Here is a 109,236-nt window from a genome sequence, read left to right on the forward strand (position 1 = left end):
AGCGATCCGGGACGACGACGGGATATCCGACAGGTACTGGTGGATCGCAGTCTGCGGCGTGTAGGCGCCGGTATCGACCAGGATCACCTTGATCGTGTCGGTCATCCAGTTGAACTGGCCCTCCAGGAAGCGCTGGCGGGCATAGTCATAGAGGGTATTTGCCATCAGGGGTGTGCTCCAGGTCTTGGAGCGCACTCCTGCGCGCTGCTGCGGGGTTTTGAATAACGGTGCCTTCGTCGGCCGAAATCTGCAGGCGCGCCACCTGCCCGGACTTCTTTTCCAGGCGGATGGCAGTACCATCGATCAGCAGTACCTCTCCGACCTTCAGGTCCACGCTCATCTTCTTGCTCATGGCCAGAATGCCTCTACATGGTGAGAAACATCCTCACGGGTGATGCGCCGCAGGTCGGAGTCGGGGCGCTCGCCGAAGTAGGCCGTGAAAGCGGCTTCGGCCAGCGCGGCGCGGTTCGGATCGAACGACTCCATGTCGGGGATGCTGAAGCCGCGATGCAGCGCCCACTGGACCAGATGCCGGTGGTGCTCGGCGTGAATCTCCGGCTGCGCGGTGTCCTTGTCGGCCAGCGCCATGTCAGCCAGGGGCGTGCGGTAGCCCTCCACGCGCAGAATGCCAGCCCGGTCGGGGGTTGGCACCAGACGCAGCGAAGTGTCGCCCTGGATGGCGTACAGCGGCTTGCCGGTGCATGCGCGCCATTCCGGCAGCTCCACGTCCAGCACCTCGGCCGACTTCAGCACCGGCATGGTCGGGCGCGACATATCGGCCGGGTAGAAGCCCAGGTGCGACAGTTCGTATAGCGACGCATGCAACTGGTAGACGGCAGTTCCGGCGACCACCTCGGTGCGGCACACGGCGTCGGCCTGGCTCTCGTGGATCAGCCTGCCGCGCACGGCGGCTTCGCGCACTGCGTCGTTGAGCCAGTCGGCCACGTCCTGGTCCGACCAGAAATACGGCTCCACCATGTCGTTCGCGTCCGTGCGAACTCGGCGGATCAGGTCGGCCAGCGTCATACCGCGCCACCGAACTGGTCGATGCGCGCGTGGACGGCATCACGGGAACGCGCCAAGCCGTGCTGCTTGACCAGGTTCAGGCCGTAGCGGTCCTTGGCGAATGCCGCCAGGCTGGTGAAGTCGGCGAAGTTGTCCACCTCCCGGTGCAGGGCCGATAGGTCTTCCTCCTTGCGAGCGCGCTCCTGCTGGGCCTGCTGAGCCTGCGCGATCACCTGCTTGGTGTCGTCGCCGGCCGGCGCGGGGCCGGTGGAGCGCTCGAACAGGTCGCGATGGTTGAGGAATCGACGCGCCAGATCGCCGGGCACGCTACGCACCTGCCCTTGGGTGAACATCAGCCCGGAGCCATACAGGCGGTCGGTGAAGCTTTCCCGCGGTCCGATGTACTTGATGGGCACGCCGTTATCCAGCATGGGCACGCCGTCGCTCGCCATCTGCGCCACCAGGGCCGCATTCTTGCCCAGCACCTCGTTGAGTTGGTCTTGCAACTCAGCCACGCGCGCGTCGGCGTCCTGGCTCCCGGCGTCCGGGATGTCCTTGAGTGCATGAACCACGGCGCGGAACAGATAGTCCTTGACCTTCTGCGACTCGGGCAACTCGGCGTAGGGAACGCAGCACGGGTGCGTCTTCGCCTCGAAGTCCTTGACCTCGCCATGGACCCAGCCGTTGGCCAGCTTGTCCGCCAGCCAGGACTCATGGGACTGCTCGGGGGTGGTGTCTGGGTTGTCCAGGTGGAGTTGCACGCCGGCCAGGATGCCGCGCTGCATGTCTTCCGGGCACTCGGCGAACGGTGGTGCCACCTTGTCGCCGATGGCGAGGCAGTAGGCGGAATTGATCGCGTGGGCGATGGTGGCGATGAGGATGGGTTTCATGAATGTCCTACTCCTGCGTGACAGAAGGGCCAGCACGGGCCGGCCCTTCGGGGGGCGGCGGCGCTTAGACTGCGCCGAGGCGCTCGCCGTGGACGATCACCTGGAGCTTGCCCGCCTCCGCGACGGCAGCGCCTTTGATGGTGATAACCAGGTTGGCGTCCTTGGGCAGCGCGAACAGCGCCTTGCTGGAACTGGTGCGCAGGCGCGCAGCGGCCGACAGCAGCAGGCCAGCGCCGAAATACGCGGCGTCCTGCGGATAGGTCGCGTCGTCCACGCCGTCGGCGTAGGCAAAGCCCACGTCAGCGGTCACGCCGGCACCGAAGTGGTCGGAAATCACCAGTTGCAGGTCTTCGGCGACGAAGCCGGCGGGCAACGGGAACTCGAACGCCACGACATCTCCAACCGCCAGCGCGGCGGCGGCATTGCTGTTGAGCAGAACGCCGGCCGCGTTGGTCGCGAGCTGGTAACGCAGGGTGGTCAGGTTGCCATACGGCGTGACACCGCCGAACTGGCCGCCGAGCGGGATGGTCTTGTACTGGGCCATAACGGGCCTCCTTTCAATCTGGACGAAGGAAAGGGCCGGGATCACCGACCCTTGTCGCTTACTTGCGGGGGCCGATGATCTTGACCGCGGTGTCGATCGCCATCACGCCGTGGTCGGTGTACTCCAAGCCGTTGGTCGCCTCGACGGCGAAACGAATCTTGGAGCAGCCGAGGATCGCGCCGATCAGCAGTTCCAGCTTGTCGCCGTGGTCCATGTCCTTCTCGGACCAGAAGAACGGCATGCCGGAGTGCTCGGAAGCCGCCCAGGCTTGCGCCAGAGCCTGGCCGCCCAGCAGCAGGGCGCGGTCCACCGCGTACTGATTGCCGAAGCTATCCGGCACCACGGCGCTCGACTCAGCTTCCGAGTTGTATGCGGCGCAATACTTGATGGTGTCGCCCGCGTAGAAGCGGATCGGCTTCGGCATCTTGATGATGAGGGTGTTGGACCACAGGCCCGCATCGACGCGGAAGATCGGGTGCTGCTTGGCGTTCGACGCGCGCGCCAGTGCAGCAGCCTGCCAACTACGGAACTTCTCCTGCTTGGCGAAGCTGTTGTACTGGGCTGGCGAGCACAACAGGACGCGGATCGGCGAATCCTCGGCGGCCTCGTCGCCCTCGAACTTCACGGGCGGCGGCGGCAGCTCGATCTGGTCCATGTAGGTGGCGATGGAGTCGACCACATCCACGTCCAGCACGTCGGCGGTGGTGATGTTGTACTCCCCCGCATTCGGCGCAACGCCAGTGATGGCATCGGCGCTGGCCACGAAGTGACGGTTCTTGGTCGGCGCCTTGACGCGGTTGACCAGCATGTCAGCCAGCTTCGGATGCGTCTCCAGTGGGAGGCACCACTCCTTGTTGTAGTGGTTACCACGGGCGCCGGCCAGGTGAACCAGCATGGACTGGTCCAGGTAGGCGTCCATGAACCACTTCGCCTTCGGACGGCCGAGGCGGCGCAGGTCGTAGGGGTTGCGAATCTGCGACATCACATCGCCCAGGTCCACCGGGAAGCGGGCTTGGTTGACGCGCAGTTGGTCGCTGCCGATCTTCAGGCCAGTGCCCTTGCCCTCGGCGTACTCGCTACCCATGATCGGGAAGGCGTTCGCCGGCTGCACGAAGTGGAAACGCACCTCGTCGCCCTTGTTGCGGCCCAGGTCCTGGGCCTGGACGATGGGAAGCTCCAGGCTCGACTGGCCCTTGGTCTTCTTCTCGGCGTCGCTGGTGCCGCTCGGCATCTTGCCGGTCAGACGGTTCAGGGTCGAGTTGCGGCCCTGGCAGAGCGCGAACAAGCCGGCGGCCTGTTGGATCATCGCGTTCGGATCACCGTAACGCATGGTGGTTTTGCTTGCGGTCATGGGGTAGCTCCCTTACATGTTCCGGTTCAGGAATGCCTCGACCTGATCGGGGCTCATGCCGCGCAGGGCGTCCGACATGGATGCCGGATCCATTGCGGCGATGGCCTCGAATCGGTTGCCAGCCGGAGGCTTGCCGCCCGGGATATCCGAGAGACTGGCCGGCGGTTCGGTCTTGGCTTTGTTGATGGCAGCCTGGGCCGCAGCCTTCGCGTCTTGCGCGTTCGGCTGCTGCTGCGACTGCTGAGCGTTTCCGGTGGCGGACTTGAACGAACCGAACAGTTCGATGACATCGGCCGCGGTGCCGGCTTCCAGCACCTTGGCGATGCTCGCGCGCTCATAGGACGGACGGGACGCCACCCAGTCCCCGAACTCCTTGCTCTCCGCAATGGAGTCGGCGTCCGGGTGGGCCTCGTAGATCGCATTCAGGTGGGCGCTCGCGGCGCTCTCGGCTTCCTTCTTCTGGATCGGTGCCAGCTTCTGGTCCACGAGTGCGCTCACGCGCGCTTCCACTTTCGCGTCGATCAGCTTCTGGATGCCTGCGGCCAGCGCTTCCTCGCTGAAGTCTCCGAAGATCGCCGGGTCAACCCCCTGATCCATGGCAGCCTGAGCCGCCGCCAGTTGGTTGTCCTGCGACGTCGGGGCCTCGCCTGCCGTGGCACGCGCTGCTGCCTCATCCCGCAGGCGTTGTAGCTCTGCCTGCGCGGCCTGGGCCTGGGCTTTCCAGTGCTGTTCTCCCTGTCTCGCTTCCACCAGCTTCTCGTAGCCGATGGTGTGCTTGCCGTCCTTGGCCAGGATCACGGCGTTCTCGGCGTTTAGCTCTTTGGCGTCGGGCGTCTTGCCCTGTTGGTCGCCACCAGCCGAAGCGCCGGCGTCACCCGCGCCCTGCTGCGCGTCGGTGTTCTGTTCGGTGTTGTCTGCCTGATCGGCGGCATCGGCGCTGGCCTCGCCAGCATCGCCGGCACCCGCGTCGGCTGCGACGTTGGGCTCGTCGCTGTCCAGCATGAAATTGCTGGTATCGCCCATTGCCAGTTCAATCATCCTGGCAGCCTGTTCGGGTGTCGGCCGTCCACCGTCTATCTCTTGGAAAAGCTCGTCTTTTTTCATGCCTATCCCGCCACATATCGCCGTGGCCGCAAGGGTCATCAGCAATGCGGATTACTCCGCGTCTCGCCGGCGTTCGGAGACGCCTTGGCTTGGGCGGCAGTGTCGGAGACAGGTGCAGGAAGAACGAAACCCTACAGGGGGTGGCCCGGTAGGGTTTCAGGTTGGCGAGTTGTAGCGGAGGTGTGTCAGGGCTGCGGCAGGTTGTCAGCCGTACTCGGCGTCTCTATTCCGCGCTGGCCGGTCGGGGCTTCGGCCGGCACCGGCGGATATGTCGGGCTGGTGTTCCTGCGTACCGGAGCCTCCTCGGCCTCAGCTTCTGCTGCTGCCGGCCCCTGCCCTTGGATGTAGGGCGACTTGATGTTCATTGCCGCCGTCTGGTCGGCTACGGGGTAATTCGGGTCGTCACCAGCAGGGTTCGGGCGCTGGTATCCAGCGCTCTGCATCACGGCGTCGGCGATCGGCGCGATCATCGGCATCTGCGCAATCTGGGCGCCGGCCTGCATGGCACTGAATGCGGCCTGCACCCCGATCTGCACTGCCTTGGCGTTCAGCCCACTGATTTCGCTATCCGCCTTGCGCTCCTTGATCTCCAGTTCGCGCAGCTTGATGTCGTTTCCGGCCTTGGCCAGGGCGTCCTGCACGGCCTGGTCGATCTGCTGCTGGATCTGCTCCGGGGTCTGCTGTTGATCAACGGCTCGGATGGCCTCCACCACGTCGCGCTTGAACGGCACGTCCATGAGGCTGACCAGGAACGGCAGGACAGCGGCCTGGTACTGCGGCGGCATGCTCTTGACGGCCTCGGACATCGCGTTGAGCTGCTGGCCGCGGTAGCTGTTGGTGCTGGGAACGTCCTCGAGGGCGACCTTGATCCGAGTGCGCAGCAGATCATTGGACAGGTAGGCGGCGCCGGTCTGCGGATCGCGCTGCGGCTCGTTGAGCACCACGACACGATCGGCGGTCACGGCATCGCCTTCGATAACAACCTCAGTGCGCTCCTGGCCGATGTCCTCGACGATCATTGCCAGCAGCAGTTCGCCCACCAGGGTCCGGCCGGCGCGGAAGTTGTCCATGATCCGGCCAATTGACTGGTTGCTCTGCTCGATCTGCTGCTGTTCCTGGATGCCGCTAGTGGCCGTGCCTTTGCGCCCTTGGAAACCGGCCGTGATGTTGCTTACGCGCTCGATGGTGGCGCGGTTGTCCTGGAGCATCTGGAAATGCTGGTCGGTCAGGGTGTAGTCGCGCTTTACCTCGAAGCGAGCGCCCCTGTTGCTTGCGAAGTGCTCAGCGTTCAGCACGATGTCGGCATCCGGACGTGCGATCTGCCGGCGTAGTTGGGCGTCGGTCATGTCCACCGCGCCCTTGGTACGCTCCACTCGAGTGACGCTCATGCCCCAGCGGAGCTTGGACATACCGCTATTCAGGCTGTCCTGGGCGTACTTCATGCCGCGCACGTACCCGTATGGAATTCCGGTGGCATCCTCGCGGAAACCGAAGAACGGGACGTAGGGGAAGTGGCGATGTGTGTATGGGCTTGGCCCATCGTGCAGGCAGTGCGGCCCGAGCCAGTAGGAGCGGCGCACGCGGGATACCGTCACCTTCTTCGGTGAAATGCGGCCGGACGCCAGCGCGATGTTGTGCGCCAGGTTGTTCGGGTCGTACTCGACGACTCGGCCATCGGGCGATTTCAGGACGTGGACCTGCACCCAGCGGCGATACCAGAGTTCCACCAGGCAGATTTCCTTGCTGCTTGGGTTGTACCAGCGGTCCTCCTGCACGGTCCAGGCCCGCGCCTCGTTCCATGCGTTGTGTAGACCGGTGGATGTGCCGCCTTCCATCATTCCGAGATCGGGCTGGCCCCACCAGGTGCTGCCGTACTTACCTACCATGCGGATCAGCTCGGCATGCTCCGGGAACACCAGGGCAATGCGATCAGGTGACAGCCAGCGCTGCCGGCGCAGGAAGCGGCAGGCCTCCCAGTCGTCGCCGCACTTCATGTCCCAGTGAATTTCGTCGCGGCGGATAGGCCGGCAGCGGTACGGGAACTTGAACGGGTCCGACTCGCGGCTGACCTCTACCCAGCCGATACCGCACGCGATCTGCGGCCGGAACGCTTCGGAGCATGCGCGGTCGGCACCAGACTGGCGCTCTGCCGTGTTCAGCCGGTAGTTCAGGGCGTCGGCCACGTCCTGGCCACCCACGTCACCGTTCGGCGTCACGCGCCAGTCGGTGCGAGTGACGGCCTCGTAGCCTTGCAGGGACAGCAGGGCCGGGCCAATCAGGTCTTCTACCGCGGGCGGGATGCCCAGTGCCTGCTGGCGACGCAGCAGGTCGGTGTCGAGCTGGTTCCCGTCCGCGTAATCCATTTCCTTGTCGGCGACGGCGCGCCACGCGGGCTGGTCCTCGATTTCGTAGTTGATGTCGGCGTACTCGTCCACGGTCAGCGGCGTGTCGCCGGCCGGTGGCAGGCCATTCATGTACTGGCGGTCATTCTCAGTGATCTGCATGTCGTGTCCTCACAGTCGCCAGTCAGGCGCTTCCGCTTCCTCGTAGGCGCGTTCCATTTCGTTGGGCATGATTTCCACGGCCTGGCCGACGTAGCGGAACATGTCGGAGCCGTGGCTGTATTCGTCGTGCAGGGGCGCCATGGCCTCTCCGGTCTGCTGGTGTAGGGCGCGGCGGTAGCGCTTCAGGCACTCCACCAGGCGCCCGGTCTTGTCCTTGTCGAAGTAGCATCGCGGGAACAGCATGCGGACGGCCTTGATGCCTTCCTCTACGCTGGTGGCGGCCAGGACGTGGACCTTGCGGCCCATCGCCTGTAGCTGTTCCTCGGTGCTCTTGCCGGTCTGGTAGTTGCGGGTACGACCGTCGTGCGGCAGGTAGTCGATGCCCCAGCGATACGGGCGTTTCTCGATCTGAGCCACGTACCAATCCAGCGTGCGATGGCTGTCCTCGATGTAGTCGATGATTCGCACGTCCATCGGCCCGCGCTGGACAAAGCCGATGGTCATGGCGTCGTTCCAGCCCAAGTCCCATACCGTGTGGACGGGTAGCAGAGGGTCGTATGGCACCGGGCGAACGCGCCCGCTTTCCATCAGGTCCAGGATTTCATGGCGGTAGATGGCACCCTCGGCCACGGTGCGCGGCTTGCCTTCCCAGATGTGCTCGTAGTCCTCCTGCGACATGGAGCGCTTGGCGCGCAGGCGCTCCTGGTTGAGGACATCAGGGAACCACGGGTTGTCGCGCCAGTTGATTTCGCAGAGCCACACGTCGTCATCCGGCGCGGCGCAGAACCGCACGTAGGTGTCGTCGGTGTCCATCGCCGGGTTGAGCGTCAGCCATATCTCCGATCCATCCTTGCGGATGGTCGGGATCAGCACGTCCCAGGACTTCTTGCACACGCCCTGGGCTTCTTCCACCCATACGATGTCTACGCCCTCAAAGGACTTGATGGAATCGACGGTGTGCCCTTGCAGGCCGGAGAACAGGAACAGCGTGCCATTGCGGCCACGAATCTCGGTGTCCAGCACCTCGTAGAACTCGGTCAGGCCGAGCTTGACGATGTAGTCGCGCAGCAGCCGGTGAACCGAGTCGCGCATAGACTTCTGGATTTCCCGCGCGCAGAGGATGCGCAGGGGGTTGCGCGCGCCCATGTCGAGCAGCACCTGGGCTACGCCATGGGACTTACCGCCGCCGCGCCCACCACGCATCACCTTGTACCGGCGCGCCTCGTACAGTGGCGCCAGTTTGAAGGGGAGCGTGATGTTCAGGTTGAGGGGCGCGGCGACGAAGGTGGTCACTCGTCGTCACCTCGTGGTTTTGGCTGCACGAAAGTGACTGTGCTCTTGACCTCTATGGCGCCACCATTTGCGCCAGTGTGTTCGTTGGTGATGCGGTCGCCATACTTCTTGGGCGCCATCTTCGATGCCAGCCACTTCCGAGCATCTACGCGCAGCTTCGACCTGGAGATATGGTCGTAGTCGACATGCGTGCGACCTTCATCGTCCGTGTATGTGTCGTTCGAGCCGTCGTCGGCGATCTGCAGGATCTCCTCAGCGAGTGTGTCGGCCTGTGCCTCGCGCGCACGCGCGTACTGCTCTCGCAAATCTGCATGCTGCTCGTCGGCCAGCCACCGGAGGAACGTGGACATCGCCGGCATGCCCGGCAACTGGCATACCTTCCGCAGGCTCATGCCCTCCGCAAGCGCGGTACAGACAGCTAGGCCGACAGTGGGCGTATACCTGCTCGGGCGACCCGGGGGCCGTTTCGCTGCGGTCTTGACTGGGGGACGTGCGGAAGCCCCAGTAGCGCGCTTCTTCGCTACCGGGGCCTTCTTCGGTTCGGTGTTGGGCTTCTGGGTCATGACCCGGAATTGTCCGGGCCAGAGGGGAAGGGTCGAACCTTACAGGGGGATCATGCAGGTTGGCGAAAACCCTAATCGTTCTGATAATTGTGACAAGCATCTCGTTTTTGCTACGGTCCCCAACTGCTTATGCGAAGTAGATGGACGTTGGAATGGATGAGATGCTGAGGCGTCGATTGCGGGCAGAACTGCTAGAGGTAGGCTTCCTCAATCAGTGCTGCCTGGACTTAATGGAAGCCATGGAGTCGGAGTTTCACCTCACTCAGGATCAGCACGAGTGCATCGAGCAACTGAGCCGATTCCTGCAGGAAGGAATCGGCAGGCTGACGGCTCTATCTGAGCGAGTAGCCGCTGGTGATATCGTCGCCCTATGCTGAGCCTATTGCACAGCCGGAGCATCATTCATAGCTAAGGTGAGTTGCCCGCCATCGGCCCTGTCTGCGCGTAATGCTGCCACTTCCCTTTCCAGCTTCCGTATCTTGATCGCCAGTTCCGCGGCCAGTATCTGGTTCGAATGCCCGATATCGATCGCTGCGAACTGCTGAGCCGCACCCGCCAGCAATTCGCCGAGCATCCGTTTCTCCGCTGGGGTAAGCGTGATTACGTGATCATCGCTGATCTCGACCTTCGCCCAGCCACCTGGTATCTGCGTGATAGTGATCGGCCTGGGCGGATCGAACTGCGGAGCCGGTACGAACACACCACGCTCGACGCGCAGCACCAGCAGGTCGTCCACCAGGACGGAAAGGCGATCATCGACAACGCCGGGCTTCAACCCCGTCAGTTCGACCAGGGTCTGGCGAGTGACGATCTGCTGCTGGCTGTGCAGTTCCCGAACTGCGTCGAGTACAACCTGGGTCGATGACTTCTTCATCTGCTCTCCCCTTCAGCGATGAGCCCGTGTTGACGCAGAATGCGCCACTGCTCCTGCAGCCACTCCTTGAACTGAGGGTCAGCCATGCCCTACTCCCCTCCCCATCTTGCGCTTCAATTCCCGAGACAGCGCTCGATACTTGGCCTTGATCTCCTTCAGTTCGTCGATAGGAAACCGCCGCGGCTCGTGCGGCCCCTCCAGCCATTCGACTTTCTCGGCGCCGATGCGCTGGACCAAGCGTATGCGGTACTCCACCGCGTTGCCGGACATGTCCCTGTTGCAGCGCACGCACTGCCGATGCACGTTCAGCGGCTCGAAGCGCAGAGCCTGACAAGCACCGACGGAGCGGTAATGCCCTGCATCCCAGCGACTGCCGGTGATCAGCCCTGTGTCACAGGCCGTGGAATCACAACTGATACATGGCTTGTCGGCGTCGCGCAGGCGAATCCACTCGTTGAAAGCGGCCTGCGCCTCACGCATATGGTCCGAACGGGTCTTGAAGCGTTCCTTGGCCGCACGGATCTCGCGGCGCTCTATCTTCGCCAGAGACTTCCGCTCTCTCTCGCGCTTGGCAGCCGCCAACGCCAATCCGCACTTCGGACTGCACACTGACTGTAGCGAACGCTCTGGAGTGAATACCTCCCGGCACGCCTTGCACGTCTTCTTGCGAGGCTTCTTCGCGGCGACCAGCATCACACCACCTCCGCAGCAGGGTCGACGAATCCCCAGTAGTCGTCGCGGCTCCGGGTCATACCACCTCCTCGGGCATCATGTTGATCATGTCGCCGATCTGCTCTTCGCTCATGCCTGTCCAGTAGTGCTCGATCAGGTGCTGGCAGATGCCCCTCCAGAACTCCAGGAACCTCTCCTCGGGCATTTCGTCGAACGCCAACGACTCCGGCACGAGGCGCGACACGCGCCCCAGCCCGCCCAGGTCGAAATACTCCGAGCTACAGCAAACCCCTGCGTCTCCCTGTAGCTTCTTGATCACCGAGTGCGCATCCATCCCCTGGAACCCATCCACATTGCGCGCGACTAACTGGCCCATGCGGTGGACCAGGCGGTGCTTGCGAACGTCCCGCGGCTGCTTCAGCTCCGCGCGCACTTTTGCGCCAGCCTTATACCCGCGCTCCTTCAGCAGGAACTTGTCGATGCCGCTGTCGGCGACCAGGGCCAGGCGAACCTCGCCGGTGTCCGGGTCGACCATGCGCTTGAACTCCAGGTAGATCGGCCGCCCGGCGCGCTTCCTCTTCGCCGCCGCGCTCTTGGCCGGCGCCTGGGTTGATAGTGCTTCAGCCATGTTGAACCTCCTGGCTCTGTAGCTGATCGATGGTTTGAAGAACCGCGGCGCGCCGACGGTCCATGTCTTCGCGCTCGTGGCGCAGGTGGCGATCACGCAGTCGGACCTTCGCCTTTTCCCTGCGGACCAAGCGCTTCTTGATGTCTTCAAGCCGCCGGCGAAAGTCGTCTGGCACATCCCCCCCACCAGCAGCCTCCCTCGCAAGGGCTTCGCGGGTCAGTGGGTCATTCGTCAGTGCCAGCAGCCGGTCGGAGGGTCCAGTCAGCAGCCCGGCGATTGCGCTGCCGGCCGGCGAAACCGGCTCGAGTACGTGCTGTTCGAGCAGCAACTGCGCTGCCGGCGCCGGCAGACGCCCCAGGCGTTCCGCTTCCTCGATCGCAGCAGCTCGGCGGCCCGCATCGCTGCCCAACGACAGCGACCACCTGACGGGCAGCGCCTGCTGCCTGGCACGAGTGAGCAGGCGCTCGTAGGCGGCAATGAACGCCATGCGCGCGCCCACCCGGTCACCACGCCCCTTCATGAGCGGTGCGGCTACCACAGCCGCCTGCTGGATTTCCGGCGTCATAAGCACCGTTTCAGCCTCGTCGAAGCTCTGTAGGGCGATCGCCCAGGCCTCGTTCGGCTCGGGCCGACCGTCGGCGGACTCGACATGCCGGAGTACAGCGGCAACCGTGAATCGTCCGCCCTCCCGGCGAACGGCCTGCAATGCGGCGGTCAGCACTGGCTCTTCGTAGGCAGCCAGGTCTTGAACCATGAGTTGGGCAGCGGCCGGCGTGAGTTGCTGACCCATTGCCTCGGCGGTGCCGAAAAGGGAAAGCAGCAGTTCGTCTTGTTGCTCAGGCGTCAGCATGGGCAGCCCTCCTCGCTCTCTGCTCAGCCAGGGCCTGCTCAGCGGCGGACAAGTTCGATGCGGTGTTCTCCTGCTGGCGTGCCTGCGTTCCGGTGGTCGGGCGGTTGGTCAACCACATCGTGTGGTAGCCCTCAGCGTTCGCCAGCAACAGGCCGAGGGGATGGTGCTGAGCAATCAGTCGAGCATCGTGGATGCACTTGACGTAGAACGCGGCCACCTTTGGCGCGTCGGCCTGGCCCACACGATCGATCAGCTTCGAAAGCTTGCCGGCAACCGATGCGTTCCAAACCGGCCAAGCGGTGTATCGAGTGCGATAGGCCATGGCGTAGTTGGCCCATGTGCGGTACGCCTTGCAGTTCGGGTCTTTCGGGCCTGGCATGTCGGCCGGTATCTGGCAGCGCGGCCCGGGCTCTTGCTCGGCGCCGACGAATTCCCCGCCCGGGGCCGGCGCAGCCTCCCCGGCAATATCCTGATTGGTACCCTGATTACTGGTTACCTGATTACTGGTTACCTGATTTGTCGGAGATTTTTCCGACCCTGAACGGATTTTTTTCCGACCTACCCCGGATTTTTTTCCGATCTTGGTCGGAGATTTTTCCGACCTGCCTGCATCGGATTTTTCTCCGACCTCGGAAGAATTTCCGACCTCGGATTTTTCTCCGACCTGGGTCGGATATTTTTCCGACCCGTCCAGTTTCCGATTCCACTCCTGCCCCTTCGCAGTGAGCCGCACGAGTGTGATGGTTGCTGTGCTCGACAGATCGATCACACCGGCCGCAGCGATCTGCTTCAGCAAGCGGTACGCCGTGTCCGGCTTGTCCGTCAGCAGCGGCAACTCCTCGAGGATCTTCGCTTTGCTCAGGGCGTAGAAATCACCTGCGGGCGTCTGAACCAGGCGCGCCCAACTCGGGCACTCGTAGACGAAGGCGAACAGCAGCGCCTGCTGCGAGTTCAGCCCCCACTCGAGCGCTTTCGCTTGATTGATCGTCACGGTGAACTGCATGTCAGCCCTGTTCTCGGTTCCCATAGGCCCTGGTTCTCCTGCGCCAAGCGCTGGCTGACGCATCTACTTGCAGCAGTCACTCCTGCTACGAACCAGTCCATGTCAAGAAACGAAGCGCACCTTCTGGGCCGGAAAGGTGCGCACCTCCTCGGCAGTGAAAGTCCCATCAGCATGCGCGGTGACGTAGATGTCACGACCAACACGCAAAGCCTTGCTGAGTGCCCCTTGAGTGATGCCGAGTAGCGCCGCAGCCCTGGACTGCCCGTGCTCGGAGGCAAATGTCTTGATGTGTACTCGGTTCATGACCGCTCTCCAAAGTGTTCCTCACACCAGAATATTACCTGTGGCATTTAAACATTTCAATGCTATAGGCATTTGCTGAAATATTACCTGTGGGAATACGATTCGAAGATGAGCAAAAAACCTCTTCCACCAGACAGAAAAGACGAGTGCCTTCAACTGAAGGCCATCTTCAACAGCAGAAAGCGTGACCTCGGTCTAACGCAGGAGAAGCTCGCCCACCTCCTTGGGATCAACCAAAGCTCCGTTAGCCACTACCTGAATGGCGTGAACCCTTTGAACGCCCAGGCAGCGGCGGCATTCGCAGAAATTCTCCAGGTTCATGTTCGGGAGTTCAGTCCGCGCCTAGCGGACGAAATAACGGATATGGCGAAGACTCTCCGGCCGGCGCCTAAAGCGGAGACAGAGGGCGAACTTACGCCCATGTCCAGTTTCGAGGTGGGGGACCCGCTCGACCCGGATGAGGTTGAAATACCGTACTTCGACGAGATCCAAATCGCCGCGGGGGACGGTCGCTATCCCGACCGTGAGCAGGCCAAGCAAAAAATCAGGTTCGCGAAGGCTGGTCTGCGCGAGTCGGGGGTGGATCCAAAACATTCGGTCTGCGTGAATGTCAGTGGCAACAGCATGGAGCCTCTGATTGCCGATGGCGCCATCATCGGGGTTGACCTATCCGCCCATACGATAATCGATGGCGAGATTTATGCGTTGAAACACGATGACATGCTACGGGTGAAGTTCGTCTACCGATTGCCTGGTGGTGGCATCCGCCTACGCAGCTTTAACCGTGACGAATACCCAGACGAGGAGTACACCAAGGACCAGATGCGCGAGAACAACCTCAGCATCATGGGCTGGGTATTCTGGTGGTCGGTACTCAGGCGTAGGAAGCACTGATACGCGCCTTGCTTAACAAGCCCCGCCCCACGCGGGGCTTTTCGTATCCAGCCTACCAGGCCTCCTCCTCCCTCTCCTGCTTCTCCCACTTAAGAGTGACGGTACCGTCATCGTTAAAGATCAGCTCAAGACCGTCCGTCTCGGCAAGTACTCCCATCACTCCCTCCCATGCTTCATCGGAATCCGTGTCCAGCCGGTGAATTGTCACCATCCTCAGATCCTGAGCCTTCGGTGAATTGATCATCTCTGAAACGCGCAGGCCCAGCCGTTCGGCTGCCGTCAGCGGTTTCACCACCTGCTGCTTCTTCTGTTGCTTAGCCATAAGCACCTCCCGTTAGCTGTATATAAATACAGTATACCCGCCACCTCACCCATTCAACCTGTGCCTGATGAGCGTTGGAAAATTTTATTACCATCAGCATTGACATTACTTAAATGCCACTGGTAATTTTTATCTCATCGACACAGAACATCGTGACGACAACAAGCCGGAGACTCGCCGGATAGCCAGGTAGGTGGCGAAAAACCTCCCCCAGCCCCGTGGAGTAGGCCTTTGAAACTGCCTACCAACAGACAGGGACCGACTGGAGCCAAGCAGAAATGCGCCCATCCGCAGGTGGCGCGATCAGTAACAGCGGACCGCAACATCGATTTCCTAGATGCCCCTCGCCAGTACGGGAGGGGCATACGGGAAACCACAACGAGAGGAAACACCGATGTTCAAGAAAGGCCAGTCCGTGATCCTGACCAACCCGCGTGGCGTCGCGAAGGAAGGCAAGTTCCTGCGCACCATCAACAAGGGCACCGGCCGCGGTGGCGGTGAGTACCTGGTCGTCGAAGTGAACGGCAAAGAACTGCAGGCCCGCGCCTGCAAGGTGAAAGCCGCATAAGGAGCATGCCCCGGTTCGCCGGGGCTTTACCGCCCTGGAGGGCAAGACGATGGCAACTGAACAGATTCTGGACATTGACCGCAACCCGCTGGAAGTCGGCGCCATGTACTGCTGCGTCAACCTGATGCTGGCCGCTGACGGCCGGGAAATCTGCCGCGACTACGGCGCGCTTGTTCGCTACGTCGGCGTCACTTCTGGCGAGTACAAGCGCCACGTCTTCGCCGATGCGGACACCTGGGAAGAAACCCGCGTGTACGCCGACCAACTGCTAAAGCAGCAGGCGCCGGCAATCGATCCAGCAACCCAAGGCTGGGCCGACCTATAACCCGCCGCCCTGCCGGTAGCAGGGCATCACCAGCCCCACCGAACTCTATCCGGAGACACCCGATGAAGCGAAACGCCAACCCGGCGGCGACCGTTGCTGCCTGGAATTCCGCATACCCCGCCGGAACCGAGGTCGACTACCGATTCCATCGCGGCGCGGCGCCGAAGCGCACCCGGACGACAACCGAAGCCCAGGTGCTCGGCGGACACACTGCTGTCGTCTGGCTCGCCGGAGTGTCCGGTTGCGTTGCCCTTTCCCACTGCGAGCCGGCCTGAGCCCGCACGTCCAGCATCCTGAACGGAGGCACATATGCTGATCCTCACCCGCCGAGTCGGCGAAACCCTGCACATTGGCGACGACATCACCGTGACCGTCGTCGAGAACAGAGGCGGCCAGATCCGCCTCGGAATCGTTGCTCCGGAAGCGATGGCCATTCATCGCGCCGAGATCTACGCCCGGGTTGGCGCAGTCCGGCCCGCCTCACCCAAAGACCTGGTTGAAGAGTGGAATCGCATGCATCCGAATCCGGTGGTCGTTGAGTACCGTCCGCTCCGCGACGGCATCCCCATCCGCACCAGAACGCTCACTCAAGCCAAAGTTTCCGCCTCCGGCATGGCGGTGATCTGGCTAGAAGGCCAGGCCACGCCGGTGCTGGTGCGCAACTGCACTGCTGTTTCCTGAGCCCGTTTCATCCCCCCCTTGCCCGGCTCCGGCCGGGCTTCTTTCGCCGCCCGCATTCGCATGAGCGCTCCCCGCCTCCCCACCGGGCAATCCCGGCGGCGTGAGCGTTCAGCCGAATGCAGGTGAAACACGGAGAGCATCCCGATGTGGACATACCGCGACCGCCGCAACCGCGCGGCATTCAGCAACGCGCAACTCGCTTACGACCGTGCCGTCGACCCGCTCTGGGACCAGCCGTACCCGGAGCCTGACGACGAAGAGCAGGAGGACAACGATGGCCTTCAGCGATGAACGCGCGGTGCTGATGATCGAGGAAGGCATTACGGCGATGCGCCGATCACCGTTCCCACGCCCGGACCAGAAGTTCGTCCATGGCCAAATTGAACTGGCCTATGCGGTCGGCTTCATCGACACCCGTATTTACGACGACATGCGCCACCGGCTCGACGCCGCGTCGGACGCCCGCTGGGCAGAACTCAGGAGTACTCGGGTATGAATCCAATCACCCGCTTTCAAGTCCGGGCCGGCCGAGACGCAGCTAGCCGCTGTGAGTTCGTTCGGGAAACGAAGGCGTACTACGTTCGAGCCGACGGCACGCGCATCGCGAAGCGCGCTGACTGGTACAGGTTCTACGCCACCGAACAGGAAGCGCAGTCTGCAATCGAGCGCGACAACCGCAAGCGGGCGGAACGCGCAGCACAGCGGCGCGTTGAAAGTTACGGCCCCGAATTACTCATCGCACTGGAGCAAGCGTACTGCGCGCTGGTCGGCTATCTGCCGCAGCATCGCAACGCGATCACAACTGCGGCGATCGAGGCGGCCCGAAGCGCAATCGACAAAGCCAAGGGAGGGGCCTCCGCATGAAGCCAAATGCAACTGGAGCCCGCCGGGCGCTCATCGAAATTGCGTCGGCCATCGGCGTGCTGGCCCTGGTGGCTCCGTTCTACGGCTGGCTGATCTACAGGATGCTCCCGACATGAACGCGAAGCGCAAAGCCATCTGGGTGGGCGGCCTGATCGGCGGCCTCCTCTTCCTGCTCATTCTCGCCCTGGGCCCGATCTGGGGCGGACTGATTACCGCGGAACAACCAGCCACGGCGCCGACAGTCGTGAAGCGAGAAGCACAATGACCAAACCGAACCACAATATGGCGCTCTGGGACCAGGTGAAGAACACCCCGCTCAGCGCCACCAAAACCCAGCACTTTGACGGTCGTGACGTCACCACGATCAACGCGCAATACGTATACCAGCGCGCCACCGAGTTGTTCGGGCCGATCGGCAAGGGCTGGGGCTTTGACATTATCACCGACCGCTTCGACCAGGGGGCTCCCATCCTGGGCAAGGATGGCGGGGTCATCTGCCACGAACTGATGCACACCGTGCTCCTCAAGCTCTGGTACGTACATGACGGGGAGCGCTGCTACTCCCAGCAATTCGGGCACACCCCCTTCGTGCGCCGGACCACCTACGGAGTCTCCACCGACTTCGACGCGCCGAAGAAGAGCGTCACCGACGCGATCAAGAAGTGCCTGAGCCTCGCCGGCTTCTGCGCCGATGTGCACCTCGGCATGTTCGACGATGCCACGTACCTCGAAGGCCAGAAGCTCAGGGAACGCCTGGAGGGCGCTGGCGAAACAGGCGCCGAGGCCGTGCTGGACGAGGCCAAGGGGGAGTTCGCCAGTTGGCTGCACAGCCAAATCAGCGCCCTGGAAGTCTGCCCCAACGAGCGCGCTCTGGAAATGATGCGCAAGCAGATCGCGCAAACAGCTCGTGCCAAAGCCGAGGTCGTGAAGATCAAGCCGGCGGCCATTGAGGCTCGCATCAACGAAGCCGCCGACGCCCGCCTGGCCGTCCTGAAACCCATCAACACCCCAGCCACTGAGGTATAGCGCCATGACCATCTTGAAAAACGTCGATCTGGACAACGGCACCGTCGAGGTCACCGAGTACAGCGCCACCAATGCCGCTCTGGCGCAACTTCGTGTGAAATACGCCGAAGTGCCGGACGCAAATACCGAAGAGGGCTATGCGTTCATCAAGGACGGTATCAAAGAGCTGACCTCCCTGCGCACCAGCCTAGAGGCCGCGCGCAAGCGCGAGAAGGCACCGTACCTGCAGGCCGGACAGATCATCGACACAGAAGCGAAGCGCATCACTGCTGAACTGGCGGCCCTGGAAGACCCGATGAAGGCTGCCAAGAAAGTGGTGGATGATCGCGTTGAGCGTGAGCGCCGGGAGCGTATTGCGCGATTGCAGCAGAAGGTCGATGCGATCAAGGCCATGCCCGCGCAGGTTCGTGGCCGGTCCAGCGACGACATCAGTGCGATGCTGGATCGCGTCGGCGAAATCGACGCAACCCACGACTTCTACGACCTGACGAAAGAAGCCGTAGAGGCCCGCCAGGCTGCTCTGGACGAGCTAACTCAAATGCTGACCGATCGCCTGGCCTTCGAGCAGGCGGAGCGTCAGCGGCAGGAGTTGGAAGCCCAGCAAGCCGAAATGCGCCGCCGCATGGAGGAGCAACAGGCGGAAATGCGCCGGCAGCAAGAGAAAATGCAACGCCAACGCGAAGAACTGGCGCGCCAGCAGCAGGAGCTTGCTGCCGCGCGCCAGCAGCTCGCCGAGCAGGGCACGCCCGTCGCTGTCGAGCCGGAGGCGCCGAAGGCCGAGGTTGCACCAGCGCCCGCCCAGATCAAGCCCGCCGGCAAGGCAGCAGAGCCCGGCGCTATCCAGTGGCGCGCCCGCGTCGTCGATAAAAGCGCGTTCATCGCCGCCATCGCCGAAGGCCTGGCTACCGAGGACTTGCTCGTTGTCGACCAGCCGGCCCTGGACAGCCTGGCCAACAGCAAGGGCCAAACGCTGAATCTGCCGGGCGTGATCGTCGAAAAGGCCCCCGCGAAAGCGGCCTGACCATCCACCTCGCGCCGGCCACGCCGGCACAGTTCTAGGGAACGAGAATGACCAGTATCGACTGGAGCATCGCGCCTCATTGGGCGCAGGCAGTGGTCACTACCGAGCACGGCAACGATATGTACTGGGTTGAGGGATGGGGCTGCCGGATCAGCAAACGCCAGCGTGTGGGCAACCTGCGGCCAGACTTCCACACCTGCGATATGACCAAACTGGGCCACGTATGGCTACTGGTGGAACGTCGTCCTGTGGCTGATGAGGCAAAGGAGCCTGTCATGCAGTGGAACGGCCAAGACGGCCTGCCGCCGGTCGGCGTGGAATGCGAATACAGGCACATGATCTGGCCGGAGTATCGGCGCTGTGAAATTCGGTACATCAGCGACGAGTCGTTAGTTGCGTACGACAACGGCCAAGAACAGTACTACCGCACGCACGACATGCTGTTCCGCCCGCTCCTCACCCCCGAGCAGATCGCCGCCCAGGCTGTCGATGCCATGCTCAGCGACTACCAGTACAAGGTTGGTTCCTGTACGCACATGCTCACGCGCGAACAGGCTGAACGGTTGTACGCCATCGGCTACCGCAAGCTCCCCTCCTCCTAATCCACTCCCCCAGCCCCTCCGAACCGCCAGCGCCGGCGCCCACCGCCGGTGCGGCATCCGGGTGCGCGTTCGTTGAGCGCGCAGCCTGATGCCCAACCACCGAGGACAGACCATGCTCACCAACATTTTCGACTTCGAAACGACGGGGATTCCCGAGTGGAAGTTGCCCAGTGAAGACCCGTGCCAGCCCCACATCGTAGAAGTTGCCGCTCTGCTCTGCGATGCCGCCGGCAACACCATCGATCGCTTCGAGGCGATCGTGCGACCCAACGGCTGGGAAATCACCCCCGAAATGACAGCGATCCACGGCATCAGCCACGAACAGGCGATGGATGTTGGCATCAGCGAGGCCGAGGCTCTGGAGGGCTTTCTTGCGATCAACGGCCGCGCTGCCCGCCGCGCGGCGCACAACATCAGCTTCGACGACCGTATCACTCGCATCGCGCTGATGCGCTACCAGGACGATGAAGCGGCCAACGCATTCAAGGAATCGGGTGAGAAGTTCTGCACCTGCTATCGCTCCCGCGCACAGGTCGCGCTTCCCCGCAACAAGTTGCCGACCTTGGCCGAGGCATACAAGCACTTCACCGGGGAGGACCTGGTAGAGGCTCACCGCGCGATGCCGGACGCCGAGGCCTGCGCCCGCATTTACTTCGCTTTGCAGGGAGTCGATGTAGCGCCGCCCAGCTCGGTGCCGCCGGCTGAGACGGAGGCCTGAGTCATGGCACGCGGAGTGAACAAGGTCATCCTGGTCGGCCATCTGGGCCAGGATCCAGACGCAAGATCCACCCCCAGCGGGAAAGCAGTCACGTCCCTCAGCCTGGCCACCAGCGAAAGCTGGAAGGACAAGCAGACCGGCCAGCAGCAGGAGCGCACCGAGTGGCACCGGGTGGTGCTATTTGGCCGACTGGCCGAAATCGCAGCGCAATACCTGCGAAAGGGCTCCCAGGTCTACATCGAAGGCAGCCTACGCACCCGCAAGTGGCAGGGCCAGGACGGCCAGGACCACTACAGCACCGAGGTAGTGGTGGACATCAACGGCAACATGCAACTGCTCGGCGGCAAGCCTGAGCAGGCAGGCCAGGCGCGTGGCCCTGGCCCTGGCCCTGGCCGCGAGCCGCCACCGCGGCCGACCACTCACCACCAGCCGCAACCGGCGACCGACTACGACAGCTACGACGACGACATCCCCTTCGACAACCCCTACCGCAGGCTCTGGCGCATCGTCTGAGCGCCGGGCCGCCCGGAGACAGCACCATGTGGTTCCGCAACCTACTGATCTACCGCCTCACCCAACCCATCGACACAACGGCCAGCGCTCTGGAAAGTGCCCTGGCGAGCAAACCAGCGCGCCCCTGCGCCTCCCAGGAGTTGACCACCTACGGCTTCGCGCCGCCGGTCGGCAAGGGTGACGCACCGCTGGTACGCGAGGCGAACGGATTCTGGCTGATCTGCTGCCGCAAGGAGGAGAAGATCCTGCCTGGCAGCGTGGTCAACGAAGCACTGAAGGAGAAGGTCGAAGAGGTCGAGGAAACCCAGCAGCGCAAGGTCTACAAGAAAGAGCGCGACCAGTTGAAGGACGAGATCGTCCAGACCCTCCTACCGCGCGCGTTCACCCGCCGCAAGCGCACCTTCGCCGCAATCATGCCGGCGCAAGGCCTGGTGATCGTGGACACCGCCACGGCGAAGGCCGCCGAGGATCTGCTGTCGACCTTGCGCGAAGCCCTGGGCTCTCTCCCCGTCCGACCGATCGCAACCAAGGTTTCGCCGACGGCAACCATGACCGAGTGGCTGCGAAGCCAAGAAACTAATGCGGGTGGCGACTTCTGGCTGTGCGACGGCGCCCTGCTCCGCGACACCGACGAGCAAGGCAGCATCACCGCCAAACACCAGGACCTGACCAGCGACGTGATCCGCCAGCACCTCGACTCAGGTAAGAGCGTCACCAAGCTCGCTCTCGCCTGGAAGAAAGACCTCTACTTCGTACTCGACGAGGGTCTGGTGATCCGCAGCCTCCGCTTCGACGACCTGCTGCAGGAGCGGGCACTGGACGACGCTGGTAAGGATTCCGACGAGTTCGCACAGGCCGACGCCAGCTTCGTCCTGATGATGCTCACCTTCCAGCAATTCATCCCCGAGCTGCTGGTAGCACTGGGCGGCGAAGAAGTTCCCGTAGGCGTCTGACCACCTCACCAACATAGGAGGCAGCCATGCCTATCCGCCATTCCATCATCCACCTGATCGACAAGAAGCCCGACGGCACCCCGACCGTGCTCCATGCGCGCGACGCTGAGCTGGGTAACTCCCAGGTCATCGAGAACCTGCTGGCCGACCTCAACGAAAGCTACAACGCCAAGAACAAGGCCTGGGGCTTCTTCCAGGGCGAGTCCGGGGCCTACCCGTTCAGCGGCTGGCTCGGCGAGTACCTGGAAGGCGACCGCGACTTCGTGGGGTTCAGCCGCGAGGCGGTGGAACACCTGCAGAAGCTGATGGAAGAGTCCAACCTCTCCACCGGCGGCTACGTACTGTTCGCCCACTACCAGCAGGGCATGACCGACTACCTGGCGATCGCCCTGCTGCACCACAGCGAAGGGGCGGCGGTGAACGAGTCACTGGACGTCACCCCGTCGAGCCACCTCGACCTCGGCCAGTTACACCTGGCGGCGCGAATCAACCTCTCCGAGTGGCGCAACAACAAGCAGTCGAAGCAGTACATCTCGTTCATCAAGGGCAAGGGCGGGAGAAAGCTCTCCGACTACTTCCGCGACTTCATCGGCTGCCAGGAAGGGGTCGATTCGCCGGGCGAGACGCGCACCCTGCTGAAAGCCTTCAGCGACTTCGTGGAAAGCGAGGGCATGGCCGAGGAACAGGCCCGCGAAAAAACCGTGTCGCTGGTCGACTACGCCACCGCGCAGGCACGCCTCGGTGAGCCGATGACCCTCGACGCCCTTTCCGAACTGATCGACGAACAGCAGCCACGGGCGTTCTACGACTTCATCCAGCACAAGGACTACGGCCTGTCGCCGGAGATCCCGGCGGACAAGCGCACCTTCAACCAGTTCCGCCGCTTCACCGGCCGCGCCGAAGGCCTGTCGATCAGCTTCGAGGCACACCTCCTCGGCACCAAGGTGGAGTTCGACTCAGGCTCCGACACCCTGCTAATCCACGGTCTGCCGGCACATCTCGCCAGCCAACTGAAGAAGGTTGCAGCGCAGAAGCAAGACGGGGCGATGAACGCGCACGGATCTCGCGAGGCTCAGCCGTGAAGCAGGCCCCGTCGACGATGCAGAACGAAACGCTCGGGCACATCCGAGCGTTCTGGGCGGAGAAAGGCTACGCACCCACCGTCGCAGAACTGGCAGCCAAGGCCGGCGTCCGCCAGTTCGCCATCCAGCAGCGCCTGACCGCCCTCGAGAACAAGGGCTACATCCAGCGTGACCCGAAAGTGGCGCGCAGTATCCGCCCGCTCTAACGCCACCCGCCGAGCGCCCCACCCGGGGCGCTTTCTCTTCCAGCAAGCACGCACCGGACGCCGCCCTGTGGGCGATTCAACCATGCCTCGTGGGCCGCCCTGTCAGGCAGGGCGGCGTCCAGTGCCTGTTCACGGAGTACTGACGTACTTCTAGCGGGTCGCGTACAGCCTAACGACTCTGGGTGTTGAGAACCTCATAGTTACGATCTGCATGCGCCTTGGTTACCCAAGTGTTCTTTGTCGACCTGGCTTGAGCCTTGGATCCGCTCAAAGTTTGGACCACTCGTCCCACGGCCTTCGATGCAACAAGTGCAGCGCTTTCAACCTTTGTCGGAGAACCCCGATAGCCTGCGGCAGACCGAAAATGATTGAGGATGATGTCTTGCTGATAAGCAGGTGTTTGCTCTCCACCGATTGTTGATGCACCCACCGTCTCATACCGGTAATAGACCTTGGTGTCATCGAACACGATCTCGACGATTCTGAAGTCAGGCATCTCTCCTCCCTGATCCGGCCCCATGCCGGGCCTTCCAAATCTAACTCCAACGACATCACTGCGCCATCACGCATAGCGCAGTGCGTCCTCACGTTCGCGAAAAGGAACCCGCCGCATGATCAAGCGCACTCTCTACCACTTCCACTTCTGCTGCGGCCTGGGCGGCGGTGCCGCCGGTTTCAACCGGGCGCGCCCGCGGGTCGGCAACGTCGAGGCCGAATGGGTCTGCCTCGGCGGGATCGACGTGGACCCGGCCGGATTGCGCGACTTCGAGCGCCTGGCCGGTGTCCCGGGCACCCTGCTGGACCTCTTCACCCGCGACCAGTACGTGCGGTTCCACGGCAAGGAGCCGCCGACAGGCTGGCGGGAGGCCACCCCCGAGGATGTGCGCCGCGCCGCCCAGGGCAAGCGCCCGGACGCGGTGTTCATCTCCAGCCCCTGCAAGGGGGCCTCCGGCCTGCTGTCCGAGAAGTTGAGCCTCACCCCAAAATACCAGGCACTCAACGAATTGACTCTGCGCTGCATCTGGCTCATGGGCGAAGCCTGGGCCGATGACCCGGTGCCCCTGATCGTCTTCGAGAACGTCCCGCGCCTGGCCAGCCGCGGTCGGCACCTGCTGGACCAGATCAACAGCCTGCTCGGTGGCTTCGGCTACGCCGTGGCGGAAACCACTCACGACTGCGGCGAACTCGGCGGCCTGGCCCAATCGCGCAAGCGCTTCCTGCTTGTCGCGCGGCACGTCGAGAAAGTGCCGCCCTTCCTATACGAGCCAGAGAAGAAGTCGCTCCGCGCCGTCGGCGACATCCTCGGCCGCATGCCGCTTCCCGGCGACATTGAGGCCGCAGGCCCGATGCACCGCGTGCCGTCCCTGCAGTGGAAGACCTGGGTGCGCCTCGCCCTGGTGCGAGCCGGCAGCGACTGGCGCAGTTTGAACGACCTGGCCGTTGAGGACGGCTACCTGCGCGATCTGATCATCGTCCCGAAATATCAGGCAGGCTACATGGGCGTTCACGGTTGGAACGACAGCATGGGCACCATCGCCGGCCGCAGCGGCCCCACGAACGGGGCGTTCTCGGTAGCGGACCCGCGCGCACCGGCAAACGCTATGCAATACCAGCAGTACGGCGTCCGCCGCTGGACCGACACCTCCGGCGCCATCATCGGCGTCAAGTCGCCCGGCCAGGGCACGTACTCCGTCGCCGATCCGCGCGGGCAGAGCTTCGGCAAGTACCCGGTCACTGACTGGGACGGTCCGTCCGGCACCGTGATCGCCGCCAGCACCACCGGCCAGGGCGCTTTCGCCGTGGCTGATCCGCGCCACAGCGGCCCTGCCAAACACTCGAACGAGTTCCGCATCGTGCCTTGGAGCCGCCATGCACAAGCGGTTACCAGTGCCCACGGCACAGGGCAATGCGTCGAAGACCCGCGGGTGCTCAACCGGACGAAGGGAGACTCCTACCTCACCGGCGGCCACTACGGAGTGGTGGGCTTCAACCAGTCCGCCGGCGCAGTGTCGGCCAGCGCCAGGCACGACAATGGCCGGTGGAGCGTCGCCGACCCGCGCATGCCGGCGGCGAACGACCGGCTGACCTGCATCATCCAGTCGCTGGACGGCACCTGGCACAGGCCGTTTACCACCCTGGAACTCGCCGCGCTGCAGAGCTTGGTCGACCCCGAAGAGCAGTTGGTCCTCGACGGCCTGAGCGACAGCGACTGGCGCGAGCGCATCGGCAACGCCGTACCACCGGCCGCGGCCGAGGCCATCGCCGGCGTGATGGGCACCACCCTGCTGCTGGCCGAGCAGGGCGAGACGTTCATGCTCAGCAATACGCCCATCTGGGTGCGGCAGGTAGCGGTGGGGTTGAGTGTGGATCAGAAAGAAGAGCGGCCCTGAAAAGGGCCGCCGCAATAAACAGTTGCACTACAAAATCACTGGTGGATCCCGTTAGATTGGGGATTCCTCATCAGAGGCCAGGCGCTTCACGTCGTCCCGGGGGACAACGGCAAGAACCGACTTGAAAGGGCCGTAAACCACGTACTTGTCCCCTTCGACCTCGACCTTCACGGCCGTATCGTAGATCTGGGTGTGGCCATCGTTATCTTCAATTGCTACTGCCATTTGCATCTCCTTGCTCCGGCCCCATGCCGGGCTCCCGAACCTACCCCACTCCATGCCATTGCGCCAGCAGGCGAGAGGTACTCCTATGTCCGCAGAAAACAACAACTCCGCCATGACGACGAACCAGAACCACCCCGACGATCACCTCCTGATGTTCCAGGACGAGGCCTACGCGCTTGGCCGCGCCCAGGGGCGCCTGGACGTGTTCCGTTTCGACCTGCACCTGGAGCGCCAGCGCCGGTTCAGCGAACGCACGTTCGGGCCAGGGTCGCGCGCCGCCGGCGTCATCGACCACATCCGCAAGGAGCTGCGCGAGATCGATGAAGCCCCTGGCGACCTGGCCGAGTGGATCGACGTTGTGATTCTCGCTCTGGACGGGGCTTGGCGTACCGGCGCCACTCCGGCGCAGATAATCGACGCCCTGGTCGCCAAGCAGACGAAGAACGAGGCGCGCACCTGGCCGGACTGGCGCACGGCGCCGGCCGACAGGGCAATCGAGCATGACCGAGCGGACGAGCCGGTCGACGACAACACCTACTTCGTCATGCGCAACGCCGGCGGCGCCGTGTTCGTGAAGCACGGCCCGTTCTTCGTGAGCCAGGGCGGCCTGACGGAGGACTGGGGGAAGAACTGGAAGCGCATCAGGGCCGGCAGCCTCAAGCATGCCCGCCAGGTCGGGGAGGAGTTGCTGCCGTGACCCAGCGCATCTACCTCGCAGGCCCCATGACTGGCCTGCCCGAACACAACTTCCCCGCGTTCCACGCCGAAGCCGCGCGCCTGCGAGGCCTCGGGTACCAGGTCGAGAACCCCGCCGAGCACGGCGAGATTCCGGGCTTCGAGTGGGCCGACTACCTGCGGCTCGACCTGCAGAAGCTGCTCACCTGCCAGGCAATCGCTCTGCTGCCCGGCTGGATGGACTCGAAGGGCGCCAGGCTGGAGTTCACCGTAGCCACCAATCTGGGAATGCGCGCTCTGCACGCGGAGCACATCACCGGTCCTGCGGAGGATGCGCCATGACCGACCTCTTCTACCTGCAAGACAGCCGCAGCAACGTCGGGAGCCGAGCAACGTTCTGGCGCGCCGGCGGCGGCTACACCACCAACCTCGACGAAGCCGAGACGTTCACCAGCGCCCATGCCGTTCGGCAGTACAAGTGCCGGGAAACCGATCTGCCCTGGCCGGTCGACTACGTGCGCGCCCGGGCCGAGTACGGCGTCGATCACCAGGACCTGGACCTGTCCCGGACGCAGGCACTCGCCGGCGCGCCGGCGGACGACCGCATCTACGTCGCCTACGACAGGGACTGGGACGGCAACTGCCTGGTCTGGGTACCCGAGGCCGCCGGCCGGACATCCAACCTGGCCGCCGCACGGACCTGGCCGCTCGACCACGCCGGCATACTCACCGCGCGCGGGCGCGCGCCCTGGCCGAAGTCCTACATCGACCAGCATGCCAGGCCTGTTGCTGTGGCGGCCTCCCTCAACCACAAGCAGGCCCTCCGGCTGTGCGGCCTGAAGTTGCCCAAGCAGGCGCTGGACAAGAGCGCCCAGCCCACCCTCTTCACCTGAGTACCGCAATGAACCGCCCCACCATCTGCCGCACCACAGGCCAACGGATAGGCCTGTGCAAATGCTTCCGCTGCCGGCCGCCGGCGCCGGAGCAACCGGAGACACCGCAATGTCCTCTACCCAACACCAACTGATCGAGCAGTGCGCCACCCGCCTGCGCGGCATCGTCGAAGCCCTGGACAACATCCACGACAACACCCCGCGCCGCTGGTCGACGGAACTCGACGACGTTCACTCCTCAGCCGAGAGCCTGCTGGCCCTGATCAAGGACCAGGCGCCGGCTCGATCGGAAGCCAGCTTCGAAGAGTGGCTGGCCAACGAACTCGAGGGCGAGGACGGCCAGCCTGTTCCAGCTGCGGTATGCGACATTGCCCTCGCCCGTCGAGCATTCAACCATTGGCCCAAGCTGGAACAGCCAGCCAAGGTCGGTGGCGTCCGCTTCAGCGCTGGCGTGTCGTCGCGGCTGGTAGTCGAAGCCGCCCAGCGGCTGTACGAGTTCGAGTCCACTCCGGAGCAAGAGGCGGAGCGCATCGAGCGGCTCCAGGCGTTTCGCGAGCAACTCGACCCGCTCAACCTCGCCCCGCATGCGAAAGCGTTCAACGAAGCGCCTGCCGAAGCACTCAAGTCCGAGCAGGCAGAGGCGGAGCTGGAGAAGCAAGAACCTGTGGGCGAAGTGCGTGAAAGCGGCGGCACCCTGACAGCAGTGATCGTTCGCCACAGCTATGCGACGAAACTCCCTGTCGGCACGAAGCTCTACGCCGCCCCTGTAGCCCAGGCTCAGCAACTCCACGACCTGGACAAGCAGTGTCGCGATGACGTAGCGCGTGCGCTCGGCTTGCGCCCGTCCCAGGAGCGCGGTTTCGCATGGTCCTACCTGCTGGCCTCGATCAAGTCATGCGTGAAGGCGTCCGAGGATGCCGCCCAGGCTCAGCACAGCGTGCCGGAGGGGTGGAAGCTCGTACCGATGGACCCGACGTCGCAGATGACCTTTGTCGGCCAGTCCCTGCGTTATGACGCGGTAAACAGCATCGGCGAGATTTACCGGCAGATGCTCGCCGCCGCGCCCGGCAAGGAAGTGCCGCAGGCATGGCTCGACATTCAAGCCGAACGACGCCGGCAGGTCGAGGCCGAGGGCTGGACGCCGGAGCACGACGACCTCTATTGCGCCGCCGAACTTCCGCGCGCCGCAGCGGCATACATCCTCAACGGAGCCAATGACGAAGCGCCCGCTATCTGGCCGTTCGTGGCGAAGTGGTGGAAGCCGAGAGACGCGCGTTCCAACTACGTGCGTGCCGGCGCCTTGATCCTGGCCGAGATAGAGCGCCTGGACCGCGCCGAGCCCGGCAAGGAGGGGATGTGATGATTCTGGACATTCTCAACGAGTTCACGAAGGACGAGATTCTCGCGTGGATCCGCGAGAAAAACCCTCTGCTCCTTAGGCCCAGAAGGAGCGATCTTCTTTTCATCCGCTGGCAGCAGCAGAGCGAAAAGCTGAGCGATGCCTACCAGGCAGAACTGGATCGTTGGGAACGCGAAAAGCCTGACTTCAAGAGGCGTGACGAACTGGCCCGGCAGTTCAACAGCGAAACGCGCGCCGCCGAAAAACTACGGCTTCTCGAAGAAATCAAGCCGTTCGACATCGCCCTACAAGACCACATTGCACGCTGCAGAAAGCTGGACCGGCGCCAGGAGCAAGTTGATCGGCTGTACCAGGAACAGGAATCCCAGCGCCGCAAGGAGGTAGGTCATGAGTGAGGTGAAGCGGTACTACTCGTTCTTCACAAGCCATCCGGGAGATTGGCGCCCCTGCTCCAAGGAGCACCACGACATGGTCAGAGCAAACCCTCAGGACTGGCCAGGCTATGAAGTGCTGGACCTGGCAGTTATTCCAGCGGGCCATGTGGTGGTCAGCGAGGGGCTGTTGCGGCGGATCGTAACTCCGGCACTTACCAGTTCGGATGCGCAGGACCGCATTGGCGCACTTGAAGAGTTGCGCGCCCTGCTGAGCGAGCAGGATGGAGGGAAGCCATGAGCATGGAGTTCATTCGCAGGGCCTACAACGTTCCCTGCAAGCGAGGCGGAAAGGTCATCTACCGAGGTCGCGGCACCGAGGAGCACGGGACGATAACAAGCGCAAAGGGCGCCCACCTCATGATCAAGCTAGACGGCGAAAGCAGGCCAAGGAGGTTCCACCCGACCTGGGCGCTTCAGTACCTTCCGGAGCAGCCATAGCCACCCATCGCCAACCACTGTACGCATATACAGCAATTCGGATAATGGTCTACCCACTACCCGGATTGAATATGCGCACGAAAACCTTCCGCCCGCCGCGCCGGCATGAGATCGCCGGCCTCCGCTACTACCGCACCGCGTCGGCTTACAACTGGCTCGGCGTAGCGATGGCACATCCGACTCGCGCAATCCAGTTGCTGCTCGAACAGTGTGAGCCAGACGTGCTCTCTCCAATGTTCGAGATTGAGATCGACGCGATCCTGCGTCAGGCCGATGAGTACGCAAAGACCGGCCAGGTGCTCGAGCGCGAGCAACTGCGCGAAATGCTCATGCACCTGATCTCGAAGGCCGCGGGCGACTGATCCGGAGCCACCATGAAGAAAGCTCTCTCCCGCATGGCGGCAGTAGCCGTCATTGGCGCCAGCCTGATCGCGCTACACGCAGTGATCGAGCTAGCGCCAGCATTCGCAGCCCTGCAATGGGGCTGCTCGTTCTAACCGCACGGTAGCCGATAGGCTGCCATTCCCCGAAAACCATTTTCCCGACCAGCGCCAGCAGGACGGGGAGGTATTGCCAATGGAAACCGCCAAGAAGATCGAGCACCCGGTCGACCGCGTAATGGAGCCCGTCATGGCTAGCCTGATCGGCTGCTCCCCGAAGTCTCTGGAACACCAGCGCTACCAGGGCCTGATCCCGCGTTGGGTCTGGGCCAAAGAGAACGGCCGAATCTACTACTACATTTCGAGGTACAACGAATGGGCAGAAAGCCGCGCACCCTGCCGACCGGTATTGAAGTCGTCCAAGGGAAGTACGTCCGCATCCGGTTCACCTGGGACACCCGACGCTGCGAGACGCTTGCATATCCCCCGACAGCGAAAGGGATCGCCGAGGCCGATCGTCTCAGAACTCAGGTAGTCCAACTGATCAGGCTGGGAGTGATGACCGAAGAGAAGTACGCGGAGCTCTTCCCGGACTCTTCTTACGTCAAAAGTGCGTCGATTCCTACCTTCGGCGAGTACGCCCAAATCTGGCTCGACAGCAGGGAAATCGTCGAGACAACACGCAGCAACTACAAGGGCACGCTCAACCGCTACTGGATGCCACATCTCGCCGAGGCGAGGATTGATCTTGTGTCGGCCGCCGATGTTCGCCGCATTGTCGCCAATACCGAATGGAGTTCCGCTGGTGTGCGCCGTAACGCTGTCGACAAGCTGTCAAGCATCTTCAAATCGGCGCTGGCGGACGGCTTGATCAATCGAAATCCGTGCGCATCGATTGCTCGCCCGCGTCTCGCGAAAAAGCAGGTAGATCCATACGAGCGCGACGACGCCGAACGGATCATCGGGTACCTATACGAAACCTGTCGTGGGCTGACCGAAATCTACGCTGCATGGTTCGAGTTTGCTTTCTTCACGGGGATGCGGCCGGCAGAACAGGCGGCGCTGAGATGGGTAGATATTGATATGGGCAAGCAAACTGCCCATGTGTGGCGGGGTCGCGTGAAGGGCAAGGTCTTTGAGCGCGTGAAGACCAAGGAGGAGCGGACGGTGCTGTTGAACAGCAGGGCAATGCATGCGCTCAGGGTTGCCGAGCGACTGACGAAGCTGCGTAGCGAGTATGTGTTTGCGCCAGCAGACGGAGATTCCTACATCAAGTCCGACAGCACAACGAGAGACTATCTGCTCAAGGCCCTGGTGAAGCTCAAGATCAGGCGCCGCCGGCAGTACGACACTCGGCACACCTACGCGACCATGTGCCTAATGGCGGGGATGAATCCGGCGTTCATTGCGAATCAGCTCGGCCATAGCGTACAAATGCTACTGTCCACCTATGCGAAGTGGATGAACTCTGATGCCGACAGGGCCGAACTCGACAAGCTTGATCGGCTCGCGATTGGTACAAAAGTGGTACACAAGGCATAGGCAAAACCCCGTAACCCGCGCCTTCCAAGCCCCTCCTTGTGTTTCCGCGACATTTCCTTATAAGATCGCGCCTTCCCCTATTTTCCCGCACGTTGCGGTCCCGCCGCAGGTCCAGTCCCGTTTTCTCTCGCGAAAGCCGGCCAGTGCCTCGGCCAGCAGTAAAAATAAAAGGTAGTCAGCGATGAGCGTACGGCACTTTCTCTCGTTTATGGATTACAGCCCCGAAGAGCTGATCGGTCTGATCCGCCGCGGCAGCGAGCTGAAGGACCTGCGCAACCGAGGCGTGCTCTACGAGCCGCTGAAGAGCCGGGTCCTGGGCATGGTCTTCGAGAAGGCTTCGACCCGTACCCGCCTGTCCTTCGAAGCCGGGATGATCCAGCTCGGCGGCCAGGCGATCTTCCTCTCCCCGCGCGACACCCAGCTCGGCCGCGGCGAGCCGATCGGCGACAGCGCCCGGGTCATGTCGCGGATGCTCGACGGCGTGATGATCCGCACCTTCGCCCACGCCACCCTGACGGAATTCGCCGCGCACTCGAAGGTGCCGGTGATCAACGGCCTGTCCGACGACCTGCACCCCTGCCAGTTGCTCGCCGACATGCAGACCTTCCACGAGCACCGCGGCAGCATCCAGGGCAAGACCGTGGCCTGGATCGGCGACGGCAACAACATGTGCAACAGCTATATAGAAGCGGCGCTGAAGTTCGACTTCCAGCTGCGCGTGGCCTGCCCCGAGGGCTACGAGCCGAAGGCCGAGTTCGTCGCCCTTGCCGGCGACCGCCTGCGCGTCGTCCGCGACCCGCGCGAGGCGGTGGCCGGCGCGCACCTGGTGAGCACCGACGTGTGGGCCTCGATGGGCCAGGAAGACGAAGCCGCCGCGCGCATCGCCCTGTTCCGTCCCTACCAGGTGAACGCCGCGTTGCTCGATGGGGCCGCCGACGATGTACTATTCATGCACTGCCTGCCGGCCCACCGCGGCGAGGAAATCAGCGAAGAGTTGCTGGACGACCCGCGCTCGGTAGCCTGGGACCAGGCAGAGAACCGTCTGCACGCGCAGAAGGCCCTCCTCGAATTGCTGATCGAACACGCCCATTACGCCTGAGCCCATGAGCCACGACCTGCTGCTGAACCTGAAAGATCTCGCCTGCGGCTACGCCTCGCAGAAAGTGGTGCAGGACCTCGACCTGCACCTCAATGCCGGAGACATCGGCTGCCTGCTGGGTCCTTCGGGATGCGGCAAGACCACCACCCTGCGCGCCATCGCCGGCTTCGAACCGGTGCTGGCCGGGCAGATCGAGCTGGGCGGCGAAGTCATCTCGCGTCCCGGCTTCACCCTGGCGCCGGAGAAACGCCGGATCGGCATGGTGTTCCAGGACTACGCGCTGTTCCCCCATCTCAGCGTGGCCGACAATGTCGGCTTCGGCATCCGCAAGCATCCACAACGCGAACGCCTGGTGCGCGAGCTTCTGGAGCTGGTCAAGCTCGACCACCTCGCCGCGCGCCACCCCCACGAACTCTCCGGCGGCCAGCAACAACGGGTGGCCCTGGCCCGCGCGCTGGCGCCCGAACCGCTGTTGCTGCTGCTCGACGAACCCTTCTCCAACCTCGACGTGGAACTGCGCCGCAGCCTCAGCCAGGAGGTTCGCGAGATCCTCAAGGCACGCGGCACCAGCGCGATCCTGGTGACCCACGACCAGGAAGAAGCATTCGCCGTCTGCGACCACATCGGCGTGTTCAAGGAAGGTCACCTGGAACAGTGGGACACCCCCTACAACCTCTACCACGAGCCGCTGACGCCCTTCGTCGCCAGCTTCGTCGGCCAGGGCTACTTCATTCGCGGCCAGTTGCTCAGCCCCGATACGGTGCAGACCGAACTCGGCGTGATCCGCGGCAATCGCGCCTACAGCCTGCCTTCCGGCAGCGCGGTAGACGTCCTGCTGCGCCCGGACGACCTGGTGCACGCGCCGCAGGGCGAGCTGAAGGCGCGGATCGTCGGCAAGACCTTCCTCGGCGCCGCCACCCTGTACCGCCTGCAATTGCCCACCGGTACCCAGCTGGAATCGATCTTCCCCAGCCATGCCGACCACCAGCCGGGCGATGACGTCGGTATCCGCGTCGCCGCCGACCACCTGGTGGTGTTCGCCGCCCGGGGCAGCGTCGCCGCGCACCTCGCTCCCGTCCAGGCCTGATACCTCGGCGCCGTTCGGTCGGCGGCGCCTTTCCCTATCGACCGCATAGGTGGAGCCGGACGTCTCCAGCCCCTACAATCGCCCGACGATTCGAGGAGCCTGAACGATGCTGATGGTGATTTCCCCCGCCAAGACCCTGGACTACGAGACCCCGCCGGTCACCCACCGCTTCACCCAGCCGCAATACCTGGACCACGCCCAGGAACTGATCCAGCAACTGCGCCAGCTCACGCCACTGCAGATCAGCGAACTGATGAAGCTTTCCGACAAGCTCGCCGGCCTGAATGCCGCTCGCTACGCCAGCTGGCATCCGGAGTTCACCCCGGAGAACGCCAAGCAGGCGTTGCTCGCCTTCAAGGGCGATGTCTACACCGGCCTCAACGCGGAAGACTTCGGCGAGGACGATTTCGCCTTCGCCCAGGATCACCTGCGCATGCTCTCCGGTCTCTACGGCGTGCTGCGCCCGCTCGACCTCATGCAGCCCTATCGACTGGAAATGGGCACCCGCCTGGCCAACGCCCGTGGCAAGGATCTCTACGCCTTCTGGGGCGAGCGTATCAGCCAGTGGCTGAACGAAGCGCTGGCCGCCCAGGGCGACGACGTGCTGCTCAACCTGGCCTCCAACGAGTACTTCGGCGCGGTGAAGCGCAAGGCGCTGCAAGCGCGGGTCATCGACACCGAGTTCAAGGACCTGAAGAACGGCCAGTACAAGATCATCAGCTTCTACGCCAAGAAGGCTCGCGGCATGATGGCTCGCTACGTGATCCGCGAGCGCCTGCGCGACCCGGCCGGGCTGAAGGACTTCAATGCCCACGGCTATTACTTCAGCGCCGAGCAATCCGGCCCGGATCAGCTGGTATTCCTCAGGGACGCCCCGCAAGACTGATCTCCCCGGCCCGCCGTCCTGGCGGGCCGCTCCTCTTTCGGCACGCCGACGCCTCCTGGCGCTACCGTTCGTCCCTCCGACACCCCTGCTGCGTCGCCTTTCTCCCCGGAAAAGCCCTTGTGGCGAATAGGCCTACTCAACCGTTCGTCTGCAAGTCATGCGGAACTGCATCACATTTTTTCACGCCCAGCCCACAGACTTTTCCCCAATTCAAGGCGGAAATGCCATCTCCGGCGTAATCCATTGGCCATTACCAGCCTCCCGCCATTACATGCAAATTACGATTGCAAAGTGCATGGGTCGAAGATTAAGGAATCCTTAAGGTTTGCTTAAGGCGGTAAAAGCGGCTTCTGTTTCATTCCGGTGACGCGGAACTTTCAGCCGCCATGCATTCTGCAACTAGTGGCCATTGGCAGGCATTTAACGGAAAGGCCATCAAGTTGGTATCAAGTGATATCAAACGGATATTTCCAAATATTTCGCGAGCGGGACAAACGGCCGGAACTTCCCTCGCAGAGAAAACATCCTATCACCGCGATGCCTATCGATAGTTATGGGCAGAGCAACTTGAAACCGTCTCGAATAATCGGACTCCGCTCCGAGGGACAAACTCAACCTGTTGAAATTAAAGGCCTTTAGAAACTTGAATTCTATGGACCGAACTAAAACGAAGCATCCAAGGTCGGGTTATGCACCGTTATTGAAACCCACCTGAAACATTAAAGGGCATGAACTTATAACTTGCCCTATTAGAGTGCCGAACAACTAAGCACTCTATTCGAAACTGCCTGAAGGCGGATCAAGGGCTCTGGATCGGGGCTCGTAGTAACGGCTCGCCAGATAGGGAAGTGGCCATACGGCCACCTCATTAACGGCGCGACAAACAATCGAGGTGAATGCGATGCGAATCAGCATCTTTGGTTTGGGCTATGTCGGTGCAGTATGTGCTGGCTGCCTGTCGGCACGCGGTCATGAAGTCATTGGTGTGGATGTCTCCAGCACCAAGATCGACCTGATCAACCAGGGCAAGTCGCCCATCGTCGAACCGGGCCTGGAAGCGTTGTTGCAGCAAGGCCGGCAGACCGGACGGCTGTCGGGCACCACCGACTTCAAGAAGGCCGTGCTGGACTCCGACGTATCGTTCATCTGCGTCGGCACGCCGAGCAAGAAGAACGGCGACCTGGACCTGGGCTACATCGAGACCGTCTGCCGCGAGATCGGCTTCGCCATCCGCGAGAAGTCCGAACGCCACACCGTGGTGGTGCGCAGCACCGTACTGCCGGGCACCGTCAACAACGTGGTGATCCCGCTGATCGAGGACTGCTCGGGCAAGAAGGCCGGGGTCGACTTCGGCGTCGGCACCAACCCCGAATTCCTCCGCGAGAGCACCGCGATCAAGGACTACGACTTCCCGCCGATGACCGTGATCGGCGAACTGGACAAGCAGACCGGCGACCTTCTCGAGGAAATCTACCGCGAGCTGGACGCGCCGATCATCCGCAAGACCGTCGAGGTCGCCGAGATGATCAAGTACACCTGCAACGTCTGGCACGCCGCCAAGGTCACCTTCGCCAACGAGATCGGCAACATCGCCAAGGCGGTCGGCGTCGACGGCCGCGAGGTGATGGACGTGATCTGCCAGGACCACAAGCTCAACCTGTCGCGCTACTACATGCGTCCCGGCTTCGCCTTCGGCGGCTCCTGCCTGCCCAAGGATGTACGCGCCCTCACCTATCGCGCCAGCCAGCTGGACGTCGAGCACCCGATGCTCGGTTCGTTGATGCGCAGCAACTCCAACCAGGTGCAGAAGGCCTTCGATCTCATCACCAGCCACGACACCCGCAAGGTCGGCCTGCTCGGCCTGTCGTTCAAGGCCGGCACCGACGATTTGCGCGAAAGCCCGCTGGTGGAGCTGGCCGAGATGCTCATCGGCAAGGGCTACGAGTTGCGCATCTTCGACCGCAACGTCGAATACGCGCGTGTCCACGGGGCCAACAAGGAATACATCGAGTCGAAGATCCCGCACGTCTCCTCACTGCTGGTCTCCGACCTCGACGAAGTGGTGGCGAGTTCCGATGTGCTGGTGCTGGGCAATGGCGACGAGCTGTTCGTCGACCTGGTGAACAAGACCCCGAGCGGCAAGAAGCTGGTCGACCTGGTGGGCTTCATGCCGCACACCACCACTGCCCAGGCCGAGGGCATCTGCTGGTAGCGGGCCGCCCCCCTGGCCCCGTGAGCCGGTAAAGAACCTCTTTATCGCCCTCGGACCGAAGGCCGTCTCCGCGGCGTGCGCCATAACAACAACAAGCGCACGCCGGCGTCGAGGCCAAGGTCCCCAGCCCGATGGAACTGATGATGGAAACTTACAAACGTGGCCTCGCCGAAGCCACCGGCTGGCTGGTGTTCCTCAGCCTGCTGATGGTGCTCGCGCTGGCAGTGCCGAAGACCGTGTTCGACGCCGACTCCAAGGATTTCATCCTGCTTATCGGCGCCGTCGGCATCTGGCGCTACTCCATGGGCGGCGTGCACTTCCTGCGCGGCATGCTGTTCCTCCACGTGGTCTACCCGTACTACCGCCGGCGCGTGCGCCAGTTGGGCAGCGCGGCCGACCCGTCGCACGTGTTCCTGATGGTCACCAGTTTCCGCATCGACGCCCTGACCACTGCCATGGTCTATCGCTCGGTGATCCGCGAAGCCATCGACAGCGGCTACCCGACCACCGTGGTCTGCTCCATCGTCGAGATGTCCGACGAGGTCCTGGTCCGTTCTCTGTGGGAGAAGATGAACCCGCCGGACCGGGTCAGCCTCGACTTCGTGCGGATTCCCGGCACCGGCAAGCGCGACGGCCTGGCCTATGGCTTCCGCGCGATTTCCCGGCACCTGCCGGACGACGACGCGGTGGTCGCGGTGATCGACGGCGACACCGTGCTCGACCACGGCGTGGTGAAGAAGACCGTGCCCTGGTTCAAGCTCTTCCCCAACGTCGGCGGCCTCACCACCAATGAATTCTGCGAAGTGCAGGGCGGCTACGTGATGAGCGAGTGGCACAAGCTGCGCTTCGCCCAGCGCCACATCAACATGTGCTCGATGGCCCTGTCCAAGCGCGTGCTGACCATGACCGGACGGATGTCGGTGTTCCGCGCCCGGGTGGTGACCAACCCCGAGTTCATCACCGACGTCGAGAACGACCACCTGGAGCACTGGCGCCTGGGTCGCTTCAAGTTCCTCACCGGCGACGACAAGTCCAGCTGGTTCAGCCTGATGCGCCTGGGCTACGACACCTTCTACGTGCCCGACGCGGCGATCAACACGGTCGAGCACCCGCCGGAGAAGAGCTTCATCAAGGCCAGTCGCAAGCTGATGTACCGCTGGTACGGCAACAACCTGCGGCAGAACTCGCGCGCGCTCAAGCTCGGCGCGCGGCGCCTGGGCTGGTTCACCATGCTGGTGCTGTTCGACCAGCGCGTCTCGATGTGGACCAGCCTGCTCGGCCTGGTGGTGGCGATCCTCGCCAGCCTCAAGTACAGCATCGCCTTCCTGCTGGTGTACCTGCTCTGGATCGGCCTCACCCGCCTGGTGCTGACCCTGCTCCTCTCGCTCTCCGGGCACCGCATCGGCCCGGCCTATCCGCTGATCCTCTATTACAACCAGATCGTCGGCGCGCTGGTGAAGATCTACGTGTTCTTCCGCCTCGACCGGCAGTCCTGGACCCGCCAGCCGACCAAGCTGGAGCGCGGCCTGGCCAGCTTCCAGCGCTGGTTCAACGCCTGGTCGTCGCGGGCCATGACCTTCTCTGCCGCCAGCATCTTCGTCGCCGTGCTGCTGACCATCGTATGACCACCGAATCGACTACGGACAACGCCAGGGCCGCGGCCCGCGCGCAAATCGACCCAGATTGGACCGAACAGGACCCGACACCATGAATACAGCCGTCAACGTCAACGTCGTGCACGAATCCGAAGCCCAGCGCCAGTTCGCCCGGGTCAAGCTGCCGGCGCGCATCCGCTACATCGGCGCCAACCGCGAAGGCGTCGACGCACGCCTGCTGGATCTCTCCGCCGGCGGCTTCGCCTTCACCGCGAGCGGCGCGCCGATCCAGCCCGGCGACCTGTACAAGGGCAAGCTGCTGTTCCAGGTCGACAGCATCAGCTTTTCCCTCGAAGTGGAGTTCCAGGTGCGCTCGGTGGACCCCGCCAGCCGCCGCGTCGGCTGCGAGTTCCAGAACCTCAAGCCGCGCGAGGTGGCGGCCCTGCGCTACCTGATCACCTCCTACCTGGCCGGCGAGGTGATCGGCGTCGGCGACATGCTCAATACCCTCCAGCGCGAGAACTTCACCAAGGCCCGCAAGCAGGGCGGCGGCAACGGCGGGATGGGCTTCTTCGGCCGGGTCCGGGCGGTGACCCTGAGCACCGCGATCTTCGTCGTCGGGGTCGGCGCCTTCGCCTTCATCCTCAACCAGATGTACAACCTGTACTTCGTCACCCATGCCGATTCCGGCGTGGTCAGCGTCCCCAACCAGCAGATCACCATGCCCCGCGAGGGCACCGTGCAGAGCCTTCTCGGGCCCAACGCGGAAGTCGCCAAAGGCGCGCCGATCGCTACCTTCTCGGCCAACCTGCTGGACATGCTCAAGGGCAACCTGACCGAGGAGCAGCTCAACCCGGGCAACATCGAGAAGCTCTTCGGCCACCAGATGAAAGGGACCCTGACCAGCCCCTGCGACTGCCGCGTGGTCCAGCAACTGGTAGCCGACGGGCAATACGCCAACAAGGGCCAGGTGATCTTCACCCTCGCGCCGCGCGACAGCGTGGCCAGCATCGAGGCGCGCTTCCCCTACCGCAACGCCGCCGAGCTGGCGCCGGGCACCCGGGTGAACTTCCAGGTCGCCGGCGACGGCGTCAACCGCAGCGGCCGCATCGTCAACACCGCGCCGGTGGACGGCGACCTGTCCTCGGAAATCCGCGTGCAGATCCAGCCCGACCAGCCGCTCGACGCCCAGTACGCCGGCCGCCCGGCCGAGGTCAGCATCGGCGGCCTGCCCGGCCGCACCCTGCTGAACAAGGCCGTGACCCTGGCCACCGCTCGCTGACCGGTACCCGACCATGAAGATGCCCATCCTCCCTCCCCTGCCCCTGGCGTCCCGGCACCTGCTGCTGGCCTCGGCCATCGCCCTGGCCGCCGGCTGCGCCGGACTGCCCGACCAGCGCCTGGCCCAGGAGGCCCTGGAGCGCGGCGACCTCGCCACCGCCCAGAGCAACTACCAGGCCCTGGCCGCGATGGGTTACGCCGACGCCCAGGTCGGCCTCGCCGACATGCAGGTCGCCAGCGGCGACAGCGCCCAGCAGGCCAAGGCCGAAAAGCTCTACCGCGAGGCCGCGCAGACCTCGCCGCGGGCCCGCGCGCGCCTTGGCAAGTGGCTGGCGGCCAAGCCCGGCGCCAGCGACGCCGAGCACCGCGAGGCCGAGCGCCTGCTCAGCCAGGCCTTCGAACAGGGCGAGGACAGTGCCCTGGTGCCGCTCATCGTGCTCTACCTGCAGTACCCGCAGTCCTGGCCGGAAATCGACCCGCAGCAGCGCATCGACCAGTGGCGCGCGCGCGGACTGCCGCAGGCCGACCTGGCGCAGATCATCCTCTACCGCACCCAGGGCACCTACGCCCAGCACCTGGGCGAGATCGAGCAGGTCTGCCAGCGCTGGCTGCGGCGCATGGATGTGTGCTGGTACGAACTGGCCACGGTCTACCAGATGCAGGGCAACGCGGAAAAGCAGAAGGTCCTGCTCGAACAGCTGCGCGCCGCCTACAAGGCCGGCCGGGTGCCCGGCGAGCGGGTCGACTCGGTGGCCGGGGTGCTCGCCGACGGCGAACTCGGCCAGCCCGACCCGCAGACCGCCCAGGCGCTGCTGGAAGAGATCGCGCCGAGCTACCCCGCGGCCTGGGTCAGCCTGGCCAAGCTGCTCTACGACTATCCCGACCAGGGCGACCTGGAAAAGATGCTCGGCTACCTGAAGAACGCCCAGGACGCCGCCCAGCCACGCGCCGAACTGCTCCTCGGGCGCCTCTACTACGACGGCAAGTGGGCGCCGCAGGACCCGCGCAAGGCCGAGCGGCACCTGCTCAAGGCCGCCGCCAGCGAACCCCAGGCCAACTACTACCTGGGGCAGATCTACCGCCGCGGCTTCCTCGGCAAGGTCTATCCGCAGAAGGCCGTCGACCACCTGATCCTCGCCGCCCGCGCCGGCCAGGCCAGCGCCGACATGGCCCTGGCCCAGCTCTGGTCGCAGGGCCGCGGCATCCAGCCGAACCGGGTCAACGCCTACGTCTTCGGCCAGCTCGCCGTGCAGCAGCAGGTACCGCAGGCCAGCGACCTGCTCGGGCAGATCGAAGCGCAACTGCCGCCGGCCGAACGCAGCCAGGCGCAGCAATTGCTCAAGCGCGAACAACAGAGCCGCGGCAACAACTGGCAGGCCACCGTCAGCCTGCTGCAGAGCCAGGACTCGCCGATCAACGAAGAAGAGCCAGAAAGCCTATGAACAGCTCCCGTTCCGTCAACCCGCGGCCGTCCTTCGCGCCGCGCGCCCTGTCCCTGGCCATCGCCCTGCTGCTCGGCGCGCCGGCGTTCGCCGCCGGCAGCGGCGAGGCACCGAAGAACTTCGGCCTGGACGTGAAGATCACCGGCGAATCGGAAAACGATCGCGACCTCGGCACCGCTCCCGGCGGCACCCTCAACGACATCGGTATCGACCTGCGGCCCTGGGCCTTCGGCCAGTGGGGCGACTGGAGCGCCTACTTCATGGGCCAGGCGGTGGCCGCCACCGACACCATCGAGACCGACACCCTGCAATCGGACACCGACGACGGCAACAACAGCCGCAACGACGGTCGCGAGCCGGACAAGAGCTACCTCGCCGCACGCGAATTCTGGGTCGACTACGCCGGCCTCACCGCCTACCCCGGCGAGCACCTGCGCTTCGGCCGCCAGCGCCTGCGGGAAGACAGCGGCCAGTGGCAGGACACCAACATCGAGGCGCTGAACTGGAGCTTCGAGACCACCCTGCTCAACGCCCATGCCGGGGTCGCCCAGCGTTTCAGCGAATACCGCACCGACCTCGACGAACTGGCCCCGGAGGACAAGGACCGCACCCATGTGTTCGGCGACATCTCCACCCAGTGGGCGCCGCACCACCGCATCGGCGTGCGCATCCACCACGCCGACGACAGCGGCCACCTGCGCCGCCCCGGCGAGGAAGTCGACAACCTCGACAAGACCTATACCGGCCAGCTCACCTGGCTCGGCATCGAGGCTACCGGCGATGCCTACAACTATCGTTCGAGCATGCCGCTGAACTACTGGGCCAGCGCCACCTGGCTGACCGGCGACCGCGACAACCTGACCACCACCACGGTCGACGACCGGCGCATCGCCACCGGCAAGCAGAGCGGCGACGTCAATGCCTTCGGCGTCGACCTCGGCCTGCGCTGGAACATCGACGAGCAATGGAAGGCCGGCGTCGGCTACGCCCGCGGCAGCGGCGGTGGCAAGGACGGCGAGGAGCAGTTCCAGCAGACCGGGCTGGAGAGCAATCGCTCCAACTTCACCGGCACCCGCTCGCGCGTGCACCGCTTCGGCGAAGCCTTCCGCGGCGAACTGAGCAACCTCCAGGCAGCCACCCTGTTCGGCTCCTGGCAACTGCGCGAGGACTACGACGCGAGCCTGGTCTACCACAAGTTCTGGCGCGTCGACGACGACTCCGACATCGGCACCAGCGGCATCAACGCCGCCCTGCAACCGGGCGAGAAGGACATCGGCCAGGAACTCGACCTGGTGGTGACCAAGTACTTCAAGCAAGGCCTGCTGCCGGCCTCGATGAGCCAGTACGTCGACGAGCCCTCGGCGCTGATCCGCTTCCGCGGCGGCCTGTTCAAGCCGGGCGACGCCTACGGGCCGGGCACCGACTCGACCATGCACCGCGCCTTCGTCGACTTCATCTGGCGCTTCTGAGCCCCGCGAGGAAACCGGACATGCCCGACATTTCCCTTTCGATCCCCCGCCGCCGGCTCCCGCGCCTGCGCCCGCTGGCCGCGGCAGTGCTCGGCGCGGTGCTGCTGCACGGCCAGGCGTGGGCGGCGCAGCCGGTGGAGAAACCGCAGCCGGTCCCGGCGCAGGCCGGCAACGAGCCGGGCCTGACCCAGGGCCTGAAGGAAACCGGCAACTACACGGTGACCACCGCGCCGGCCGAACCGTTGCACCTGGACCCGCCGAAACTGCCCGACCTCTCCGGCTACACCGCCGCCGCGGTGGAAGCCAAGATCGTGCGCAAGCCGGGTGGCCGCGCCAGCGTGCAGCGGATGGTCCAGCAGCAGCCGCTGAAGGAGTTCACCGGTGGCAGCAACCGCCTCGCCGAATGGGTCAAGCGCCAGCGCCAGATGCCCCAGGCGATCTTCATCGAAGGCGGCTACGTGAACCTCGCCCAGCTCGCCGGCAAGCTTCCCGCCAGCGCGCTGGAACAGGTCGAGCCGGGGGTGTTCGTCGCCCGCCTGCCGATCGTGGTCAGCCAGGGCGCGACCCTCGACATCGACAAGCAGGTCAAGGAACTGCGCCTGTCCCAGGAGCGCGGCGCGTTCCTGGTCAACGACGGCATGCTGTTCGTCCGCGACAGCAAGGTCACCGGCTGGAGCGAATCGAAGAAGGAGCCGGCCTGGTTCAAGACGCCCAACGAGTTCCGTCCGTTCCTGATCTCCTGGGGCGGCGCCGAGGTGTACCTGAGCAACAGCACCTTCACCAGCTTCGGCTATAACGCCTCCAAGGCCTACGGCATCTCCATCTCGCAGTACAGCCCGGGCATGGACAAGCAGATGAAGCGCCCGCGCCCCAAGGGCTGGGTGATCGACTCGACCATCGTCGACAGCTGGTACGGCTTCTATTGCTACGAGGCCGACGACCTGGTGGTGAAGGGCAACACCTACCGCGACAACATCGTCTACGGCATCGACCCGCACGACCGTTCGCACCGCCTGATCATCGCCGACAACACCGTCCACGGGACCAGGAAGAAGCACGGCATCATCGTCTCGCGGGAAGTCAACGACAGCTTCATCTTCAACAACCGCAGCTACGAGAACAAGCTTTCCGGGATCGTCCTCGACCGTAACAGCGAGGGCAACCTGGTGGCCTACAACGAGGTCTACCGCAACCATTCCGACGGCATCACCCTCTACGAGAGCGGCGACAACCTGCTCTGGGGCAACCAGGTCCTGGCCAACCGCCGCCACGGCATCCGCGTGCGCAACAGCGTGAACATCCGCCTCTACGAGAACCTCGCGGCGGGCAACCAGTTGATCGGCGTGTACGGCCACATCAAGGACCTCACCAACACCGACCGCAACATCGCCCTCGACCCGTTCGACACCAAGGTCTCGCTGATCGTGGTCGGCGGCAAGCTCGCCGGCAACGGCTCCGGCCCGCTCTCGGTGGATTCGCCGCTGAGCCTCGAACTGTACCGGGTGGCGATGCTCGCCCCGACCAAATCCTCCGGCATCAGCCTGCCCGGCGTTCTCGGCGAGAAGCAGGACCAGATCCTCGACCTGCTGGTGCGCCAGGACAAGGCGGTGCTGATCGACCCCGTGGAAAGCCAGGCCGAACTCCAGGACTGAGGACCCAGACGCATGAAAACCCGCACTTCCCGACTGTTTCGCCTGAGCGCCCTGGCCGCCGGCCTCTGCCTGGCCCAGGCAGCCCTCGCCGCCGACCCCGGCGCGGCGCCGAGCTACCAGGCGCTGCCGGCCGGCAACCTGTGCCCGGCCGCCGCCGACGACTCGCGCTACAACACCAAGTACCTGGGCTTCTTCACCCACCTGGTGCAGGCCCAGGACGACTGGCTGTTCCGCACCACCTACGACCTGCGTACCGACTTCGGCACCAGCGCCGAAGGCTGGCGCGAACTCCGCGCACTGCGCGACGAACTCAAGCGCAAGGGCATCGAGCTGGTGGTGGTCTACCAGCCGACCCGCGGCCTGGTGAACCGCGAGAAGCTCAGCCCGGCGGAAAAGGCCGGCTTCGACTACGAGCTGGCGAAGAAGAACTACCTGGCGACCATCGCCCGCTTCCGCCAGGCCGGCATCTGGACCCCGGACTTCTCGCCGCTGTTCGACGAGAAGGAGGAGCATGCCTACTACTTCAAGGGCGACCACCACTGGACTCCCCATGGCGCCCGGCGCAGCGCGAAGATCGTGGCCGAGACGCTGAAACAGGTGCCCGGCTTCGAGGATATCCCGAAGAAGCAGTTCGAAAGCAAGCGCGTCGGCCTGCTGTCCAAGCTCGGCACCTTCCACAAGGCCGCCGCGCAACTCTGCGGCAACAGCTACGCCACCCAGTACGTCGACCGCTTCGAGACCGAGCCGGTGGGCGCCAGCGACAGCGGCGACCTGTTCGGCGACGGCGGCAACCCGCAGATCGCCCTGGTCGGCACCTCCAACAGCGGCCCGGCCTACAACTTCGCCGGCTTCCTGGAGGAGTTCAGCGGCGCCGACATCCTCAACAACGCGGTGTCCGGCGGCGGCTTCGACAGTTCGCTGCTGGCGTACATGACCAGCGAGGAATTCCACAAGAACCCGCCGAAGATCCTCATCTGGGAATTCGCCACCCACTACGACATGGCGCAGAAGAGTTTCTACCGCCAGGCCATGCCGCTGGTGGACAACGGCTGCTCCGGCCGGAAGACCGTGCTCAGCCGCAAGGTCAAGCTGCGCCAGGGCCGCAACGAGGTGCTGCTGAACAGCGCCGCGCTACCGATCCGCAGCGGCAGCTACGTCGCCGACGTGACCTACAGCGACCCTTCGGTACACGAGTTGAAGAACACCATCTGGTACATGAACGGCCGCCGCGAGCAGTTGAAGATCGAGCAGTCGAAAGCCGTCGATACCGGCGGCCGCTACGTCTTCCAGCTGCGCAACGACAGCGACTGGGCCGACCAGCAGTTCCTTTCCCTGGAAATCGAAGCGCCGGAGGACATGCCCCAGGGCCTGGAGGTCCAGGCCAGCATCTGCCAGGCGGCGCCCGCCAAGGCCAGCCAGTCGGTGGCCGGGAGGTAAACGATGAAAACGTCCCACCTGATCCGTATCGCCCTGCCCGGTGCCCTCGCCGCGGCATTGCTCGCCAGCCAGGTCAGCCAGGCCGCCGACCTGGTACCCCCGCCCGGCTACTACGCGGCGGTCGGCGAGCGCAAGGGCAGCGCCGGCAGTTGCCCCGCGGTGCCGCCGCCGTATACCGGCAGCCTGGTCTTCACCAGCAAGTACGAAGGCTCCGATTCGGCGCGGGCGACCCTCAACGTCAAGGCGGAGAAGACCTTCCGCTCGCAGATCAAGGACATCACCGACATGGAGCGCGGCGCCACCAAGCTGGTCACCCAGTACATGCGCAGCGGCCGCGACGGCGACCTGGCCTGCGCACTGAACTGGATGAGCGCCTGGGCCCGCGCCGGCGCCCTGCAGAGCGACGACTTCAACCACACCGGCAAGTCCATGCGCAAATGGGCGCTGGGCAGCCTCTCCGGCGCCTACATGCGCCTGAAGTTCTCCAGCTCGCGGCCGCTCGCGGCCCACGCCGAGCAGAGCCGGGAAATCGAGGACTGGTTCGCCCGGCTCGGCACCCAGGTAGTCCGCGACTGGAGCGGCCTGCCGCTGAAGAAGATCAACAACCATTCCTACTGGGCGGCCTGGTCGGTGATGTCCACCGCGGTGGTGACCAACCGCCGCGACCTCTTCGACTGGGCGGTGAGCGAGTTCAAGGTCGCCGCCAACCAGGTCGACGAGCAGGGCTTCCTGCCCAACGAACTCAAGCGCCGCCAGCGCGCCCTCGCCTACCACAACTATGCGCTGCCACCGCTGGCGATGATCGCCGCGTTCGCCCAGGTCAACGGCGTCGACCTGCGCCAGGAGAACCACGGCGCCCTGCAGCGCCTGGCCGAGCGGGTGATGAAGGGAGTCGACGACGAGGAAACCTTCGAGGAGAAGACCGGCGAGGACCAGGACATGACCGACCTCAAGGTCGACAACAAGTACGCCTGGCTGGAGCCCTACTGCGCCCTCTACCGCTGCGAGCCGAAGATGCTCGAGGCGAAGAAGGACCGCGAGCCGTTCAACAGTTTCCGCCTCGGCGGCGAAGTGACGCGGGTGTTCAGCCGCGAAGGGGGAAGTTGAGGGCGTGGCGGGAAGCGGGCGCACAGGCCGGGGGCCACGCGCCCCTCTGCCCCGCTCGCCGACCAGGCGTCCCACCAGGCGCCACACCCCGACCCATGCGCGACAGACGCGGGCGGGCGCAACACCTTAGGCAACACCACGGGGAGGAAAACGGCGGGTCGTCCCGCCTTTCCTCGAGCGCTCCAGGGCGCGGAAAGGCAGGGCCGACCTGAATGGTTGACGCTCTAGAGAGAGAGACGGCATGGTCTTTTCTTCAAACGTGTTCCTGTTCCTGTTCCTGCCGGTCTTTCTCGGCCTGTACTACCTGAGCGGCGAACGTTACCGGAACCTGCTGCTGCTGATCGCCAGCTACGTGTTCTACGCCTGGTGGCGGGTGGACTTCCTCCTGCTGTTCGCCGGGGTCACCGTCTTCAACTACTGGATCGGCCTGCGCATCGGCGCCGCCGGCGTACGCACCAGGGCCGCGCAACGCTGGCTGATCCTCGGCGTGGTGGTCGACCTCTGCGTGCTCGGGTACTTCAAGTACGCCAACTTCGGCGTCGACAGCCTCAACGAGATCATCACCTCGTTCGGCATGCAGCCGTTCGTGCTGACCCACATCCTGCTGCCGATCGGCATCTCCTTCTACACCTTCGAGTCGATCAGCTACATCATCGACGTCTACCGCGGCGATACCCCGGCGACCCACAACCTGATCGACTTCGCCGCCTTCGTCGCGATCTTCCCGCACCTGATCGCCGGCCCGGTGCTGCGCTTCAAGGACCTGGTCGACCAGTTCAACCACCGCACCCACACCGTCGACAAGTTCGCCGAAGGCTGCACCCGCTTCATGCAGGGCTTCGTCAAGAAGGTGTTCATCGCCGACACCCTGGCCGCCCTCGCCGACCACTGCTTCGCCCTGCAGAACCCGACCACCGGCGACGCCTGGCTCGGCGCCCTGGCCTACACCGCGCAGCTCTACTTCGACTTCTCCGGCTACAGCGACATGGCCATCGGCCTCGGCCTGATGATGGGCTTCCGCTTCATGGAGAACTTCAACCAGCCCTACATCAGCCAGTCGATCACCGAGTTCTGGCGGCGCTGGCACATCAGCCTGTCGACCTGGCTGCGCGACTACCTCTACATCAGCCTGGGCGGCAACCGCGGCAGCACCTTCCAGACCTACCGCAACCTGTTCCTGACCATGCTCCTCGGCGGCCTGTGGCACGGCGCCAACTTCACCTACATCATCTGGGGCGCCTGGCACGGCATGTGGCTGGCGATCGAGCGGGCCCTCGGAGTGAACGCCTCGCCGCGCGTGCTCAACCCTTTGAAGTGGGCGTTCACCTTCCTCCTGGTGGTGATCGGCTGGGTGATCTTCCGAGCCGAGAACCTGCAGGTCGCCTGGCGCATGTACGAAGCCATGTTCAGCTTCGGCACCTGGCAGCTCTCCGAACTGAACCGCGCCAACCTCACCGGCCTGCAGGTCGGCACCCTGGTCCTGGCCTACCTGGTGCTGGCGTTCTTCGGCCTGCGCCAGTTCTACAACCAGCCATTGCAGACCAAGGCGCCCAAGGCCGCGGCGAACAGCGACGAAGTGGCCGCCGACGGCCCGGCCAGTGCCCAGCCGCGTGCCCCGCGCGAGGCCGCCGGCGACCCGGCGGCGATCGCCTACTCGCCGAGCGGCGCGCTGGTCTACCAGCCGAGCTGGCTCAGCCAGTTGCCCGTCCTGGCCACCCGCCTGGCGCTGCTCCTGCTGTTCGCCGCCTCGGTGCTGAAGCTCTCCGCGCAGAGCTACTCGCCATTCCTCTACTTCCAGTTCTGAGCGAGGCCCACGCCATGACACAGAGCATTTCCCGCCCCCTGCAATACGCCTATATCGCCGCCTTCGGCGGGCTGCTGCTGGGGCTCGCCGGATGGTCGCTGAAGAGCGTGCCGGGCTTCTCCGCCGCGGCCGATACGCCACTGCTCAACGGCAAGCTGGCGCACGCCTTCGAAGCCCACTACGACAAGGAATTCCCGATCAAGCGCCTGGGCACCAACCTCTGGGCCGCACTCGACTACACGCTGTTCCACGAAGGCCGCCCCGGCGTGGTGATCGGCAAGGACGGCTGGCTGTTCACCGACGAAGAGTTCAAGCCGGCACCGAGCGGCCAGCAACTGGAAGACAACTGGGCACTGGTACGCGGCGTGCAGCGGGAGCTGAACCGGCGCGGCGTCAAGCTGGTGCTCGCGGTGATCCCGGCCAAGGCCCGCCTGTATCCCGAGCACATCGGCCGCGAGCAGCCGGCCGCGCTGCACGACAGCCTCTACCAGGACTTCCTGGCCCGCGCCCGCGCCGCCGGCATCGACAGTCCCGACCTGCTCGGCAGCCTGCGCCAGGCCAAGGACAACGGCGCGGTGTTCCTGCGCACCGACACCCACTGGTCGCCGCTCGGCGCGGAAACCGTGGCCCAGCGCCTCGGCGCGGAGATCCGCGAGACGCACCTGCTGGATGTGCCGGCGCAGAACTTCGTCACCCGCGTCGGCGAAGAACGCACGCACAAGGGCGACCTGCTCAGCTTCCTGCCGCTCGACCCGCTGTTCGACGAACTGCTGCCGCGTCCGGAGCAGTTGCAGCAACGCACCACCGAAGCCGCGCCGGCACTGCCGGGCGGCCAGCAGTCCGGCGCGGGCGACGACCTCTTCGGCGATAGCCAGCAACCGCGCCTGGCGCTGGTCGGCACCAGCTACAGCGCCAACCCCAGGTGGAACTTCGAGGGCGCGCTGAAACAGGCGCTGTCCGCCGACCTGATCAATTACGCGAAGGAAGGCAAGGGCCCCCTCGAACCGATGCTGGAACTGCTGCAGGACGAAGGCTTCCGCAAGGACCCGCCGCAACTGCTGGTCTGGGAGTTTCCCGAGCGCTACCTGCCGATGGCCAGCGACCTCAGCCAGTTCGACGCCGACTGGGTCGCCCAGCTGAAGGCCAGTGGCGGCCGCGACGAGCGCCTGGCCGCCAGCCGCAACGATTGAACGAACACAGCCAAGGCTGTTTACCCACGGGGCCGAGCGCCCCGCTGAAGAAGAAGCAACGGAGGAATACCCATGAACCCGATGACCCGCCGCCACACCTGGACCCGCCTGGCCTGCGCACTTTCCCTCGGCGTCGCCGCATTCGCCGCGCAGGCCGACGAGGGCGCCCTGTACGGGCCCCAGGCACCCAAGGGCTCGGCCTTCGTCCGCGCCTACAACGCCGGCAACAGCGAACTCGACGTGTCGGTCGGCAGCACCAGCCTGAACGACGTCGCGCCGCTCGGTTCCAGCGACTTCAAGTTCCTCCCTCCCGGCAGCTACACCGCCCAGGTCGGCCAGCAGAGCCTGCCGGTCAAGCTCGACCCGGACAGCTACTACACCCTGGTCAGCCAGCCCGGCGGCAAGCCGCAGCTGGTGGCCGAGCCGCCGTTCAAGAACAAGCAGAAGGCGCTGGTGCGGGTGCAGAACCTCAGCGGCTCGAAGCTGACCCTGAAGACCGCCGACGGCAAGACCGACGTGGTCAAGGACGTCGGCCCGCAAAGCCACGGCGACCGCGAGATCAACCCGGTGAAGGTGAACCTGGCGCTGTTCGACGGCAGCAAGAAGGTCAGCGACCTGAAGCCGGTCACCCTGGCCCGCGGCGAGGTGGTCTGCCTGTACGTCACCGGCAGCGGCGGCAAGCTCGCGCCGGTCTGGGTCAAGCGCCCGGTGAAGGCGGACTGAGACCGACCGGGAGGGGCTCGCCCCTCCCGGCATTCCACACAACAAGACCGGCCCGACACCGGCGCACCAACCGTCAGCGCTCCCGCAGAAGGAGCGCACTGGAGAGGTCACCCGGGGCTCCGTGGAGCCCGGTAACGAGATATCCCGCCGCGCGGCGGGATCCCTAGCCCGGATTTCTCATGAGGCCGGCAGGCGTGGCCGGTGAAGCCTCGGTGTATCAACAACCTGCCTTCCACCGCTAAAAATTGATCGTTTTTTATTCAATTCCCGCGTATGGGGCGCACTGCCCCCTTTCCCCCATTGAGCCGGGCCGGGGGCGCCCGCCTGTTCAGGTCGGCTTGAGGCGGGCAACCAGCCCCGCAAAGAGTTCCTGATGCGGATAGGCCTCGCTGATCAGCACGCGGATGCGCCGGCTGTTGCGAATGATCACCGCACCGATCTTGAGCAGTTTCAAGCGCAGGTTATGGATGCTCATGCGCGCCAATGCGGTGCCCTGGAGATGATCGCGTAGCCGTTCGAACAGCACATAGGCAAAGGCCGACAGCATCAGCCGCCACTGGTTGGTCCACCAGCGTGGGCTGGAGGTGCGGTCGGCGAACAGATCCAACTGTTGGTCCTTGATCCGATTCTCCATGTCGCCACGGCCGCAGTAGTCTTCGTAGTACTGCTGGGCAGCATCCTCGGCAAAGCGGGACACGACGATGAAGCGTGGATTGGCACCCTGCTCGCCATGTTCCAGGCGCGACACGACCAGGCGGCGCCTACGCCAACTACCGGCCTGATAGAGGAAGCGATACACGCCGGACATCTTCTGCCCGGTTTCTTGGTAGGCCTCGGCGACAGCTTGCATGGCCGGCGCCGCCATCCGCTGCAGGCGGGTGTTGCGGGCCAGACCCACCACATAATCCACCTGCTTGCGGTCACACCAGTCGAGCATGCGATGTCGGCAAAAACCGCCGTCACCGCGGAACACGATGCGGGTCTCTGGCCAGAAGCGGCGAATGAACTTGACCAGCAGTGCCAGGATGGCCCAACTGTGTCGGGCGCCATCGATGTTGCTCGGGCGCAAATAGCTCACCAGCAGATGGCGACCACAGAACACATAGAGCGGCAGGAAGCAGTAATGGTCGTAATAGCCATGGAAGAAGCGCCCTTCCTGATCACCATGCACCGGCACATCGGTCGCATCGAAGTCGAGCACGATCTCAGCCGGCGCCTGGTCATGCTGGGCGATGAAGTGCTCCCACAGCAGGCGATGGGCTTGCACCACCGTTTCGCGATCGGCTTGCTGTTCCAGGCGCCCCAGAGTGGATTTGCCGGCCAGCGGTTGCAGGCGGTTGACCGCAGTCTGCAGCGCGTAGTCATGGCGCAGGCCGTCATGATCGTTGAGATCCTCGTAGCCGGCGGCCAGTGCATAGATACGCTGGGCGAGCAGTGTCTGCAGTCCATGCTGGACACGCCCAGGATCACGCCGATCGGGAACGATTTTGGCCAGGCGGCGGGTCAAGCCATGTTGCCGGTCGACCTCGCGCAGCAGCAACAAGCCCGCATCCGAGGTGATGTGACCACCGGTGAAAGAGGCCTCGACGAGGCGGCGAGAGAGGGGTGAAAAGTGGAGTTTTTCTGGTAGCATTTTGTGCGCGGCTGAAGACTTATGGGGCTTTGTTTGGCGACAAGAATCATAAGGCTTTCAGCCGTTTTTGTTTATGCGGTCATGAGAAATCCGGGCTAGACAGACGCATCGCTTCAAGGAGAAACAACATGATCCCAGTAATCCTTTCCGGTGGCAGCGGCTCGCGACTCTGGCCTCTTTCCCGCAAGCAGTACCCCAAGCAGTTCCTCGCCCTTACCGGCGACGACACCCTGTTCCAGCAGACCATCAAGCGCCTGGCCTTCGACGGCATGCAGGCGCCGCTGCTGGTGTGCAACAAGGAGCACCGCTTCATCGTCCAGGAACAGCTGGAGGCGCAGAACCTGGCGAGCCAGGCGATCCTCCTCGAACCCTTCGGCCGCAACACGGCGCCGGCGGTGGCCATCGCCGCGATGAAACTGGTCGCCGAAGGCCGCGACGAACTGCTGCTGATCCTTCCCGCCGACCACGTGATCGAGGACCAGCGCGCCTTCCAGCAGGCCCTGGCGCTGGCCACCAACGCCGCCGAAAAGGGCGAGATGGTGCTCTTCGGCATTCCCGCCAGCCGCCCCGAGACCGGCTACGGCTACATCCGCGCGAGCGCCGATGCGCAACTGCCGGAAGGCGTCAGCCGGGTGCAGAGCTTCGTCGAGAAGCCCGACGAAGCCCGCGCCCGCGAGTTCGTCGCCGCCGGCGGCTACTACTGGAACAGCGGCATGTTCCTGTTCCGCGCCAGCCGCTACCTGGAAGAACTGAAGAAGCACGACGCCGACATCTACGACACCTGCCTGCTGGCCCTGGAGCGCAGCCAGCACGACGGCGACCTGGTGAACATCGACGCCGCCACCTTCGAATGCTGCCCGGACAACTCCATCGACTACGCGGTGATGGAGAAGACCTCACGCGCCTGCGTGGTGCCGCTGTCCGCCGGCTGGAACGATGTCGGCAGCTGGTCGTCGATCTGGGACGTGCACGCCAAGGACGCCAACGGCAACGTCACCAAGGGCGACGTGCTGGTCCACGACAGCCACAACTGCCTGGTGCACGGCAACGGCAAGCTGGTCTCGGTGATCGGCCTGGAGGACATCGTGGTGGTGGAAACCAAGGACGCCATGATGATCGTCCACAAGGACCGGGTGCAGGACGTCAAGCACGTGGTCAAGGACCTCGACGCCCAGGGCCGCAGCGAGACCCAGAACCACTGCGAGGTCTACCGTCCGTGGGGCTCCTACGACTCGGTGGACATGGGCGGCCGCTTCCAGGTCAAGCACATCACCGTGAAGCCCGGCGCGCGCCTCTCGCTGCAGATGCACCACCACCGCGCCGAGCACTGGATCGTGGTTTCCGGGACCGCCCAGGTGACCTGCGACGACAAGACCTTCCTGCTCACCGAGAACCAGTCGACCTACATCCCGATCGCCTCCGTGCACCGCCTGGCCAACCCCGGCAAGATCCCGCTGGAGATCATCGAGGTGCAGTCCGGCAGCTACCTCGGCGAGGACGACATCGAGCGCCTGGAAGACGTCTACGGGCGCACCGCAGAACCGGCCCTGCAAGTGGTCGCCGGCAGCCGCTGAAGCGTCGACCCGGCCCCCTGGCGGAGCGATCCGCCAGGGGGCTGTTTTTTTCCGACAACCTACGGGATTGACTTTCCCTGGCCCTCCCCATGTTTCCATGAAGTTTCCGGAATATTCACGGGGAGCGGACATCAAGTATTAATGAACCCTTAAAGAAACAGGACTCGGGTTATTAATAAAAGCCACTCAGAAAACACCCGAGATCCTTTCCAACCAACCCTGCAAGCCCCTGAAAACGAGGCTTCCGGCTTTATCCTCCAGTTTCTTCGAGTTCGTTCAGTCTTCATTCAGCCGTTGTTAAGCGAGTCTTAACAAACGTTCAGGCAGCATTCAGCGACATATAAATAACCTCTTCGTACCGCCCTCCCAGTACCGAGGCTTCATTACATGTCACTGGACTTTCTGCCATTCTCCCGGCCAAGCATCGGCGAGGACGAAATCGCCGCCGTGGAGCAGGTCCTGCGTTCCGGCTGGATCACCACCGGGCCGAAGAACCAGGAGCTCGAACAGCGCTTCGCCGAACGCCTCGGCTGCCGCCACGCGGTGGCGCTATCCTCGGCCACCGGCGCCCTGCACGTCACCCTGCTGGCGCTGGGCATCGGCCCCGGCGACGAAGTGATCACGCCGTCGCTGACCTGGGTCTCCACCGCCAACGTCATCACCCTGCTCGGCGCCACCCCGGTGTTCGTCGACGTCGACCGCGACACCCTGATGTGTTCGGCGCAGGCAGTGGAAGCCGCCATCGGCCCGCGCACCCGCGCCATCGTGCCGGTGCACTACGCCGGCTCCACCCTGGATCTCGAAGGCCTGCGCACGGTCGCCGGGCGCCACGGCATCGCCCTGGTCGAGGACGCCGCCCACGCGGTCGGCAGCGAATACCGCGGGCGCCCGGTAGGCTCCCGCGGCACGGCGATCTTTTCCTTCCACGCGATCAAGAACCTGACCTGCGCCGAAGGCGCGATGTTCGTCAGCGACGACAGCGCCCTCGCCGAACGGGTCCGCCGCCTCAAGTTCCACGGCCTCGGGGTCGATGCCTACGACCGCCTGAGCCATGGACGCAAGCCGCAGGCGGAAGTGATCGAGCCCGGTTTCAAATACAACCTGGCCGACCTCAACGCCGCCCTCGCGCTGGTCCAGCTCAAGCGCCTGGACGCGCTCAACGCGCGCCGCCAGGCCCTCGCCGAACGCTACCTGGAACGCCTCGCCGGCCTGCCGCTGGCGCCGCTCGGCCTGCCCGCGCACGAGCAGCGCCACGCCTGGCACCTGTTCATCCTGCGCATCGACGCCGAGGCCTGCGGCCTGGGCCGCGACGCCTTCATGGAAGCCCTGAAGGCGCGCGGCATCGGTAGCGGCATCCATTTCATCGCCAGTCACCTGCACCACTACTACCGCCAGCGCCAGCCGCGCCTGAGCCTGCCCAACAGCGAGTGGAACTCGGCCCGCCTGTGCTCCATCCCGCTGTTCCCCGACATGCGCGACGACGACATCGAGCGCGTCGCCCGCGCCATCGAGGAGATCCTGGAGAAACGTCGATGAAGCCCTATCCGATCGACCTGGTCTCGGTGGTGATCCCGGTCTACAACGAGGAAGCCAGCCTGCCCGAACTGCTGCGCCGCACCGAAGCCGCCTGCCTGGAGCTGGGCCGCGCCTTCGAGATCGTGCTGGTCGACGACGGCAGCCGCGACCGCTCCGCGGAACTCTTGCAGGCCGCCGCCGAACGCGACGGCAGCGCCGTGGTGGCGGTGATCCTCAACCGCAACTACGGCCAGCACGCGGCGATCCTCGCCGGCTTCGAACAGTCCCGTGGCGACCTGGTGATCACCCTCGATGCCGACCTGCAGAACCCGCCGGAGGAAATCCCGCGCCTGGTGGAGCGCGCCGCGCAGGGCTACGACGTGGTCGGCAGCATCCGCGCCGAGCGCCAGGACTCGGCCTGGCGGCGCTGGCCTTCGCGCCTGGTGAATCTGGCGGTGCAGCGCTCCACCGGGGTCGCCATGCACGACTACGGCTGCATGCTGCGCGCCTACCGGCGCAGCATCGTCGAAGCGATGCTGGCCTGCCGCGAACGCAGTACCTTCATCCCGATCCTGGCCAACGGCTTCGCCCGGCATACCTGCGAGATCCGCGTCGCCCACGCCGAGCGCGCCCACGGCGAATCGAAATACAGCGCGATGCGCCTGCTCAACCTGATGTTCGACCTGGTCACCTGCATGACCACCACGCCGCTGCGCCTGCTCAGCCTGGTCGGCGGCGGCATGGCCCTGGCCGGCTTCCTCTTCGCCCTGTTCCTCCTCGTGCTGCGCCTGGCCTTCGGCGCCGCCTGGGCCGGCAACGGCCTGTTCGTGCTGTTCGCCGTGCTGTTCATGTTCAGCGGCGTGCAGTTGCTCGGCATGGGCCTGCTCGGCGAGTACCTCGGGCGCATGTACAGCGACGTGCGCGCGCGGCCGCGCTTCTTCATCGAGCGCGTGGTCCGCGCAACGCCCTCCGCGCTTCCCTCGGCCCTGCAGCGGGCCGGTTTCACCTCTTCATCCAGCGAGCCTTCCACGCCATGACCTCGAAAGCCGTCGTCTTCGCCTACCACGACATCGGTTGCACCGGTATCGAAGCCCTGCTCAATGCCGGCTACGAGATCGCCGCCGTCTTCACCCATGCCGACGACCCACGAGAAAACACCTTCTACGCCTCGGTCGCACGCCTCTGTGCCGAGCGCGGCATTCCGCTGCACGCGCCCGAGGACGTGAACCATCCGCTGTGGCTGGAGCGCATCCGCCAACTGCGCCCGGACTTCCTGTTCTCCTTCTACTACCGCCGCCTGCTCGGCGCCGAGCTGCTCGCCTGCGCCGCACGCGGCGCCTACAACCTGCACGGTTCGCTGCTGCCGCGCTACCGCGGACGCGCCCCGGCGAACTGGGTGCTGGTCAACGGCGAAACGCAGACCGGGGTGACCCTGCATCGCATGATCGAGCGCGCCGACGCCGGGCCGATCCTCGCCCAGCAGGCCGTCGCCATCGACCCCGAGGACACCGCCCTGAGCCTGCACGGCAAGCTGCGCAAGGCCGCCGGCGCCCTGCTGCGCGACAGCCTGCCGCTGCTCGCCCTCGGCGTGCTGCCGGAAGTCGAGCAGGACGAGAGCCAGGCCAGCCACTTCGGCCGGCGCACCCCGGCGGACGGCCTGCTCGACTGGCACAGGCCGGCACGGCAGCTGTACGACCTGGTGCGCGCGGTGACCCAGCCCTACCCTGGCGCCTTCTGCCAGGTCGGCGAACAGAAGCTGATCGTCTGGAGCGCCGAGGTGGTCGCCGGCAACCACGGTCGCGAGCCGGGCAGCGTACTGTCCTGCGACCCGCTGCGGATCGCCTGCGGCGAGGACTCGCTGGTGCTGCGCTTCGGCCAGCGCGGCGAGCGCGGCCTGTACCTGGCCGGCACGCAACTGGCCACCGAGCTGGGCCTGGTCGAGGGCGCGCGCCTGCGTGGCGCGGCGTCCGGCCCGCAGCGCCGCACGCGGGTGCTGATCCTCGGGGTCAACGGCTTCATCGGCAACCACCTGTCCGAACGCCTGCTGCGCGACGGGCGCTACGAGGTCCACGGCATGGACATCGGCTCCGACGCCATCGAACGGCTCAAGGCCGACCCGCATTTCCACTTCGTCGAAGGCGACATCGGCATCCATTCGGAGTGGCTCGAATATCATGTGAAGAAATGCGACGTGGTCCTGCCGCTGGTGGCCATCGCCACGCCCATCGAGTACACGCGCAACCCGCTGCGGGTGTTCGAACTGGACTTCGAGGAAAACCTGCGGATCGTCCGCTACTGCGTGAAATACGGCAAACGCGTGGTGTTCCCTTCCACCTCCGAGGTCTACGGCATGTGCCAGGACCCGGACTTCGACGAAGACCGCTCGAACCTGGTGGTCGGGCCGATCAACAAGCAGCGCTGGATCTACTCGGTGTCCAAGCAGTTGCTCGACCGGGTGATCTGGGCCTACGGCCAGCAGGGCCTGCGCTTCACCCTGTTCCGTCCGTTCAACTGGATGGGCCCGCGCCTGGACCGCCTGGATTCGGCGCGGATCGGCAGCTCGCGGGCGATCACCCAGCTCATCCTGCACCTGGTCGAAGGCACGCCGATCCGCCTGGTCGACGGCGGCGCGCAGAAGCGCTGCTTCACCGACGTCGACGACGGCATCGAGGCCCTCGCGCGGATCATCGACAACCGCGACGGCCGCTGCGACGGGCAGATCGTCAACATCGGCAACCCGGACAACGAGGCGAGCATCCGCCAGCTCGGCGAGGAACTGCTGCGCCAGTTCGAGGCCCACCCGCTGCGCGCGCAGTTCCCGCCCTTCGCCGGCTTCCGCGAGGTGGAGAGCCGCAGCTTCTACGGCGACGGCTACCAGGACGTGGCCCACCGCAAGCCGAGCATCGACAACGCCCGGCGCCTGCTCGACTGGCAGCCCACCATCGAACTGCGCGAGACCATCGGCAAGACCCTCGACTTCTTCCTCCACGAAGCGCTCCGCGAGCGCGAGGCACAGGCGTGATCCAGGCCGGCCTGCGCATCGACGTCGACACCTTCCGCGGCACCCGCGACGGGGTGCCGCGGCTGCTCGAGCTGCTCGACGAAGCCGGGCTGAAGGCGACCTTCTTCTTCAGCGTCGGCCCGGACAACATGGGCCGCCACCTCTGGCGCCTGGCGCGCCCGGCGTTCCTCTGGAAGATGCTCCGCTCGCGCGCCGCCAGCCTGTATGGCTGGGACATCCTGCTGGCCGGCACCGCCTGGCCGGGCAAGCCGATCGGCCGCGAACTCGGCCCGCTGATGCGGCGGACCCAGGCCGCCGGCCACGAGGTCGGCCTGCACGCCTGGGACCACCATGCCTGGCAGACCCACGCCGGAGTCTGGAGCGTGCAGCAGCTCGGCGAGCAGATCCGCCGCGGCAGCGATTGCCTGGCGGACATCCTCGGCCAGCCGGTACGCTGTTCCGCCGCCGCCGGCTGGCGCGCCGACGGCCGGGTGGTCGAGGCCAAGCAGCCCTTCGGCTTCCGCTACAACAGCGACTGCCGCGGACGCGGCGCGTTCCGCCCGCGCCTGGCCGACGGCAGCCCCGGCATCCCGCAGGTGCCGGTGAACCTGCCGACCTTCGACGAGGTGGTCGGTCCCGGCCTGCCGCGCGAGGCCTACAACGACTTCATCCTGGAACGCTTCGCCGCTGGCCGCGACAACGTCTACACCATCCACGCCGAGGTCGAGGGGCTGCTCCTCGCCCCGGCGTTCCGCGAACTGCTGCGGCGCGCCGAACGGCGCGGCATCCGCTTCCGACCGTTGGGCGAACTGCTGCCGGACGATCCGCGCAGCCTGCCGCTGGCCGAACTGGTGCGCGGCCGCCTGGCCGGCCGCGAGGGCTGGCTGGGAGTGCGCCAGCCATGAGCCGCCGCCAGACCTGTTCGCTGCTGCTGATCGCCTTCGGCCTGTTCTACCTGGTTCCATTGAGCAACCATGGCCTGTGGATTCCCGACGAGACCCGCTACGCGCAGATCAGCCAGGCGATGCTGCTGGGCGGCGACTGGGTGTCGCCGCACTTCCTCGGCCTGCGCTACTTCGAGAAGCCGGTCGCCGGCTACTGGATGATCGCCCTCGGCCAGGCGGTCTTCGGCGAAAACCTGTTCGGCGTGCGCATCGCCTCGTTCGTCGCCACCGCCCTCAGCGTCCTGCTCGCCTACCTGCTGGCCCGCCGCCTGTGGCGCGACCCGCGCACCAGCCTGGCATGCGCGCTGCTCTACGCCAGCTTCGGCTTGATCGCCGGGCAGTCCGGCTATGCCAACCTCGACCCGCAATTCACCTTCTGGGTCAACCTGAGCCTGGTGGCGCTGTGGCATGCCCTCGACGCGGGGAGCCGCCGCGCGCGCCTGCTTGGCTGGACCCTGCTCGGCCTCGCCTGCGGCATGGGCTTCCTGACCAAGGGCTTCCTCGCCTGGCTGCTGCCGGTGCTGGTCGCCCTGCCCTACATGCTCTGGCAGCGGCGCTGGCGCGAGCTGCTTGGCTACGGCGCGCTGGCGGTGCTGGCGGCGCTGCTCGTCTGCCTGCCCTGGGCGCTCGCCGTGCATGCGCGGGAAGCGGACTACTGGCGGTTCTTCTTCTGGCACGAACACATCCGCCGCTTCGCCGGCGAAGACGCCCAGCACTCTCGCCCGTGGTGGTTCTACCTGCCGTTGCTGGCGGTCGCCTGCCTGCCCTGGAGCGGCCTGCTGCCGAGCGCGCTGCGCCAGGCCTGGCACGAGCGGCGCCAGGCGCCGGTGGTCTTCCTGGCGCTATGGCTGCTGTTGCCGCTGGCGTTCTTCAGCCTGAGCCGGGGCAAGCTGCCGACCTACATCATGCCCTGCCTGCTGCCGCTGGCACTGCTCATGGGCCACGCCCTGGTGCAGCGGCTGCGCCTGGGGAACAGCGTCGCGCTGCGCGGCAACGGGCTGCTCAACCTGGGCCTGGCGCTCCTCGCGCTGGCGGCCCTGGCCTACCTGCAACTGCGCAAGCCGGTGTACCAGGAAGAACCCTTCGAGCTGTTCCTGGTCCTGCTGGTGATCGGCGCCTGGGCCGCCGCCGGCCTCGCCCAGTGGCGCTACCCGCTACGCGCCTGGGCCGCGCCGCTGCTGGCGAGCTGGGTGCTGATCGCGCTGCTGCCGGCAGCGATGCCCAACCATGTGGTGCAGAACAAGACCCCCGACCTGTTCGTCGCCGAACACCTCGACGAACTGATCGGCGCCCACCATCTGCTGAGCAACGACCTCGGCGCCGCCTCGGCCCTCGCCTGGCGCCTGCGTCGTAGCGACGTGACGCTCTACGACACGCGCGGCGAGCTGAAGTACGGCCTCTCCTACCCCGAGCACAGCCAGCGCAGCGTGCCCTTGGCAGACATCCGCCAGTGGCTCTGGCAGGCACGCCAGGACGGCTCGGTTGCCGTGCTGCTGCGGATCAACAGCGCCAGCGACCGCTACCAGCTGGCGCTGTTGCCGGGCGACGGCGAACGCTACCGGAACGGCAACCTGGTCCTGGCGATCCTGCCGCAGGTGCGCCCATGAGCGCCGCACTGCTGCTCGCCACCCTGCTCATGACCGGCCTCGGCCAGGTTGCGCAGAAGCTCACCGTGGAGCACTGGCGCCTGGTCGCCGCCGACGGCTGGACGGCGCGCCTGCGCAGTCCGTGGCCGTGGCTGGCGCTGCTCGCCCTCGGGCTCGGCCTGCTCTGCTGGCTGCTGCTCCTGCAACGGGTGGAAGTCGGCAGCGCCTATCCGATGCTGGCGCTGAACTTCGTCCTGGTCACCCTGGCGGCACGCTTCGTCTTCGATGAGCCGGTGGATCGCCGCCACCTCGCCGGCCTGTTGCTGATCGTCGCCGGCGTGGCCCTGCTCGGGAGGAGCGCATGAACGCGCTACGCGGCTGGCTGGCGGCGCTGGGCAGCATGCTGCTGGCCAGCGCCGCCCAGCTCGGCATGCGCTGGGGCATGAGCCGCCTGCCGCTACCGGAAGCCTGGGCCGGGCAAACGCCGGAGCGCGCCGCGCTGCTCGCGGTAGCCCTGGCGGTGGCAGCCTACGCCGCCTCCCTGCTGTGCTGGCTGGCCGCCCTGCGCCACCTGCCGCTGGGCCGCGCCTACAGCCTGTTGAGCGCCAGCTACGCGCTGGTCTACCTGCTGGCGGCGAGCCTGCCGGCGTTCGATGAAACCTTCAGTACCAGCAAGACCCTGGGCGTAGGCCTGGTGGTGCTCGGCGTGTTGACCGTCAACGCCCGCCGCACCGCTGCCGCGCCCGCGCATCATCCGTCGAGGAAAGCACCATGAAGATCAGCGTATTCGGCAGTGGCTATGTAGGACTGGTGCAGGCCGCCGTCCTCGCCGAAGTGGGCCACGATGTACTGTGCATGGACATCGACCGGAACAAGGTCGAACGCCTCGCGCAGGGCCTCGCCAGCATCTACGAACCCGGGCTCGACGCCTTGCTGCGCGAAGGCCTGGACAGCGGCCGCCTGCGTTTCAGCAGCGATGCGCGCCTGGCCGTGGAACACGGCCGGGTGCAATTCATCGCGGTCGGCACCCCGCCTGGCGAGGACGGCGCGGCCGATCTCGGCGCGGTCTTCGTGGTGGCCGATGCCATCGCCGAGCATCGCCGCAAGCCCGTCATCGTGGTGGAGAAATCGACCGTCCCGGTAGGCACCGGCGACCGCCTGCGCGCGCACATCGAGCGGCGCCTGGAAGCCGACGGACGCGAGCTGGAATTCGAGATCGTCTCCAACCCGGAATTCCTCAAGGAAGGCTCCGCCGTCGCCGACTGCCGGCGCCCGGACCGCATCGTGGTCGGCTGCGACAACGAAGAGGTGCGCCAGGTGATGCGCGAACTCTACGAGCCGTTCAACCGCAACCACGACCGCATGCTGTTCATGGGCCTGCGCAGCGCCGAGCTGACCAAGTACGCGGCGAACGGCATGCTGGCGACCAAGATCAGCTTCATCAACCAGATCGCCGAACTGGCCGAACACCTCGGTGCCGACATCGAGGCGGTGCGCCAGGGCATCGGCGCCGACCCGCGGATCGGCTACCACTTCATCTACCCCGGCTGCGGCTACGGCGGCTCCTGCTTCCCCAAGGACATGCGCGCGCTGATCCACAGCGCCGAGCAGGCGCATTGCTCCAGCGACCTGTTGCAGGCAGTGGAAGCGATCAACCGGCGGCAGAAGCACAAGCTGTTCGAACGCATCCGGGTGTTCTACGACGGCGACCTGCGCGGCAAGACCTTCGCCCTCTGGGGCCTGGCCTTCAAGCCGAACACCGACGACATGCGCGACGCGCCCAGCCGCGAACTGATGGAAGCGCTCTGGCGCCACGGCGCGCAGGTGCGCGCCTACGATCCCGAAGCCATGCAGGAAACCCAGCGGCTCTATGGCCACGACGAACGCCTGAGCCTGATGGGCACCCCCGAGGCGACCCTGGGAGGCGCCGATGCGCTGGTCATCTGCACCGAGTGGCAGCAATTCAAGGCACCGGATTTCGAGCTGCTCAAGGAGCGCCTGAAGGCCCCGGTGATCTTCGACGGGCGCAACCTCTACGACCCCGAGCGCATGGCCCGCCACGGCTTCCACTACTACCCGATGGGACGCGGGCAGTCCTGCTCGTTGCCGATCAACGAGGCCAGCCTCGCACAGGAAGATGGCGTGCGCCTGTTGCGCCAGGCCTGAGGCCGCCCCAGGTCGGATCGACCGCTGGGGCGAATAACCGCTTGCGGTTATCCGCCGGTTCTCCGGAGTCTCGGCGGATAACGCCTGCGGCGTTATTCGCCCTACCCTCTGCCACGTAGCTCAGGTGGCGTAGGGCGCATGACCGCCTCGCGGCTATCCGCCAGCCGCCGGCTCCCGCGAGGACGAGGTCCCCAACGCCAGTCCCGGCTCGGCGCCGCGCTTGAGCACGGCGTAGAGCAGCCCGGTAAGCAGGCTGCCGGCGACGATCGCCAGCAGGTACGCCAGGGCGTGGTTGATCGCGTTGGGCACCAGCATCACGAACAACCCGCCGTGAGGCGCCTGCAACTTGCAGCCGAAATACATCGACAGGGCGCCGGTCAGCGCGCCGCCGGCGATGCTCGCCGGGATCACCCGCAACGGGTCCTTGGCGGCGAACGGGATGGCGCCTTCGGAGATGAAGCACAGCCCCAGCACCGAGGCTGCCTTGCCGGCCTGCCGCTCGCTCTCGGCGAACTTGCGCCGCGCCAGCAGGGTCGCCAGGCCCATGCCGATCGGCGGCACCATGCCCGCCGCCATCACCGCCGCCATCGGCGCGTAGCTGTGCGACGAGAGCAGGCCGACGGAAAAGGCGTAGGCGGCCTTGTTGACCGGTCCGCCGAGGTCGACGCACATCATCCCGCCGAGCAGCAGGCCGAGGAGGATGGCATTGGAGGTACCCATGCCGTCGAGGAACCCGGTCAGTGCCGCGAGCATCCCGGCCACCGGCTTGCCGACCACGTAGAGCATCAGCAGGCCGGTGACCAGGCTGGCCAGCAACGGGATGACCAGGATCGGCTTCAGCGCTTCCAGGCTCGCCGGCAGCCTCAGCCCGTGGCTGATGGCCCGCGCCGCATAGCCGGCGATGAAGCCGGCGACTATCCCGCCGATGAACCCGGCGCCGAGGGTCCCGGCGAGCAGGCCGCCAAGCATGCCCGGCGCCAGGCCCGGGCGGTCGGCGATGGAATAGGCGATGTAGCCGGCGAGCATCGGCACCATCAGGACGAAAGCCGTGTCGCCGACCGTCCTCAGCACCGCCGCCAGGCTGCCCGGCTGCTTGTAGGCATCGATGCCGAAGGCCAGCGACAGGGCGATCAGCAGGCCGCCCGCGACCACCATCGGCAACATGAACGACACCCCGGTCAGCAGGTGCTTGTACACCCCGCGCTTCTCGTCCCTGGCGACCACCGCGCTGGCTGCGCCCGCGCTCTCGACCTGCCCTTCCGCCAGCGCCCGCTCGAGCGTCGCGCGGGCCTGCTTGAGGGCCACGCCGGTGCCGCAACGGTAGATCTTCTTGCCGGCGAAACGGGCCGTGTCCACGTCGATGTCGGCGGCCAGCAGGACCACGTCGGCGGCGGCGATGTCCGCCGGGTCGAGCGGATTGCGCGCGCCGACCGAGCCCTGGGTCTCGACCTGCAACGCGAAGCCCAGTTGCCCCGCCGCGAGCTGCAACGCCTCGGCGGCCATGAAGGTGTGCGCCACGCCGGTCGGACAGGCGGTCACCGCGACGATCCGCGGTGCCGCTCCGGCCTCCGGCGCAACCAGGCCGGCCTCGTCCCCGGCGACCTCCACGCTCGCCAGGGCGGCGGCCCGCTGGAGGAAGGCGCGCGGATCGGCCAGCGCCTCGGCGGGACGCGCGCGATACACCGGCTTGCCGACGAAACGCGCCGCCGCCAGCGGCTCGACGCCGACCAGCAGGACCCAGTCGGCTTCGGCGATCTGTTCGGCGCTCAGTTCGCCCTCGGGCCTCGACCCGGCATTCGCCTCGACGCAGGTTTCCCAGCCCAGGCGCTCGGCGGCGCCCCGCAGCAGGCGCGCGGCGAGCACGCTGGTGACCTGTCCGCCAGGGCAGGCGGTGACGATCGCTAGTTTCATCTCAGGCCTCCTCGACCAATGGCTGCACCACGACGCCCGCTTCGATCCGCGCCAGGCGCTGCGGATCGCCGATGCCGAACTCGAACTGGGTTACCGCCAGGCTGGCGATGGCGGTGGCCTGACGCAGCACCCGCTCGGCCGGCCAGCCGCTGGCCAGCCCGTGCAGCATGCCGGCCAGCAGGGAATCGCCGGCGCCCACCGTGCTGGCCACTTCCACCGCCGGCGGCCGCGCCTGCCAGGCACCCTCGGCGGCGAACCAGTTGACCCCCGCGGCGCCCTGGGAAATCACCACCTGGCCTACCCCGTCCTGGCGCAGACGTTCGGCCGCCTGGCGCTGTGCGACCAGGTCATCCATCGGCGCCGAGCAGAGATCGGCCAGTTCCTCGACGTTCGGCTTGATCATCCACGGCGCAGCCTTCACACCTTCGCGCAGGGCCGCGCCACTGCTGTCGAAGGCGACCTTCAGGCCGAGGCGCCGCAAGCGCCGCAGCAGTTCGCCCAGCCATTCCGGCTCGACCCCGCGCGGCAGGCTGCCGGCGACCACCGCCAGCTCGTGCTCCCCGGCAAGCCGGTCGAGGCGTTCGAGCAACGCCGCCTGGGCTCGCTCGTCGGCCTCCGGGCCCGGCCCGTTGAGGTCGCTGACGCGCCCGCCGCGCTCGGCCAGCTTGATGTTGCTGCGGGTTTCGCCCGGCACCCGGACGAACGCATCGGCGAAGCCACGACGCTGGAACATGGCGGTGAACGGCGGCTGGTTGTCTTCGCCGAGGAAGCCGCTGACCGTCAACCGATGGCCGAGGTCGGCAAGCACCTGGGCGACGTTCAGGCCCTTGCCGGCGGCCTGGGTCAGCACCGCCTCGCTGCGGTTAACCGCCCCCAGTTCCAGCTGGCGCAGGCGCACGGTGAGGTCCAGCGCCGGGTTCAGGGTAATCGTCAGGATCCGCGCCATTACTGCACCTCCGCTTCCACCAGGGCCCGGACCTCGGCGGCGCTCGCCAGGCCCAGGGCTTTGCGGGCCAGGCCGCGCGCAGCGACCAGCTGCAGTTCGCGCACGCCGGCCTTGACCAGGGCGATGCTGCGCGCCGAGACGCTCAGCTCGTCCACTCCCAGGCCGACCAGCAGCGGCAACGCCAGCGGGTCGGCCGCCAGTTCGCCGCAGACGCCGACCCACTTGCCCTCGGCGTGGGCGGCGCGGACGGTCATGTCGATCAGTTGCAGCACCGCCGGATGCAGACCGTCGGCCTGGGCCGAAAGACTCGGGTGGCCGCGATCGATAGCCAGGGTGTACTGGGTCAGGTCGTTGGTGCCGACGCTGAAGAAGTCCACCTCGCGGGCCAGCACCGGCGCGAGCAACGCCGCCGAGGGCACCTCGACCATGATCCCCAGTTGCAGGTCGGCCAGCGGGATTTCCTCGCGCAGGCGCAGCGCCAGGTCACGCGCCTGGCGCCATTCGTCGAGGCTGCCGACCATCGGGAACATCACCCGCAGCGGCCGCTCCCCGGCGGCGCGGAACAGCGCGCGCAACTGGGTCTCGAGTATCTGCGGTCGCTGCAGGGTCAAGCGGATACCGCGCAGGCCCAGATAGGGATTCTCTTCGTGGGGAATCGGCCAGTACGGCAGCGGCTTGTCCCCGCCGACATCCAGGGTCCGCGCCACCAGCGGACGTCCGTCGAGGGCGTCGAGCACCCGACGGTATTCCGCTTCCTGGGTCGCCAGGTCCGGCGCGCGGGCGTTGTTCATGAAGACGAACTCGGTGCGCAGCAGGCCAACGCCCTCGGCGCCCAGCTCCACCGCGCGCGCGGCGCCGGCGGTGTCGCCAAGGTTGGCGCAGACTTCCACCGCGTGGCCATCGCGGGTCCGCGCAGGCTCCAGCCGCTGCGCGTCGGCGCGGGCCTGGCGCTGCTGGCGGGCGTCGCGCTCGGCGGCGGCCTGCTGCAACTGTTCGGTGCTCGGCGCCACCTGCAGCCAGCCGTGCTCGCCATCCAGCAGCAGTGCCGTGCCAGGCTCCAGGCCGAGCACCGCCGCGCCGGCGCCGACCAATGCCGGAATGCCGAGGGCGCGGGCGATGATCGCGCTGTGCGAAGTGGCGCCGCCGCGCGCCGTGAGGATGCCGGCGACCCGCTGGGCGTCGAGGCGGGCGACATCGGAGGGGCCGACCTCGTCCATCACCAGGATGTACGGCTGCTCCGGCTCGCGCGGCGCCTCCACCCCGCAGAGCCTGGCCAGCACCCGCCGGCCGAGGTCGCGGAGGTCGGCGGCGCGCTCGGCGAGCAGCGCGTCGTGCAGCGCCTCCTGTTGCGCCGCGCTGTCTTCCACCACCCGACTCCAGGCCGCTTCGGCGCTTTCGCCGCGATTCAGGCGCAGTTGCACCTGCTCGGCCAGTTCCGGATCGTCGAGCATCTCCCGGTGGGTGACGAAAATCTCGCGGATCGCCTTCACCGTGCTGCGTTCGACCAGGCCGACGATCTCCTCGTCCACCGCCCGCTTGGCCCGCAGCAGGCGCTCGCGTTCATGGGCCGGCGACTCGCCGCGCGGCTGGAACTCGAAGCGCTGCGCCACCTGGACATGCGCCGGACCACTGGCGATGCCCGGCGACGCGGCGATTGCCTGCAGGCGCTCGCCGGCGCGCAGCGGCGCCGGCCGGGCATCCTCTTCCGCCTCGCCGACGGCATCGGGCAAGGCCTCCTCCGCCAGCGCTTCGACCTCCTCGCCGAGCCCCTCGCGCACCGCGGCCAGCAAGGCTGGCAGCGCGTCCTCGGCGATCGCCGGCTCGGCGCTGAACTCCAGCGTCTGGCCGCGTCGCGCGCCGAGGGCGAGCAGCTTGCTCAGGCTCTTCGCCGAGACGGGGGCCGCCTCGCTGTCGGCCAGGCGTACCCGGATCTCGCCGGCGAAGCCCTTGGCCAGCTGCGCCAGCGCCTGCGCCGGGCGGGCATGCAGGCCATGCGGGTTGGCCAGGACCGCTCGCGCGCTGGGCCAGTCCGGCGGCAGCTCGCCACCGAGCGCCGCGAGTACGCTGCGGCTGCTGGTGGCGCGCACCAGCTCGGCGCCACGCCCTTCCAGCAACAGGTCGCACAGGCGTTCGAGCAGCGCCTGGTGCGCTTCGCCCAGGCTGGCCAGGCAGAACAGCCCGGTGACCAGTTGCCCCTGGTGCTGCAACGGTTGCGCCGGAGTGACGAAGGCCAGCCCGGGGCGCTTCACCAATTGTTCGCTGTGCAACCAGCACAGCCCGTCGCCCAGCGGCAACGGTTCGGTCTGCTGGAGCACGGCGGCGAAGCCGTTCTCCACGCAGCCGGCCTTCTTCAACAGGCGCGCGCCGAGCCAGGCCAGTTCGTCGAGGTCCTCGGCGTTCTGGCCGAGGCCGACCAGTTGTGCGTCCAGCGCCAGTTCCTGCGGCGCGCCCTGCAACAGGCCGAGGACTTCCTCGGCGCTGGCGGCCGCGCTCAGCGCCGGTCCCAGGTCGGCCTCGCCGAGGGCGCGGGTGAGCAATTGCAGGAGCTGCAGGTGTTCGTCGGACTTCGCCGCGATGCCGATGGCCAGGTAGACCTGCTGGCCATCGCCCCAGTCCACTCCCTCGGGGAATTGCAGCAGGCGCACACCGGTGCTGAAGACCAGCTCGCGGGTATCCGGGGTCCCATGGGGTATGGCGATGCCCTGGCCGAGGTAGGTGGAGCCTTGTGCCTCGCGCGCCTTCAGGCCCTCGGCATAGCCGGGCGCGGCCAGGCCGTCGGCGACCAGCGCCGCGCCGAGCAGGCGCAGGGCTTCGGCCTTGTCCGCGGCGCGCTGGCCCATGCGGATCTGCCGGGTATCGAGTTCGAGCATGGAAACCTCCTCAGGAGCGAACGGCTCCCCGTCTCACGTCCGGATCGTCCCGCCGCGCCGAGGCGCGGGCGCGGGATGTGCCGGCGGTAGCGGAAAGCGGCTCGCGGGAGCCTTCCGTACAGCCTGGGGCGGTGATCCGCTTGTTGTCATTGACCTGCCATAGCGTAGGCGGCGCCGCGTTCGGGCTGCGCGAGGCAGCCTGGGGCAGGGGGCGCCCGCTTCGCCGGAATCTTTTGCTGAATCGATTCACTTAATTAAATTGGCACGTTACCCGATAATGATTGATCCTTGAAGCCCAACTTGTCGTCGCCTCCAGTAGAGATCGGTTTGAAACTCAGTGATATCGCCCGCCTGGCCGGGGTCTCGGTGACCACCGCCAGCTACGTCATCAATGGCAAGGCCGCCCAGCGGCGCATCAGCGCCGCCACCGTCGAGCGCGTGCTTGCCGTGGTCGAGGAACACGGCTACCAGCCGGACCAGCAGGCCGCCGGCCTGCGCCGCGGGCAGACCCGCACCCTCGGCTTCATCCTCCCGGACCTGGAAAACCCCAGCTACGCCCGCCTCGCCAAGCAACTCGAACAAGGCGCCCGGGCGCGCGGCTACCAGTTGCTGATCGCCTGCTCCGACGACGAGCCGGAGACCGAGCGCCAGGTGGTCAACCTGTTCCGCGCGCGCCGCTGCGACGCGCTGATCGTCGCCAGTTGCCTGCCGGCCGGGGATGATACCCATGCCCGGCTGGTCGCCGAAGGCCTGCCGGTGGTGGCCATCGACCGCCAGCTCGACCCGCAGCGCTTCGCCTCGGTGATCAGCGACGACCAGGACGCCGCGCGCCGCCTCACCGAAACCCTGTTGCAACCGGCGCCGCGCCATATCGCCCTGCTCGGCGCGCGGGCGGACCTGATCATCAGCCACGACCGCGCCGCCGGCTTCCGCCAGGCGCTGAAGGACTTCCGCGGCGAGGTCATCGTCGAGCATGCCGAGGTGTTCAGCCGCGAGTGCGGACGCCGCCTGATGGAGCAATTGCTCGAGCGCCTGGGCTACCTGCCCGACGCCCTGGTGACCACTGCCTATGTACTCCTCGAAGGCGTCTTCGATGTGTTCCAGGCGCGCGCCGACGGTTGGCCCGAAGGCTTGCGGGTGGCGACCTTCGGCGACACCCAGTTGCTCGACTTCGTGCCGCTGAAGGTCAACTCGATCTACCAGCAGCACGCGCTGATCGCCGCCAACGCCCTCGAACTGGCGCTCCGCGCGGTCGAGGAGAACGACTACCGGCCGGGCCTGCACGCCGTCCCCCGGCAACTCAAGCTGCGCGACTGAGCCGGCCGCCATGCGCCTGGTCGACACCCACAACCACCTCGACTTCCCGGACTTCGACGCCGACCGCGCCGCGCTGCTGCAACGCAGCCGCGCGCTGGGGGTCGAGCGCCAGGTGGTGCTCGGCGTCTACCGCGAGAACTGGCAACGGGTCTGGGACCTGGCGCAGGCCGAGGATGGCCTGTACGCGGCGCTCGGCCTGCACCCCGTCTACCTGGCGCGGCACCGCCCGCAGCACCTGGACGACCTGCGCCAGTGGCTGCAACGCCTGCGCGGCGAGACGAAGCTCTGCGCGGTCGGCGAGATCGGCCTGGACTACTACCTGGAACACCTCGACCGCGACGCCCAGCAGGCGCTGTTCGAGGCCCAACTGCGGCTGGCCGCGGAATTCCGCCTGCCGGCGCTGATCCACGTGCGCCGCGCCCACGCGACGACCATCGCCACCCTCAAGCGCATCCGCCTGGAGCGCCGTGGCATCATCCATGCCTTCGCCGGCAGCCGCGAGGAAGCCCGCGAGTACCTCAAGCTCGGCTTCCGCCTCGGCCTCGGCGGCGCGCCGACCTGGCCGCAGGCCAACCGCCTGCGCAAGGTGGCGGCGGAGCTGCCGGCCGAGGCCATCGTGCTGGAAACCGATGCGCCGGACATGGCGCCATCGATGCATCCCGGCCAGCGCAACAGTCCGGAGCACCTGCCGGACATCTGCCGCGCCCTCGCCGAGCTGCGCGGGGTCGACGCCGAGGAACTGGCGGCGAGCAGCAGCCGCAACGCCGCCGAGCTGTTCGGCTGGGACTGATCAAGCGTCGCGCAGGACTTCCGGCGCCAGTTGCGGGTACGTCTCGCGCAACGCCTCCAGGCAGGCCGAAAGCTGCGCCGCTTCCTCCGGCAGGCGCCGGGCGAAGTCGCTCCAGCCTTGCAGACGCAATCGCCGGGGCATCGGCACCAGGCCGCTGATGGCGTCCCAGAAGGCATCCCAGTTGCATCCGTACCACGGCGGCAACGCCAGGGCCTCGCGCAGGCGTTCGTGCAAGCGCGCGGCGCTGTCCACGTCCGCCAGCTCGATGGCCAGGCTCGCCGCCCGGTTCAGTTCCTCGTCCATGGAGCCTCCGCCAGCAATGCGTCGCAACGCTCGCGCACGAACGCGCGCAAGAGGGTCACCGGACGGGTCAACTGGGCGCGGTGGGTACACAAGAGGTTCATCGGCGTCGCTTCGCCCTGCCACTCCGGCAGCAGCAGGCGCAGGCGCCCGGCGCGCACGTCCTCGGCCACGTCCAGCCAGGACTTGTAGACCAGCCCCTTGCCGGCCAGGGCCCAGCGCCGCACCACGTCGGCGTCGTCGCAGACCCGGTCGCCGGCGACCGTCAGGGTCAGGCTGCGGCGGCCCCGCTGGAACGCCCAGCGGTCGTGTACCCGGCCGCCGAGTTGGTAGAGCAGGCAATTGTGCTCGCGCAGGTCGTCCGGCTGGCGCGGCTCGCCGCGCTCCGCCAGGTAGCCCGGCGCGGCGCAGAGCACTCGCCGGTTGTCCGGCGCCAGCGGCAGGGCGACCAGGCTGGAGTCGGCCGGTGCGCCGTAGCGGATCGCCACGTCCACCGGTTGCCGGTAGAGATCGGTCACCCGGTCGCCGAGCAGCAGGCGCAGGCTCAGTTGCGGATAGCGCGCCTGGAACTCGTCGAGCCATGGCAGCAGCAGGTTGCGGCCGAAGTCGGAGGGCGCGGAAAGCTGCAGTACCCCGGCGATCTGGTCCTTGCCGCCCTGCAGCAACCGGCGCCCCTCCTCCAGGCTGCGCAACGAGGCGCGGGCATGCAGGAGGAACGCGTCGCCCTCGGGAGTCAGGCGCAGGCTGCGGGTGGAGCGGGCGAACAGGCGTACCTCCAGCTCGCTTTCCAGGCGCTTCAGCGCCGCGCTGGCCACCGCCGGGGAAATCTCCAACTGGCGCGCGGCGGCGGACAACGAGCCGCTGTCGCTGGTGTGGACGAACACCTGGAGGTCGTCGTAACGCAGCATTTTCAAGATTCCTTTGAAAGAGTCTTCCCTGATAGCCTGTTTTTCAGCGATTTGAAATAGCCCATCCTGACTCCGCCCCATCGAAGGAACCCACCATGAGCACACCCCTCACCCTGATCGCCACCATCACCGCCACCCCCGGCCACGCCGAGGCCCTGGAACGCGAATTGCGCGCCCTGGTCGCCCCGTCGCGCGCCGAGGCTGGTTGCCTGCAGTACGACCTGCACCAGGACCGCCACGACTCCCACCTGTTCTACATGATCGAGCAGTGGCGCGACGACGCCGCCCTGGAGCGGCACCAGAACACCGAACACTTCCTGCGCTTCAGCCGCGGCAACGAAGCCCTGCTGCAGAACGTGAAGATCGACCAACTCTATCGCCTCGCCTGAGGCCCGTTTCCCGGAGCCCCCATGAAAGCTGTCGGTTACTACCAGTCCCTGCCCATCGACCATCCCGATGCCCTGCTCGACCTCGAACTGCCCGAGCCCACGCCAGGCCCGCGCGACCTGCTGGTGGAGGTCCGCGCCATCTCGGTCAACCCGGTGGATACCAAGGTCCGCCAGCGCGCCCAGCCGGAAGCCGGCCAGGCCAAGGTGCTGGGCTGGGATGCGGCGGGCGTGGTGCGCGCGGTCGGCAGCGAGGTCAGCCTGTTCCGTCCTGGCGATCGGGTCTGGTACGCCGGGGACATCACCCGCCCCGGTAGCAACAGCGAGCTGCATCGGGTCGACGAGCGCATTGCCGGGCACCTGCCGAAAAGCCTCGACTTCGCCCAGGCCGCGGCCCTGCCGCTGACCACCATCACTGCCTGGGAACTGCTCTTCGAGCGCTTGCAGATCGCCGAAGGCAAGGCCGACCAGGGCCAGAGCCTGCTGGTGGTCGGTGCCGCCGGCGGGGTCGGTTCGATCCTGGTCCAACTGGCCCGGCAACTGACCGGCCTGAACGTGATCGGCACCGCTTCGCGCGCAGAGACCCAGGCCTGGGTCCGCGACCTCGGCGCGCACCATGTGATCGACCACGGCAAGCCGCTGGCCGAAGAGCTGAAGCGGATCGGTGTCGCCGAGGTCAGCCACGTCGCCAGCCTGACCCACACCGACCAGCACCTCGAACAGATCGTCGCCGCGCTGCGCCCGCAAGGCCGCCTGGCGCTGATCGACGACCCGGCGTCGCTGGACATCGGCAAGCTGAAGCAGAAGAGCCTGTCGCTGCACTGGGAGTTCATGTACACCCGCTCGATGTTCCAGACCGACGACATGATCGAGCAGCACCGGCTGCTGGAGCGGGTCGCCGGGCTGATCGACGAAGGCGTGTTGAAGACCACCGTCGGCGAGCATTTCGGCCGCATCGACGCGGCCAACCTGCGCCGCGCCCACGCGCTGCTGGAGAGCGGCCGGGCCAAGGGCAAGATCGTTCTCGAAGGGTTCTGAACGGCAGGACCACGGGGCGCGGCGTTTTCCACCCTACCGCCGTGCCCCTGGCCTTTGCTATCCCGCCTTGCGCACCCTCAGCGCAGCCTCGATCTCGCCAAGGATCGTCGGGTCGTCGATGGTCGATGGCGCCGCGTAGTCCTCGCCATCGGCGATCTTGCGCAGCACCGCGCGGAGGATCTTCCCGGAGCGGGTCTTCGGCAGCCGCTTGACCACCACCACCCGCTGGAAGCAGGCCAGCGCGCCGATCTGTTCGCGGACCAGCGCCACCAGCTCGCGCTGCAGTTGCTCGGCGGCGATCCCGGCATCGTCCTTGAGCACCACCAGGCCCAGCGGCACGTGGCCCTTGAGTTCGTCCCGCACGCCGATCACCGCGCACTCGGCAACCGCCTGGTGCTGCGCCACGCGTTCCTCCATCTCGCCGGTGGAGAGGCGATGCCCGGAAACGTTTATCACGTCGTCGGTGCGCCCCATGATGTAGACGAAGCCGTCCTCGTCGAGATAACCGCCGTCGCCGGTGTGGTAGTAGCCGGGATAGTTGCCCAGGTAGGCCTGCAGGTAGCGCGGGTGGTCGCCCCAGAGGGTCTGCGCGCAGCCCGGCGGCAACGGCAGGGCGATGACGATCGCGCCCTGGCGGTTCGCTCCCAGCGGCCGGCCTTCGTCGTCCAGCACCTGCACGTGGTAGCCGGGCACCGCGCGGTTGGTCGAGCCGGCCCGCAGGTCGTGGCCGGCGATCCCGATGCAGGGCGCGGTCACCGGCCAGCCGGTCTCGGTCTGCCACCAATGGTCGTGGACCGGCCGCCCGGTGTGCTCCTCCAGCCAGTGCTGGGTGCTGCTGTCGAGCTTCTCGCCGGCCAGGAACAGGTGGCGCAGCGAACCCAGGTCGTAGCGCTTCACCCGTTCGCCATGCGGGTCTTCCTTGCGGATCGCGCGGATCGCCGTCGGCGCGCAGAACAGGCTGTTCACCCTGTGCTCTTCGATCACCCGCCAGTAGGCGCCGGCGTCCGGCGTGCGCACCGGCTTGCCTTCGTAGAACACCGTGGTACAGCCGCACATCAGCGGGCCGTAGACGATCAGCGAGTGGCCGACCACCCAGCCGACGTCGGAGATCCCCCACCAGACGTCGCCGGCCTGCATGCCGTAGATAGTGCGGACCGCGTAGCGCACCGCGACCGCGTGGCCACCGTTGTCGCGGACGATACCCTTGGGCTTACCGGTGGTGCCCGAGGTGTACATGATGTACAGCGGATCGCCGCTGGCCACCGGCAGCGGATCGGCCGGCTCGGCGGCGGCGAGGCAGTCCTGCCAGTCCAGGTCGCGGCCCGGGCGCAGGCGCGCGGGCGCCTGCGGGCGTTGCCAGACCATGACGTGGGCAGGCTGGTGGATCGCCAGTTCGAGGGCCTTGTCCACCAGCGGCTTGTATTCGATCACCCGATCGAACTCCAGCCCGCAGGAAGCGGTGAGCACCAGCTTCGGCGTGGCGTCGTCGATGCGCAGGGCCAGCTCGTAGGGAGCGAAGCCACCGAACACCACCGAATGCACCGCGCCCAGGCGCGCGCAGGCGAGCATCGCCATGGCCGCCTGCGGCACCATCGGCATGTAGATGATCACCCGGTCACCCTTGCCGACCCCGAGGGCCCGCAGGGCGCCGGCCAGGCGCGCCACTTCGTCACGCAGCCGCAGGTAGCTGTAGCGGTCCTGGGTGCCGGTCACCGGCGAGTCGTAGATCAGCGCGGTCTGTTCGCCGCGCCCCTCCTCGATCTGCCGGTCGAGGGCCAGGTAGGCGCTGTTCAGACGGCCATCGGCGAACCAGCGATGGGTGCCATCGGGCAGGCTTTCGAGGATGTTCGCGGGCGCCTGGTACCAGGCCAGGGAACGGGCCTGTTCGGCCCAGAACGCGGCCGGCTCGGCGATCGAGCGGGCGTGCTGCTGCAGGTACGTCATGTTCCAGCCCTCTGATTGTTCTTATTAGGGATGAAGCAGTGAGTGAGCCTTGGAGTATGGGCGGGCGCCGGGCACCCGCCATCAACCTTTGGTCGTAGGGGTCAGTCCTTGCCGCGGTAGAGCTTCTGGATGCTGGAGAAGTCCAGCCCGTCGTGCTCGGCATCGGCCTGGGCGTGCAGGCTGAACAGGTTGCGCGCCAGCGCGCCGAGTGGCGTCGAGGCCTGCACCGCCTGGGCGTTGGCCAGCGCCAGGCCGAGGTCCTTGTTCATCAGGCGCACCTGGAAACCGCCGGCATAGCCGTTGCTCGCCGGCGCCTGCGGCATCACCCCGGGCCAGGGGTTGTAGAGGTTCAGCGCCCAGTTGCCACCGGAACTCTGCTTCATCACCTCGGACAGCACCGCCGGGTCGAGGCCGTTCTTCACCCCCAGCGCCAGGGCCTCGGCGGTGCCGGCCATGAGGATGCCGAGGAGCATGTTGTTGCAGATCTTCGCCACCTGGCCGGCGCCGTGATCGCCGGCGTGGAAGATGTTCCGGCCCATGTTCTCGAGGATCGGCCGGGCCCGCGCGAAGCCTTCGGCGGGGCCGCCGACGATGAAGCTCAGGGTTCCGGCGCGGGCGCCGCCGACGCCGCCGGAAACCGGCGCGTCGAGCAGGGTCAGGCCCTTCGCCGCGGCGGCCTCGGCGACCTTGCGCGCGGTCTCCGGGGCGATGGTCGAGCAGTCGATCAGCAGGGGCTTGCCGGCGACCCGCGCGAGCAGGCCGTCGTCGCCGAGATACAGGCTTTCCACGTGCTGCCCGGCCGGCAGCATGCTGATCACCACTTCGGCGCCTTCGCAGCACTGCAAGGCGCTATCGGCGCCCTGCGCGCCCTGCTCGACCAGGCTCAGCACGGCCTTGGGCTGCAAGTCGAAGACATTCACCCGGTGGCCGGCCTTGAGCAGGTTGGCGGCCATCGGCCCACCCATGTTGCCCAGGCCGAGGAATGCGATGTCGGTCATCGGTCCGTCTCCCTTTCAGCGCATCTGGATCGAGAAGTTGGTCCCGGCCACGCTATCGCTGTCGAACCAGCGCGCGGTCACGGTCTTGGTCTCGGTGTAGAAGCGCACGCCCTGCTTGCCGTAGGCGTGCAGGTCGCCGTAGAACGAGCCCTTCCAACCGGTGAAGGAGAAGAACGGCAGCGGTACCGGAATCGGGATGTTGATGCCCACCTGACCGACCTCGATGTGGTGCTGGAAGGTCCGCGCCGCGGCGCCGGAGCTGGTGAAGATCGAGGTGCCGTTGCCGTAGGGGCTTTCGTTGATCAGGCGGATCGCCTGCTCCAGGCTGTCGACCTCGGCCAGGCAGAGCACCGGGCCGAACACCTCTTCGCGGTAGATCGCCATGTCCGGGCGCACCCCGGCGAACAGCGTCGGGCCGACCCAGTTGCCGTCCGGGTATCCCTCGACCTTGTAGCCGCGGCCATCCAGCAGCAGTTGCGCGCCCTCCTCCACGCCCTGGCCGATCAGGCGCTCGATGCGCGCCTTGGCCTGCGGGTTGATCACCGGGCCGTAGCTGGCGCCGCTGTCGTCCCATGGGCCGGGGCGGACCTTGGCCAGCGCGTCGCGGATTTCCGGAATCCACTCGCGGGCGGCCCCCACCAGCACCGCCACCGAGATCGCCATGCAGCGCTGCCCGGCCGCGCCCACCGAGGCACCGACCAGGTTGCTGATGACCTGCGCCTTGTCCGCGTCGGGCATGATCACCATGTGGTTCTTCGCCCCGGCGAAGCTCTGCACGCGCTTATTGTGCGCGGTGCCGGTGTGGTAGACGTACTGGCCGACGGCGACCGAGCCGACGAAGGATACCGCCTTCACCTGCGGGTGCTTGAGCAACTGATCGACCTGTTCCTTGCCGCCATGCACCACCTGCAGCACGCCCTTCGGCGCACCGGCCTCGAGGAACAGCTCGGCGAGCCGCACGCTGGTCAGCGGCACCTGCTCGGAAGGCTTGAGGATGAAAGCGTTGCCGCAGGCGATGGCCAGCGGGAACATCCACAGCGGGATCATCGCCGGGAAGTTGAACGGGGTGATGCCAACGCACACGCCCAGCGGCTGGGTGATGCTGTAGGTGTCGATGTTGCGGGCGACGTTCTCCACCGTCTCGCCCATCAGCAGCGAGGGCACGTTGCAGGCGTGCTCGACCACCTCGATACCGCGCCAGACGTCGCCCTTGGCGTCCTCGAAAGTCTTGCCCAGCTCGCTGGAGACGATCTTCGCCAGTTCGTCGTGGTGTTCCTTGAGCAACGCCTGGTAACGCAGCATCACCCGCGCGCGCTCGGAAACCGGGGTTTCCTTCCAGCTGGCGAAGGTTTCGCGGGCACTGGCCACCGCCTGCTCGACCTGCTCCGCGCTGGCGCAGGCGATCTCCGCCAGGGTGCTGTTGTCGAGGGGATTGCTGACCGGGATGCGCTGGGCGCCGAGACCTTCGACGAAGGCTCCCGCGATGAGGTGGCGGACTGGGACTGACATGAACCCTCCTGCACCGGCCAGGCCGGCTTTTATTGTTGTGGCGGACTGGTACGAGGTCGATTCGGACCTCGCTTTGGCCAAGAAGCTATCACTGGGCGGAAGGTCGCGAGATCGACTAAATTGTGTTGTTCATGGACTATATTGCGGAGCCGGCTACCGACATGTCGCACACCTCCGACTGGCCCCTGCCGGCCGACAGCCTGCGCTTGCCGATCCCGGCGGCGCTGCTGGAGAAACTGGCGGTCCACCCGCTCAGCCGCGACCTCTACCCCACCTCCCTGGGCCACTACCGGCGCGCCCGCGACCACCGCATGAGCCGCGAGCGCCATGACGAGCACCTGCTGATCTATTGCAGCGAAGGCCAGGGCCTGTTGCGCGTGCGCGAGGGCGAGGCCTGGCGCGAATACCGGGTCGGCAGCGGCGACCTGCTCTGGCTGCCGCCGGGCATGGCCCACGACTACGCCGCCGACGACCGCCAACCCTGGACCATCTTTTGGACCCACCTGCGCGGCGACAGCGCCACCTGGCTGCAACACAGCGCCGGCTACCGCGACACCCCGCTGCGCCATTGGGGCCTGCAACACGCCCTGCTCGGCGGCTTCGAGCAACTGCTGGAGGTGCGCCACAGCGGCTACCGCTTCCAGCACTTCCTGCTCGCCGCCAGCCGCCTGCGCAGCCTGCTCTGCCAGCTACCGCTGCTGCGCCCGCTGCGCGAGGGCAGCCTGGACCTCGACGGGCTGCACGCCTACATGCGCGAACACCTGCATGCGCGCCTCGAACTGGAACGCCTGGCGGCCTTCTGCAACCTGTCGAAGTTCCATTTCGTCAGTCGCTACAAGGCGATCACCGGCCGTACGCCTATCCAGCACTTCCTGCACCTGAAGATCGAGTACGCCTGCCAGTTGCTGGACAGCAGCGACCAGAGCGTGGCTCGGGTCGGCCAGGCGGTCGGCTACGACGACAGCTACTACTTCTCGCGCCTGTTCAGCAAGGTCATGGGTTTGTCGCCGAGCGCCTACCGGCAGCGGGTAAGGCAGGGCGAGGGAGGAGCCTGAAGCGCTCTGCGGCGGGGCTGTAAACGAAGCGGCGACCAGTTGTCGGCAAACTGATCCCGGTCAGTGTTTTCCGGGCCGACAGGACTAGACTGAAGCTCCCTTTCCAGCCCCGATGGATGAATCGCCATGAACATCCTCGTCCGCCCGTCGCAAACCCCGAAAGGCCAATGCTGGCAAGTCTGCCTCGACCAGCAGGCCGTCAACTTCCGTAGCGAAAGCGAGGCCCGGCGTTTCGTCGACCGCCTCGAGGCGCGCCTGCGCGCGCCCCATGTGCTGCCCGAACTGAAACAGCGAACGGCCTGATCCGCGCTCAGGCGGCCTGGCGCTCCAGGCGCCCGGTCTGCCAGGCGAGCAGGGTCGCGACCGCGCCGCAGACGGCGATCACCAGAGTCATGGGGATCGCCGTGCCATCGTGGAGCACGCCGACCAGCGCCGAAGCGCCCGCCGCCACGCTGAACTGCAGGCTGCCCATCAGCGCCGAGGCGCTGCCGGCGTGCTGTCCCTGTCCGGCCATGGCGCAGGCGGAAGCGTTGGGAATGATGCAGCCGAGGCTGGCCACGCATCCGAACAGCGGAACCAGCAGCGGCCACAGCGTGGCCGGTTGCAGCGAAGCGATGCCCAGCAGGGCCAGGCCGCACGCCAGGTAGCCCCAGATGATCCGCCGCAGCCAGAACGCCGGCCCGCGATAGCGCAGCAGCCGCGCGTTGACCTGTGCCATGACGATGAAGCCCGCGGCATTGCTGCCGAACAGCCAGCCATAGTGCTCGGCGGGAATCCCGTAGAGCTGGATGAACACGTAGGGCGAACCGGCGATGTAGGCGAACATCCCGGCCATCGCCACCCCGCCGGAAAGGCCATAGGCGAGAAACAGGCGGTCGGCGAACAGCCGCCGGTACTGCCCCAGCGCGCCGGACAGCGGCGGTCGCTCGCCGTCGGCCGGGATGGTTTCCGGCAGCCACAACGCCACGCCGAGGCCGGCCAGGGCGGCGAACAGGGTCAGGCAGACGAAGATCGATTGCCAGCCCTGCCAGTCCAGCAGCAGGCCGCCGGCCACGGGGGCGAGGATCGGCGCCAGGCCCATCACCAGCATCAACTGGGAAAACGCCTTGGCGGCGCCGATCGGATCGCACAGGTCACGCACCACTGCCCGCGAGATGACCATCCCGGCGCAGCCGCCGAGGGCCTGGACGAAGCGCGCGGCGATCAGCCACTCCAGGCTCGGCGCCAGGGCGCAGGCGGCCGAGGCCAGGGTGAAGATACTCACCCCCACCAGCAGCGGCAGGCGCCGGCCATAGCGGTCGGCCACCGGGCCGTAGAGCAACTGGCCGATGGACAGGCCGGCGAAGTAGGCGGCCAGGCTCAGCTGGACGTGCTCGACGTCGGTGGCGAAGGCCTTGGCCAGGGTCGGGAAGCTCGGCAGGTAGAAATCGATGGCCAGTGGCCCGAAGGCGCTCAGGGCTCCCAGTATCAGCAGGATGCGCAGGTTCATGGATCGCTCGGCACGGGGCGCGTCGGTGGCAGGCAAGGCACTTCCCTGCGCGGCTCCCGGCAAGCGGGACGACGACGCCTATCATTGAATCGTCTGTGAGGGCGGGCGGCTCCAGGCCTGAAGGCCGGTACTGGCGGGAAGATGCTACGGACAGCCGGGGAGTCGCCGAAAAAGCAGCGCGCAGCATAACACCGAAGACGCCCGCCGATCATGGCCGGAGACCGTGGAACCGCGGAATCCACGACTCATGAATGAGCAGCATTAGACAAAGGTGGTGTCGAAATACTTCGAGTCCGCCCGAGCGCGGCTAAAATCGGTACACTCCCCGCCCCGTTGCCGAGACCGATTCGACTACCCAGCACAGCATGCGACGCACAAAGGAAGATTCTGAAAAAACCCGTACGGCCATCCTCCTGGCCGCCGAGGAACTGTTCCTGGAAAAGGGCGTGTCCCATACCAGCCTGGAACAGATCGCCAGGGCCGCCGGGGTGACCCGTGGCGCCGTCTACTGGCACTTCCAGAACAAGGCCCACCTGTTCAACGAGATGCTCAACCAGGTACGCCTGCCGCCGGAGCAACTCACCGAGCGCCTGTCCGGCTGCGATGGCAGCGACCCGCTGCGCTCGCTCTACGACCTCTGCCTGGAGGCCGTGCAATCGTTGCTGACGCAGGAGAAGAAGCGCCGCATCCTGACCATCCTGATGCAACGTTGCGAATTCACCGAGGAACTGCGCGAGGCGCAGGAACGCAACAACGCCTTCGTGCAGATGTTCATCGAACTCTGCGAGCAGTTGTTCGCCCGCGACGAATGCCGTGTGCGGCTGCATCCGGGCATGACCCCGAGGATCGCCTCGCGCGCCTTGCACGCGCTGATCCTGGGCCTGTTCAACGACTGGTTGCGCGACCCGCGCCTGTTCGATCCGGATACGGACGCGGAACACCTGCTGGAGCCGATGTTCCGTGGCCTGGTGCGCGACTGGGGTCAGGCCAGCTCGGCGCCGTAGCCCTCCTCGCGGATCGCCTCGAGTACCTGGGTGCTGTCGAGCCGGCTGGCGACCCGGACTTCGCCGGCGCCAAGATCCACCTGGACGTCCGCCGCCGAATCCTTCGCCTGCACCGCATGGGTGATCGCCCGTACGCAGTGGCCGCAGGTCATGCCCTGAACCTTGAAGACTTGCATGGTATTGCCTCCTGTTGGTCATCGATGGGGCGATTTTCGACCTTGACATGGTGTCAAGGTCAATCCTCGAAATATCCGGTAACCGACAAAGCGTCAAGAACGGGTAAAGGCGGAGTAAAGAGGCTTAAACCCTACAAAGCACATGGTTAACATGTTCACCTTGTTCTTCACGAGGTAGAACCATGTCCATCCGCCGCTATTCCCCGTCACAGATCGCCCTGCACTGGCTCAGCGCCGTCGCGGTCCTGCTGATCATCGCCCTGCCCTACGGCGCCGACTTCTTCGCCGGCCTGCTCGGCGGCAAGGGCAACGTCTTCACCCTGCACAAGTCGCTGGGCGTGGCGGTACTCCTGCTGACCCTGACACGCCTGGCGCTGCGCCGCGTCCAGGGTGTCCCGGACACCCTGGAGGGGAACCCGGACTGGCAGCGCGCGGCCGCCAAGGCCGGGCATTTCCTGCTGTACGCGGTGCTGATCGTCATGCCGCTCTCCGGCATGCTCGCCGGCAAGCGTCCGCTGGACCTGTTCTGGCTGGTGCAGATCGGCCCGTTCGACCTGCCGGAAGCCTTCAAGGCGTTCGCCGGCGGCACCCACGTCACCGTCCAGTACCTGCTTTTCGCGCTGATCCTCGGCCACGCCGCCGCGGCCATCTGGCACCACCGCGTGCAGAAGGACGACGTACTGCGCGCCATGCTGCCGCAACGCGGCGCCTGACCCCAGCGACGGACGGGCACGCGGATGCCCGTCCCGACTTGTCCCGGGCCCCGGCTTCGGCCAAGCTTTTCCCTACGCCCCCGCCGCCGAGGCCCGCCATGTTCCCCATTCTTCGCCCGCTGCTCCATACCGCCGCCCTGGCCTGCGCCCTCCCGGCGCTCGCCGCGGACCCGCAACCGGCCAGCGGCGGCTGGGCGCAACCCGACCCGGCGCCGATCGGCTATGCGGTGCTGAACGTTTCCCGCGAGCGGGTCGAGTCCGGCACTGCCTGCGATGTCGGCCTGTACGTCCACGACGAACTGGTCGGCAACCTGCAACCGGGCGCCAGCCTGGCCCTGAACCTGCAACCCGGCGCGGTTGACGTGCGTCTTGCGCCGAACGGTCCTGGCGAGGCCTGCCGGAACGGCATGACCATCCTCGCCGGACAGACCCTGACCCTGCGCGCCGGAGAGATCCGCAACCTGCGCATTACCCTCGGTGCGGGCGGGCTCTACCTGGCACCGGTGGCGGATGGGTACTGAGGGGTAGCGACTTGCCGTGGAGCATTGGCCATGACTCAGGGCACGAAGGTGGCGTTTCGGCACCGGGTGCACGGGGACTGCCTGGCGGGCCGTGAATGCGTGACTGGCCCCAGCTCCCGTCGCTGCCTGCACGGCACTAAGGGGGGGAAGCTGTTGCTTAGCGCTTGAGCGGGCGTCGTGCTTGCCTTGGTCTCTTGTTTCGCCTTTCCAGGCGAGTTCCTTCTGCAAGCGTCCAAAAGACTCGCCCCACTACTCGGAGGGCATGCCAGGAGCCCGATCCGTAGGGCGAATAACCGCTTGCGGTTATCCGCCGGCTGTCCGGGGCATCGGCGGATACCGCCTGTGGCGGTATTCGCCCTACGGGACGTTCGAGCGGGCTTCATGTTTGCTGCTCAAGCTGCTTGTCGTGCTTGCCTTGGCCTCTTGTTTCAACTTTCCAGGCGAGCTCCTTCTGCAAGCGTCCAAAAGACTCGCCCTGCCACTCGGAGGGCATGCCAGGAGCCCGATCCGTAGGGCGAATGACCGCTTGCGGTTATCCGCCGGCTCTCCAGGGCATCGGCGGATACCGCCTGTGGCGGTATTCGCCCTACGTGACTATATCGCTCGCGATTTCTTAGCTACACGGCAGTGAGGGGGTCGCTGTTGCTTAGCGCTTGAGCGGGCGTCATGTTTGGTGGTCAAGCTGTTTTCTGTGCCTGCCTTGACCTCTTGTTTCGCCTTCCCAGGCGAGTGCCTTTTGCAAGCGTCCAAAAGGAACCAAAAGACTCGCCCCGGCATCCGGCCCCAGCCGCTTCTCGACTGGGGTGCCCTCCTGACGGGGCGGGTTTGCCGCCCCACCACTTGGAGGGCAAACCTCCCTTCGTGCATGCCAGGAACCCGATCCGTAGGGCGGATAACCGCAAGCGGTCATTCACTCTACGGATCAGGGCTTCGGTATGTGGAAGTCTGGCATGCACGAGGTCATCCCCCTCCTGAAGCGCCCCTCAGCTCAATCGAATCCTTCCGCTCGCCACCAGCACCGCATGCCCGGCGATACTCACCCGCTCGCCCTCCAACCGGCACCACAGCTCGCCGCCGCGCGCCGAGCACTGCTGGGCGGTCAGCGACAGTTTGTTCAAGCGCTGGGCCCAGTAGGGAATCAGGCTGCAATGCGCGGAGCCGGTGACCGGGTCTTCGTCGACGCCCATCGCCGGGGCGAAGAAGCGCGAGACGAAATCCTTCTGCAGGCCCCGCGCGGTGACGATCACTCCACGCCAGGGCAGCCGCGCCAGGGCCGCGAAGTCGGGGCGACAGGCGCGCACCGCCTCTTCGGACTCGAGCAGCACCAGCAGCTTGTCGGTGGAGCCCAGCACGTCCACCGGCGGCAGGCCCAGGGCCTGCTCCAGCTCGACGGTGCTACCGACCTCGCTCGGATACTGCGCGGGGAAATCCAGGACCAGCCGCTCGTCCTCGCGGTTGACCCGCAGCGCACCGGAGCGCGAGATGAATTCCAGGCGCTCGCCCGGCTCGTCGTAGACCTCGAACAGTACGTGGGCCGCAGCCAGTGTGGCGTGGCCGCAGAGCGCCACCTCGACGCTCGGGGTGAACCAGCGGATCCGCCAGGCCTCTCCTTCGCGAACGACGAAGGCAGTCTCGGAGAGGTTGTGCTCGGTCGCGATCATCTGCATCAGCTCGTCCGCCAGCCAGGCGTCGAGGCGATAAACCACGGCGGGATTGCCACTGAACGGGCGGGAAGAAAACGCGTCGACCTGGTGGAACTCGAGCTGCATGGCAGACCTCCTGGGAACGATCGCCACAGCATGCCGCCGCAGGCTCCGGGATGGGCGATACAGTGCGATCTTTTCCGATCGTAACAGTGGGACTTCGCCCTGCCTTCGACCCATTGCCCGAGCGGGCGTTTGCGGCGACCTGCAGGCGTTGTGAAGCCGCCGGCAAAAACGCCGCCTTTTTCCGCGAAACGCCGCTCAGGCCTCGCTGCGCACCCGTCGCACCGCGTTCTGCCAGCCGGCGTAGAGTTCGCCGCGGCGCTCCTCGGCCATGTGCGCGGCGAAGCGGCGCTGCAGGTGCCAGTGGCTGGCGATGTCGTCCAGGTCGCGATAGAAGCCGGCCTTCAGCCCGGCCATGTAGGCCACGCCGAGGGCGGTGGTCTCGGTGACTTCCGGGCGCTCCACGGTGACACCAAGGATGTCGGTGAGGAATTGCATCACCCAGTTGTTCACCACCATCCCGCCGTCCACCCGCAGCGCGCTGGGCGGCGTGCCGTCCTGGCGCATCGCTTCGAGCAGGTCGCGGGTCTGGTAGCAGACCGATTGCAGACCGGCGGTGACGATCTCCTTGATTCCGGTGTCACGGGTCAGGCCGAAGATCGCGCCGCGCGCCTTCGGGTCCCAGTAGGGCGCGCCGAGGCCGGTAAAGGCCGGCACCAGGTAGACGCCGTTGGAGTCGCCGGCCTGGATCGCCAGGGCTTCGCTCTCGTGGGCGTGGTCGATCAGCTTGATGCCGTCGCGCAGCCATTGCACCGCGGCGCCGGCGACGAAGATGCTGCCCTCCACCGCGTAGCTGACCTTGCCGTCCAGACGGTAGCCGACCGTGGTGAGCAGGCGGTTCTTCGAGGTCACCGGCTGCTCGCCGGTGTTCTGGATCATGAAGCAGCCGGTGCCGTAGGTGCTCTTCACCATGCCCGGCTGGAAGCAGGCCTGGCCGATCAGCGCGGCCTGCTGGTCGCCGGCCATGCCCAGCACCGGGATCGCCGCGCCAAGCAGCGACGGCTCGCTGACGCCGAACTCCGCCGCGCAGTCGAGTACCTCCGGCAGCAGGCTGCGCGGGATCTCGAACAGCGCCAGCAATTCCTCGTCCCAGTCCTGGCTGTGGATGTTGAACAGCAGGGTGCGCGAAGCGTTGGTCGCGTCGGTGCGATGGGAGCGGCCGCCGGTCAGGCGCCAGAGCAGGAAGCAGTCGACGGTGCCGAAGCGCAGCTCGCCGCGTTCGGCGCGCTGGCGGGCGCCGGGCACGTTGTCGAGGATCCAGCGCAGCTTGGTGGCGGAGAAATACGGATCGATCAGCAGCCCGGTGCGCGCGCTGACGTTCGCCTCGTGGCCGGCGGCCTTGAGTTCGGCACAGTAGTCGGCGGTACGACGATCCTGCCAGACGATGGCCGGGTGGATCAGGTCTCCGCTGGCGGCGTCCCAGACCAGCGTGGTCTCGCGCTGGTTGGTGATGCCGATGGCGGCGATGTCGGCCGCGCGCAAGCCCTTGCGGGCGAGCGCGTCGCGACAGACCTGGAGGGTGGTCAGCCAGATTTCCTCGCCGTCGTGCTCCACCCAGCCGTCCTTCGGGAAGTACTGCTTGAATTCCTGCTGGCAGCTCGCCACCGGCAAGCCCTGGGCACTGAACACGATGGCGCGGGAGCTGGTGGTGCCCTGGTCGATGGCGAGGAGATAGTGGGACATGGAAAACCTGACAGATTGAAAAGTAAGACGAATGCCGACCGCTAGGCCGGCGGGATTAGCGGCTCATTCACGGCCGATGGCGGCGAACGAACCCTGGGTCAGCTGGGCCAGCACCTCGGCCGCCAGCTCCACTTCCAGCCCGCGCCGTCCTGCGCTGACATGGATGCTCGGGTACTGCCGCGCGCTTTCATCGATGAAGGTACGCAGGCGCTTCTTCTGCCCCAGCGGGCTGATCCCGCCCACCAGGTAGCCGGTGGCCCGCTGCGCCGCCTGCGGATCGGCCATGTCGGCCTTCTTCGCCCCCGCCGCATGGGCCAGGGCCTTCAGGTCGAGACTGCCGATCACCGGCACCACCGCCACCAGCAACTCGCCCTTCTCCGTGGCGGCGAGCAGCGTCTTGAACACCCGCTGCGGGTCCAGGCCGAGCTTTTCCGCGGCCTCCAGGCCATAGGAAGGTGCCTTGGGGTCGTGGCTGTAGCTGAGCACCTTGTGCTCGGCGCGGGCCTTTTTCAGCAGGTCGATGGCAGGGGTCATGGTCACTCCCGGAGAAGAACGTTGGCTGAAAACCGGCGCCTACCTTAAGCCATCGCCGCCCCTGCTGCACGGGCGCCGATGCCGCGGCCCGCGTGCCTCGGTAGCGATATTCGATTGGCCGCGAAAACGAAACCGGAGGGTCGTTTTTCGGACAAACGTTCATCTTCGCGCTTTGACAGCATTCCTTTGTGAATATATTTTTTCGAAACTGAACAATTTTCACGGCTGCCCGCCATAATTACAAGAACAGACAAGAGAGGCCCCATGACCACCGCCGCCCCGACCCCGTCCCTGTTCGGCCAATGCCTGGCCGAGTTCCTCGGCACCGCCCTCCTCATCTTCTTCGGCACCGGTTGCGTCGCGGCCCTGAAGGTCGCCGGCGCCAGCTTCGGCCTGTGGGAAATCAGCATCATCTGGGGGGTCGGCGTGAGCATGGCGATCTACCTCAGCGCCGGCGTCTCCGGCGCCCACCTGAACCCGGCGGTGAGCATCGCGCTGTGGCTGTTCGCCGGCTTCGAGGGGCGCAAGCTGCCGTTCTACATCACCGCCCAGGTGGCCGGTGCGTTCTGCGCCGCAGCGCTGGTCTACACCCTCTACAGCAGCCTGTTCATCGAGTTCGAACAGGCGCAGAACATCGTCCGCGGCAGCCAGGACAGCCTGGCCCTGGCCTCGGTGTTCTCCACCTATCCGCACCCGGCGCTGTCGGTCGGCCAGGCGTTCCTCGTCGAAGTGGTGATCACGGCCATCCTCATGGCGGTGATCATGGCCCTTACCGACGACGGCAACGGCCTGCCGCGCGGTCCGTTGGCGCCGCTGCTGATCGGCCTGCTGATCGCCGTGATCGGTAGCGCCATGGGCCCGCTGACCGGTTTCGCGATGAACCCGGCGCGCGACTTCGGCCCCAAGCTGATGACCTACCTGGCCGGCTGGGGGCCCATCGCCTTCACCGGCGGCCGCGAGATTCCCTATTTTCTGGTGCCGATCTTCGCCCCGATCCTCGGTGCCTGCCTCGGCGCCGGCGGCTATCGTGTACTGATCGCGCGCCATCTGCCGAGCGCCGCGGCGCCCGCCGAAGCCGAGCCGGAGAAGGTTCGCGCTTCCTGACCGCCCGCTCTTTCCTGCCATAGCCACAAGGCCACAGCCATGACCGACAAGCACAACAAGAAATACGTCGTCGCCCTGGACCAGGGCACCACCAGCTCCCGCGCCATCGTCTTCGACCGCGATGCCAACGTGGTCAGCCAGGCCCAGCGCGAGTTCGCCCAGTTCTATCCGCAGGCCGGCTGGGTCGAGCACGACCCGATGGAAATCTGGGCCACGCAGAGTTCGACCCTGGTCGAGGCCCTCGCCCAGGCCAGCATCGAGCACGACCAGGTGGCCGCCATCGGTATCACCAACCAGCGCGAGACCACGGTGGTCTGGGACCGTCACAGCGGTCGGCCGATCCACAACGCCATCGTCTGGCAGTGCCGGCGCAGCGCGGCGATCTGCGCGCAGCTCAAGCGCGACGGGCTGGAAGACTACATCCGCGAAACCACCGGGCTGGTCACCGATCCGTACTTCTCCGGGACCAAGCTGAAGTGGATCCTCGACAACGTCGAAGGCGCCCGCGAACGCGCGCGCAACGGCGACCTGTTGTTCGGCACCATCGACACCTGGCTGATCTGGAAGCTCACCGAAGGCAAGGTCCACGTCACCGACTACACCAATGCCTCGCGGACCATGCTGTTCAATATCCACAGCCTCGACTGGGACGCACGGATGCTCGAGGTGCTCGACATTCCCCGCTCGATGCTACCCGAGGTGCGCAACTCTTCGGAGGTCTACGGCAACGCCCGGATCGGCGGGGTCGGCGGCGGCGAGCTGCCGATCGCCGGGATCGCCGGCGACCAGCAGGCCGCCCTATTCGGCCAGATGTGCGTGGAACCGGGCCAGGCGAAGAACACCTACGGCACCGGCTGCTTCCTGCTGATGCACACCGGCGACAAGGCGGTGAAGTCCACCCATGGCCTGCTCACCACCATCGCCTGCGGTCCGCGCGGCGAGGTCGGCTACGCCCTGGAGGGCGCGGTGTTCAACGGCGGCTCCACGGTGCAGTGGTTGCGCGACGAACTGAAGGTGATCAACGACTCCTTCGATTCCGAATACTTCGCCACCAAGGTCAAGGACAGCAACGGCGTCTACCTGGTACCGGCCTTCACCGGACTCGGCGCGCCCTATTGGGACCCCTATGCGCGCGGCGCGGTGTTCGGCCTGACCCGTGGAGTCAAGGCCGACCACCTGATCCGCGCTACCCTGGAATCCATCGCCTACCAGACCCGCGACGTGCTCGACGCCATGCAGCGCGATGCCGGCGAACGCCTGCGCGCCCTGCGCGTCGACGGCGGGGCGGTGGCCAACAACTTCCTCATGCAGTTCCAGGCCGACATCCTCGGCACCCGCGTGGAACGTCCGGTGATGCGCGAGACCACCGCCCTCGGCGCCGCCTACCTGGCCGGCCTGGCTTGCGGCTTCTGGAGCAGCCTCGACGAGCTGAAGAGCAAGGCGGTGATCGAGCGGGTGTTCGAGCCGGAGTGCGACGAGCCCCGGCGCGAAAAGCTCTATGCCGGCTGGAAGAAAGCGGTGGAGCGCACTCGCGGCTGGGACGACGGCGAACTGTGACGAGCTGGCGCCATTCGTCCGCCGCAATGCGGCGAATGGCGTGTTCCCGGGCGCCGCTCTGGCATGCCCTGGGTAACGTTTGCGTGCGGCGGCCGGGTGCCGCCGCGGCGCCCTCTACGACTCATGCACGGCTGACAACGGCCCCCCGCGTGCGGCATTCTTGGCGACTTTCCAGGGTCCCGGCCCGGCAGCACGAGAACAACCCATGAACCTGCCCCCCCGACAGCAAAGCATCATCGAGGAGGTCCGCGAGCGCGGTTACCTGAGCATCGAGGAGATGGCGCAGATGTTCGCGGTCACCCCGCAGACCATCCGCCGCGACATCAACCAGCTCGCCGAACAGGGACTGCTGCGCCGCTACCACGGCGGTGCGGCCTACGATTCAAGCATCGAGAACACCGCCTACACCATGCGCGCCGACCAGATGCGCGACGAGAAGCAGCGCATCGCCGAAGCCGTGGCCAGCCTGGTGCCGGACAACGCCTCGCTGTTCATCAACATCGGCACCACCACCGAGGCCATCGCCCGCGCCCTGCTCAACCACCGCAATCTGAAGATCATCACCAACAACCTGCACGTGGCCGCCACCCTCAGCGCCAAGGAAGACTTCGAAGTGCTGGTCGCCGGCGGCACCGTACGCAGCGACGGCGGCATCGTCGGCCAGGCCGCGGTGGATTTCATCCAGCAGTTCCGCGTCGACTTCGCCCTGGTCGGCATCAGCGGCATCGACGAGGATGGCAGCCTGCTCGACTTCGACTACCAGGAAGTGCGCGTATCCCAGGCGATCATCGACAACGCGCGGCAAGTGTTCCTGGCCGCCGACTCGAGCAAGTTCGGGCGCAACGCGGTGGTCCGCCTGGGACCGATCTCGCTGGTCAACCGGGTCATCAGCGACAGCCCGCCGTCCGCCGCCATCGCCCGCCTGATGGCACAGCACAAGGTTCACCTGGACCTGGTCTGAGGCATTTCCCTGCCACGGCGCCGTTCGGCGCCGTGAATGTTCGTTTCAGAAAAGCCACCTGCCGCCCCCTGCCCATGCGCCACGACCCTCGGCGGCCGCTTTCCCGCACGCGGAAGAGGGGCTGTTCCCGCGCGGACGGGCAAACCGGTAGCGCCCGGGCAACCCTTCGAAATTGAAAAAGCCTGATGCATCGGGCTGGTCAATAACTGCGCAATCGACTAAACTATTTTCGAATTCGAACAAAACTACGTTCACTTTCGACTTCAGGGCCTTTCACATGAGTCAAGCGCACACCCCCTCCGCTCCACTCGCCGAAGTCTACGATGTCGCCGTGGTCGGCGGTGGCATCAACGGTGTAGGGATCGCCGCCGACGCAGCCGGGCGCGGCCTGTCCGTGTTCCTTTGCGAACAGCACGACCTGGCCCAGCACACCTCCTCGGCCAGCAGCAAGCTGATCCACGGCGGCCTGCGCTACCTCGAACACTACGAATTCCGCCTGGTCCGCGAAGCCCTGGCCGAGCGCGAGGTCCTGCTGGCCAAGGCGCCGCACATCGTCAAGCCGCTGCGCTTCGTCCTGCCGCACCGTCCGCACCTGCGCCCGGCCTGGATGATCCGTGCCGGCCTGTTCCTCTACGATCACCTCGGCAAGCGCGAGAAGCTGCCCGCCTCGCGCGGCCTGCGCTTCACCGGCAGCAGCCCGCTGAAGGCCGAGATCCGCCGTGGCTTCGAGTACTCCGACTGCGCGGTGGACGATGCGCGCCTGGTGGTGCTCAACGCGATCTCCGCCCGCGAGCACGGCGCCCACGTCCATACCCGCACCCGCTGCGTCAGCGCCCGTCGCAGCAAGGGACTCTGGCACCTGCACCTGGAGCGCAGCGACGGCAGCCTGTATTCGATCCGCGCCCGCGCCCTGGTGAACGCCGCCGGCCCCTGGGTGGCGCGCTTCATCCAGGACGACCTGAAACAGAAGTCGCCCTACGGTATCCGCCTGATCCAGGGCAGCCACATCATCGTGCCGAAGCTGTACGAAGGCGAGCACGCCTACATCCTGCAGAACGAAGACCGCCGCATCGTCTTCGCCATCCCCTATCTGGACCGTTTCACCATGATCGGCACCACCGATCGCGAGTACCAGGGCGACCCGGCCAAGGTGGCGATCAGCGAAGAGGAAACCGCCTACCTGCTGCAAGTGGTGAACGCCCATTTCAAGCAGCAACTCGCGGCCGCCGACATCCTGCACAGCTTCGCCGGCGTGCGTCCGCTGTGCGACGACGAGTCGGACGAGCCTTCGGCGATCACCCGCGACTACACCCTGTCGCTCTCCGCCGGCAACGGCGAGCCGCCGCTGCTCTCGGTGTTCGGCGGCAAGCTGACCACCTACCGCAAGCTGGCCGAATCGGCGCTGACGCAGCTCCAGCCGTTCTTCGCCAATCTCGGCCCGGCCTGGACCGCCAAGGCACCGCTGCCGGGCGGCGAGCAGATGCAGAGCGTCGAGGCGCTCACCGAGCAACTGGCCAACCGCTACGCCTGGCTCGACCGCGAACTGGCGCTGCGCTGGGCGCGCACCTACGGCACCCGGGTGTGGCGCCTGCTGGACGGGGTCAATGGCGAAGCCGATCTCGGCGAGCACCTGGGCGGCGGCCTGTATGCCCGCGAAGTGGACTACCTGTGCAAGCACGAGTGGGCCCAGGACGCCGAGGACATCCTCTGGCGCCGCAGCAAGCTCGGCCTGTTCCTCTCGCCGAGCCAGCAGGTGCGCCTCGGCCAGTACCTGCAGAGCGAGCATCCGCATCGCCCGCGGGTGCATGCGGCCTGATCGCCAGCCAGAAACGTCGAGGCCCGCTTTTGCGGGCCTCGTTCGTTATGGAAGGGTACGGGACGATCCGGGCATAATGCGCGACGCCACCAAGCCGGTGGCGCCGCCGCAGTCGAGAATCCCGTGGACCTGATGTTCAAGGCGCTGATCGGCGCCGCCGTGGTCGTGCTCCTCGCCGTCCTGTCGAAGACCCGCAACTACTACATCGCCGGCCTGGTGCCGCTGTTTCCCACCTTCGCCCTGATTGCCCACTACATCGTCGGCAAGGGCCGTTCGCTGGACGACCTGAAGACCACCATCGTCTTCGGCATGTGGTCGATCATCCCCTACTTCGTCTATCTCGCCGCGCTCTACCTGCTGGTCGAGCGCTTCCGCCTGGAGACCTCGCTGGCCCTGGCGGCGCTGGCCTGGCTGGTGGCGGCAAGCGTGCTGGTGGGCCTCTGGGTACGCCTGCACGCCTGAGACCGCGAGCGCGGCTTCAGAGCTGGACGACGCTGGCCTGCCGATGGGCCTTCAGGTAAGGCACTACCGCCGCCAGCAACGGCTCCTTGAAGGCCTCCTGGAAGCGATGGGCGAGACCGGGGATCAGCTTCAGCTCCGAGCCACGGATATGCGCCGCCACGTGCACGCCGTGCATCACCGGCAGCAGCGGATCGGCGGTGCCATGGATCACCAGGGTCGGCACCTGCAGACGGTTCAGCAGCGGCACCCGGCTGGGTTCGGCGAGGATCGCCAGCAATTGCCGCTGCACGCCTTCCGGGTTGAACGCGCGGTCGTAGGAACGTGCGGCCTGCAACAGAAGTTGCTGGCGATCATCGCGCACTTCCGGGCTGCCCAGCGCCGCCAGCAGGTCGGCCTGCTGCTCGACCGCCTGCTCGCGGCTGGCCGCCTCGCGCCGCGCCAGCAGGCGCAGCAGCGACTCGCTGGGTGCCGGCAGGCCTTCGGCGCCGGAGCTGGTCATCACCAGGGTCAGGCTGAGCAGGCGCTGCGGCGCCATGTCGGCGATGTGCTGGGCGATCATCCCGCCCATGCTGGCGCCGAGCACATGGGCCTGGGGGATATCCAGCGCGTCGAGCAGATGCAGGGCATCGCCGGCCATGTCGGTGAGGGTATAGGGCGCGCTGACCGGCAGGCCGAGGCGATAACGCACCACTTCGTAGGTCAGCCGCGAACTGGGCACCGGCACGTTCCAGGCCGACAGGCCGACGTCGCGGTTGTCGTAGCGGATCACCCGGAAGCCTTGCTCGCACAGGGCGCTGACCACCTCGTCCGGCCAGTGGATCAGTTGCCCGCCCAGGCCCATCACCAGCAGCAGGGCCGGATCGCTGTCGCGGCCGATGCTCTGGTAGGCCAGGCGCACGTCGCCCAGTTCGACCGTCTCGGTAGGTACGCGTGCGTCGCAACGCGCCGCCGCAAAGGAGGAGAGGCTGCACAACAAGGCGGCCAGGAAGATGAAAGCACGCATGAAGAAAACCCAGAACGCAAAACCCCAGTGGAGCGCGATTCTGATTAAATTTCGTCCAGCGCGCTGCCACAGTAGCGTGACAGTTTGATGAATGCCGCCAGGCGGTCGTGGCGTTGTGGCTCTGCGGCGTTGCGCCGCTGCTCCGTGCCGCCGTCCCGTGTGCCGGGCTCTTCTCCCCGTCGCTCCACGATCGCACGCTCTGCGGGATCGAGGCCATCGCTTGTCGACAGCCTCTGGCGTATGAGACAAACTCAACGAATCCGCACCGCTATCAAGTTTTGCTCATACAGAGGCCGCCATGCTCGAACTTCGCCACCTCAAGACCCTGCACGCGCTGCGCGAAGCCGACAGCCTGGTGGAAGCCGCCGAGCGCCTGCACCTTACCCAGTCGGCGCTGTCGCACCAGTTCAAGGAACTGGAAGAGCGCCTGGGCATGCAGCTGTTCGTGCGCAAGACCAAGCCGGTACGCTTCACCAGCGCCGGGCTGCGCCTGCTGCAACTGGCCGACTCGCTGCTGCCCCAGCTGCGCACCGCCGAGCGCGACCTGGCGCGGCTCGCCGGCGGTACCGCCGGACGCCTGCACATGGCCATCGAATGCCACAGTTGCTTCCAGTGGCTGATGCCGACCATCGACCAGTTCCGCGACGCCTGGCCGGAAGTCGAACTGGACCTGGCCTCGGGCTTCTCCTTCGCGCCGCTGCCGGCCCTGGCCCGCGGCGACCTCGACCTGGTGGTGACCGCCGACCCGATCGAGTTGCCCGGCATCACCTACGTGCCACTGTTCACCTACGAAGCGCTGCTGGCGGTGGCCAACCAGCATGCCCTGGCTGGTCGACCGTATGTCGTCCCGGAGGACCTGGAGCGGGAAACCCTGATCACCTATCCGGTGGAACGCGATCGTCTCGACGTCTTCACCCGCTTCCTCGACCCCGCCGACGTGGAGCCGGCGCAGGTGCGCATAGCCGAGCTGACCGTGATGATGATGCAGCTGGTGGCCTCCGGTCGCGGCGTCTGCTGCCTGCCGAACTGGGCCCTGCACGAGTACAGCTCGCGCGGCTACGTGACGGCCCGGCGCCTCGGTGAAAAGGGCCTGTACTGCACGCTCTTCGCCGCCATCCGCACGGACATGTTCGATGCGCCATTCATGCGCGACTTCCTGCTCACCGCCAAGGACACCTCCTTCGCCACCCTCGAAGGGGTCAGCGCCGCCAAGGGCTGAACGGCTCAGAACAGCGGCAGCTCATAGGTCAGGTACAGGCGGTTCTCGTCGATGTCGCGGCTGAAGGCCGAACGGTAGGTAGCGTTGCGCCAGACCAGCCCCAGTCCCTTCAGCGCACCGCCCTGCAACACGTAGCGCAGGTCGCTGTCGCGTTCCCACTCGCGACTGCCGTCGGCGCCCTTCGGTTTCGCGCCATGGCCGCTGAAATAGCGCGTCATCAGGCTCAGGCCGGGCACCCCGAGCGGCGCGAAGTCGCAGTCGTAGCGCAGTTGCCAGGAGGATTCGCCAGCCTCGGCGAAGTCGTTGTACTGGCCGAAATTGACCAGGTACGGATCGGTCCCCTCCAGGTAGGGGAAACCGTGGTCGCCGCTCATCCGCTGGTAGCCCAGGCCGAAGGCCTGGCCGTTGCGCAGGCGGTAGGTGAGCGACCCGCTGAAGGAACGGTTGTCGATGCGCCCGCCGCGAGCGCCGCCGGTATCCCGGCTGAGCGCCAGGCGCAAGTCGCTCTCCAGGCTGTCCGCAGCGATGCCGATGCGCCCCTTGAGACCGAGGAAATGCTGGGCGTAGACCTGCTCCAGTTCGCCATAGTGGTAGCTGCCGGTCCAGTCCGGGGCGATACGGTAGTCCAGGCCGGCCAGGTCGAAACGGTCCGCCTGCGCCGCGCCGGCGAAACGCCGGTTGCGGTTGAACAGCGCCAGGTCGCTGGTGCCCGCCTCGTTGCGCTGGCTGACCTCGGTCAGCCGTCCCAGGTTCAGGCTCAGTCCGCTCAGTTCGCCGGAAGTCAGCAGCGCGCCCTGGAACACCTGGGGGAATAGCCGCCCGTAGTTGGGCTGGATGGTCGGTAGCTTCGGCACCAGGCCGCCGACCTTCAGTTCGCTGCGCGACAGGCGCAGCTTGGCGGTCGCGTCCAGCCGCGCGTAGTCGCCCGCCGCGCTGCCATCGTCGCGAAGCGGAAGCAGGCCGGTGCCGCTACGCCCCGCGCCGGAATCGAGTCGGACGCCGAGCTTGCCCAGCAGGTCGAGACCCACGCCGAGGGTACCCTCGGTATAGCCCGAGCGGTAGTCGAAGAGAAAGCCCTGGGCCCACTCCTCGCTTTTCGCACGTCCCGCGCCATCGCGGAAGTCGCGGTTCATGTAGAAGTTGCGCAAGGCCAGGCTGGCCCGCGAGTCTTCGAGGAAGCCCTCGGCCAAGGCGGGAACGCTATCGCCGGCAAGGATCGGCAGCAGGAAAAACGCGCATTTCTTGTTGTTGTTCATACGCACTCCGAACAGGCGCCTGGGCGCCTCTTTTTCTAGGGGGAACGGTGTCTCATCGGCAGCGCTCGATCACCATCGCCACGCCCTGGCCGAGCCCGACGCACAGGCTGATCACCGCGTAGCGCCGCTCGATGCGTTGCAGCCCGCGGGCGGCGGTGAGCACCAGGCGCGCACCGGAGGCGCCGAGCGGATGGCCGAGGGCAATGGCGCCGCCATGGGGATTGATCCGCGGGTCCTCGTAGTCCAGGCCGAGCAACTTCAGGCAGGCCAGGACCTGCGGCGCGAAGGCTTCGTTGATCTCGATCAGGCCGACCTCGTCCAGGTCGATGCCGGCGCGTTGCAGCGCGCGGAGGATCGCCTGCTGCGGGCCGATGCCCATCAACCGGGGCTCCACGCCGACGCTGGCGCTGGCGAGGATCCGCGCCAGCGGCCGGATGCCCTCGCGCTCGCCGATCGCGCGGTCGCCCAGCAGCACTACCGCCGCCCCGTCGTTGATCCCCGAGGCATTGCCGGCGGTCACTACCCCGCCGGCGAACAACGCCGGCAAGCGCGCCAGGGCCGCCAGGTCGGCCTGCGGCCGCGGATGCTCGTCGCGCTCCACCAGCCGCGTCTCGCCCTTGCGTCCGGCACGCACCTCCACCGGAAGGATCTCGCCGAGGAAAAAGCCCTCCTCCAGCGCAGCCTGGTAGCGCGCCTGGGAAGAAGCGGCGAAACGGTCGGCGTCTTCGCGGGCGATGCCGAAGGCGCGGGCCACGTTGTCGCCGGTCTCCGGCATGCTGTCGTTGCCATAGCGCTCGACCAGCCTGGGGTTGGCGAAGCGCGCGCCGATGGTGCTGTCGAAGACCTCCAGCGTGCGGCTGAAGGCGCTCTCCGCCTTGGCCATGACGAACGGCGCCCGGGACATGCTTTCGGCGCCGCCGGCCAGGTACAGCCGACCCTCGCCGCAACTGATCGCGCGCGCCGCGTCGATCACCGCCGACAGTCCGCTGGCACACAAGCGGTTGACCGTCTGCCCGGGCAGCCGCGCCGGCAGGCCGGCTGCGAGCAGCGCGTTGCGCGCCAGGTTGCGGCTGTCTTCGCCGGCCTGGTTGGTGCAACCGAGGATCACATCCTCCAGGTCGTCGACGGCGAACCCGGAGGTTTCCGCGAGACGCGCCAGCAGCAGGCCGGCCAGGTCGTCCGGACGCACCGTCGAGAGTGCACCGGCATGCCGGCCGAAAGGCGTACGCAGGCCGGCGTAGATATAGGCATCGAGCATGGTGTGTTTCTCCGCGAAGGGATCAGGAGGCCAACGGGCTGTCCGGCTGGCGCAGGGAAAGGCCCAGTTGGGCGCGCCGGCGCAGCCAGGGGCTGGGGCGATAGCGCGGGTCGCCGCTGAGCGCATGCAGGCGTTCGAGGATGCGCAGCACGCGCCCGGCACCCATTCGGTCGCCCCACTCCAGCGGCCCCAGCGGATAGCCGAGACCGAGGCGCACCGCCAGGTCGATGTGCTCCACCGAAGCGATACCCTGCTGGGCGATGTCGCAGGCGAGATTGACGATCGAGGCGAGGGTGCGCTGGACGATGAACCCGGCGCTGTCGCGAATCAGCGTGACGCCCACGCCGTCCCGTGCGAACAGGGTGCGAGCGGCCTGCTGCAGCTCCGCTCGGGTCGCCGGGCAGGCCATCAGGCAGCGGTGTCGCTCCAGGTCCGACAGCACGTCGATGGCCAGGCTGCGCGTCGGATCGACGGCGAACCGCCGCGCTGCGGCGCTGACGTCGGCGCCCAGTGGCGCAAGCAGGCACAACGCCGCCCCGGAAGGACGCTCGCCGCTCTCCACCTCGGCGCCCAGACGTTGTAGCAACATCAGCAATGGCGCGCGGTCATGTTCGTCGTCGACGCCCAGCCACACCGGCGGCAACGCCGCGCCTGGCGCAACCGCCGGGGCGGCGACGGGCACCTGCCCAGCGCCGTCGTAGCGGTAGAAGCCCTGGCCGCTCTTGCGCCCCAGGCGGCCGGCGGCGAGCATCTGGCGCAGCAAGGGATGCGGACGATAACGCGGCTCCTCGTAGTACTGCCGGTAGATCGACTCCATCACCGGCAGGCTGACGTCCAACCCGACCAGGTCGAACAGCTCGAACGGGCCCATGCGGAAGCCGGCGCCCTCGCGCAGGACTTCGTCGATCGCCGCCACCGGCGCCACGCCCTCGCCGAGGATACGCAGCGCCTCGGTGCCGAAGGCCCGTCCGGCATGGTTGACGATGAAGCCGGGGCTGTCCGTGGCACGCACCGCCTGGTGGCCGAAGGTCGCCACCAGGGCGCACAGTCGCTCGGCGATGCCGGTGCGGGTGGCGAGACCCTCGATCACCTCCACCAGACGCATCAGCGGCACCGGATTGAAGAAGTGCAGACCGGCGACCCGGCCGGGATCGCGACAGGCCGAGGCGATCGCGGTAACCGACAGCGAGGAGGTATTGCTGGCGAGGATCGCTTCGTCGCCGACCACCTCTTCCAATTGGCGGAACAACGCCTGCTTGGCCTCCAGGTTCTCGACGATCGCCTCGATCACCAACTGGCAGCCGCCTAGGACCCGCAAGTCCTCGACCACCCGCAGATTGCCCATCGCGCGCTCGACAGCCTCCGCCTCCAGCCGGCCCCGCTCCACCTGCCGGGCAAGGACCGTGGCGATCTGCTCGCGCGCTTGCAGCGCCACCCCCTGGCGGCTGTCGTAGAGCAGCACCGACAGCCCGGCACAGGCAGCGAGCAGGGCGATGCCCTGGCCCATGGCACCGGTACCGACGATACCGATGAGAACGATCGATGGCTCGCTCATTTTCCCAGGTACTCCGCTGTGCGTTTTTCCAGGAAGGCACGCATGCCCTCCTTCTGGTCGTGGCTGTCGAACAGCAACTGGAAGGCCTTGCGCTCCAGCGCCAGGGCCTGGTCCAGCGGCAGGTCGGCGCCGGCCAGGACCACTTCCTTGATCTGCGCCAGCGCCAGCGGCGGCAGGCCGGCGATCTGGCGAGCCAGTTCGAGGGCGCGATCCAATGCCTGGCCATCCGCCGCCACCTCGCTGACCAACCCTATGGCCAGGGCCTCCGGCGCCCGTACCGTGCAACCGGTAAACAGCATGCGCAGCGCCTGGAACTTGCCCACCGCTCGCACCAGGCGCTGGGTGCCGCCGGCGCCGGGCATCACGCCGACACGAACTTCCGGCTGGGCGAAGCGCGCCGAGGCACCGGCGACGATCAGGTCGCAGTGCATCGCCAACTCGCAGCCTCCACCCAGGGCATGGCCCTCCACGGCGGCGATCAGCGGTTTGCGGCAGGCGGCGAGGGCCTGCCAGTGGCGCTCCACCCCGCGCTGCTGGATCTCCAGCACGGACGCCTCCGCCAGTTCGTTGAGATCGGCGCCGGCGGCGAACGCCGCGCCATTTCCGGTGAGGACGATGACCCGGGTATCGGCGCACTCGTCGAGGCGCCGTACGTGCTCCGCCAGAGCCTCGCGCAGGCGCATGTTCAGGGCGTTGAGCACTGCCGGGCGGTTCAGTCGCAACAGGGCCACGCCCTGCTCCGGCCGCTCCAGCAGCACGAGTTCGGGGCGCACCGCCCCAGGGGAGGAATCCATGGCCATCTCCAATTGCCCGGGGATTGAGTTGCACGGCGCAGGCCGTGCCGTGAGGGGTTTCAGGCGCGGACGATGCCGCGCCGGACCAGCGCGTCGATCGCCTCGGCGCTCAATCCCAGTTCCGCCAGGACTTCCCGGGTGTCTCCGCCCAGCACCGGCGGCGCGGCGCGGTAGCTGGCCGGGGTGCGCGAAAGCTTCACCGGCGAGGCGATGCCGCGATAGCCCTCGAGTTCGACGACCATCCCGCGATGGCGGGTGTGCGGGTGCTCCACCACCCGCTCCACCGTGGCGATGGCTCCGCAGGGCACGCCGAGACGGATCAGCCGCTCGGCCAGCTCACGGCCGTCGTGGGCCGCCAGGTAGTCCTCCAGAGCGCGCTTCAGCGCCTCGCGGTTGACCGAGCGCTTGCCGTTGTCGGCGAAGCGCGGGTCCCCCGGCAGTTCATCCGCTCCCAGGTACTCGCACAGGCGGGCGAACTGGCGGTCGTTGCCGACGGCGAGGAAGATCGGCTCGGTACCGGTGCGGTAGCTGTCGTAGGGCGCGATGTTCGGGTGGGCGTTGCCGCTACGCCGGGGCGTACGTCCGGAAGCGAAGTAGTTCGGCAGGTGCGGGTGCAGCAGGGAGATACCGCAGTCGTACAGGGCGATGTCCACCGACTGCCCGCGCCCGCTGACCTGGCGCTCGTGGAGGGCGAGGAGGATGCCGGCCATGGCGTTCAGCCCGGTGACCATGTCGACGATCGGCAGGCCGATGCGCAACGCCTCGCCGCCGGCCTCGCCGTTCACGCTCATCAGTCCGGCCATCGCCTGGATCGCCGCGTCGTAGCCGGGCAGGCCGCCGAGCGGGCCGTCGGCGCCGAAGCCCGATACCGCGCAGTGGACCAGCCGCGGGAAGCGCTGGCGAAGCACCTCCTCGTAGCCGATCCCCCAGCGCGCCAGGGTGCCGGGCTTGAAGTTCTCCAGCAGTACGTCGGCGTCCTCCAGCAAGCGCAGCAGCAGCTCGATGCCCTCCGCCGTCGCCAGGTCGACGGCGATGCCCTTCTTGTTGCGGTTCACGCCCTTGAAGTAGGACGCCGTGTCGCCCTCGAAGGGCGGCCCCCAGCCACGGGTCTCGTCGCCGCCAAGGGGTTCCAGCTTGATCACCTCGGCGCCGTGGTCGGCCAGCGCCTGGGAGCAGTAGGGTCCGCCGAGGACCCGGCTGAGATCGATGATTTTCAGGCCACGCAGGGCGCCCGTCTGATTGGTCATGGCGACTCTCTGGTTGTTGTGAGCGGGAATGCGGGCAGTCAGGCCGGCAGCAATTGCATGGCTTCGGCCTGGCTCAGCGGCACCTCGCCGACCACCCTGGCCAGCAGTTCGGCCTGGTCGGTCCAACCCTCCAGGTGCAGCGGGTCGCGCGGCAGCAGCTTGTGCCGGGCGACCAGGAAGGCCAGGGCCAGGCGGCGCTGGTCGGGTGCCTGGCGGCTGGCCTCCCAGGCCATGAAGATCGCCGTGCACAGGTGGTAGAGGGCGCTGCCGGCCTGGCGCACCTGCTCGTCCTGGCGGCGCTCGGCGACGTCGGCCATGGTCGCGACCACTCGCACCAGCAGTTCGTCGAAGAGGTCGCGGGCGTCCCCTGGCAGGTCGCTGTCATCCAGCAGCCGGCGCAGGTGGCGCTGCAAGGGTTCGAGCGCCTGTTCGCGGCTCACCGCACGGGCGACGTCCAGCGCCACGATGTTGCTGGTACCCTCCCAGATCGACCCCAGGTGGGCGTCACGCACCAGCCGCGGGTCGCTCCACTCCTCGATGTAGCCGACCCCGCCGCGCACCTCCATGGCGTCGCCGGTGACCCGTCGCGCATCGCGGCAGGCGCGGAACTTGATCAGCGGGGTGAGGATCCGCACGCATTTCTGCGCCTCGACCTCGCCGCCATCGGCGCGCGGCAGCAGCGTGGCGATCTGCATGAACATCGAGCGCGCCTGTTCGGTGGGCAGCATCATCTTCAGCAACTGCTTCTGCATCAGCGGCATGTCGATCAGGTGCTTGCCGAAGGCGCGCCGATGGCGGGCGACGAACAGCGCCTCGCTCAGCGCCCGGCGCATCAGCCCGGCGGCGCGCACGCCGTTGGACAGGCGCGACATGTTGACCATGTCGGCCATCTGCTGGAAGCCGCGGCCGATCTCGCCGATCAGGTAGGCGCTGGCGCCTTCCAGGCGGACTTCGCCGCTGGCCATGGAGCGGCTGCCCAGCTTGTCCTTCAGGCGGACGATGCGATAGGCGTTGCGCGTGCCGTCCTCGCGGACCTTCGGCAACAGGAACAGGGTCACGCCCTTCATTCCTTCCGGCGCGCCTTCGGGGCGGGCCAGGACCATCGCCAGGTCGGCGTCCGGGTTGGAGCAGAACCACTTGTCGCCGTAGAGCTTCCACTCGCCGCCCTGCTCCCGCGCCACGGTACGGGTCCGCGCCACGTCGGAGCCGGCGGCCTGCTCGGTCATGAACATGGCGCCCTGGAACAGCTCGTCGAAATCCCGCGAGGCGAGGGACGGCAGGTAGCGCTCGACCAGTTCTGGCGCGCCGAACCTGCGCAGGGTGCGGGTCAGCGAGTCGGTCATGCTGACCGGGCAGCAAAGGCCGAACTCGGCCTGTACGAACAGGTGGGTGAGCGCATACTTCACCAGCGGCGGCGGGCCGTCCGGGCGATGGCTCATGGAAGCCAGGCCAAGTTCGGCATAGGCCACCCGTTCGAGGGCGACGTAGTCCGGATGCTTGCGAATGCTCTGCAAATCCTCGCCGCGGCGGGTGCGCGGCGCCAGCACCGGCGGGTTCTTGTCCGCCGCCAGCGCCAGCACGTCCAGCTCGCCGCCGGCACGGGCGCCGAGCCGTTCGAGGAGCGGCCGCCATTCGGCGAGCAACGCCGGCGGCAGGTATACCTCCAGCAGCCGCTCCAGGGCCGGATCGCAGGTGTAGAGATTCAGCCCACGGCTGTCGGGGATGTTCAGCGTATCTTCGCGAAGTACTTCGGGCATGGCGGTCATGGCGCGGCTCCTGCTTGTCTTGCGCCGAGACTAGGCGAGTGCTTCGATAAGCATCCAATACAAAAAAAATCATCGACGATAAGAAAAACAGATCGTAGAACCAGGTGCCTGCCATGGATCTCAGACAGCTTCGCTACTTCATCGCGGTCGCCGAGGAACTGCATTTCGGTCGCGCCGCGGCTCGCCTGTTCATCTCCCAGCCGGCGCTGAGCTTCGACATCAAGAAGCTGGAGGAACAGCTCGGAACCCAATTGCTGCTGCGCAACAACAAGTCGGTGAAGCTCACCGGCGCCGGCCAGGTCCTGCTGGTGGAAGCGCGCAACCTGCTGCTGCAGGCAGAGAAGGTGAAACGCCTGACCCAGCTATCCGCCGAGGGCGACGTCGGCCAACTGCGCGTCGGCTTCGTCAACTCCATGCTCTACCGCGGCCTGCCCAGGGCCATGTCCCGTTTCGAACGGGAGCACCCGAACATGGAGGTGGTGCTCGGCGAAATGAACAGCGCGGAGCAGGCCCAGGCGTTGCAGCGCGGGCAGATCGACCTGGGCTTCGTGCACTGGGGCAGGCTGCCGGCGGAAATCGTCTCCGAACCCTTGATCAGCGACCCGTTCCTCTGCTGCCTGCCCGCCGGGCACCGCCTGGCTGGCCAGGCGCGTCTGGACCTCGCCGAACTGCGCGACGAAGACTTCATCCTCTTCCCGCGCCATGTCTCCCCGCACTACCACGACCTGATCATCGCCCGCTGCGTGGAGGCCGGCTTCAGCCCGCGCATCCGCCACGAGGCGCGCCTGTGGCAGACCGTCGCCGCCATGGTCGGTCTCGGCATGGGCGTCGCGCTGATCCCGGAGACCCTCTGCCTGGCCTGGCGGAACGAGGTGCGCTACCTGGAGATCGAGCCGGCCGGCGCGCGTTCGGAGATCCACGCGATCCTTCCGGCCAGCGAACCTTCCCGGGCGGCGCAGGCGTTCCTGGCGACGCTGAAGAGCGGCCTGGACGACGCCTGAGCGAGGGCTGACGGAAAACGTCGATATGGAATCCCTTATCGAGCCATAAGATTAAAAGACTATTGATTTGCGGGGGTGCCACCTAGACTCCGAGGCACCCGGGTCAACACCGACGCACGCTCTCCCTCCACGGAAACCAGCGTTTCCGCCCCGCCTTTCAGCGAAGGGCGGTAGGGAGCGGCGTGTCGGCGAGAACAACAATAAACAGGACTCGACCCATGCCGCGCACGCCCTCTCCCGAAGACGCCGACCTGCACAAGAAGGCCCGCAGGGCCGGTATCGCCTCCTTCATCGGCACCACCATCGAGTGGTACGACTTCTACATCTACGGCCTGGCCGCCGCCCTGGTGTTCGGCAAGGTATTCTTCCCCGCCGACATGGATCCGGGCCTGGCCACCCTGCTGTCCTTCGTCACCCTCTGGTCGGGCTTCATCGCTCGCCCGCTGGGCGGGATCATCTTCGGCCATCTCGGCGACCGCATCGGCCGCAAGACCACCCTGGTGATCACCCTGATCATGATGGGCATCGCCACGACCTGCATCGGCCTGTTGCCGGTCTATACGCAGATCGGCATCTGGGCGCCGATCTCCCTGGTGGCGCTGCGTATCGTCCAGGGCATCGCGGTCGGCGGCGAGTGGGGCGGCGCGATCCTGATCGCCAGCGAAAGCGCGCCCAAGGGCAAAGGCATCCTGTACGCCGCCTTCGCCCAGCAGGGCTCGCCCACCGGCAACCTGCTGGCGACCCTGGCGTTCTTCGCCCTCAGCGCCCTGCCCGCCTCGGACTTCATTCTCTGGGGCTGGCGCGCGCCGTTCCTGCTCTCTGCGGTGCTGGTCATCGTCGGCATGGTGATCCGCCTGAAGCTGGAGGAGTCGGAAGACATGAAGCGTGTGCTGGCGCAGAAGCGCACGGTGAAGCTGCCGCTCGCCGAGGTGCTGGGCAAGCACTGGAAGATCGTCCTGCTCGGCGCCGGCGTGCTGCCGATCATCCACGTCACCTACTTCAAGAGCACCTTCGCCCTCTCCTGGGCGACCAAGACCCTCGGCTACAGCCAGGGCACCTTCCTCAGCATCATCGTGGTCGCGCTGGTGGTGCAGTTCCTCAGCCAGCCGCTGGGGGCGCTGCTCACTTCGCGCATCGACATGCGCAAGGCGGCATGCCTGATGGTGCTGCCGGAGTTCATCCTGATGCCGGCGATGTTCTTCGCCGTGGAAACCAAGGTCTACTGGATCGCCGCGGTCGGCATGTGCCTGGCCACGGTGCCGCACGCGATGTTCTACGGCGCGGTGGGCGGTATCCTCGCCCGAGCCTTCCCGGCGCGGGTGCGCTACACCGGCCTGTCGCTGGCCTACCAGCTCTGCTCGCTGCTGGTCGGCGGCGGTACGCCGGTACTGGCCCAGTGGATTCTCAACAGTACCGGCAGCATCGTCGGCGTGGCCCTGGCCTCAGCCTGCTACGCGCTGGTCTCGCTGGCCTGTACCCTGGCCCTGTTGCGGATCACCGGATTCCACGCCAGCGACCTGTCGACCGCCGAGCGCGCCGACGCCCAGGACTTGCAGCGGCCCGCAGCGGTCGAGCGGGAACCGGTGTTGCGCGCCCCCGCCCGGCTTCTGGGCGGCGATCCCGGCTAGCCGGCAGCGCCCATGCGCCGCTCGTGCTCCAGCAACCAGCGCTTGCGCCACAGGCCACCGCCATAACCGGTCAGGGAACCGTCCGAACCGATGACGCGGTGGCAAGGAATCACGATGGCGATCTGGTTGGCTCCGTTGGCGCGGGCCACGGCGCGCACCGACAACGGCGAGCCGATGGACCTGGCCAGCCCGGCGTAGCTCTGCGTGCTGCCGCACGGTACCTCGCGCAGCGCCTGCCAGACCGTGCGGGTGAAGGCCGAGGCGTTCAGCGCCAACGGGGTCTGGAAGCGCACTGGAGTACCGTCGAAGTAGCCGGCGAGTTCCGCCTCGATCCTGTCGATGGGGGCGAAACGGCCGAAACCGATGCTCGATCCGCTGTTCTTCTGCAGGCGTTTCAGCTCCCCGCTCAACGCCGGGCGGTCGAAGAACTCCAGCAGGTGCAGGGCCTGCGCATCGGCCACCGCGAGCATGGCGCCGAGCGGGGTCTGCAGCCAGTCCGCCTTGAGCAGCTCGCGCCCGCGCAACTGCGACGGCGGCTCGCCCAGCAGGCGCGCGAAGGCGCTACGGAAGCCGCTGTCGGAGTCGAAGCTGGCATCCAGTTGCGCGTCGATTACCCGCGCGCCCGAGGACAGCCGCTCGGCGACCTGGCCAAGACGGCGCAGGCGAGCCATTTCCAGAAAGGTCACGCCGAACTCGCGCTTGAAGGCACGGCGCACGGTGGACGGGTCATAGCCCAGCGCCGCCAGGTCGTCTTCGAACCAGCGCCGCTGCGGTTGCCGACCGAGGCGCTGGAGCAGGTCGCTGACCAGCGGCCCCTGCGTGCCGAGCCGTTCCAGCGGCCGGCAACGCAGGCAGGGCCGGAAGCCGGCCTCGACGCAACCCTTGATCGAATCGAAGAACAGGGTGTTCTCGCGCTTCGGCTTGCGCGCCGGGCAGGTCAGGCGGCAGAACACCCCGGTGCTCTTCACCCCGACGAAGGCGAAGCCATCGTAGGCGGGATCGCGCGCCAACAGCGCGGCATACAGGGTGTCGTCATCGGGAAGGGGAAGGAACAACGCTGCATGGGACATGGCCGGCTCCGGAACCAGGGAGGCGATGGATAGCCACTCTAGGCCAGGAGCCTGCGCCTTGCCGCCGCGAAACGGGCGTCGATTCTTTCTCAGCCCTCCTCGAAACGCATCTCCGGCGGCGGCTCGCGGAAACCGTGGGTGATCGCCGCCAGGTACACCGCGCCCAGCGCCAGCCAGCAGAGGCCGAGGATGATCGCCAGATGGTCGAGGCTGGCCATCAACCACAGGTCGGCGACCAGGCCGATGCCAGGGAATACCAGGAACAACAGGGTTTCCCGTGGACCGCGGCGCTCGGCGCCAAGGTAGTAGTGGAAGACCACCGACAGGTTGACCAGGCTGAAGGCGAGGAAGGCGCCGAAGTTGATGAACGACGTGGAGGTGGTCACGTCCATCTGTAGCGCCAGCAAGGCCACCACACCGCACAGGATGATGCTGTTCGCCGGCGTCTCGAAGCGCTTGCCGAGACGACCGAAGAACGGCCGCGGAAGGACGCCGTCGCGGCCCATGGCGAAGAGCAGGCGCGAGGCGCTGGCCTGGGCCGAGAGACCGGAGGTGAACTGGCCGACGATCAGGCCGACCAGGAAGAAGGTCACGAACAGGTCGCCACCGATGTTGCGGGCGATCTCGTAGGCCGCCGAGTCCGCGCTGTCGAAGGCGAACGACGGGTGCGCCAGTTGCACGAAGTACGAGGTGACGATGAAGATCAACCCGCCCAGCAGGGTGATCAGCAGGATCGCCCGCGGGATGTTGCGCCGCGGGTCGCGGGTTTCCTCGGTCAGGGTACTGACCGCGTCGAAACCGAGGAACGAGTAGCAGGCGATCGCCGCACCGCTCATCACCAGCGGCACCTGCAGGTCGCCACCTAGCAACGGTTGCAGTGACCATAACGGCTTGCCCGGGTCGCCCAGCACGTAGTGCACGCAGAGTGCGACGAAGGCGCCGAGGACCAGGAACTGCACCAGCATCAGCAGGCCATTGACGTTCTTCGCCAGGCGCAGGCCGACGATGTTGATCGTCGTGGTCACGCCGATGAACGCCAGCACCCAGACCGCGTTGGGTACCGCGGGAAAGGCCGAGTGCAGGTAGGCGGCGCCGATCAGCCAGATCGCCATCGGCAGGAACAGGTAGTCGAGCAGCACCGCCCAGCCGGCGATGAAGCCAAGCCGGGAATCGATGGCCTTGCGCACGTAGGTATAGGCCGAGCCGGCCACCGGGAAGGCCGCGGCCATGCGCCCGTAGCTGAGGGCGGTGAAGAACATCGCCAGGGAAGCGGCGATGTAGGCGGCGGGGACGTGTCCCTGGGTGGTCTCGGCGAGGATGCCGAAAGTCCCGAGGACGATGATGGGGGTCATGTAGGCGATGCCGAACAGCACCACGGAACCCAGCGACAGGGTGCGCTTGAGTCTGGCCATTACTGCTTACTCCGGAATTATCGTTTGTTATGGCAGTGGCCCGCAGCCGGCCGGGCCGCGGGGCGCAGGGGCCTCCCCTCACCCGGGAGACCGGCGGACGCTCGGGCGCCCATCGTTGTGCTACGGCTTTCCGGGCCCATCCTCGCCCGCTCGCTGGCGGACGGAGGACGACGCGACGCTCCTGTCGCGCCGCGGTGAATCAGGGAATCAGCAGCTCGCGCAGGCCGTCCGGGTGCTCGCGGCGCTCGCCGGGCAGGACCAGGCGACGCTCTTCGAGGTAACGGTAATCCCGACGCGCATCCTGCAACCGGCCGAGGTCCAGTTCCACGATCTGCCGGCATTCTTCGCGCCCGGCCTCGCAGAGCAACTGGCCGTAGGGATCGACCACAGCGCTGCCGCCGGCGAAGACCAGCCCGCCGTCGCCATGCCCGACGCGGTTGACCATCACCGCGTAGGCCTGGTTTTCCATGGCGCGGGCCATGATCGCGGTGCGATGGGTCGGGCCATAGGGGTCCATGTTGCCATTGGTCACGATGATCAGTTCCGCACCCAGTTGGCCGAGGGCCCGCGCGCTTTCCGGGAACTCGATGTCGAAGCACACCAGCAGGCCGACCCGGATGCCGTTCCACAGGGCGGTGGCGTAGCGGTCGCCAGGCGTGAAGATGCCGCGGTCGGAGGCCCACAGGTGGGTCTTGCGGTATTTCAGGGCGATGCCGTCGGGAGCGATCAGCAGGGTGGTGTTGTAATAGCGGCCGGCGTCCGCCTCGGCGATGCCGATCGCCACCGAAACGTTACGTTCACGGGCGACGCGCTGCACCGCGCTGACCGTCGGGCCGTCGAGCGGCTCGGCGAGGGCGGCGATGTTGTCTTCGCTGGGGAAGCCGGTCAGGTGGGTTTCCGGGAACACCACCAGTTCGGTGTCCGCCGCACAGTCGGCGATGGCCGCCAGGGCGCGTTCCAGGTTGTGCGCGGTGTCGCCATCGCGACCGGCGATCTGGACGAGTTCGACTTTCATCGGAATTCCTTGTTGTTCTCGGCGCTGTTCGGCACGCGCGCTGTTCGTATGCAGGGGTCGGCACAGTATGCTTGGCGTTCCCCGCGCCGATAATTACGTCCGAGGGTTAACCCAACAGGGGTAGAAGATGAGTTTCACCTTGCAGGACATCGCCT

Annotated in this window: 112 protein-coding genes and 1 pseudogene (2 of these 113 only partly in view); 70 read left to right on the forward strand and 43 right to left on the reverse strand. The window is 66.4% G+C overall.

Annotated features, from left to right (window positions below; genetic code table 11):
• The 10 genes from HMPREF1224_RS20135 to HMPREF1224_RS0112095 form a co-directional block, all read right to left on the reverse strand.
• A protein-coding gene (locus HMPREF1224_RS20135; protein ID WP_004349209.1) for a hypothetical protein crosses the window boundary here: on the reverse strand, positions 1–165 show its start. Its footprint begins 243 nt before the window's first position; 165 of the gene's 408 nt are visible here — the first part of the coding sequence; its start codon is at positions 163–165; the stop codon falls past the left edge of the window.
• Positions 146–352 (reverse strand): hypothetical protein, encoded by a 207-nt coding sequence (locus HMPREF1224_RS20140; protein ID WP_004349207.1) that lies wholly within the window; start codon positions 350–352, stop codon positions 146–148. Before HMPREF1224_RS20140 ends, HMPREF1224_RS20135 begins: the two co-directional genes overlap by 20 nt.
• Entirely contained in the window at positions 349–1,026 is a 678-nt protein-coding gene (locus tag HMPREF1224_RS20145) for a phage adaptor protein (RefSeq protein WP_010793301.1), read from the reverse strand. Before HMPREF1224_RS20145 ends, HMPREF1224_RS20140 begins: the two co-directional genes overlap by 4 nt.
• Positions 1,023–1,895 carry a RyR domain-containing protein gene (locus tag HMPREF1224_RS20150; protein ID WP_004354927.1) on the reverse strand — a complete coding sequence of 291 codons (873 nt, stop codon included), beginning with the start codon at positions 1,893–1,895 and terminating at the stop codon, positions 1,023–1,025. Before HMPREF1224_RS20150 ends, HMPREF1224_RS20145 begins: the two co-directional genes overlap by 4 nt.
• A 64-nt stretch (positions 1,896–1,959) precedes the next feature.
• The gene (locus HMPREF1224_RS20155; RefSeq protein WP_010793302.1) at positions 1,960–2,439 is read right to left on the reverse strand and encodes a hypothetical protein; all 480 of its coding nucleotides are present in this window, start codon (positions 2,437–2,439) and stop codon (positions 1,960–1,962) included.
• Positions 2,440–2,497: 58 nt separating this feature from the next.
• Positions 2,498–3,790 (reverse strand): phage capsid family protein, encoded by a 1,293-nt coding sequence (locus HMPREF1224_RS20160; RefSeq protein ID WP_010793303.1) that lies wholly within the window; start codon positions 3,788–3,790, stop codon positions 2,498–2,500.
• A gap of 12 nt (positions 3,791–3,802) precedes the next feature.
• Complete coding sequence (locus tag HMPREF1224_RS20165; RefSeq protein WP_071536934.1) at positions 3,803–4,933, reverse strand: hypothetical protein; 1,131 nt, start codon at positions 4,931–4,933, stop codon at positions 3,803–3,805.
• A gap of 146 nt (positions 4,934–5,079) precedes the next feature.
• Entirely contained in the window at positions 5,080–7,398 is a 2,319-nt protein-coding gene (locus HMPREF1224_RS20170) for a portal protein (protein WP_010793305.1), read from the reverse strand.
• 9 nt (positions 7,399–7,407) lie between these two features.
• Positions 7,408–8,691 (reverse strand): PBSX family phage terminase large subunit, encoded by a 1,284-nt coding sequence (locus tag HMPREF1224_RS20175; RefSeq protein ID WP_010793306.1) that lies wholly within the window; start codon positions 8,689–8,691, stop codon positions 7,408–7,410.
• Positions 8,688–9,254, reverse strand: a complete 567-nt coding sequence (locus HMPREF1224_RS0112095) for a terminase small subunit-like protein (RefSeq protein WP_031628376.1) — start codon at positions 9,252–9,254, stop codon at positions 8,688–8,690. Before HMPREF1224_RS0112095 ends, HMPREF1224_RS20175 begins: the two co-directional genes overlap by 4 nt.
• Before the next feature lie 152 nt (positions 9,255–9,406).
• Here HMPREF1224_RS0112095 and HMPREF1224_RS0112100 point away from each other — a divergent pair, with 152 nt between their 5' ends.
• Positions 9,407–9,631 (forward strand): DUF7364 domain-containing protein, encoded by a 225-nt coding sequence (locus tag HMPREF1224_RS0112100; protein ID WP_031628378.1) that lies wholly within the window; start codon positions 9,407–9,409, stop codon positions 9,629–9,631.
• Positions 9,632–9,633: 2 nt separating this feature from the next.
• Here the strand turns inward: HMPREF1224_RS0112100 and HMPREF1224_RS20180 are convergent, their stop codons facing one another.
• The 6 genes from HMPREF1224_RS20180 to HMPREF1224_RS20205 form a co-directional block, all read right to left on the reverse strand.
• Positions 9,634–10,128: a hypothetical protein gene (locus tag HMPREF1224_RS20180; protein ID WP_010793307.1), complete on the reverse strand. Its 495-nt coding sequence runs from the start codon at positions 10,126–10,128 to the stop codon at positions 9,634–9,636.
• Between the two features lie 78 nt (positions 10,129–10,206).
• On the reverse strand, positions 10,207–10,821 hold the full coding sequence (locus tag HMPREF1224_RS20185; protein WP_004354944.1) for a recombination protein NinG: 615 nt from the start codon (positions 10,819–10,821) through the stop codon (positions 10,207–10,209).
• Between the two features lie 55 nt (positions 10,822–10,876).
• Positions 10,877–11,428 (reverse strand): hypothetical protein, encoded by a 552-nt coding sequence (locus HMPREF1224_RS20190; protein ID WP_010793309.1) that lies wholly within the window; start codon positions 11,426–11,428, stop codon positions 10,877–10,879.
• A complete protein-coding gene (locus HMPREF1224_RS20195; RefSeq protein ID WP_010793310.1) occupies positions 11,421–12,278 on the reverse strand; it encodes a hypothetical protein in 858 nt (285 codons plus the stop codon). Before HMPREF1224_RS20195 ends, HMPREF1224_RS20190 begins: the two co-directional genes overlap by 8 nt.
• Positions 12,265–13,281 carry a hypothetical protein gene (locus tag HMPREF1224_RS20200; protein ID WP_010793311.1) on the reverse strand — a complete coding sequence of 339 codons (1,017 nt, stop codon included), beginning with the start codon at positions 13,279–13,281 and terminating at the stop codon, positions 12,265–12,267. Before HMPREF1224_RS20200 ends, HMPREF1224_RS20195 begins: the two co-directional genes overlap by 14 nt.
• 102 nt (positions 13,282–13,383) lie before the next feature.
• Positions 13,384–13,584: a Cro/CI family transcriptional regulator gene (locus HMPREF1224_RS20205; RefSeq protein WP_010793312.1), complete on the reverse strand. Its 201-nt coding sequence runs from the start codon at positions 13,582–13,584 to the stop codon at positions 13,384–13,386.
• 108 nt (positions 13,585–13,692) lie between these two features.
• On the opposite strand from HMPREF1224_RS20205, the gene HMPREF1224_RS20210 reads away from it, so the two are divergent.
• Positions 13,693–14,478: a LexA family transcriptional regulator gene (locus HMPREF1224_RS20210; protein ID WP_019486233.1), complete on the forward strand. Its 786-nt coding sequence runs from the start codon at positions 13,693–13,695 to the stop codon at positions 14,476–14,478.
• A gap of 52 nt (positions 14,479–14,530) precedes the next feature.
• On the opposite strand, the gene HMPREF1224_RS20215 is transcribed toward HMPREF1224_RS20210, so the two are convergent.
• Positions 14,531–14,800: a DUF1654 domain-containing protein gene (locus tag HMPREF1224_RS20215; RefSeq protein WP_010793314.1), complete on the reverse strand. Its 270-nt coding sequence runs from the start codon at positions 14,798–14,800 to the stop codon at positions 14,531–14,533.
• 394 nt (positions 14,801–15,194) lie between these two features.
• On the opposite strand from HMPREF1224_RS20215, the gene HMPREF1224_RS45610 reads away from it, so the two are divergent.
• The 16 genes and pseudogenes from HMPREF1224_RS45610 to HMPREF1224_RS20275 all read left to right on the forward strand — a co-directional run bounded on the left by HMPREF1224_RS45610 (position 15,195) and on the right by HMPREF1224_RS20275 (position 23,359).
• Complete coding sequence (locus HMPREF1224_RS45610) at positions 15,195–15,368, forward strand: hypothetical protein (RefSeq protein ID WP_004349171.1); 174 nt, start codon at positions 15,195–15,197, stop codon at positions 15,366–15,368.
• Positions 15,369–15,417: 49 nt separating this feature from the next.
• A complete protein-coding gene (locus tag HMPREF1224_RS20220; protein ID WP_010793315.1) occupies positions 15,418–15,693 on the forward strand; it encodes a hypothetical protein in 276 nt (91 codons plus the stop codon).
• 62 nt (positions 15,694–15,755) lie between these two features.
• Positions 15,756–15,968, forward strand: a complete 213-nt coding sequence (locus HMPREF1224_RS44180) for a hypothetical protein (protein WP_010793316.1) — start codon at positions 15,756–15,758, stop codon at positions 15,966–15,968.
• A gap of 34 nt (positions 15,969–16,002) precedes the next feature.
• Positions 16,003–16,179: pseudogene (gene csrA, locus HMPREF1224_RS45900) on the forward strand (carbon storage regulator CsrA); the annotation flags it as partial.
• Between the two features lie 339 nt (positions 16,180–16,518).
• Entirely contained in the window at positions 16,519–16,665 is a 147-nt protein-coding gene (locus HMPREF1224_RS45615; RefSeq protein WP_010793318.1) for a hypothetical protein, read from the forward strand.
• Positions 16,649–16,870, forward strand: a complete 222-nt coding sequence (locus HMPREF1224_RS20230) for a hypothetical protein (RefSeq protein ID WP_004354968.1) — start codon at positions 16,649–16,651, stop codon at positions 16,868–16,870. The genes HMPREF1224_RS45615 and HMPREF1224_RS20230 overlap by 17 nt, the downstream gene beginning before the upstream one ends.
• Positions 16,867–17,238 (forward strand): hypothetical protein, encoded by a 372-nt coding sequence (locus HMPREF1224_RS20235; RefSeq protein ID WP_010793319.1) that lies wholly within the window; start codon positions 16,867–16,869, stop codon positions 17,236–17,238. The genes HMPREF1224_RS20230 and HMPREF1224_RS20235 overlap by 4 nt, the downstream gene beginning before the upstream one ends.
• Before the next feature lie 112 nt (positions 17,239–17,350).
• Complete coding sequence (locus HMPREF1224_RS45620) at positions 17,351–17,503, forward strand: hypothetical protein (protein ID WP_010793321.1); 153 nt, start codon at positions 17,351–17,353, stop codon at positions 17,501–17,503.
• Positions 17,500–18,264, forward strand: coding sequence for a hypothetical protein (locus HMPREF1224_RS20240; protein ID WP_010793322.1), 765 nt, complete (start codon positions 17,500–17,502; stop codon positions 18,262–18,264). Before HMPREF1224_RS45620 ends, HMPREF1224_RS20240 begins: the two co-directional genes overlap by 4 nt.
• A gap of 4 nt (positions 18,265–18,268) precedes the next feature.
• A complete protein-coding gene (locus tag HMPREF1224_RS20245) occupies positions 18,269–19,285 on the forward strand; it encodes a coiled-coil domain-containing protein (RefSeq protein WP_010793323.1) in 1,017 nt (338 codons plus the stop codon).
• A 47-nt stretch (positions 19,286–19,332) separates the two neighbouring features.
• Complete coding sequence (locus tag HMPREF1224_RS20250; protein ID WP_010793324.1) at positions 19,333–19,887, forward strand: hypothetical protein; 555 nt, start codon at positions 19,333–19,335, stop codon at positions 19,885–19,887.
• Positions 19,888–19,999: 112 nt separating this feature from the next.
• Positions 20,000–20,605 (forward strand): 3'-5' exonuclease, encoded by a 606-nt coding sequence (locus HMPREF1224_RS20255; RefSeq protein WP_010793325.1) that lies wholly within the window; start codon positions 20,000–20,002, stop codon positions 20,603–20,605.
• Between the two features lie 3 nt (positions 20,606–20,608).
• Positions 20,609–21,118 carry a single-stranded DNA-binding protein gene (ssb, locus tag HMPREF1224_RS20260; protein ID WP_010793326.1) on the forward strand — a complete coding sequence of 170 codons (510 nt, stop codon included), beginning with the start codon at positions 20,609–20,611 and terminating at the stop codon, positions 21,116–21,118.
• A 26-nt stretch (positions 21,119–21,144) separates the two neighbouring features.
• Entirely contained in the window at positions 21,145–22,071 is a 927-nt protein-coding gene (locus HMPREF1224_RS20265; protein WP_010793327.1) for a recombination-associated protein RdgC, read from the forward strand.
• Positions 22,072–22,097: 26 nt separating this feature from the next.
• Complete coding sequence (yejK, locus tag HMPREF1224_RS20270) at positions 22,098–23,153, forward strand: nucleoid-associated protein YejK (protein ID WP_010793328.1); 1,056 nt, start codon at positions 22,098–22,100, stop codon at positions 23,151–23,153.
• 17 nt (positions 23,154–23,170) lie between these two features.
• Positions 23,171–23,359: a LexA family protein gene (locus HMPREF1224_RS20275; protein WP_019486610.1), complete on the forward strand. Its 189-nt coding sequence runs from the start codon at positions 23,171–23,173 to the stop codon at positions 23,357–23,359.
• A 169-nt stretch (positions 23,360–23,528) separates the two neighbouring features.
• On the opposite strand, the gene HMPREF1224_RS45350 is transcribed toward HMPREF1224_RS20275, so the two are convergent.
• Positions 23,529–23,855: a hypothetical protein gene (locus tag HMPREF1224_RS45350; protein ID WP_124117754.1), complete on the reverse strand. Its 327-nt coding sequence runs from the start codon at positions 23,853–23,855 to the stop codon at positions 23,529–23,531.
• Between the two features lie 115 nt (positions 23,856–23,970).
• Between HMPREF1224_RS45350 and HMPREF1224_RS20280 the strand changes: the two genes are divergently transcribed.
• Entirely contained in the window at positions 23,971–25,749 is a 1,779-nt protein-coding gene (locus HMPREF1224_RS20280; RefSeq protein WP_010793156.1) for a DNA cytosine methyltransferase, read from the forward strand.
• A 51-nt stretch (positions 25,750–25,800) separates the two neighbouring features.
• Here the strand turns inward: HMPREF1224_RS20280 and HMPREF1224_RS45355 are convergent, their stop codons facing one another.
• A complete protein-coding gene (locus tag HMPREF1224_RS45355) occupies positions 25,801–25,974 on the reverse strand; it encodes a hypothetical protein (RefSeq protein WP_010793157.1) in 174 nt (57 codons plus the stop codon).
• 85 nt (positions 25,975–26,059) lie between these two features.
• Here HMPREF1224_RS45355 and HMPREF1224_RS20285 point away from each other — a divergent pair, with 85 nt between their 5' ends.
• The 24 genes from HMPREF1224_RS20285 to algF all read left to right on the forward strand — a co-directional run bounded on the left by HMPREF1224_RS20285 (position 26,060) and on the right by algF (position 50,680).
• Positions 26,060–26,671 carry a dATP/dGTP pyrophosphohydrolase domain-containing protein gene (locus HMPREF1224_RS20285; protein ID WP_010793158.1) on the forward strand — a complete coding sequence of 204 codons (612 nt, stop codon included), beginning with the start codon at positions 26,060–26,062 and terminating at the stop codon, positions 26,669–26,671.
• Positions 26,668–26,991 (forward strand): DUF4406 domain-containing protein, encoded by a 324-nt coding sequence (locus HMPREF1224_RS20290; protein ID WP_003160553.1) that lies wholly within the window; start codon positions 26,668–26,670, stop codon positions 26,989–26,991. Before HMPREF1224_RS20285 ends, HMPREF1224_RS20290 begins: the two co-directional genes overlap by 4 nt.
• Positions 26,988–27,542, forward strand: coding sequence for a hypothetical protein (locus HMPREF1224_RS20295; protein ID WP_010793159.1), 555 nt, complete (start codon positions 26,988–26,990; stop codon positions 27,540–27,542). Before HMPREF1224_RS20290 ends, HMPREF1224_RS20295 begins: the two co-directional genes overlap by 4 nt.
• Positions 27,543–27,651: 109 nt before the next feature.
• Positions 27,652–28,902, forward strand: coding sequence for a hypothetical protein (locus HMPREF1224_RS45905; protein WP_010793330.1), 1,251 nt, complete (start codon positions 27,652–27,654; stop codon positions 28,900–28,902).
• A complete protein-coding gene (locus HMPREF1224_RS20305; protein WP_010793331.1) occupies positions 28,902–29,297 on the forward strand; it encodes a hypothetical protein in 396 nt (131 codons plus the stop codon). The genes HMPREF1224_RS45905 and HMPREF1224_RS20305 overlap by 1 nt, the downstream gene beginning before the upstream one ends.
• A complete protein-coding gene (locus HMPREF1224_RS0112110) occupies positions 29,290–29,574 on the forward strand; it encodes a hypothetical protein (RefSeq protein WP_010793332.1) in 285 nt (94 codons plus the stop codon). The genes HMPREF1224_RS20305 and HMPREF1224_RS0112110 overlap by 8 nt, the downstream gene beginning before the upstream one ends.
• Positions 29,571–29,774: a hypothetical protein gene (locus HMPREF1224_RS45625; protein WP_010793333.1), complete on the forward strand. Its 204-nt coding sequence runs from the start codon at positions 29,571–29,573 to the stop codon at positions 29,772–29,774. Before HMPREF1224_RS0112110 ends, HMPREF1224_RS45625 begins: the two co-directional genes overlap by 4 nt.
• Before the next feature lie 71 nt (positions 29,775–29,845).
• Positions 29,846–30,136: a hypothetical protein gene (locus HMPREF1224_RS20315; RefSeq protein ID WP_010793334.1), complete on the forward strand. Its 291-nt coding sequence runs from the start codon at positions 29,846–29,848 to the stop codon at positions 30,134–30,136.
• A gap of 12 nt (positions 30,137–30,148) precedes the next feature.
• Positions 30,149–30,271 carry a hypothetical protein gene (locus tag HMPREF1224_RS45910; protein ID WP_010793335.1) on the forward strand — a complete coding sequence of 41 codons (123 nt, stop codon included), beginning with the start codon at positions 30,149–30,151 and terminating at the stop codon, positions 30,269–30,271.
• Positions 30,272–30,529: 258 nt separating this feature from the next.
• On the forward strand, positions 30,530–31,696 hold the full coding sequence (locus tag HMPREF1224_RS20320) for a site-specific integrase (protein ID WP_010793336.1): 1,167 nt from the start codon (positions 30,530–30,532) through the stop codon (positions 31,694–31,696).
• Positions 31,697–31,877: 181 nt separating this feature from the next.
• Positions 31,878–32,795 (forward strand): ornithine carbamoyltransferase, encoded by a 918-nt coding sequence (gene argF, locus HMPREF1224_RS20325; RefSeq protein ID WP_003092090.1) that lies wholly within the window; start codon positions 31,878–31,880, stop codon positions 32,793–32,795.
• A gap of 4 nt (positions 32,796–32,799) precedes the next feature.
• The gene (locus HMPREF1224_RS20330; protein WP_003092092.1) at positions 32,800–33,882 is read left to right on the forward strand and encodes an ABC transporter ATP-binding protein; all 1,083 of its coding nucleotides are present in this window, start codon (positions 32,800–32,802) and stop codon (positions 33,880–33,882) included.
• Between the two features lie 106 nt (positions 33,883–33,988).
• Positions 33,989–34,768 (forward strand): peroxide stress protein YaaA, encoded by a 780-nt coding sequence (gene yaaA, locus HMPREF1224_RS20335; RefSeq protein WP_003092094.1) that lies wholly within the window; start codon positions 33,989–33,991, stop codon positions 34,766–34,768.
• A gap of 901 nt (positions 34,769–35,669) precedes the next feature.
• Positions 35,670–36,980, forward strand: a complete 1,311-nt coding sequence (gene algD / locus HMPREF1224_RS20340; RefSeq protein ID WP_003110461.1) for a GDP-mannose 6-dehydrogenase — start codon at positions 35,670–35,672, stop codon at positions 36,978–36,980.
• A gap of 140 nt (positions 36,981–37,120) precedes the next feature.
• Positions 37,121–38,605 (forward strand): mannuronan synthase, encoded by a 1,485-nt coding sequence (gene alg8 / locus HMPREF1224_RS20345; protein WP_003119545.1) that lies wholly within the window; start codon positions 37,121–37,123, stop codon positions 38,603–38,605.
• Between the two features lie 82 nt (positions 38,606–38,687).
• Positions 38,688–39,857, forward strand: coding sequence for an alginate biosynthesis protein Alg44 (alg44, locus tag HMPREF1224_RS20350; protein WP_003092101.1), 1,170 nt, complete (start codon positions 38,688–38,690; stop codon positions 39,855–39,857).
• 13 nt (positions 39,858–39,870) lie between these two features.
• Positions 39,871–41,298 carry an alginate biosynthesis TPR repeat lipoprotein AlgK gene (algK, locus tag HMPREF1224_RS20355; RefSeq protein WP_003112887.1) on the forward strand — a complete coding sequence of 476 codons (1,428 nt, stop codon included), beginning with the start codon at positions 39,871–39,873 and terminating at the stop codon, positions 41,296–41,298.
• Positions 41,295–42,767 (forward strand): outer membrane porin AlgE, encoded by a 1,473-nt coding sequence (algE, locus tag HMPREF1224_RS20360; protein ID WP_003110464.1) that lies wholly within the window; start codon positions 41,295–41,297, stop codon positions 42,765–42,767. Before algK ends, algE begins: the two co-directional genes overlap by 4 nt.
• A gap of 20 nt (positions 42,768–42,787) precedes the next feature.
• Positions 42,788–44,419: a mannuronan 5-epimerase AlgG gene (algG, locus tag HMPREF1224_RS20365; RefSeq protein ID WP_003110465.1), complete on the forward strand. Its 1,632-nt coding sequence runs from the start codon at positions 42,788–42,790 to the stop codon at positions 44,417–44,419.
• Between the two features lie 12 nt (positions 44,420–44,431).
• Positions 44,432–45,856: an alginate biosynthesis protein AlgX gene (gene algX / locus HMPREF1224_RS20370; RefSeq protein ID WP_003162733.1), complete on the forward strand. Its 1,425-nt coding sequence runs from the start codon at positions 44,432–44,434 to the stop codon at positions 45,854–45,856.
• 3 nt (positions 45,857–45,859) lie between these two features.
• Complete coding sequence (gene algL, locus HMPREF1224_RS20375) at positions 45,860–46,963, forward strand: alginate biosynthesis protein AlgL (RefSeq protein ID WP_003092108.1); 1,104 nt, start codon at positions 45,860–45,862, stop codon at positions 46,961–46,963.
• Positions 46,964–47,204: 241 nt separating this feature from the next.
• Complete coding sequence (locus HMPREF1224_RS20380) at positions 47,205–48,767, forward strand: MBOAT family O-acyltransferase (RefSeq protein WP_010793337.1); 1,563 nt, start codon at positions 47,205–47,207, stop codon at positions 48,765–48,767.
• Positions 48,768–48,781: 14 nt separating this feature from the next.
• Complete coding sequence (gene algJ, locus HMPREF1224_RS20385; RefSeq protein ID WP_003092111.1) at positions 48,782–49,957, forward strand: alginate O-acetyltransferase; 1,176 nt, start codon at positions 48,782–48,784, stop codon at positions 49,955–49,957.
• A 72-nt stretch (positions 49,958–50,029) separates the two neighbouring features.
• On the forward strand, positions 50,030–50,680 hold the full coding sequence (gene algF / locus HMPREF1224_RS20390; protein WP_003092112.1) for an alginate O-acetyltransferase AlgF: 651 nt from the start codon (positions 50,030–50,032) through the stop codon (positions 50,678–50,680).
• A gap of 328 nt (positions 50,681–51,008) precedes the next feature.
• Here algF and HMPREF1224_RS20395 read toward each other — a convergent pair whose 3' ends face one another.
• Positions 51,009–52,313 (reverse strand): IS1380-like element ISPa33 family transposase, encoded by a 1,305-nt coding sequence (locus tag HMPREF1224_RS20395; protein WP_010793081.1) that lies wholly within the window; start codon positions 52,311–52,313, stop codon positions 51,009–51,011.
• Positions 52,314–52,441: 128 nt separating this feature from the next.
• Between HMPREF1224_RS20395 and HMPREF1224_RS20400 the strand changes: the two genes are divergently transcribed.
• The 9 genes from HMPREF1224_RS20400 (at position 52,442) to HMPREF1224_RS20440 (ending at position 63,099) form a co-directional block, all read left to right on the forward strand.
• Entirely contained in the window at positions 52,442–53,887 is a 1,446-nt protein-coding gene (locus tag HMPREF1224_RS20400) for a mannose-1-phosphate guanylyltransferase/mannose-6-phosphate isomerase (RefSeq protein WP_010793338.1), read from the forward strand.
• Positions 53,888–54,274: 387 nt separating this feature from the next.
• Positions 54,275–55,423, forward strand: coding sequence for a UDP-4-amino-4-deoxy-L-arabinose aminotransferase (arnB, locus tag HMPREF1224_RS20405; RefSeq protein ID WP_003158298.1), 1,149 nt, complete (start codon positions 54,275–54,277; stop codon positions 55,421–55,423).
• Positions 55,420–56,439 carry an undecaprenyl-phosphate 4-deoxy-4-formamido-L-arabinose transferase gene (arnC, locus tag HMPREF1224_RS20410; RefSeq protein WP_003112880.1) on the forward strand — a complete coding sequence of 340 codons (1,020 nt, stop codon included), beginning with the start codon at positions 55,420–55,422 and terminating at the stop codon, positions 56,437–56,439. Before arnB ends, arnC begins: the two co-directional genes overlap by 4 nt.
• Positions 56,436–58,424 (forward strand): bifunctional UDP-4-amino-4-deoxy-L-arabinose formyltransferase/UDP-glucuronic acid oxidase ArnA, encoded by a 1,989-nt coding sequence (gene arnA / locus HMPREF1224_RS20415; protein WP_003092116.1) that lies wholly within the window; start codon positions 56,436–56,438, stop codon positions 58,422–58,424. Before arnC ends, arnA begins: the two co-directional genes overlap by 4 nt.
• The gene (gene arnD / locus HMPREF1224_RS20420) at positions 58,421–59,308 is read left to right on the forward strand and encodes a 4-deoxy-4-formamido-L-arabinose-phosphoundecaprenol deformylase (protein ID WP_003110469.1); all 888 of its coding nucleotides are present in this window, start codon (positions 58,421–58,423) and stop codon (positions 59,306–59,308) included. Before arnA ends, arnD begins: the two co-directional genes overlap by 4 nt.
• Positions 59,305–60,954, forward strand: a complete 1,650-nt coding sequence (arnT, locus tag HMPREF1224_RS20425; RefSeq protein WP_010793339.1) for a lipid IV(A) 4-amino-4-deoxy-L-arabinosyltransferase — start codon at positions 59,305–59,307, stop codon at positions 60,952–60,954. The genes arnD and arnT overlap by 4 nt, the downstream gene beginning before the upstream one ends.
• Positions 60,951–61,298 (forward strand): EamA family transporter, encoded by a 348-nt coding sequence (locus HMPREF1224_RS20430; protein WP_003112876.1) that lies wholly within the window; start codon positions 60,951–60,953, stop codon positions 61,296–61,298. Before arnT ends, HMPREF1224_RS20430 begins: the two co-directional genes overlap by 4 nt.
• Positions 61,295–61,708, forward strand: coding sequence for a 4-amino-4-deoxy-L-arabinose-phosphoundecaprenol flippase subunit ArnF (gene arnF / locus HMPREF1224_RS20435; protein ID WP_003124269.1), 414 nt, complete (start codon positions 61,295–61,297; stop codon positions 61,706–61,708). The genes HMPREF1224_RS20430 and arnF overlap by 4 nt, the downstream gene beginning before the upstream one ends.
• The gene (locus HMPREF1224_RS20440; RefSeq protein WP_010793340.1) at positions 61,705–63,099 is read left to right on the forward strand and encodes a UDP-glucose 6-dehydrogenase; all 1,395 of its coding nucleotides are present in this window, start codon (positions 61,705–61,707) and stop codon (positions 63,097–63,099) included. Before arnF ends, HMPREF1224_RS20440 begins: the two co-directional genes overlap by 4 nt.
• A gap of 153 nt (positions 63,100–63,252) precedes the next feature.
• On the opposite strand, the gene HMPREF1224_RS20445 is transcribed toward HMPREF1224_RS20440, so the two are convergent.
• The 3 genes from HMPREF1224_RS20445 to ptsP are packed head-to-tail and all read right to left on the reverse strand — an operon-like array spanning position 63,253 to position 68,826.
• On the reverse strand, positions 63,253–65,010 hold the full coding sequence (locus HMPREF1224_RS20445; RefSeq protein ID WP_003107161.1) for a PTS fructose-like transporter subunit IIB: 1,758 nt from the start codon (positions 65,008–65,010) through the stop codon (positions 63,253–63,255).
• Position 65,011: 1 nt separating this feature from the next.
• Complete coding sequence (pfkB, locus tag HMPREF1224_RS20450) at positions 65,012–65,956, reverse strand: 1-phosphofructokinase (RefSeq protein WP_003143313.1); 945 nt, start codon at positions 65,954–65,956, stop codon at positions 65,012–65,014.
• Positions 65,956–68,826, reverse strand: a complete 2,871-nt coding sequence (gene ptsP, locus HMPREF1224_RS20455; protein WP_003119534.1) for a phosphoenolpyruvate--protein phosphotransferase — start codon at positions 68,824–68,826, stop codon at positions 65,956–65,958. The genes pfkB and ptsP overlap by 1 nt, the downstream gene beginning before the upstream one ends.
• A gap of 327 nt (positions 68,827–69,153) precedes the next feature.
• Between ptsP and cra the strand changes: the two genes are divergently transcribed.
• Together cra and HMPREF1224_RS20465 are read left to right on the forward strand one after the other, a co-directional pair.
• Positions 69,154–70,143 carry a catabolite repressor/activator gene (cra, locus tag HMPREF1224_RS20460; RefSeq protein WP_003104372.1) on the forward strand — a complete coding sequence of 330 codons (990 nt, stop codon included), beginning with the start codon at positions 69,154–69,156 and terminating at the stop codon, positions 70,141–70,143.
• Positions 70,144–70,153: 10 nt separating this feature from the next.
• Positions 70,154–70,933: a TatD family hydrolase gene (locus HMPREF1224_RS20465; RefSeq protein WP_010793341.1), complete on the forward strand. Its 780-nt coding sequence runs from the start codon at positions 70,154–70,156 to the stop codon at positions 70,931–70,933.
• Here HMPREF1224_RS20465 and HMPREF1224_RS20470 read toward each other — a convergent pair whose 3' ends face one another.
• Positions 70,934–71,236: a barstar family protein gene (locus HMPREF1224_RS20470; RefSeq protein ID WP_003111769.1), complete on the reverse strand. Its 303-nt coding sequence runs from the start codon at positions 71,234–71,236 to the stop codon at positions 70,934–70,936.
• Complete coding sequence (locus HMPREF1224_RS20475; protein WP_003092132.1) at positions 71,221–72,141, reverse strand: LysR family transcriptional regulator; 921 nt, start codon at positions 72,139–72,141, stop codon at positions 71,221–71,223. The genes HMPREF1224_RS20470 and HMPREF1224_RS20475 overlap by 16 nt, the downstream gene beginning before the upstream one ends.
• A gap of 95 nt (positions 72,142–72,236) precedes the next feature.
• Here HMPREF1224_RS20475 and HMPREF1224_RS20480 point away from each other — a divergent pair, with 95 nt between their 5' ends.
• Positions 72,237–72,530, forward strand: a complete 294-nt coding sequence (locus HMPREF1224_RS20480; protein ID WP_010793342.1) for a putative quinol monooxygenase — start codon at positions 72,237–72,239, stop codon at positions 72,528–72,530.
• Positions 72,531–72,551: 21 nt separating this feature from the next.
• Positions 72,552–73,565, forward strand: coding sequence for a zinc-binding alcohol dehydrogenase family protein (locus HMPREF1224_RS20485; protein WP_003104356.1), 1,014 nt, complete (start codon positions 72,552–72,554; stop codon positions 73,563–73,565).
• Between the two features lie 57 nt (positions 73,566–73,622).
• On the opposite strand, the gene HMPREF1224_RS20490 is transcribed toward HMPREF1224_RS20485, so the two are convergent.
• From HMPREF1224_RS20490 to mmsA, 3 genes are all read right to left on the reverse strand, one after another.
• Positions 73,623–75,509, reverse strand: coding sequence for a propionyl-CoA synthetase (locus HMPREF1224_RS20490; RefSeq protein WP_010793343.1), 1,887 nt, complete (start codon positions 75,507–75,509; stop codon positions 73,623–73,625).
• Between the two features lie 101 nt (positions 75,510–75,610).
• Positions 75,611–76,507: a 3-hydroxyisobutyrate dehydrogenase gene (gene mmsB, locus HMPREF1224_RS20495; RefSeq protein ID WP_009877528.1), complete on the reverse strand. Its 897-nt coding sequence runs from the start codon at positions 76,505–76,507 to the stop codon at positions 75,611–75,613.
• A gap of 15 nt (positions 76,508–76,522) precedes the next feature.
• Positions 76,523–78,016 (reverse strand): CoA-acylating methylmalonate-semialdehyde dehydrogenase, encoded by a 1,494-nt coding sequence (mmsA, locus tag HMPREF1224_RS20500; RefSeq protein ID WP_003104350.1) that lies wholly within the window; start codon positions 78,014–78,016, stop codon positions 76,523–76,525.
• Positions 78,017–78,147: 131 nt separating this feature from the next.
• Between mmsA and mmsR the strand changes: the two genes are divergently transcribed.
• Together mmsR and HMPREF1224_RS20510 are read left to right on the forward strand one after the other, a co-directional pair.
• Positions 78,148–79,071: an MmsAB operon transcriptional regulator MmsR gene (gene mmsR / locus HMPREF1224_RS20505; protein ID WP_003122160.1), complete on the forward strand. Its 924-nt coding sequence runs from the start codon at positions 78,148–78,150 to the stop codon at positions 79,069–79,071.
• Positions 79,072–79,197: 126 nt separating this feature from the next.
• Positions 79,198–79,374 (forward strand): hypothetical protein, encoded by a 177-nt coding sequence (locus HMPREF1224_RS20510; RefSeq protein ID WP_003104346.1) that lies wholly within the window; start codon positions 79,198–79,200, stop codon positions 79,372–79,374.
• A 7-nt stretch (positions 79,375–79,381) separates the two neighbouring features.
• On the opposite strand, the gene HMPREF1224_RS20515 is transcribed toward HMPREF1224_RS20510, so the two are convergent.
• On the reverse strand, positions 79,382–80,560 hold the full coding sequence (locus HMPREF1224_RS20515) for a multidrug effflux MFS transporter (RefSeq protein ID WP_003092150.1): 1,179 nt from the start codon (positions 80,558–80,560) through the stop codon (positions 79,382–79,384).
• Between the two features lie 365 nt (positions 80,561–80,925).
• Here HMPREF1224_RS20515 and nalD point away from each other — a divergent pair, with 365 nt between their 5' ends.
• Complete coding sequence (gene nalD, locus HMPREF1224_RS20520) at positions 80,926–81,564, forward strand: efflux system transcriptional repressor NalD (protein ID WP_003092152.1); 639 nt, start codon at positions 80,926–80,928, stop codon at positions 81,562–81,564.
• Here the strand turns inward: nalD and HMPREF1224_RS20525 are convergent.
• Complete coding sequence (locus tag HMPREF1224_RS20525; protein ID WP_003092153.1) at positions 81,543–81,740, reverse strand: heavy-metal-associated domain-containing protein; 198 nt, start codon at positions 81,738–81,740, stop codon at positions 81,543–81,545. The two genes, nalD and HMPREF1224_RS20525, sit on opposite strands and share 22 nt — an antisense overlap.
• A gap of 182 nt (positions 81,741–81,922) precedes the next feature.
• Between HMPREF1224_RS20525 and HMPREF1224_RS20530 the strand changes: the two genes are divergently transcribed.
• Positions 81,923–82,453: a cytochrome b gene (locus HMPREF1224_RS20530; protein ID WP_003092155.1), complete on the forward strand. Its 531-nt coding sequence runs from the start codon at positions 81,923–81,925 to the stop codon at positions 82,451–82,453.
• 98 nt (positions 82,454–82,551) lie between these two features.
• Positions 82,552–82,974 carry a hypothetical protein gene (locus HMPREF1224_RS20535; RefSeq protein ID WP_010793344.1) on the forward strand — a complete coding sequence of 141 codons (423 nt, stop codon included), beginning with the start codon at positions 82,552–82,554 and terminating at the stop codon, positions 82,972–82,974.
• A 983-nt stretch (positions 82,975–83,957) separates the two neighbouring features.
• Here HMPREF1224_RS20535 and HMPREF1224_RS20540 read toward each other — a convergent pair.
• The 3 genes from HMPREF1224_RS20540 to ybaK form a co-directional block, all read right to left on the reverse strand.
• The gene (locus HMPREF1224_RS20540; protein ID WP_003092159.1) at positions 83,958–84,743 is read right to left on the reverse strand and encodes a PhzF family phenazine biosynthesis protein; all 786 of its coding nucleotides are present in this window, start codon (positions 84,741–84,743) and stop codon (positions 83,958–83,960) included.
• Between the two features lie 195 nt (positions 84,744–84,938).
• Entirely contained in the window at positions 84,939–86,423 is a 1,485-nt protein-coding gene (gene glpK, locus HMPREF1224_RS20545) for a glycerol kinase GlpK (protein ID WP_003092161.1), read from the reverse strand.
• A 63-nt stretch (positions 86,424–86,486) separates the two neighbouring features.
• Positions 86,487–86,957, reverse strand: a complete 471-nt coding sequence (gene ybaK, locus HMPREF1224_RS20550; RefSeq protein WP_003092163.1) for a Cys-tRNA(Pro) deacylase — start codon at positions 86,955–86,957, stop codon at positions 86,487–86,489.
• Between the two features lie 264 nt (positions 86,958–87,221).
• Here ybaK and glpF point away from each other — a divergent pair, with 264 nt between their 5' ends.
• From glpF to HMPREF1224_RS20575, 5 genes are all read left to right on the forward strand, one after another.
• Complete coding sequence (glpF, locus tag HMPREF1224_RS20555; RefSeq protein ID WP_003092166.1) at positions 87,222–88,061, forward strand: glycerol uptake facilitator protein GlpF; 840 nt, start codon at positions 87,222–87,224, stop codon at positions 88,059–88,061.
• A 39-nt stretch (positions 88,062–88,100) separates the two neighbouring features.
• Positions 88,101–89,618, forward strand: coding sequence for a glycerol kinase GlpK (glpK, locus tag HMPREF1224_RS20560; RefSeq protein WP_003092168.1), 1,518 nt, complete (start codon positions 88,101–88,103; stop codon positions 89,616–89,618).
• A gap of 205 nt (positions 89,619–89,823) precedes the next feature.
• Positions 89,824–90,579, forward strand: coding sequence for a DeoR/GlpR family transcriptional regulator (locus HMPREF1224_RS20565; RefSeq protein ID WP_010793346.1), 756 nt, complete (start codon positions 89,824–89,826; stop codon positions 90,577–90,579).
• 277 nt (positions 90,580–90,856) lie between these two features.
• Positions 90,857–92,395, forward strand: a complete 1,539-nt coding sequence (glpD, locus tag HMPREF1224_RS20570; RefSeq protein ID WP_003098460.1) for a glycerol-3-phosphate dehydrogenase — start codon at positions 90,857–90,859, stop codon at positions 92,393–92,395.
• A 132-nt stretch (positions 92,396–92,527) separates the two neighbouring features.
• On the forward strand, positions 92,528–92,857 hold the full coding sequence (locus tag HMPREF1224_RS20575) for a GlpM family protein (RefSeq protein ID WP_003119370.1): 330 nt from the start codon (positions 92,528–92,530) through the stop codon (positions 92,855–92,857).
• A 16-nt stretch (positions 92,858–92,873) separates the two neighbouring features.
• Here HMPREF1224_RS20575 and HMPREF1224_RS20580 read toward each other — a convergent pair whose 3' ends face one another.
• The gene (locus HMPREF1224_RS20580; protein WP_003098462.1) at positions 92,874–93,860 is read right to left on the reverse strand and encodes an alpha/beta fold hydrolase; all 987 of its coding nucleotides are present in this window, start codon (positions 93,858–93,860) and stop codon (positions 92,874–92,876) included.
• 298 nt (positions 93,861–94,158) lie between these two features.
• Here HMPREF1224_RS20580 and metR point away from each other — a divergent pair, with 298 nt between their 5' ends.
• Positions 94,159–95,079 (forward strand): transcriptional regulator MetR, encoded by a 921-nt coding sequence (metR, locus tag HMPREF1224_RS20585; RefSeq protein WP_003109716.1) that lies wholly within the window; start codon positions 94,159–94,161, stop codon positions 95,077–95,079.
• Between the two features lie 5 nt (positions 95,080–95,084).
• On the opposite strand, the gene HMPREF1224_RS20590 is transcribed toward metR, so the two are convergent.
• From HMPREF1224_RS20590 to HMPREF1224_RS20615, 6 genes are read right to left on the reverse strand one after another with little or no spacing between them, the layout of a single operon-like run.
• Positions 95,085–96,335 carry an OprD family porin gene (locus tag HMPREF1224_RS20590; protein ID WP_003098463.1) on the reverse strand — a complete coding sequence of 417 codons (1,251 nt, stop codon included), beginning with the start codon at positions 96,333–96,335 and terminating at the stop codon, positions 95,085–95,087.
• 52 nt (positions 96,336–96,387) lie between these two features.
• Positions 96,388–97,593, reverse strand: coding sequence for a 3-oxoadipyl-CoA thiolase (locus HMPREF1224_RS20595; RefSeq protein WP_010793347.1), 1,206 nt, complete (start codon positions 97,591–97,593; stop codon positions 96,388–96,390).
• Positions 97,594–97,615: 22 nt separating this feature from the next.
• The gene (locus HMPREF1224_RS20600) at positions 97,616–99,148 is read right to left on the reverse strand and encodes a 3-hydroxyacyl-CoA dehydrogenase (protein WP_010793348.1); all 1,533 of its coding nucleotides are present in this window, start codon (positions 99,146–99,148) and stop codon (positions 97,616–97,618) included.
• Complete coding sequence (locus HMPREF1224_RS20605; RefSeq protein WP_010793349.1) at positions 99,145–99,942, reverse strand: enoyl-CoA hydratase; 798 nt, start codon at positions 99,940–99,942, stop codon at positions 99,145–99,147. The genes HMPREF1224_RS20600 and HMPREF1224_RS20605 overlap by 4 nt, the downstream gene beginning before the upstream one ends.
• 59 nt (positions 99,943–100,001) lie before the next feature.
• On the reverse strand, positions 100,002–101,189 hold the full coding sequence (locus tag HMPREF1224_RS20610; protein ID WP_003143270.1) for a CaiB/BaiF CoA transferase family protein: 1,188 nt from the start codon (positions 101,187–101,189) through the stop codon (positions 100,002–100,004).
• A 38-nt stretch (positions 101,190–101,227) separates the two neighbouring features.
• Complete coding sequence (locus HMPREF1224_RS20615) at positions 101,228–102,955, reverse strand: acyl-CoA dehydrogenase family protein (RefSeq protein ID WP_003098471.1); 1,728 nt, start codon at positions 102,953–102,955, stop codon at positions 101,228–101,230.
• A 113-nt stretch (positions 102,956–103,068) separates the two neighbouring features.
• On the opposite strand from HMPREF1224_RS20615, the gene HMPREF1224_RS20620 reads away from it, so the two are divergent.
• Complete coding sequence (locus HMPREF1224_RS20620) at positions 103,069–103,956, forward strand: LysR family transcriptional regulator (RefSeq protein WP_010793350.1); 888 nt, start codon at positions 103,069–103,071, stop codon at positions 103,954–103,956.
• 218 nt (positions 103,957–104,174) lie between these two features.
• A complete protein-coding gene (locus HMPREF1224_RS20625) occupies positions 104,175–105,584 on the forward strand; it encodes an MFS transporter (RefSeq protein WP_010793351.1) in 1,410 nt (469 codons plus the stop codon).
• Here the strand turns inward: HMPREF1224_RS20625 and HMPREF1224_RS20630 are convergent.
• The 3 genes from HMPREF1224_RS20630 to HMPREF1224_RS20640 all read right to left on the reverse strand — a co-directional run bounded on the left by HMPREF1224_RS20630 (position 105,581) and on the right by HMPREF1224_RS20640 (position 109,081).
• Entirely contained in the window at positions 105,581–106,654 is a 1,074-nt protein-coding gene (locus tag HMPREF1224_RS20630; protein ID WP_010793352.1) for a bifunctional transcriptional activator/DNA repair enzyme AdaA, read from the reverse strand. The genes HMPREF1224_RS20625 and HMPREF1224_RS20630 overlap by 4 nt on opposite strands.
• Before the next feature lie 89 nt (positions 106,655–106,743).
• Entirely contained in the window at positions 106,744–108,066 is a 1,323-nt protein-coding gene (locus HMPREF1224_RS20635) for an APC family permease (RefSeq protein WP_010793353.1), read from the reverse strand.
• A gap of 199 nt (positions 108,067–108,265) precedes the next feature.
• Complete coding sequence (locus HMPREF1224_RS20640) at positions 108,266–109,081, reverse strand: carbon-nitrogen hydrolase family protein (RefSeq protein ID WP_003092205.1); 816 nt, start codon at positions 109,079–109,081, stop codon at positions 108,266–108,268.
• Positions 109,082–109,208: 127 nt separating this feature from the next.
• Here HMPREF1224_RS20640 and HMPREF1224_RS20645 point away from each other — a divergent pair, with 127 nt between their 5' ends.
• Positions 109,209–109,236, forward strand: the start of a protein-coding gene (locus HMPREF1224_RS20645) for a helix-turn-helix transcriptional regulator (protein ID WP_003092207.1). Its footprint extends 758 nt past the window's final position; the window shows 28 of its 786 coding nt (coding positions 1–28); the start codon lies at positions 109,209–109,211; the stop codon falls past the right edge of the window.

It is taken from the genome of Pseudomonas sp. P179 (genome assembly GCF_000478485.2).
Lineage (GTDB): Bacteria > Pseudomonadota > Gammaproteobacteria > Pseudomonadales > Pseudomonadaceae > Pseudomonas > Pseudomonas aeruginosa.

Coding starts and splice junctions, on each gene's coding strand:
- HMPREF1224_RS20140 (WP_004349207.1), bottom strand. CDS start 352: ATGAGCAAGAAGATGAGCGTGGACCTGAAGGTCGGAGAGGTACTGCTG.
- HMPREF1224_RS20145 (WP_010793301.1), bottom strand. CDS start 1,026: ATGACGCTGGCCGACCTGATCCGCCGAGTTCGCACGGACGCGAACGAC.
- HMPREF1224_RS20150 (WP_004354927.1), bottom strand. CDS start 1,895: ATGAAACCCATCCTCATCGCCACCATCGCCCACGCGATCAATTCCGCC.
- HMPREF1224_RS20155 (WP_010793302.1), bottom strand. CDS start 2,439: ATGGCCCAGTACAAGACCATCCCGCTCGGCGGCCAGTTCGGCGGTGTC.
- HMPREF1224_RS20160 (WP_010793303.1), bottom strand. CDS start 3,790: ATGACCGCAAGCAAAACCACCATGCGTTACGGTGATCCGAACGCGATG.
- HMPREF1224_RS20165 (WP_071536934.1), bottom strand. CDS start 4,933: ATGACCCTTGCGGCCACGGCGATATGTGGCGGGATAGGCATGAAAAAA.
- HMPREF1224_RS20170 (WP_010793305.1), bottom strand. CDS start 7,398: ATGCAGATCACTGAGAATGACCGCCAGTACATGAATGGCCTGCCACCG.
- HMPREF1224_RS0112095 (WP_031628376.1), bottom strand. CDS start 9,254: ATGACCCAGAAGCCCAACACCGAACCGAAGAAGGCCCCGGTAGCGAAG.
- HMPREF1224_RS0112100 (WP_031628378.1), top strand. CDS start 9,407: ATGGATGAGATGCTGAGGCGTCGATTGCGGGCAGAACTGCTAGAGGTA.
- HMPREF1224_RS20180 (WP_010793307.1), bottom strand. CDS start 10,128: ATGAAGAAGTCATCGACCCAGGTTGTACTCGACGCAGTTCGGGAACTG.
- HMPREF1224_RS20185 (WP_004354944.1), bottom strand. CDS start 10,821: ATGCTGGTCGCCGCGAAGAAGCCTCGCAAGAAGACGTGCAAGGCGTGC.
- HMPREF1224_RS20190 (WP_010793309.1), bottom strand. CDS start 11,428: ATGGCTGAAGCACTATCAACCCAGGCGCCGGCCAAGAGCGCGGCGGCG.
- HMPREF1224_RS20195 (WP_010793310.1), bottom strand. CDS start 12,278: ATGCTGACGCCTGAGCAACAAGACGAACTGCTGCTTTCCCTTTTCGGC.
- HMPREF1224_RS20200 (WP_010793311.1), bottom strand. CDS start 13,281: ATGCAGTTCACCGTGACGATCAATCAAGCGAAAGCGCTCGAGTGGGGG.
- HMPREF1224_RS20205 (WP_010793312.1), bottom strand. CDS start 13,584: ATGAACCGAGTACACATCAAGACATTTGCCTCCGAGCACGGGCAGTCC.
- HMPREF1224_RS20210 (WP_019486233.1), top strand. CDS start 13,693: ATGAGCAAAAAACCTCTTCCACCAGACAGAAAAGACGAGTGCCTTCAA.
- HMPREF1224_RS20215 (WP_010793314.1), bottom strand. CDS start 14,800: ATGGCTAAGCAACAGAAGAAGCAGCAGGTGGTGAAACCGCTGACGGCA.
- HMPREF1224_RS45610 (WP_004349171.1), top strand. CDS start 15,195: ATGTTCAAGAAAGGCCAGTCCGTGATCCTGACCAACCCGCGTGGCGTC.
- HMPREF1224_RS20220 (WP_010793315.1), top strand. CDS start 15,418: ATGGCAACTGAACAGATTCTGGACATTGACCGCAACCCGCTGGAAGTC.
- HMPREF1224_RS44180 (WP_010793316.1), top strand. CDS start 15,756: ATGAAGCGAAACGCCAACCCGGCGGCGACCGTTGCTGCCTGGAATTCC.
- HMPREF1224_RS45615 (WP_010793318.1), top strand. CDS start 16,519: ATGTGGACATACCGCGACCGCCGCAACCGCGCGGCATTCAGCAACGCG.
- HMPREF1224_RS20230 (WP_004354968.1), top strand. CDS start 16,649: ATGGCCTTCAGCGATGAACGCGCGGTGCTGATGATCGAGGAAGGCATT.
- HMPREF1224_RS20235 (WP_010793319.1), top strand. CDS start 16,867: ATGAATCCAATCACCCGCTTTCAAGTCCGGGCCGGCCGAGACGCAGCT.
- HMPREF1224_RS45620 (WP_010793321.1), top strand. CDS start 17,351: ATGAACGCGAAGCGCAAAGCCATCTGGGTGGGCGGCCTGATCGGCGGC.
- HMPREF1224_RS20240 (WP_010793322.1), top strand. CDS start 17,500: ATGACCAAACCGAACCACAATATGGCGCTCTGGGACCAGGTGAAGAAC.
- HMPREF1224_RS20245 (WP_010793323.1), top strand. CDS start 18,269: ATGACCATCTTGAAAAACGTCGATCTGGACAACGGCACCGTCGAGGTC.
- HMPREF1224_RS20250 (WP_010793324.1), top strand. CDS start 19,333: ATGACCAGTATCGACTGGAGCATCGCGCCTCATTGGGCGCAGGCAGTG.
- HMPREF1224_RS20255 (WP_010793325.1), top strand. CDS start 20,000: ATGCTCACCAACATTTTCGACTTCGAAACGACGGGGATTCCCGAGTGG.
- ssb (WP_010793326.1), top strand. CDS start 20,609: ATGGCACGCGGAGTGAACAAGGTCATCCTGGTCGGCCATCTGGGCCAG.
- HMPREF1224_RS20265 (WP_010793327.1), top strand. CDS start 21,145: ATGTGGTTCCGCAACCTACTGATCTACCGCCTCACCCAACCCATCGAC.
- yejK (WP_010793328.1), top strand. CDS start 22,098: ATGCCTATCCGCCATTCCATCATCCACCTGATCGACAAGAAGCCCGAC.
- HMPREF1224_RS20275 (WP_019486610.1), top strand. CDS start 23,171: ATGCAGAACGAAACGCTCGGGCACATCCGAGCGTTCTGGGCGGAGAAA.
- HMPREF1224_RS45350 (WP_124117754.1), bottom strand. CDS start 23,855: ATGCCTGACTTCAGAATCGTCGAGATCGTGTTCGATGACACCAAGGTC.
- HMPREF1224_RS20280 (WP_010793156.1), top strand. CDS start 23,971: ATGATCAAGCGCACTCTCTACCACTTCCACTTCTGCTGCGGCCTGGGC.
- HMPREF1224_RS45355 (WP_010793157.1), bottom strand. CDS start 25,974: ATGGCAGTAGCAATTGAAGATAACGATGGCCACACCCAGATCTACGAT.
- HMPREF1224_RS20285 (WP_010793158.1), top strand. CDS start 26,060: ATGTCCGCAGAAAACAACAACTCCGCCATGACGACGAACCAGAACCAC.
- HMPREF1224_RS20295 (WP_010793159.1), top strand. CDS start 26,988: ATGACCGACCTCTTCTACCTGCAAGACAGCCGCAGCAACGTCGGGAGC.
- HMPREF1224_RS45905 (WP_010793330.1), top strand. CDS start 27,652: ATGTCCTCTACCCAACACCAACTGATCGAGCAGTGCGCCACCCGCCTG.
- HMPREF1224_RS20305 (WP_010793331.1), top strand. CDS start 28,902: ATGATTCTGGACATTCTCAACGAGTTCACGAAGGACGAGATTCTCGCG.
- HMPREF1224_RS0112110 (WP_010793332.1), top strand. CDS start 29,290: ATGAGTGAGGTGAAGCGGTACTACTCGTTCTTCACAAGCCATCCGGGA.
- HMPREF1224_RS45625 (WP_010793333.1), top strand. CDS start 29,571: ATGAGCATGGAGTTCATTCGCAGGGCCTACAACGTTCCCTGCAAGCGA.
- HMPREF1224_RS20315 (WP_010793334.1), top strand. CDS start 29,846: ATGCGCACGAAAACCTTCCGCCCGCCGCGCCGGCATGAGATCGCCGGC.
- HMPREF1224_RS45910 (WP_010793335.1), top strand. CDS start 30,149: ATGAAGAAAGCTCTCTCCCGCATGGCGGCAGTAGCCGTCATTGGCGCC.
- HMPREF1224_RS20320 (WP_010793336.1), top strand. CDS start 30,530: ATGGGCAGAAAGCCGCGCACCCTGCCGACCGGTATTGAAGTCGTCCAA.
- argF (WP_003092090.1), top strand. CDS start 31,878: ATGAGCGTACGGCACTTTCTCTCGTTTATGGATTACAGCCCCGAAGAG.
- HMPREF1224_RS20330 (WP_003092092.1), top strand. CDS start 32,800: ATGAGCCACGACCTGCTGCTGAACCTGAAAGATCTCGCCTGCGGCTAC.
- yaaA (WP_003092094.1), top strand. CDS start 33,989: ATGCTGATGGTGATTTCCCCCGCCAAGACCCTGGACTACGAGACCCCG.
- algD (WP_003110461.1), top strand. CDS start 35,670: ATGCGAATCAGCATCTTTGGTTTGGGCTATGTCGGTGCAGTATGTGCT.
- alg8 (WP_003119545.1), top strand. CDS start 37,121: ATGATGGAAACTTACAAACGTGGCCTCGCCGAAGCCACCGGCTGGCTG.
- alg44 (WP_003092101.1), top strand. CDS start 38,688: ATGAATACAGCCGTCAACGTCAACGTCGTGCACGAATCCGAAGCCCAG.
- algK (WP_003112887.1), top strand. CDS start 39,871: ATGAAGATGCCCATCCTCCCTCCCCTGCCCCTGGCGTCCCGGCACCTG.
- algE (WP_003110464.1), top strand. CDS start 41,295: ATGAACAGCTCCCGTTCCGTCAACCCGCGGCCGTCCTTCGCGCCGCGC.
- algG (WP_003110465.1), top strand. CDS start 42,788: ATGCCCGACATTTCCCTTTCGATCCCCCGCCGCCGGCTCCCGCGCCTG.
- algX (WP_003162733.1), top strand. CDS start 44,432: ATGAAAACCCGCACTTCCCGACTGTTTCGCCTGAGCGCCCTGGCCGCC.
- algL (WP_003092108.1), top strand. CDS start 45,860: ATGAAAACGTCCCACCTGATCCGTATCGCCCTGCCCGGTGCCCTCGCC.
- HMPREF1224_RS20380 (WP_010793337.1), top strand. CDS start 47,205: ATGGTCTTTTCTTCAAACGTGTTCCTGTTCCTGTTCCTGCCGGTCTTT.
- algJ (WP_003092111.1), top strand. CDS start 48,782: ATGACACAGAGCATTTCCCGCCCCCTGCAATACGCCTATATCGCCGCC.
- algF (WP_003092112.1), top strand. CDS start 50,030: ATGAACCCGATGACCCGCCGCCACACCTGGACCCGCCTGGCCTGCGCA.
- HMPREF1224_RS20395 (WP_010793081.1), bottom strand. CDS start 52,313: ATGCTACCAGAAAAACTCCACTTTTCACCCCTCTCTCGCCGCCTCGTC.
- HMPREF1224_RS20400 (WP_010793338.1), top strand. CDS start 52,442: ATGATCCCAGTAATCCTTTCCGGTGGCAGCGGCTCGCGACTCTGGCCT.
- arnB (WP_003158298.1), top strand. CDS start 54,275: ATGTCACTGGACTTTCTGCCATTCTCCCGGCCAAGCATCGGCGAGGAC.
- arnC (WP_003112880.1), top strand. CDS start 55,420: ATGAAGCCCTATCCGATCGACCTGGTCTCGGTGGTGATCCCGGTCTAC.
- arnA (WP_003092116.1), top strand. CDS start 56,436: ATGACCTCGAAAGCCGTCGTCTTCGCCTACCACGACATCGGTTGCACC.
- arnT (WP_010793339.1), top strand. CDS start 59,305: ATGAGCCGCCGCCAGACCTGTTCGCTGCTGCTGATCGCCTTCGGCCTG.
- HMPREF1224_RS20430 (WP_003112876.1), top strand. CDS start 60,951: ATGAGCGCCGCACTGCTGCTCGCCACCCTGCTCATGACCGGCCTCGGC.
- arnF (WP_003124269.1), top strand. CDS start 61,295: ATGAACGCGCTACGCGGCTGGCTGGCGGCGCTGGGCAGCATGCTGCTG.
- HMPREF1224_RS20440 (WP_010793340.1), top strand. CDS start 61,705: ATGAAGATCAGCGTATTCGGCAGTGGCTATGTAGGACTGGTGCAGGCC.
- HMPREF1224_RS20445 (WP_003107161.1), bottom strand. CDS start 65,010: ATGAAACTAGCGATCGTCACCGCCTGCCCTGGCGGACAGGTCACCAGC.
- pfkB (WP_003143313.1), bottom strand. CDS start 65,956: ATGGCGCGGATCCTGACGATTACCCTGAACCCGGCGCTGGACCTCACC.
- ptsP (WP_003119534.1), bottom strand. CDS start 68,826: ATGCTCGAACTCGATACCCGGCAGATCCGCATGGGCCAGCGCGCCGCG.
- HMPREF1224_RS20465 (WP_010793341.1), top strand. CDS start 70,154: ATGCGCCTGGTCGACACCCACAACCACCTCGACTTCCCGGACTTCGAC.
- HMPREF1224_RS20470 (WP_003111769.1), bottom strand. CDS start 71,236: ATGGACGAGGAACTGAACCGGGCGGCGAGCCTGGCCATCGAGCTGGCG.
- HMPREF1224_RS20475 (WP_003092132.1), bottom strand. CDS start 72,141: ATGCTGCGTTACGACGACCTCCAGGTGTTCGTCCACACCAGCGACAGC.
- HMPREF1224_RS20480 (WP_010793342.1), top strand. CDS start 72,237: ATGAGCACACCCCTCACCCTGATCGCCACCATCACCGCCACCCCCGGC.
- HMPREF1224_RS20485 (WP_003104356.1), top strand. CDS start 72,552: ATGAAAGCTGTCGGTTACTACCAGTCCCTGCCCATCGACCATCCCGAT.
- HMPREF1224_RS20490 (WP_010793343.1), bottom strand. CDS start 75,509: ATGACGTACCTGCAGCAGCACGCCCGCTCGATCGCCGAGCCGGCCGCG.
- mmsB (WP_009877528.1), bottom strand. CDS start 76,507: ATGACCGACATCGCATTCCTCGGCCTGGGCAACATGGGTGGGCCGATG.
- mmsA (WP_003104350.1), bottom strand. CDS start 78,016: ATGTCAGTCCCAGTCCGCCACCTCATCGCGGGAGCCTTCGTCGAAGGT.
- mmsR (WP_003122160.1), top strand. CDS start 78,148: ATGGACTATATTGCGGAGCCGGCTACCGACATGTCGCACACCTCCGAC.
- HMPREF1224_RS20510 (WP_003104346.1), top strand. CDS start 79,198: ATGAACATCCTCGTCCGCCCGTCGCAAACCCCGAAAGGCCAATGCTGG.
- HMPREF1224_RS20515 (WP_003092150.1), bottom strand. CDS start 80,560: ATGAACCTGCGCATCCTGCTGATACTGGGAGCCCTGAGCGCCTTCGGG.
- nalD (WP_003092152.1), top strand. CDS start 80,926: ATGCGACGCACAAAGGAAGATTCTGAAAAAACCCGTACGGCCATCCTC.
- HMPREF1224_RS20525 (WP_003092153.1), bottom strand. CDS start 81,740: ATGCAAGTCTTCAAGGTTCAGGGCATGACCTGCGGCCACTGCGTACGG.
- HMPREF1224_RS20530 (WP_003092155.1), top strand. CDS start 81,923: ATGTCCATCCGCCGCTATTCCCCGTCACAGATCGCCCTGCACTGGCTC.
- HMPREF1224_RS20535 (WP_010793344.1), top strand. CDS start 82,552: ATGTTCCCCATTCTTCGCCCGCTGCTCCATACCGCCGCCCTGGCCTGC.
- HMPREF1224_RS20540 (WP_003092159.1), bottom strand. CDS start 84,743: ATGCAGCTCGAGTTCCACCAGGTCGACGCGTTTTCTTCCCGCCCGTTC.
- glpK (WP_003092161.1), bottom strand. CDS start 86,423: ATGTCCCACTATCTCCTCGCCATCGACCAGGGCACCACCAGCTCCCGC.
- ybaK (WP_003092163.1), bottom strand. CDS start 86,957: ATGACCCCTGCCATCGACCTGCTGAAAAAGGCCCGCGCCGAGCACAAG.
- glpF (WP_003092166.1), top strand. CDS start 87,222: ATGACCACCGCCGCCCCGACCCCGTCCCTGTTCGGCCAATGCCTGGCC.
- glpK (WP_003092168.1), top strand. CDS start 88,101: ATGACCGACAAGCACAACAAGAAATACGTCGTCGCCCTGGACCAGGGC.
- HMPREF1224_RS20565 (WP_010793346.1), top strand. CDS start 89,824: ATGAACCTGCCCCCCCGACAGCAAAGCATCATCGAGGAGGTCCGCGAG.
- glpD (WP_003098460.1), top strand. CDS start 90,857: ATGAGTCAAGCGCACACCCCCTCCGCTCCACTCGCCGAAGTCTACGAT.
- HMPREF1224_RS20575 (WP_003119370.1), top strand. CDS start 92,528: ATGTTCAAGGCGCTGATCGGCGCCGCCGTGGTCGTGCTCCTCGCCGTC.
- HMPREF1224_RS20580 (WP_003098462.1), bottom strand. CDS start 93,860: ATGCGTGCTTTCATCTTCCTGGCCGCCTTGTTGTGCAGCCTCTCCTCC.
- metR (WP_003109716.1), top strand. CDS start 94,159: ATGCTCGAACTTCGCCACCTCAAGACCCTGCACGCGCTGCGCGAAGCC.
- HMPREF1224_RS20590 (WP_003098463.1), bottom strand. CDS start 96,335: ATGAACAACAACAAGAAATGCGCGTTTTTCCTGCTGCCGATCCTTGCC.
- HMPREF1224_RS20595 (WP_010793347.1), bottom strand. CDS start 97,593: ATGCTCGATGCCTATATCTACGCCGGCCTGCGTACGCCTTTCGGCCGG.
- HMPREF1224_RS20600 (WP_010793348.1), bottom strand. CDS start 99,148: ATGAGCGAGCCATCGATCGTTCTCATCGGTATCGTCGGTACCGGTGCC.
- HMPREF1224_RS20605 (WP_010793349.1), bottom strand. CDS start 99,942: ATGGATTCCTCCCCTGGGGCGGTGCGCCCCGAACTCGTGCTGCTGGAG.
- HMPREF1224_RS20610 (WP_003143270.1), bottom strand. CDS start 101,189: ATGACCAATCAGACGGGCGCCCTGCGTGGCCTGAAAATCATCGATCTC.
- HMPREF1224_RS20615 (WP_003098471.1), bottom strand. CDS start 102,955: ATGACCGCCATGCCCGAAGTACTTCGCGAAGATACGCTGAACATCCCC.
- HMPREF1224_RS20620 (WP_010793350.1), top strand. CDS start 103,069: ATGGATCTCAGACAGCTTCGCTACTTCATCGCGGTCGCCGAGGAACTG.
- HMPREF1224_RS20625 (WP_010793351.1), top strand. CDS start 104,175: ATGCCGCGCACGCCCTCTCCCGAAGACGCCGACCTGCACAAGAAGGCC.
- HMPREF1224_RS20630 (WP_010793352.1), bottom strand. CDS start 106,654: ATGTCCCATGCAGCGTTGTTCCTTCCCCTTCCCGATGACGACACCCTG.
- HMPREF1224_RS20635 (WP_010793353.1), bottom strand. CDS start 108,066: ATGGCCAGACTCAAGCGCACCCTGTCGCTGGGTTCCGTGGTGCTGTTC.
- HMPREF1224_RS20640 (WP_003092205.1), bottom strand. CDS start 109,081: ATGAAAGTCGAACTCGTCCAGATCGCCGGTCGCGATGGCGACACCGCG.